Source organism: uncultured Sunxiuqinia sp. (assembly GCF_947495665.1).
GTDB classification, from domain to species: Bacteria; Bacteroidota; Bacteroidia; order Bacteroidales; family Prolixibacteraceae; genus Sunxiuqinia; species Sunxiuqinia rutila.
This window is the reverse complement of record NZ_CANLZV010000017.1, coordinates 1-100,833: the sequence shown is the minus strand read 5'-3', so window position 1 is coordinate 100,833 and position 100,833 is coordinate 1. Positions and strand designations below refer to the sequence as shown.

General features: G+C 44.4%; 81 protein-coding genes, 1 tRNA gene and 1 pseudogene. 40 read left to right on the top strand and 43 right to left on the bottom strand.

Annotated elements, in window-relative coordinates:
• Positions 1–116: 116 nt before the first annotated feature.
• The 4 genes from Q1A18_RS16790 (at position 117) to Q1A18_RS16775 (ending at position 4,104) form a co-directional block, all read left to right on the top strand.
• On the top strand, positions 117–1,292 hold the full coding sequence (locus Q1A18_RS16790; RefSeq protein WP_299583338.1) for a hypothetical protein: 1,176 nt from the start codon (positions 117–119) through the stop codon (positions 1,290–1,292).
• Positions 1,293–1,452: 160 nt separating this feature from the next.
• Complete coding sequence (locus tag Q1A18_RS16785) at positions 1,453–2,208, top strand: hypothetical protein (RefSeq protein WP_299583335.1); 756 nt, start codon at positions 1,453–1,455, stop codon at positions 2,206–2,208.
• 129 nt (positions 2,209–2,337) lie between these two features.
• Positions 2,338–2,862 (top strand): hypothetical protein, encoded by a 525-nt coding sequence (locus tag Q1A18_RS16780; RefSeq protein WP_299583332.1) that lies wholly within the window; start codon positions 2,338–2,340, stop codon positions 2,860–2,862.
• A 63-nt stretch (positions 2,863–2,925) separates the two neighbouring features.
• The gene (locus Q1A18_RS16775) at positions 2,926–4,104 is read left to right on the top strand and encodes a sialidase family protein (RefSeq protein ID WP_299583329.1); all 1,179 of its coding nucleotides are present in this window, start codon (positions 2,926–2,928) and stop codon (positions 4,102–4,104) included.
• A gap of 54 nt (positions 4,105–4,158) precedes the next feature.
• On the opposite strand, the gene xseB is transcribed toward Q1A18_RS16775, so the two are convergent.
• The 4 genes from xseB to Q1A18_RS16755 form a co-directional block, all read right to left on the bottom strand.
• A complete protein-coding gene (gene xseB / locus Q1A18_RS16770; RefSeq protein WP_299583326.1) occupies positions 4,159–4,359 on the bottom strand; it encodes an exodeoxyribonuclease VII small subunit in 201 nt (66 codons plus the stop codon).
• 11 nt (positions 4,360–4,370) lie between these two features.
• Positions 4,371–5,810, bottom strand: coding sequence for an exodeoxyribonuclease VII large subunit (gene xseA / locus Q1A18_RS16765; protein ID WP_299583323.1), 1,440 nt, complete (start codon positions 5,808–5,810; stop codon positions 4,371–4,373).
• Between the two features lie 57 nt (positions 5,811–5,867).
• Positions 5,868–6,677, bottom strand: coding sequence for a toxin-antitoxin system YwqK family antitoxin (locus Q1A18_RS16760; protein WP_299583320.1), 810 nt, complete (start codon positions 6,675–6,677; stop codon positions 5,868–5,870).
• Positions 6,678–6,743: 66 nt separating this feature from the next.
• Entirely contained in the window at positions 6,744–8,954 is a 2,211-nt protein-coding gene (locus tag Q1A18_RS16755) for a bifunctional alpha,alpha-trehalose-phosphate synthase (UDP-forming)/trehalose-phosphatase (protein ID WP_299583317.1), read from the bottom strand.
• A 291-nt stretch (positions 8,955–9,245) separates the two neighbouring features.
• Between Q1A18_RS16755 and Q1A18_RS16750 the strand changes: the two genes are divergently transcribed.
• On the top strand, positions 9,246–11,099 hold the full coding sequence (locus Q1A18_RS16750; RefSeq protein WP_299583314.1) for a glycoside hydrolase family 15 protein: 1,854 nt from the start codon (positions 9,246–9,248) through the stop codon (positions 11,097–11,099).
• A 29-nt stretch (positions 11,100–11,128) separates the two neighbouring features.
• Here Q1A18_RS16750 and Q1A18_RS16745 read toward each other — a convergent pair whose 3' ends face one another.
• Positions 11,129–11,593, bottom strand: a complete 465-nt coding sequence (locus tag Q1A18_RS16745; protein ID WP_299583311.1) for a DNA starvation/stationary phase protection protein — start codon at positions 11,591–11,593, stop codon at positions 11,129–11,131.
• A 98-nt stretch (positions 11,594–11,691) separates the two neighbouring features.
• Between Q1A18_RS16745 and Q1A18_RS16740 the strand changes: the two genes are divergently transcribed.
• The gene (locus tag Q1A18_RS16740) at positions 11,692–12,636 is read left to right on the top strand and encodes a hydrogen peroxide-inducible genes activator (RefSeq protein WP_299583308.1); all 945 of its coding nucleotides are present in this window, start codon (positions 11,692–11,694) and stop codon (positions 12,634–12,636) included.
• A 58-nt stretch (positions 12,637–12,694) separates the two neighbouring features.
• On the opposite strand, the gene dnaK is transcribed toward Q1A18_RS16740, so the two are convergent.
• Positions 12,695–14,617 (bottom strand): molecular chaperone DnaK, encoded by a 1,923-nt coding sequence (dnaK, locus tag Q1A18_RS16735; RefSeq protein WP_299583305.1) that lies wholly within the window; start codon positions 14,615–14,617, stop codon positions 12,695–12,697.
• Positions 14,618–14,838: 221 nt separating this feature from the next.
• On the opposite strand from dnaK, the gene Q1A18_RS16730 reads away from it, so the two are divergent.
• Positions 14,839–15,948: a DUF5009 domain-containing protein gene (locus Q1A18_RS16730; protein WP_299583302.1), complete on the top strand. Its 1,110-nt coding sequence runs from the start codon at positions 14,839–14,841 to the stop codon at positions 15,946–15,948.
• Positions 15,949–15,986: 38 nt separating this feature from the next.
• On the opposite strand, the gene Q1A18_RS16725 is transcribed toward Q1A18_RS16730, so the two are convergent.
• Positions 15,987–17,339 carry a hypothetical protein gene (locus Q1A18_RS16725; RefSeq protein WP_299583299.1) on the bottom strand — a complete coding sequence of 451 codons (1,353 nt, stop codon included), beginning with the start codon at positions 17,337–17,339 and terminating at the stop codon, positions 15,987–15,989.
• Positions 17,340–17,519: 180 nt separating this feature from the next.
• Here Q1A18_RS16725 and panB point away from each other — a divergent pair, with 180 nt between their 5' ends.
• Positions 17,520–18,335, top strand: coding sequence for a 3-methyl-2-oxobutanoate hydroxymethyltransferase (gene panB / locus Q1A18_RS16720; protein WP_299583296.1), 816 nt, complete (start codon positions 17,520–17,522; stop codon positions 18,333–18,335).
• Between the two features lie 120 nt (positions 18,336–18,455).
• Positions 18,456–19,154: an RluA family pseudouridine synthase gene (locus Q1A18_RS16715; protein WP_299583293.1), complete on the top strand. Its 699-nt coding sequence runs from the start codon at positions 18,456–18,458 to the stop codon at positions 19,152–19,154.
• Between the two features lie 4 nt (positions 19,155–19,158).
• Here the strand turns inward: Q1A18_RS16715 and Q1A18_RS16710 are convergent, their stop codons facing one another.
• The gene (locus Q1A18_RS16710; protein WP_299583289.1) at positions 19,159–19,650 is read right to left on the bottom strand and encodes a cytidine deaminase; all 492 of its coding nucleotides are present in this window, start codon (positions 19,648–19,650) and stop codon (positions 19,159–19,161) included.
• A gap of 96 nt (positions 19,651–19,746) precedes the next feature.
• Between Q1A18_RS16710 and Q1A18_RS16705 the strand changes: the two genes are divergently transcribed.
• A complete protein-coding gene (locus tag Q1A18_RS16705) occupies positions 19,747–20,688 on the top strand; it encodes a glucosaminidase domain-containing protein (protein WP_299583286.1) in 942 nt (313 codons plus the stop codon).
• 89 nt (positions 20,689–20,777) lie between these two features.
• Here Q1A18_RS16705 and fmt read toward each other — a convergent pair whose 3' ends face one another.
• The 7 genes from fmt to Q1A18_RS16670 form a co-directional block, all read right to left on the bottom strand.
• Positions 20,778–21,740 carry a methionyl-tRNA formyltransferase gene (fmt, locus tag Q1A18_RS16700; protein ID WP_299583283.1) on the bottom strand — a complete coding sequence of 321 codons (963 nt, stop codon included), beginning with the start codon at positions 21,738–21,740 and terminating at the stop codon, positions 20,778–20,780.
• 100 nt (positions 21,741–21,840) lie between these two features.
• A complete protein-coding gene (locus Q1A18_RS16695) occupies positions 21,841–22,062 on the bottom strand; it encodes a DUF5522 domain-containing protein (RefSeq protein ID WP_299583280.1) in 222 nt (73 codons plus the stop codon).
• A gap of 9 nt (positions 22,063–22,071) precedes the next feature.
• Positions 22,072–23,304 (bottom strand): bifunctional 3,4-dihydroxy-2-butanone-4-phosphate synthase/GTP cyclohydrolase II, encoded by a 1,233-nt coding sequence (locus Q1A18_RS16690; protein WP_363322900.1) that lies wholly within the window; start codon positions 23,302–23,304, stop codon positions 22,072–22,074.
• A gap of 59 nt (positions 23,305–23,363) precedes the next feature.
• Positions 23,364–24,557 carry a glycosyltransferase family 2 protein gene (locus tag Q1A18_RS16685; RefSeq protein WP_299583274.1) on the bottom strand — a complete coding sequence of 398 codons (1,194 nt, stop codon included), beginning with the start codon at positions 24,555–24,557 and terminating at the stop codon, positions 23,364–23,366.
• Positions 24,550–25,755, bottom strand: coding sequence for a glycosyltransferase family 4 protein (locus Q1A18_RS16680; protein ID WP_299583271.1), 1,206 nt, complete (start codon positions 25,753–25,755; stop codon positions 24,550–24,552). Before Q1A18_RS16680 ends, Q1A18_RS16685 begins: the two co-directional genes overlap by 8 nt.
• Before the next feature lie 99 nt (positions 25,756–25,854).
• Positions 25,855–27,336, bottom strand: coding sequence for an LptF/LptG family permease (locus tag Q1A18_RS16675; RefSeq protein ID WP_299583268.1), 1,482 nt, complete (start codon positions 27,334–27,336; stop codon positions 25,855–25,857).
• A 65-nt stretch (positions 27,337–27,401) separates the two neighbouring features.
• Positions 27,402–27,779, bottom strand: coding sequence for an START-like domain-containing protein (locus Q1A18_RS16670; RefSeq protein ID WP_299583265.1), 378 nt, complete (start codon positions 27,777–27,779; stop codon positions 27,402–27,404).
• 263 nt (positions 27,780–28,042) lie between these two features.
• Between Q1A18_RS16670 and Q1A18_RS16665 the strand changes: the two genes are divergently transcribed.
• A tRNA-Met gene (locus tag Q1A18_RS16665) sits at positions 28,043–28,116 on the top strand.
• 108 nt (positions 28,117–28,224) lie between these two features.
• On the opposite strand, the gene Q1A18_RS16660 is transcribed toward Q1A18_RS16665, so the two are convergent.
• Complete coding sequence (locus Q1A18_RS16660; RefSeq protein WP_299583262.1) at positions 28,225–31,029, bottom strand: glycoside hydrolase family 2 TIM barrel-domain containing protein; 2,805 nt, start codon at positions 31,027–31,029, stop codon at positions 28,225–28,227.
• 467 nt (positions 31,030–31,496) lie between these two features.
• On the opposite strand from Q1A18_RS16660, the gene Q1A18_RS16655 reads away from it, so the two are divergent.
• The 8 genes from Q1A18_RS16655 (at position 31,497) to der (ending at position 40,609) form a co-directional block, all read left to right on the top strand.
• A complete protein-coding gene (locus Q1A18_RS16655; protein WP_299583259.1) occupies positions 31,497–32,726 on the top strand; it encodes an LL-diaminopimelate aminotransferase in 1,230 nt (409 codons plus the stop codon).
• 194 nt (positions 32,727–32,920) lie between these two features.
• Positions 32,921–33,673, top strand: a complete 753-nt coding sequence (locus tag Q1A18_RS16650; RefSeq protein WP_299583256.1) for a carboxypeptidase-like regulatory domain-containing protein — start codon at positions 32,921–32,923, stop codon at positions 33,671–33,673.
• A 135-nt stretch (positions 33,674–33,808) separates the two neighbouring features.
• A complete protein-coding gene (locus Q1A18_RS16645; protein WP_299583253.1) occupies positions 33,809–34,627 on the top strand; it encodes a pseudouridine synthase in 819 nt (272 codons plus the stop codon).
• A gap of 38 nt (positions 34,628–34,665) precedes the next feature.
• Positions 34,666–35,148, top strand: a complete 483-nt coding sequence (locus Q1A18_RS16640; protein WP_299583249.1) for a sigma-70 family RNA polymerase sigma factor — start codon at positions 34,666–34,668, stop codon at positions 35,146–35,148.
• A 10-nt stretch (positions 35,149–35,158) separates the two neighbouring features.
• A complete protein-coding gene (locus Q1A18_RS16635; protein ID WP_299583246.1) occupies positions 35,159–35,842 on the top strand; it encodes a hypothetical protein in 684 nt (227 codons plus the stop codon).
• Positions 35,829–38,267, top strand: coding sequence for a DUF5686 family protein (locus Q1A18_RS16630; RefSeq protein WP_299583243.1), 2,439 nt, complete (start codon positions 35,829–35,831; stop codon positions 38,265–38,267). Before Q1A18_RS16635 ends, Q1A18_RS16630 begins: the two co-directional genes overlap by 14 nt.
• 80 nt (positions 38,268–38,347) lie before the next feature.
• Complete coding sequence (gene era, locus Q1A18_RS16625) at positions 38,348–39,232, top strand: GTPase Era (RefSeq protein WP_299583240.1); 885 nt, start codon at positions 38,348–38,350, stop codon at positions 39,230–39,232.
• Positions 39,233–39,301: 69 nt separating this feature from the next.
• Positions 39,302–40,609: a ribosome biogenesis GTPase Der gene (der, locus tag Q1A18_RS16620; protein WP_299583237.1), complete on the top strand. Its 1,308-nt coding sequence runs from the start codon at positions 39,302–39,304 to the stop codon at positions 40,607–40,609.
• Between the two features lie 76 nt (positions 40,610–40,685).
• On the opposite strand, the gene Q1A18_RS16615 is transcribed toward der, so the two are convergent.
• From Q1A18_RS16615 to Q1A18_RS16600, 4 genes are all read right to left on the bottom strand, one after another.
• The gene (locus tag Q1A18_RS16615) at positions 40,686–42,389 is read right to left on the bottom strand and encodes a PNGase F N-terminal domain-containing protein (RefSeq protein WP_299583234.1); all 1,704 of its coding nucleotides are present in this window, start codon (positions 42,387–42,389) and stop codon (positions 40,686–40,688) included.
• 167 nt (positions 42,390–42,556) lie between these two features.
• Positions 42,557–43,324 (bottom strand): TIGR00266 family protein, encoded by a 768-nt coding sequence (locus Q1A18_RS16610; protein ID WP_299583231.1) that lies wholly within the window; start codon positions 43,322–43,324, stop codon positions 42,557–42,559.
• A 97-nt stretch (positions 43,325–43,421) separates the two neighbouring features.
• The gene (locus Q1A18_RS16605) at positions 43,422–44,351 is read right to left on the bottom strand and encodes a YihY/virulence factor BrkB family protein (protein WP_299583228.1); all 930 of its coding nucleotides are present in this window, start codon (positions 44,349–44,351) and stop codon (positions 43,422–43,424) included.
• Positions 44,352–44,356: 5 nt separating this feature from the next.
• Positions 44,357–44,749, bottom strand: coding sequence for a DUF4783 domain-containing protein (locus Q1A18_RS16600; RefSeq protein ID WP_299583225.1), 393 nt, complete (start codon positions 44,747–44,749; stop codon positions 44,357–44,359).
• 245 nt (positions 44,750–44,994) lie between these two features.
• On the opposite strand from Q1A18_RS16600, the gene rlmH reads away from it, so the two are divergent.
• Positions 44,995–45,468 (top strand): 23S rRNA (pseudouridine(1915)-N(3))-methyltransferase RlmH, encoded by a 474-nt coding sequence (gene rlmH / locus Q1A18_RS16595; protein WP_299583222.1) that lies wholly within the window; start codon positions 44,995–44,997, stop codon positions 45,466–45,468.
• A gap of 18 nt (positions 45,469–45,486) precedes the next feature.
• Positions 45,487–49,140: an ATP-binding protein gene (locus Q1A18_RS16590; RefSeq protein WP_299583219.1), complete on the top strand. Its 3,654-nt coding sequence runs from the start codon at positions 45,487–45,489 to the stop codon at positions 49,138–49,140.
• A gap of 37 nt (positions 49,141–49,177) precedes the next feature.
• On the opposite strand, the gene Q1A18_RS16585 is transcribed toward Q1A18_RS16590, so the two are convergent.
• From Q1A18_RS16585 to Q1A18_RS16555, 7 genes are all read right to left on the bottom strand, one after another.
• Positions 49,178–49,834 carry a YiiX/YebB-like N1pC/P60 family cysteine hydrolase gene (locus Q1A18_RS16585; protein ID WP_299583216.1) on the bottom strand — a complete coding sequence of 219 codons (657 nt, stop codon included), beginning with the start codon at positions 49,832–49,834 and terminating at the stop codon, positions 49,178–49,180.
• Positions 49,835–49,845: 11 nt separating this feature from the next.
• Entirely contained in the window at positions 49,846–50,262 is a 417-nt protein-coding gene (arfB, locus tag Q1A18_RS16580; RefSeq protein WP_299583213.1) for an alternative ribosome rescue aminoacyl-tRNA hydrolase ArfB, read from the bottom strand.
• A gap of 58 nt (positions 50,263–50,320) precedes the next feature.
• The gene (locus Q1A18_RS16575) at positions 50,321–51,193 is read right to left on the bottom strand and encodes a rhomboid family intramembrane serine protease (protein WP_299583208.1); all 873 of its coding nucleotides are present in this window, start codon (positions 51,191–51,193) and stop codon (positions 50,321–50,323) included.
• 9 nt (positions 51,194–51,202) lie between these two features.
• A complete protein-coding gene (locus Q1A18_RS16570; RefSeq protein WP_299583205.1) occupies positions 51,203–51,943 on the bottom strand; it encodes a rhomboid family intramembrane serine protease in 741 nt (246 codons plus the stop codon).
• Positions 51,944–52,025: 82 nt separating this feature from the next.
• Positions 52,026–53,900, bottom strand: coding sequence for a DNA mismatch repair endonuclease MutL (gene mutL, locus Q1A18_RS16565; RefSeq protein WP_299583202.1), 1,875 nt, complete (start codon positions 53,898–53,900; stop codon positions 52,026–52,028).
• Between the two features lie 9 nt (positions 53,901–53,909).
• On the bottom strand, positions 53,910–54,206 hold the full coding sequence (locus tag Q1A18_RS16560) for a hypothetical protein (protein ID WP_299583199.1): 297 nt from the start codon (positions 54,204–54,206) through the stop codon (positions 53,910–53,912).
• 112 nt (positions 54,207–54,318) lie between these two features.
• Positions 54,319–55,116, bottom strand: coding sequence for an ion transporter (locus Q1A18_RS16555; protein WP_299583196.1), 798 nt, complete (start codon positions 55,114–55,116; stop codon positions 54,319–54,321).
• A 119-nt stretch (positions 55,117–55,235) separates the two neighbouring features.
• On the opposite strand from Q1A18_RS16555, the gene Q1A18_RS16550 reads away from it, so the two are divergent.
• The 4 genes from Q1A18_RS16550 to pbpC all read left to right on the top strand — a co-directional run bounded on the left by Q1A18_RS16550 (position 55,236) and on the right by pbpC (position 65,570).
• Positions 55,236–56,774, top strand: a complete 1,539-nt coding sequence (locus tag Q1A18_RS16550) for a YifB family Mg chelatase-like AAA ATPase (RefSeq protein WP_299583193.1) — start codon at positions 55,236–55,238, stop codon at positions 56,772–56,774.
• 143 nt (positions 56,775–56,917) lie between these two features.
• A complete protein-coding gene (locus Q1A18_RS16545) occupies positions 56,918–62,476 on the top strand; it encodes an MG2 domain-containing protein (RefSeq protein ID WP_299583190.1) in 5,559 nt (1,852 codons plus the stop codon).
• Between the two features lie 281 nt (positions 62,477–62,757).
• Positions 62,758–63,135: a GxxExxY protein gene (locus tag Q1A18_RS16540; protein WP_299583187.1), complete on the top strand. Its 378-nt coding sequence runs from the start codon at positions 62,758–62,760 to the stop codon at positions 63,133–63,135.
• 44 nt (positions 63,136–63,179) lie between these two features.
• Positions 63,180–65,570 carry a penicillin-binding protein 1C gene (pbpC, locus tag Q1A18_RS16535; protein WP_299583184.1) on the top strand — a complete coding sequence of 797 codons (2,391 nt, stop codon included), beginning with the start codon at positions 63,180–63,182 and terminating at the stop codon, positions 65,568–65,570.
• On the opposite strand, the gene Q1A18_RS16530 is transcribed toward pbpC, so the two are convergent.
• A complete protein-coding gene (locus Q1A18_RS16530) occupies positions 65,567–66,247 on the bottom strand; it encodes a hypothetical protein (RefSeq protein ID WP_299583181.1) in 681 nt (226 codons plus the stop codon). The genes pbpC and Q1A18_RS16530 overlap by 4 nt on opposite strands.
• 405 nt (positions 66,248–66,652) lie before the next feature.
• Between Q1A18_RS16530 and Q1A18_RS16525 the strand changes: the two genes are divergently transcribed.
• The gene (locus Q1A18_RS16525; RefSeq protein WP_299583178.1) at positions 66,653–67,318 is read left to right on the top strand and encodes an inorganic pyrophosphatase; all 666 of its coding nucleotides are present in this window, start codon (positions 66,653–66,655) and stop codon (positions 67,316–67,318) included.
• A 47-nt stretch (positions 67,319–67,365) separates the two neighbouring features.
• On the opposite strand, the gene Q1A18_RS16520 is transcribed toward Q1A18_RS16525, so the two are convergent.
• The 5 genes from Q1A18_RS16520 to Q1A18_RS16500 all read right to left on the bottom strand — a co-directional run bounded on the left by Q1A18_RS16520 (position 67,366) and on the right by Q1A18_RS16500 (position 72,091).
• The gene (locus Q1A18_RS16520; RefSeq protein ID WP_299583175.1) at positions 67,366–67,860 is read right to left on the bottom strand and encodes a dihydrofolate reductase; all 495 of its coding nucleotides are present in this window, start codon (positions 67,858–67,860) and stop codon (positions 67,366–67,368) included.
• A gap of 13 nt (positions 67,861–67,873) precedes the next feature.
• The gene (locus tag Q1A18_RS16515; protein ID WP_299583172.1) at positions 67,874–68,668 is read right to left on the bottom strand and encodes a thymidylate synthase; all 795 of its coding nucleotides are present in this window, start codon (positions 68,666–68,668) and stop codon (positions 67,874–67,876) included.
• Between the two features lie 165 nt (positions 68,669–68,833).
• Positions 68,834–69,829 (bottom strand): substrate-binding domain-containing protein, encoded by a 996-nt coding sequence (locus Q1A18_RS16510; RefSeq protein ID WP_299583169.1) that lies wholly within the window; start codon positions 69,827–69,829, stop codon positions 68,834–68,836.
• A 208-nt stretch (positions 69,830–70,037) separates the two neighbouring features.
• Complete coding sequence (locus tag Q1A18_RS16505; RefSeq protein ID WP_299583166.1) at positions 70,038–71,495, bottom strand: nucleoside transporter C-terminal domain-containing protein; 1,458 nt, start codon at positions 71,493–71,495, stop codon at positions 70,038–70,040.
• Between the two features lie 17 nt (positions 71,496–71,512).
• Positions 71,513–72,091 carry a bifunctional nuclease family protein gene (locus Q1A18_RS16500; protein WP_299583163.1) on the bottom strand — a complete coding sequence of 193 codons (579 nt, stop codon included), beginning with the start codon at positions 72,089–72,091 and terminating at the stop codon, positions 71,513–71,515.
• Positions 72,092–72,357: 266 nt separating this feature from the next.
• Here Q1A18_RS16500 and rplU point away from each other — a divergent pair, with 266 nt between their 5' ends.
• From rplU to serS, 3 genes are all read left to right on the top strand, one after another.
• A complete protein-coding gene (rplU, locus tag Q1A18_RS16495) occupies positions 72,358–72,669 on the top strand; it encodes a 50S ribosomal protein L21 (protein ID WP_299583160.1) in 312 nt (103 codons plus the stop codon).
• A gap of 18 nt (positions 72,670–72,687) precedes the next feature.
• The gene (gene rpmA, locus Q1A18_RS16490; RefSeq protein ID WP_299583157.1) at positions 72,688–72,957 is read left to right on the top strand and encodes a 50S ribosomal protein L27; all 270 of its coding nucleotides are present in this window, start codon (positions 72,688–72,690) and stop codon (positions 72,955–72,957) included.
• Between the two features lie 234 nt (positions 72,958–73,191).
• Positions 73,192–74,466: a serine--tRNA ligase gene (gene serS, locus Q1A18_RS16485; RefSeq protein WP_299583154.1), complete on the top strand. Its 1,275-nt coding sequence runs from the start codon at positions 73,192–73,194 to the stop codon at positions 74,464–74,466.
• 83 nt (positions 74,467–74,549) lie between these two features.
• On the opposite strand, the gene Q1A18_RS16480 is transcribed toward serS, so the two are convergent.
• The 4 genes from Q1A18_RS16480 to Q1A18_RS16465 all read right to left on the bottom strand — a co-directional run bounded on the left by Q1A18_RS16480 (position 74,550) and on the right by Q1A18_RS16465 (position 78,446).
• The gene (locus tag Q1A18_RS16480) at positions 74,550–75,812 is read right to left on the bottom strand and encodes a diaminopimelate decarboxylase (protein WP_299583151.1); all 1,263 of its coding nucleotides are present in this window, start codon (positions 75,810–75,812) and stop codon (positions 74,550–74,552) included.
• A gap of 114 nt (positions 75,813–75,926) precedes the next feature.
• Complete coding sequence (dapF, locus tag Q1A18_RS16475; RefSeq protein WP_299583148.1) at positions 75,927–76,787, bottom strand: diaminopimelate epimerase; 861 nt, start codon at positions 76,785–76,787, stop codon at positions 75,927–75,929.
• Between the two features lie 133 nt (positions 76,788–76,920).
• Positions 76,921–77,487 carry a hypothetical protein gene (locus tag Q1A18_RS16470; RefSeq protein ID WP_299583145.1) on the bottom strand — a complete coding sequence of 189 codons (567 nt, stop codon included), beginning with the start codon at positions 77,485–77,487 and terminating at the stop codon, positions 76,921–76,923.
• Positions 77,488–77,528: 41 nt separating this feature from the next.
• Positions 77,529–78,446, bottom strand: coding sequence for a lysophospholipid acyltransferase family protein (locus tag Q1A18_RS16465; protein ID WP_299583142.1), 918 nt, complete (start codon positions 78,444–78,446; stop codon positions 77,529–77,531).
• A 132-nt stretch (positions 78,447–78,578) separates the two neighbouring features.
• Between Q1A18_RS16465 and Q1A18_RS16460 the strand changes: the two genes are divergently transcribed.
• The gene (locus tag Q1A18_RS16460; RefSeq protein ID WP_299583139.1) at positions 78,579–79,355 is read left to right on the top strand and encodes a glycerophosphodiester phosphodiesterase family protein; all 777 of its coding nucleotides are present in this window, start codon (positions 78,579–78,581) and stop codon (positions 79,353–79,355) included.
• Positions 79,356–79,464: 109 nt separating this feature from the next.
• Here the strand turns inward: Q1A18_RS16460 and Q1A18_RS16455 are convergent, their stop codons facing one another.
• The gene (locus tag Q1A18_RS16455) at positions 79,465–80,346 is read right to left on the bottom strand and encodes an N-acetylmuramoyl-L-alanine amidase-like domain-containing protein (RefSeq protein WP_299583136.1); all 882 of its coding nucleotides are present in this window, start codon (positions 80,344–80,346) and stop codon (positions 79,465–79,467) included.
• 170 nt (positions 80,347–80,516) lie between these two features.
• Between Q1A18_RS16455 and Q1A18_RS16450 the strand changes: the two genes are divergently transcribed.
• From Q1A18_RS16450 to Q1A18_RS16430, 5 genes are all read left to right on the top strand, one after another.
• On the top strand, positions 80,517–81,005 hold the full coding sequence (locus Q1A18_RS16450) for a sigma-70 family RNA polymerase sigma factor (RefSeq protein WP_299583133.1): 489 nt from the start codon (positions 80,517–80,519) through the stop codon (positions 81,003–81,005).
• Complete coding sequence (locus tag Q1A18_RS16445; RefSeq protein WP_299583130.1) at positions 81,002–81,898, top strand: FecR family protein; 897 nt, start codon at positions 81,002–81,004, stop codon at positions 81,896–81,898. The genes Q1A18_RS16450 and Q1A18_RS16445 overlap by 4 nt, the downstream gene beginning before the upstream one ends.
• A gap of 6 nt (positions 81,899–81,904) precedes the next feature.
• Positions 81,905–84,424, top strand: a complete 2,520-nt coding sequence (locus Q1A18_RS16440) for a TonB-dependent receptor (RefSeq protein ID WP_299583128.1) — start codon at positions 81,905–81,907, stop codon at positions 84,422–84,424.
• Between the two features lie 168 nt (positions 84,425–84,592).
• Positions 84,593–85,246, top strand: a complete 654-nt coding sequence (locus tag Q1A18_RS16435) for a hypothetical protein (protein ID WP_299583125.1) — start codon at positions 84,593–84,595, stop codon at positions 85,244–85,246.
• Between the two features lie 90 nt (positions 85,247–85,336).
• On the top strand, positions 85,337–86,242 hold the full coding sequence (locus Q1A18_RS16430) for a hypothetical protein (RefSeq protein WP_299583122.1): 906 nt from the start codon (positions 85,337–85,339) through the stop codon (positions 86,240–86,242).
• Here Q1A18_RS16430 and Q1A18_RS16425 read toward each other — a convergent pair.
• From Q1A18_RS16425 to Q1A18_RS16415, 3 genes and pseudogenes are all read right to left on the bottom strand, one after another.
• Positions 86,239–86,838, bottom strand: a pseudogene (locus Q1A18_RS16425) (hypothetical protein); the annotation flags it as partial. The gene Q1A18_RS16430 and the pseudogene Q1A18_RS16425 sit on opposite strands and share 4 nt — an antisense overlap.
• Positions 86,839–86,936: 98 nt before the next feature.
• Entirely contained in the window at positions 86,937–88,001 is a 1,065-nt protein-coding gene (locus Q1A18_RS16420; protein ID WP_299583119.1) for an aldehyde reductase, read from the bottom strand.
• 58 nt (positions 88,002–88,059) lie between these two features.
• Entirely contained in the window at positions 88,060–88,623 is a 564-nt protein-coding gene (locus tag Q1A18_RS16415) for a TetR/AcrR family transcriptional regulator (RefSeq protein WP_299583116.1), read from the bottom strand.
• Positions 88,624–88,936: 313 nt separating this feature from the next.
• Between Q1A18_RS16415 and acs the strand changes: the two genes are divergently transcribed.
• The 3 genes from acs to Q1A18_RS16400 all read left to right on the top strand — a co-directional run bounded on the left by acs (position 88,937) and on the right by Q1A18_RS16400 (position 95,669).
• Positions 88,937–90,850 carry an acetate--CoA ligase gene (acs, locus tag Q1A18_RS16410; RefSeq protein ID WP_299583113.1) on the top strand — a complete coding sequence of 638 codons (1,914 nt, stop codon included), beginning with the start codon at positions 88,937–88,939 and terminating at the stop codon, positions 90,848–90,850.
• A gap of 281 nt (positions 90,851–91,131) precedes the next feature.
• Positions 91,132–94,602, top strand: a complete 3,471-nt coding sequence (locus tag Q1A18_RS16405) for a hypothetical protein (protein WP_299583110.1) — start codon at positions 91,132–91,134, stop codon at positions 94,600–94,602.
• 140 nt (positions 94,603–94,742) lie between these two features.
• The gene (locus Q1A18_RS16400) at positions 94,743–95,669 is read left to right on the top strand and encodes a putative 2-dehydropantoate 2-reductase (RefSeq protein ID WP_299583107.1); all 927 of its coding nucleotides are present in this window, start codon (positions 94,743–94,745) and stop codon (positions 95,667–95,669) included.
• A 95-nt stretch (positions 95,670–95,764) separates the two neighbouring features.
• Here the strand turns inward: Q1A18_RS16400 and Q1A18_RS16395 are convergent, their stop codons facing one another.
• Both Q1A18_RS16395 and Q1A18_RS16390 read right to left on the bottom strand, forming a co-directional pair.
• Positions 95,765–97,474 carry a peptide MFS transporter gene (locus Q1A18_RS16395; protein WP_299583104.1) on the bottom strand — a complete coding sequence of 570 codons (1,710 nt, stop codon included), beginning with the start codon at positions 97,472–97,474 and terminating at the stop codon, positions 95,765–95,767.
• Positions 97,475–97,654: 180 nt separating this feature from the next.
• The gene (locus Q1A18_RS16390) at positions 97,655–99,178 is read right to left on the bottom strand and encodes a peptide MFS transporter (protein ID WP_299583102.1); all 1,524 of its coding nucleotides are present in this window, start codon (positions 99,176–99,178) and stop codon (positions 97,655–97,657) included.
• 647 nt (positions 99,179–99,825) lie between these two features.
• Between Q1A18_RS16390 and Q1A18_RS16385 the strand changes: the two genes are divergently transcribed.
• Both Q1A18_RS16385 and Q1A18_RS16380 read left to right on the top strand, forming a co-directional pair.
• The gene (locus tag Q1A18_RS16385; protein WP_299583100.1) at positions 99,826–100,290 is read left to right on the top strand and encodes a hypothetical protein; all 465 of its coding nucleotides are present in this window, start codon (positions 99,826–99,828) and stop codon (positions 100,288–100,290) included.
• A 62-nt stretch (positions 100,291–100,352) separates the two neighbouring features.
• Complete coding sequence (locus tag Q1A18_RS16380; protein WP_299583097.1) at positions 100,353–100,685, top strand: PadR family transcriptional regulator; 333 nt, start codon at positions 100,353–100,355, stop codon at positions 100,683–100,685.
• Positions 100,686–100,833 lie beyond the last annotated feature (148 nt).

Sequence of the window (100,833 nt, the reverse complement as noted above, 5' to 3'; positions counted from 1 at the left end):
AATAGCAAAATAACAATATCAATTATTATTACTAATTTAACAGCATGCCAGAACGATGGATAAAATACTAGAACGTTGTGTGTAAGCTTAAAACGACTAAACACTTAGATTAAACTATGATATCAAAAAAAGAAAAAGGAATTGAATTAATAGAAGAAATTCTGACCGACATAGATAATCCCAAGATTTCATTAATAAGTAGTGTCAATAAATTAAATCGAGCATCAAAACTACTTAATGAAAAAGCAACTTTATTATGGACTGAGATTCAGCTTGGTAATACAACCTACACATTGCCTCTAACAAATTGGCTAAATACTTATTTAGCAAACCAAGAGAATAAAACTAAAGCAAATGAAAAGAAACTTAAAACACTTGATGACGAGTTAAATAAATTGGGAATTGAACTTGGTAAAATTATAGAGGGAGATGAACTTTCTGCTAAAATAAATGAATCGGGAGGCGGTTTCAAGAATATTGGTTTTGTTGAAGAAAGATATGCAGATATAACAAAATTTAAGAAAGGCAACGACGGAACATATTATCAATCAAACTTATTAAACACCCTAACAATTGTAAAATCACTGACTTTCAAAAAGGCAAGTGCCCTGCACTCCAAATACGCATTTGAAAGTTTGCCTCAAACAAATTTTGAGTTCTTAAAAAATAAAGTTGAAGATGTTTTATTTGAACTTGACCCGGAGCTTGCGGAAATGTTAATGCTTGCATTTAAAGCTGTTTCATCTGACAGTGAAGAGGAGTGGTCGCAGGCTCTTACCACATGCAGACGCTTTTTAGAAAAGCTCGCGGATAATTTGTTTCCACCATCAAATGAACTTATTCAAGGAAGAAAACTTAACAAAGAAAATTACATTAATAGAATTTGGGCTTTTATGGATAAATCTATTAAAAGCCAATCAAATAAGGAACTAGCGAAAAGACATGTTGACTTACTAGGTAGCTATATACAAAGCAGTTTTAAAATAACTAACAAAGGAGTCCATACTAAAATAAATCGTACTGAAGCTGTTAAAACCGTTTTCCATATTTACATGGCTTGCGCTGACTTATTGGGGTACTTAAACAAGCAGCAATATGACACTAAACCAAATCTAAATGAGGCTTCTATGGATGAAATTGAGGCATTTGGAGAAGTTTCTCGCAAAATTGCAAAAGAAATTATAAAGTGCAGAGTAAAAGAGGGAAAGCTTACTAAAAAGTTGATAGCTCAAATACCAGGGGTTGGTGAAAAAACAATAAAAAAATTACTTGAAAATATGACTATTGATTAAATGAAAAGCCAACACACAACAAATTGTAAATTGCATTGCGGGGTTGGTGCGGTGTCGTTCGCTGGATTCTCGCAACATCGTTCCGTCCTGCCGGACAGGAGCGAGCTCCGAAATCCGCAACGACAACTTACAAGTGACCATTAACTAAAATCGAAACGTAATGAAAATCAGAATTCTAATGGCCTTATTGTTCGTGCTGCATGTTGGATGCCAAAAGGAGGAGGTAAAAAATACGGAGGCTTCAATTGTAAGCATGCGGTTTGACTTTGGAGAAGTAAGCTTTGAGGATCGTGAAGGCGTTATTAAAGCACCGGCATCGGTGGAGTTGGAAAAACTGATGCCAACGATCGAGCTGTCGGAAGGGGCCGTAGTCTATCCTCCGTCCAAGGCTATGACCGATTTTACCCAGCCTGTGGATTATACGGTTACTTCCGAAGACGGGGAAAATGTCAATTATTATACGGTTTCTGTTTGGCTTCCCATTGTCAAGTTTACGGTTTATGATTGCACCAACTGGTCTATTGAAAACCCGGTTCCGGAATTGGTATCGAATGCAAAAATCTCCATCTTTCAGGATGAATCCGGAGAGAAAGAATTGCTTGAGGTGCTCACAACCGATGACAATGGAGAAGCTTTTTTATATGGTCATGGCGAAATGGAGTATTGGTACTTAGCCCAAAAGGATGAGGCTGTTAACTTAATTGATGGATATATTGTAAACGGGGTCTTTCAAAATCAAGAAGATATTGACAATTATGCCGTGCAACCTCAACCATCGGCGATTGGCGACCTGAAATTTATGGATGCCGATGGCGATGGACGTGTCAATGAGAATGACAAAGTGGATTACAGAAGAATCTGGAATTTGCCAGAAAATGGAATAAAAGCGTTTACCGTTTACATTGCCAAACCTTAAAATGGCTTGCCCGGTGCGTCGAATAGAGTGGGGCGGTGGTACACCAGTCGCAGATTTCTGAACCGGAGCTGACTTAACAAACAATTAAAAAACTCGAACTAAATACCAATAAACGACCAAACTAAAACGATGAAAAGAACAATTCAACTTCTACTGCTTATTTTAATCCTGACGGCTTGTTCGGCTGTAAAACAGGAAAAAGTCACCAGCCAAACGATAACGATTGAGCGTAACAGCCTCTTTAAATCAGAAGACTTTCAAAGTCAGTCAACACTATCGTCAGTTGCTTTAAATGACAAGGACGCAGAGGTGAGAAAAATGGCCGTTAGAAGGTTGACGCTTCAGTCTTCGCTCTCTGCGGTTGCAATGAATGATACAGACAGCGAAGTTCGAAAACTGGCGGTTGAAAAACTGAGCCTCCAGTCGACACTATCCTCGGTGGCATTAAATGATAAGGACGCAGAAGTGAGAGCGTTGGCAGTTCGTAAGTTGACGCTACAGTCCACGCTCTCAGACGTGGCATTGAATGACAGGGACCGGGAGGTTCGAAAGTCAGCCGTTGATAAAGTAACGATTCAATCCACTTTAAAATCAGTAGCCCTCAATGACGAGGATGCTGAAATCAGGAAACTAGCCTTAAAAAGATTGGAGTAAGGAAATAATTGATGCGATTTCCTTTATGCTGATACAGGATAATCAAACTGAAAAATTGAGACTATGCGAATTGTGAATGATACGATGCTATTGCTTGGCGTTTTCTTTTTCTGGAGTTCCTGTCAGCAACTGGAAACGCCGGAACCGGTGCAGGCTCAGGTTTTATGGAGCCAGGCCGACAGCAGTCACAACAACTACCGCATTCCTGCGCTGGTGGTCAGTACGAAACAAACGCTACTGGCCTTTGCCGAGGGACGCGAAAGCGGAGATTCGGGCGATATTGACATCTTATTGCGCCGCTCAACTGACCAAGGGCGCAGCTGGGACGAGCAGCAGGTGGTGTGGGACGATGGCCCCAATACCTGCGGCAACCCGTGTCCGGTAGTTGATCAGACCAGCGGGCGTATTTATCTGTTTATGACCTGGAACCTGGGCAGCGATTCGGAAGACGCTATTATCCGCAAGCAAAGCCAGGATACGCGAATTCCTTATTTCTGCTATTCGGATGATGATGGCCTGAGCTGGTCGGAGCCTGTTTCGCTGGCTGAAAGCGGCAAAGTACCCGACTGGGGCTGGTATGCCACCGGACCGGGAGTGGGGATTCAGCTGCAAGCGGAGCCCTACAAAAACCGGCTGGTTATTCCCTGCAACAACAGCTATACGGTGGAGCAGGAGAGCGAGGCAGTTAAAGGCGCTTATGGCTATGGTGCGCATGTGCTGCTGAGTGATGATGGCGGTCAAAGCTGGCGAATGAGTGAGCTGATCAGTCCGAAAGTGAACGAGAGCCAAGTGGTTGAGCTGGCTGATGGAAGCCTGATGATGAATATGCGTTCGTATCAGGGCAAAGCTTGTCGTGCGGTGTCTTTCAGTCGGGATGGTGGCGAGAGTTGGTCGGAGCCGGAACCTGCACCTCAGTTGGTGGAATCGGTTTGCCAGGGAAGCATTATCCGGCTGGAAGGGCATGCGGAGCGTCCCCTGCTTTTTTCCAATCCGGCTGTTCCGGTTGGCCGCACGCACATGACTGTTCGGTGTAGTTTTGACGAGGCAAAAAGCTGGTCTAATTCAAAATTGGTTTATGCGGGGCCTTCGGCCTATTCGTGTCTGGCAGCTTTGCCGGGTGGTCGTATTGGTCTGTTTTTCGAGGCCGGAGAGCACCATCCGTACGAAAAAATGGTCTTTATTTCTTTTGCTCCGGAAGAGCTTTTCGAGCCCGGTGTTTTACTTGGTGAGCATTTGCCCTAAGCGTTAAGGGCAGAAAAAAAGCGCGTTTAAACTTCGGTCTAAACGCGCTTTCTTTTAATCTTCCATTTCTTTCAGAATGTTCTCTACTTCCTCTTCGGTTTTGTGCAATTTGTCTTTGCACAGTTTAATCAGACTTGAAACCCGTTTGACCTGGGTCGACAGCTGATCAACGTCCAACTCTTCGTTTTCAATTTTTGCCAGAATTTCATCAATCTCATTGACTGCTTCCTGGTAGCTTGGTTTCTTTGTTGCCATTATCTGTTTGTTTATTTTTTGATCAATTTACTTCTTACTTTTCCGTCAGCCAGCTGGGTTACCAGCTCGTCATCCGGCTTCAGTTGCCCAACCGACTTAATTAACTGGCCATTTTGGTAGGTGAGGCTGTAGCCTCGTTTTAGCACCTTCTCCGGATCAACCAGTCGCATTTGTCCTTCAAAATGACGCAGTTTATTGTGCTGAACTTTCAGACTGTTGTGAAGCCTGATTTTCAGTTCCTGCTGTGACTGGTTCAGCAGGTTGCGCTTGATGCGAAACTGACGTTGCATGAAAAAATGCAGGTTGTCCAGTTTGCGATCCAGCTGATGTTTTTGCTCGCTCAGTTGGCTGGTGCCCAGCTTTTCTATTTGGTAGCGGTGTTGTTTCAGCGCTTGTTTTTTGCTTGACAGAAAGGCCGGAACGGCTCGCTCCAGTTTCAGGCTGGTCAGTTCGAAATACTTGCTTTCTTCGCGCACCAGCTCCCGAACATCTTGCTTAAAGTTCTGAAGTACGCGTTGCAGGTATTCTTTTTCGGTCTGTAAGCGCTTTTCAACTTCTTCCACAAACTGCTCTTTTCGTTCATCCAGAAGTTGCTCAAAAGTTGCCGCACCACTAATCAGGAATTCGGCCACCGCGGTGGGGGTTTTCAGTTTGGTGTGTGCCACCAGGTCCACGGCAGTTTCATCCTTGTCGTGTCCAATGCCGGTAAGCACCGGAATGGGCAGCTGGGTGATGTGATAGGCCAATTCATAATGATCGAAACTGGCCAGGTCAACCTGGGCGCCTCCCCCTCGTATGATGACCACCACATCAAAAAAATCTTCGTAGTGAAAAACCTGCTCCAGTGCCTGCATGATGGAGGTGGCTGCCTCTTTCCCTTGCATGATAGCCGGAAACAGCTTGGTGTAAAAACGGATGTCGTACTCGTTGTTGAGCAGCTGGTTCTGAAAATCCTGCAAGCCTGCTGCGGTGGGCGACGAAATGATGGCCACCCGTTGCGGAACGAGTGGAAGGGGCAGTTCCTTGTTCATATCGAGTACTCCGTCGGCTTCCAGTTGCAGAATAATCTCACGGCGCTTGCGTGCCATGTCGCCCATGGTATAGCTGGGGTCAATATCCCGGATGTTGAGGCTCAGCCCGTAAACCGGATGATATTCAACTTTGGCCTGCACCAGCACTTTCAGACCTTCGGAAAACGCTTGTCCGGTGGTGGTTTCAAAATAGGGTTTCAACATGCGGAACGAGTAGCTCCAGATTGTAGCACGGCAGCGGGCAACGACCTCTTTGGTGGCTTCGTCAATTTCCACCAGCTCCAGGTAGCAATGGCCGGTCCGGTTGCTGTTCAGCTCACTGATTTCGGCTTTGATCCACAGCATGCCCGGAAAAGCATCGTCCAGCTGTGCTTTGATCTGCTTGGTCAGTTCCGATAGTGAAAGTTGCGAGATTTCCATCTTGTTTGATTTACGGTGCGCTTGTCCTCGTTTTTAAGTCTTTTGTACTTGCCGGTTTTATTGGCGAAGCATCTTGTTTTTGATCATGTATTGCAAGGGATCATCCATGAACTTCTCCGGATCGAACAGTTTATCTTTGTTTTGTTCCAGTTCCTGAAACTGAATTTGCTGGATGCTGTCCAGAACCTGCGGATTGGTTAAGCTGCCCATGTCGTAGTGTAGGCTGTGCGAAAAAATTCCATCCGGATTCGAATAGTTCCATTGGCCGTGGCGCAGGCCTTTCACATAGAAGGCATCGAGCTCCAGCTGGCCGTTTTCGAAATAAACCTGACAGGCTCCGTCGCGTGTTCCATCCTTCATCATACATTCCATATAGGGTTTGCCGTTTTTGAAGTAAGCGCGGTAGATGCCATTTTTGACATCATCTTTCCAATTGATTTCTTCAAACAGCTCTCCGCTGGGATAGTAGGTTTTTGAGATGCCTTGCTTGCGATTTTGCTCAAACTGCTCTTCTGAAACCAGCTGACCTTGTTGAAAGAAAAGCCATAAGCCGGTTTTCTGTTGATTCAGGTACCGGCCTTTGGCCATTAATTTTCCACGGGTGTCAAACAGTTCAGCCGGAATGGTATCCGTGCCTTGCTCATAAACCAGCCGCGCCTTTAGAAGCCCGTTGGTATGATAGCGTTTGAATTCACCAACAGGCTTATCGTTGACAAAATGCCCCTCGTAGGCCAGGTTGCCATTGGCTTGTTTCTTTTGCCAGAATCCTTGTTTTAGGCCGTCTTGATCTGTTTGGTTGAGCTGTTCTTGCGCATGAGTTGTGTGCAGAGTCAGCACCAACAGAAAGAGGAATAAATATCTGATCATCGTATCTTTTTTTCTGAGGCCCAAAACTATTATTTTTTCCTGAAAAGAAGGAGCCAGGCTAACGGCTTAGTTTTTTCCCAGCTCTTTTAACAGGTTACGCACACTTTTTACGGACTCTACTTTGTAGGCGGCTTCTGTTTTTTTCATGCCCACCTTAATGGTATAAGCCGACTTGGGCAGTTCCCGGAACATGTACTCATCAGTCCAGTCATCGCCCAGGGCAATGATGGAGTCGTATTGGGTGTCGCTGAGAAAACGCATGGCAGCAACGCCTTTGTTGATTCCTCCGGCTTTGACTTCAATCACCTTGTTACCTTCCATGATTTCGAGGTTGTGGTTGGCCGTCATTTCGCGGAGCTCATCTTTCAGCTCATTGGCCCGCAGCTCGCCTTGTTCCGGTTCCGAATTGCGGTAATGCCATACCAGTGAGTAGTTTTTTTCTTCGATGAAGGTTCCGGGTGTCCGATCTACAAAGCTTTCCAGAATGGGGCGAATAGTGGGTTTCCACGAGCTTGAAATATTGTGAAGCATCTGCCAGTCTTCGCCAATCTTTTTCAGCCACACGCCGTGCTCTACAATCAGGTTGACTTTGTGATCACCCAGCCAGCGCTCAAGAGTTTCGCGGTCACGTCCGCTAATGATGGTAACCGTGTTTTTTTCGTTCTTTTCAAGGGCTGTAATGAGTTTATGCAGCTCGGCATCGGGGCTTGCAGCCTGCGGATCGTTTTTGAAATCGACCAGCGTACCATCATAGTCCAGGAAGATTGCCCGCTTTTTGGCTTTTGAAAAGTGCTCGACCAACTCGCGACTAACAGTCGGGGTGATCCGTTTGGCCAGCAGGTTGTGCTGAAGCTTTTCAACCTTTTTCATGCCTTTAATGAATTCGCGCGACCATTTGAACACATCGTAGCGTCGGATCCGGTCTTGCAGGTAGCGCATCCGGCGTTTTTGTTCTTCCATCGACATGGTTAAGGCCTGGTGAATGCTGTCGGCAATTTCGGCTTCGTTGTTCGGGTTGATGATAATGGCTTCGCCCATTTCTTTGACGGCTCCGGCCATTTCGCTAATAATAAGCACACCACTTTGGTTGATGCGGGAAGCAATGTATTCTTTGGCAACCAGGTTCATCCCGTCGCGCACCGGGGTGATCAGGGCCACATCGGAGGTGCTGTAAAGCTCAATGAGGTTTTCGAAAGGCAGCGAACGGTAGAAATACCAAACCGGCGTGTAGTTTACTCCGCCATATTGGCCATTGATGCGTCCAACCAGTTCGTCCACTTCGCTTTTCAAGAGCTTGTATTGTTCCACTTCGTCGCGCGACGGAACCACCAGCATGATGAGTGACACCTTGTTGCGAAATTCCGGGTATTTGATCAGGAATTTTTCGAAAGCATGCAGCCGGTTCGGAATTCCTTTGGTATAGTCGAGCCGGTCAATGGACAAGATCAGCTTCCGATCGGGCGACACCAGGAAGTACTTCTCCAGCTCGCGGTGAAGGTCAGAGCGTTCGCTTAGCGGTTTGTGCGCAATTTCCTTGGCCATGTTTTCAAACTTGTCGTAGTCAATTCCCATGGGGAACGCATCAGCCAAAATAATCCGGTCTTCGAGGTGAATTTCGTTGAACGAGATTTCGTAACCGAGCAAACGTCTGACAGAACTGAAAAAGTGACGCTCATAGTCGTAGGTGTGGAAGCCAATGAGGTCGGCTCCGAGCATGCCTTTAATCAGCTCATTGCGCCAAGGCAGGATGCGGAATACTTCGAATGAAGGGAAAGGAATATGCAGGAAAAAACCGATGGTTACATTGGGCTTGACCGACTTGATCAGCTCCGGAACCAGCAGGAGTTGGTAGTCGTGAATCCAGACAATGTCGCCATCATCAACAACTTCCAGAACTTTTTGCGCAAACTTGTGGTTGACCTTTTTGTAGGCTTCCCAGTAGTCGTGGTTATAGTCAATAAACTGGGCAAAGTAGTGAAACAAAGGCCAGATGACATTGTTGCTAAAGCCTTCGTAGTACAGGTTGATTTCCTCCTTGCTTAAATGCACGGCCAGGCAATCTTCATCAACCAGCTTGTCGTCAATCTCAAGAATTTCGTCTTCGGTTAAATCATCCTTGGCTAGTCCCGGCCATCCAATCCATTTTCCGCCATACTCTTTATAGATTGAACGCATTCCGGTAGCTAAGCCACCAACGCTGGGGGCCAGACTGAATGAATTTTCTTCTTGTTGTATACTTAAGGGTAATCGGTTGGAAACAATATGGATTTTGCTCATAACTAGTTGTATTTTAGCCTATTTGTATTTTGAGTTATTGGGGTGTTTCTCCTTGTACAACACCCTCTTGATTGAATTGTTGATCAAGGAGAGTTTTGCGTTGATCAATTCCGGTAATGTGTTGTTTTCTTTAAATATACTTCATATTGAAAGTTTATTGGTTCATTATTGAAGTTTCAGGGCAATTATTTGTTGTTTTGGACTTCAGTATAACTTGTTTAATTTTCTAAAATTACCAAAAATATAGCGGATTAAAAGTCCCTTGGTTTAAAAGATGTTTAAGATTGGTATATGAAGAATTTGAATTATGGAATAATTGGGAATTGCCGAAGTGCGGCATTGGTGTCGGAAACCGGCGCAATTGACTGGTTGTGTTTGCCACAATTTAACAGTTCGTCGGTGTTTGCCAGCTTGCTGGATGAACAAAAAGGAGGAAGTTTTAAAATTATTCCGGAACACCTGAAGAAGATTACGCAGAGCTATATTCCGCGAACCAATATTTTGAAGACTCGTTTTGAGTGCGAGGATGGCACGTTTGAGGTTCAGGATTTTATGCCTCGATACAAAAATCCGGACAACGGGGGCTATTACATCCCGCCGGATGTGGTTCGCTATTTTAAGTGGATTGAAGGCCAGCCCGAACTGCGTATCAGCTACGAGCCAAAGCTGGAGTATGCCAAGCATGAAACGACGAGTTTCATGGAGCAAGGCTGTTTTAGGAACCTTGAGCACGGCTGCTACATCAAGTCAAACACGAAAGGGGGACCTTATGATTCGCTGTACTTGTATTCCAGCTTCGACTACAATGATATTTTGGCTAGCAATGTCCTTGTGTTGACCAAAGATGAGTTTTGCCTGCTGAGTTACAACCAGAAACTGTTGCCACAAGATACCCGTCGTTCCAAGCTGAAACTGGAACGCACCAAAGTCTATTGGCTGAATTGGGCGGAACGAACCACTGCCTATAAAGTATACAACGAAGAAATTATCCGAAGTGCCTTAACCCTGAAAATGCTCAGCTTTGATAAGAGCGGCGCTATTTTAGCGGCACTAACCACTTCGCTTCCCGAAACCATTGGCGAAGAGCGGAACTGGGATTACCGCTTCTGCTGGATTCGTGACGCCTCGATGGTGGTGAAAATTATGACATCGCTGGGGCACTACCGGATGGCCAAAAAGTACCTGAGCTTCATCCTCGATATTTTGCCCGATAAGGATGAGAAGATGCAGATTATGTATGGCATCAATGGGGAAAAGAAACTGAAAGAAATAGAGCTTTCGCATTTGTCGGGTTATGAAAATTCGACTCCGGTGCGTATTGGTAACGCGGCTTACAAGCAAAAGCAGAACGATATTTACGGAATTCTGCTGGATGTGATTTACCAGCAGTTGGAGATTTATGACATCAGCCTGGAATACAGCGAAGAGCTCTGGACCATTGTCCGGAACATCATTAAGGTGGTGGAAAATAACTGGAAAAAGCCCGATCGGGGTATCTGGGAAATTCGGAACGAAAACAAGCACTTCACCTTTAGCAAGGTTTTGTGTTGGACTGCTGTGGACCGGGCAGTGAAAATTGCCAAGCTGTTGCAGCGGGACATTTATACGGAGAAGTGGACCAAACTTCGGGATAAAATTCATCGGGACATTCATAAGCATGCCTGGTCGGAGAAAAAGCAGGCTTTTACTCAGGCTTATGGCTCCGAAGATTTGGATGCTTCCGTATTGCTGATGGAATCCTATGGGTTCATCAATGCCACCGATCAGAAATATGTGAATACGGTGCTGGCCATTCAGCAAGACCTGGAGCAGGATGGACTGATGTTTCGTTACAAAAACAAGGACGATTTTGGCATTCCGCAGTCGGCCTTTACCATTTGCTCGTTTTGGCTTACCAATGCCTTGTTTAAAATTGGGCGCAAGGAAGAAGCCATCCAGAAGTTTCATCAATTGATGAGCTACTCGAACCATTTGGGGCTTTTTAGCGAAGATCTGGATTTTAAATCCAAACGCATGTTGGGGAACTTCCCGCAAGCCTATTCGCATTTGGCCTTAATTGAAACAGCGATCAATGTGTCCGAGTCACAATTATCGGAAGAAGAACTTTTAATGGATTATATTCACGAAAAAAAGGGACTGTACTAGTCCCTTTTTTTGATTTTTGGTTCTTTCCCTTAGCTGAGGAATGTCTTTAGCATCCAGATTTGTTTTTCGGTTTCTCCAATCATATCGCTGAATAGCGTTGTACTTGCCTCGTCGTCGATTGTTGCAGCTGTATCTTTCAGTGCATTCATCTTTTTGAGCAGAATTTCTGATTGTTGAATGACAAGCTCAACGGCTTTTCGGCCCTCATGTACATCGGTTACCTCCGGAATTTCGGCTACTGCAAGGTATTGACTGAATGCGTGCAACGGCTGTCCTCCTATGGTTAGAATGCGTTCTGCCACTTCATCGGCACGTTCTGAAACCTCATTGTAGTACTCTTCAAATTTGGCATGCAAGACAAAAAACAAGCTGCCTTTAACATTCCAGTGAAAACCTCTAAGGTTTTGATAGTAGATCTGCAGGTCAGCTAAAAATTCGTTCATGTCTTTTACCAATACATCGTTGGATACTTGTGTTTTTTTCAGTGTTTTCATTGTGTCTATTTTTTAGTTTGTTTTCCTTGTTTTTTTATTCTGATTCAAAGATACTATTAGTGATATTTATTAATTTTATACTGCTATAAGAATAGGTTATGAATATCAATCAACTCAAGTATTTTGTGAGCTTGTATCGGCTTCGGAATTTTTCGAAAGCAGCCAGCGAACTTCAGATTAGTCAACCAGCCCTGAGTTTGCAGATTCAGAAGCTGGAGGAGGAGTTTGGCTATCATTTGGTGGAACGCCATGTAAAACCTTTGGGAATTACGCCGGAAGGTGAGTTGTTTTTTGAGAAGGCCGTACAGATTATTCAGATGGTGAATGAGCTGGATCAGTTGAGTCTGGAGCTGGAAGAGGAAATTGAAGGGCAAATCCGGATTGGGATCATTCCAACTTTATCGCCCTATCTGACGCCTTTGGTCATTCAGCAGGCGCAACAACAATACCCAGGGCTGAAAATTGAAATTGTGGAGCTGGTTACCGAGGACATTCTTAAAAAGCTAACCTTTAATGAATTGGATGCCGGTATTGTTTCTACGCCAATCAAGGCCAGCAATGTTGGATTCAAGCCTTTGTTCTATGAGCAATTCTATTTATATGTGGCCGAAAATCATCCGCTGTACTCGCAATCCCGAATAAAGCAGCATGAAGTTCCAGCAGACCAGCTGTGGTACCTGACGGAAGGAAATTGTTTTCAGAATCAGGTGAATTCACTTTGTACCATTCCTGCTTTTGATGCGGTGTCGTACCCGTTTCGGTATGTCTCCAGTTCCATCGAATCGCTAAAACGAATTGTAGAAAGTCAGGGGGGACTGACTTTTATTCCGGAACTGGCTACCTTGAATGTCCCTTCGGAATACGAAGATTTGGTCAAGCGACTGGAAGCACCCGTTCCGTACCGTGAGATTAGTCTGGTTTATTTGAAGTCAACCGGGGAGAAGAAACTGGTTAAGGCTTTTACGGAGGTTATTTTAGACACTATTCCCAAGCGCATGAAAAAGAAACCGTCAGTAACGGCTCCGCTTGATACGAAACTATAGGGCAAAAAAAATCCCCGAAGCTTGTGCTCCGGGGATTTTTATATCATGAGGGTGAAGCTTACTTCACTTCTTCAAAGTCTACATCAGTTACTTCGCCGTCTTGGCCAGCTGACTGCGTATCTCCACCTTGAGCTCCTCCTGCATTCGCATTAGGACCGGCTTGCTCACCGCCTGCCTGGGCCTGTGCGTTATACATTTCCTGAGAAGCTGCCTGGAATACTTGGTTCAACTCAGCTGTTGCTGCGTCAATGGCATCCAAGTCTTCTGCTTTGTGGGCTTCTTTCAGCTTGTTTAAAGCAGCTTCAATCGGACCTTTTTTGTCAGCTGGAAGTTTATCGCCAAACTCTTTCAGTTGTTTTTCAGTTTGGAAGATTAATCCGTCAGCCTGGTTCATCTTGTCTACTTTCTCACGAGCTTTTTGGTCCGCATCAGCATTGGCTTCTGCTTCCGTTTTCATCTTTTGGATTTCATCATCGCTCAAGCCCGAAGATGCTTCAATTCGAATGGATTGTGATTTTCCAGTCGCTTTATCTTTGGCATGAACGTGAAGGATACCGTTGGCATCAATGTCGAATGATACTTCAATTTGAGGTACTCCGCGTGGTGCTGGTGGTATTCCGTCCAGGTGGAACCGTCCGATGGTTTTGTTGCCATTGGCCATTGGGCGCTCGCCTTGCAAAACATGAATCTCAACAGATGGCTGGTTGTCAGCAGCTGTTGTAAATGTTTCTGCTTTTTTGGTTGGAATGGTTGTGTTGGATTCAATCAGTTTGGTCATCACACCACCCATGGTTTCAATACCCAATGAAAGCGGAGTTACGTCAAGAAGCAATACATCTTTAACTTCTCCTGTCAGTACTCCACCCTGAATGGCAGCACCTACAGCAACAACTTCATCAGGATTCACCCCTTTTGAAGGCGCTTTGCCAAAGAACTGCTGTACTTTTTCCTGAATGGCAGGAATACGTGTTGATCCACCAACCAATAGAATTTCATCAATATCGGATGCTGCCAAGCCAGCGTTTTTCAAGGCTTTTTTACAAGGCTCGATTGTGGCATTGATCAGGCTGTCAGCTAATTGTTCGAATTTGGCACGTGTCAGTGTTTTTACCAAGTGTTTTGGCACACCGTCAACCGGCATAATGTAAGGTAGGTTGATTTCTGTTTGTGTTGAACTTGACAACTCAATTTTAGCTTTTTCTGCTGCTTCTTTTAAGCGTTGCAGAGCCATTGGATCTTTGCGAAGGTCAATGCCTTCATTGCTTTTGAAGTCTTCTGCCAGCCAGTCAATCAAAACCTGGTCGAAGTCATCACCTCCAAGGTGAGTGTCACCATCGGTTGATTTTACTTCAAAAACACCGTCACCCAATTCCAGGATAGAGATATCGAACGTACCACCACCCAAGTCAAAAACGGCTACTTTCATGTCACGGTCCATTTTGTCCAAACCGTAAGCCAAAGAGGCAGCTGTAGGCTCGTTGATGATCCGGCGTACTTGCAGACCTGCAATTTCTCCGGCTTCTTTGGTAGCCTGGCGCTGAGCGTCGTTAAAATAAGCAGGAACAGTAATTACTGCTTCTGTTACTTCTTGTCCTAAATAATCTTCAGCTGTTTTCTTCATTTTTTGAAGAACCATTGCTGAAATTTCCTGTGGCGAATATTTACGGTCATCAATCTGTACCCGTGGTGTATTGTTGTCTCCTTTAACTACTTTATAAGGAACGCGTGCCACTTCTTTGCTCAAGTTGTCATAGCCTTCACCCATGAATCGTTTGATGGATGAAATGGTTTTTTCAGGGTTGGTAATGGCCTGACGTTTGGCAGGATCACCAATTTTGCGCTCACCGTTTTCTACAAAAGCAACGGTTGATGGGGTTGTTCTTTTTCCTTCGCTGTTAGGAATAACAACAGGCTCGTTTCCTTCCATTACAGAAACGCATGAGTTTGTTGTTCCTAAGTCAATTCCAATTATTTTTCCCATGGTAATTGTATTTTTATTTTTAATGATTTCAAGTTGAATTTAAAATTCACGATCAAGAGGAATCAATGATTATGCCAAGAGAAAATCTTCTTGTTGAAATGCAATAATGGCACAAAGGATGGCCTGAGAAAAAATCATGCTGACATATTTGGTGACAAAAAGACAGCGGTTGTGCTTTTTTTTCTATTTTAGGCTTCAAATCAATTAAACGTAATTTATCAATGAAATCAAACGCGATCAGAACGGGTAAGAAAGAGCGACTGCTTTCGCTTGATGCCCTGAGGGGATTTGACATGTTTTGGATTACCGGCGGAAGCATGTTAGCTGTTTTTTTTGCAGAAGTAACCGGTTTTGACTGGTTGTCGAACCAAATGCATCATGTTGAGTGGGCTGGCCTGCGCATGTATGATTTAATTTTCCCCTTGTTCATGTTTATTTCGGGGGTGGCCATTCCGTATGCCCTGATTTCGAAACTTGAAAAAAATGTTCCTCAAAAAACATTACTGGCCAAAGTCACCAAGCGTATGGTTACTTTGGTTGTGCTTGGAGTTATTTACAATGGTGCCTTGCAGGGCAACCTGACCAATATTCGTTTTGCCAGTGTATTGGGACAAATCGGTCTGGCTTATTTTTTCGCAGCCGTTATTGTTATTTATACCAAATCATTTGCAAGCCGTTTGTATTGGCTGGCGGGTATGCTGGTGGGCTATGCCTTCATTCAGCTTTTTGTTCCTGTTCCGGGATTTGGTGCCGGGGTGCTAACACCGGAAGGATGTATCAATGGGTATATTGATCGTTTGTTTCTTCCCGGACGTTTGCATGGAAAGGTATTTGATCCTGAAGGCTTATTGTGCATTATTTCGGCTGCCGGCATCACCTTGATGGGCTCAGTGGCTGGTCACTTTTTACGTGAGCAAAGCCGGACACCATGGCAGAAAATTACGATCCTTTCCGGTATTGGTGCAGGCTTGCTTGTACTGGGACTGGCTTTACATCCGGTTTACCCAATTATTAAATCGGCATGGACTACTTCTTTTAACCTGGCAGCAGGTGGAATCAGCTTTTTGCTGATGGCCTTTTTCTACCTGATTATCGATGTGCTGAAATGGCGAAAATGGTCTTTCTACTTCCGAGTCATTGGAATGAACTCCATTTTTGTGTATTTATTTGTTCGGTTTATTGATGTGTCAACATTAACCGGCTTCTTGTTTGGTTGGTCGCCTGAGCTTTTGGGAGACTTTGGCCAGCTGATTTGGATTGTTGGTTATCTGGGAATTATCTGGTCGGTGTTGTATTACATGTATCGCAAGCAAATTTTCTTACGAGTATAAACAACAAAGGGCTGCAACTAGCAGCCCTTTGTTGTTATTTAGAAGATGGCATAGCTAAAGCCAAGGTTAAGGGAAAGTCGAATGCTGTTATCCTGGGTAAGATTGGATGTGCGCATGGGTTTGTCGGAGTAATAAGCCTGAAGCTGGCCGTTAATTTGAAGCTGTGGTGATACGTAGTAAGAAATGCCACTATTCAGAACCAAAGTATTTTTCCAATATTTCTGCTCCTCCTCAGTCGCAGAATACTTCGGTTCTTCAATTCCATAATATCCTACCCCAAACCTGGCAATTGTTCTGAAATTGGGGGTGTAATTCCATCCAATGGAGGCAGAGAGATTGAGTGTATTGGATGGATAGCCCAAGTCCTCATCGCTTAGCCGTATTTTCTCGGATAAGTTTAGGTTGAAGATTCGATCCCAATAAAGATTGATGGGCCGTACACAGCGATAATTTAATTGTGCGATTAACAGTGTGAGGTCATTTTCCCATTGATCAGTGTCATTGTTTTTTTGCATGTTGTGCGAGTAGTGGGGACTTACAGTTGCTGTCAGCTTTCTTCCGGCATAGCGATCAGGAACAGAAGCAAAACTCCAGTAATCATTCATGGTCGTAAAGTAGGAGATTGTACTTTCGGTAACCAGGTCTTGTTTGCGAAGCAAAGAGTCCAGTGCTTCCAGTTCGGCAATTTTGCGAATGCGATAGTCAAAAAAGCGCTTGTTTTTAAGCTTGGTGGCTGTTTGGGCAAATTCTAAAATATCATCATCGGTTAACTCTCGGTTGAGCAGTCCATCTTTTTCAAGCGACTGTAAAATGTAATACGACTGCCAATAGTCACTGATGGGTTCGATACGCCCATAACCTCCACCCAGCCCCAGCTGTAAGACGTAATTGTTGTTTGTGGTCTTATTGGTATTTGAATTGGAAGTCAGCTTATCTTTATGGGTGCTATAGAAAATGGATGGAGCTACCGTTAAAAAGAATTTGTCTTCCTGTAGGTAGTAGTCCTGATTTCCGCTAAACTGAAGGTGTAGCTGCGCATCGGTTGACTTCGTTGTATTGGGGCCTTCTTTATCCTTTTTGGATTGGTAGTTGGGCGTGAGTGTGGCCGAAATGAACGTGACTTTCTTTCGCGAGTTAAAATTAAACTGATATTGCAATTCAGCTGCTGTGTGGAATTGGGATTTTTCAAAATCCACGGCATCCAGCCAAAGGTTTCCGGAGGCTTCCTGTTGTTCAAAAGTAGAACGACTTCCTGATAAACTGAAGGTGCTGGTTAATTCGTGACGTTTGTATTCGGGTGTTTTGTACCTGGAAAGATCAAAATTCTTATCCTGTGCAGGGAGTGTAAACGTAGCAAGCAGGAACAGGCTTAGTAACAGGCTTGTTTTCATGGAGTTATTTTTAGTGTTTCGCTTAAAAATAAAAAATGTTTTTAATATAAAAAATGTTAATAGTTACTGTTTGGCTTGCAGGATACCTTATCTGAGAAATCAGTCTGGATAGGTTTTTTACAAAGCTTAAAAGCAACTTATAAATTTGTACTTTTGTAGTTTAATAGAATTTGAAAAGTTATGTCAGTACATAAAGAAGTTAAACGAGTAACAACTCATGTCCTTTCAGAAATGAAATTGAAAGGTGAAAAAATATCCATGCTGACCAGCTATGATTATAGTATGGCCAAGCTGGTGGATGAAGCCGGCATTGATGTCATTTTGGTGGGTGATTCAGCCTCTAATGTGATGTCGGGAAATGAAACGACGCTTCCGATTACTTTGGACCAAATGATTTACCACGGAACCTCGGTTGTGAAAGCTGCCAACCGTGCGTTGGTTGTTGTTGACCTGCCTTTTGGAACCTATCAGGGTAACAGCAAGGAAGCTTTAAGTTCGGCTATTCGAATTATGAAAGAAACGGCTGCTGATGCCGTGAAGCTGGAAGGCGGTCGCGAAGTTATTGAGTCGGTGACTCGTATTTTATCGGCTGGCATCCCAGTTATGGGGCACTTGGGCTTAATGCCACAGTCTATTCATAAGTACGGTACTTATACGGTGCGTGCCAAGCAAGAAGAAGAAGCCGAAAAACTGATTGAAGATGCCAAGTTGTTGGAAGAAGCCGGCTGTTTCGCTATCGTGCTGGAAAAAATTCCGGCTGCGTTGGGAACAAAGGTTGCTGAATCCGTTAAGATCCCGATCATCGGAATTGGTGCTGGTAGCGGTGTAGATGGTCAGGTGCTGGTGATTCACGATATGTTGGGAATTACCCAGGAATTTTCGCCACGTTTCTTGCGTCGTTATCACAACTTGGCAACCGAGATAAAAGGTGCCGTTGGCAGTTATATTGAAGATGTTAAATCGGTCAATTTCCCGAATGAGCGGGAACAATATTAAGCGGAGTATTGGAAGACAATAGTCCGTGAAAGGGGCTGCAAGCAAATGGTAGCGTTTGTTTGCAGCCCCACAAGTATCAAACTATAGCAACTCTTTTTTCAGTTATTTAATTCCCAAATCATGCAAGTTATCTACGAAGACAACCACATTATTGCAGTCAATAAAGCCTGTGGCGAAATTGTGCAAGGCGATAAGACCGGAGATGAAACATTGATTGATCAGGTGAAAGCCTACATCAAGAAAAAGTACAACAAGCCCGGTGATGTTTTCCTGGGGTCGCCTCACCGGCTGGACCGCCCAACCAGTGGTGTGGTTTTGTTTGCGCGAACCAGTAAAGCGTTAACCCGGCTGAGTGACATGTTTCAGGATAAAGAAGCCATTAAGAAAACTTACTGGGCGGTAGTAGACGTGTTGCCTGAGGAGATGGAAGACACGCTTGAGCATTATCTTTGGAAAGATGAAGGCAAAAATAAAAGTTATGCCTCAGCTACTCCAAAGCCTAAGAAAGGCGCTCGTTTTTGCAGCCTGAGTTATAAGCATCGGGCCAGTCTGAATCGTTTTCACTTGCTGGAAGTTGACTTGCAAACCGGTCGTCATCATCAGATTCGGGTGCAGTTGGCCAAAATTGGATGCCACATTAAAGGCGATTTGAAATACGGAGCTGCCCGAAGCAACCAAAATGGAGGAATTCATTTGCATGCCCGCAAATTGGAATTCATTCACCCGGTAAGTAAGAAGGCATTGAAGATTGTGGCTCAGCCGCCTAAGGGAGATCCGATTTGGAACGAGTTGATTCAAATTAAAGAATTACAGGATTAGCCTGTCAGACAATCGACTTCAGCGAATTGCCATTAAAGCTTAAGGGCAACAAGCCATTGACATTGTCAAGCACTTCGATTTTGTTGGAACTATCCAGGATAATTCGCATGGGTTTTTTAAACCGGTGCTGGCTTTCCAGCATCACTTGCCGGCAGGCTCCGCAGGGGCTGACATTGGCAGCTGGCTGGCCGTTTTGGTCAATGGCCGTAACAACAAGGGTTTCAATAGCCAAACCCGGGTAGTTTCCATTGGCCCAAAAAATGGCGGCCCGTTCGGCGCAGGTTCCCAGTGGGCTGGATGCATTCTCCTGATTGTTTCCTGTTACAATTGTTCCATCTTCAAGACGAAGCGAACTGCCAACAAGGTAGTTGGAGTAGGGGGCATAAGCCTGCAAAGCCGAAGCGCGTGCCTGCAGGATCAATTCCTGATCTGAAGTCGACAATTCTTCCAGTTTTTCAAACTCGGAGATACTAATTATAATTTCTTTCGTTTTCATAGGGAGGCTTTGTTCAAAATTACATTTTTTTGTTTAGTTATGCCAATGCTTTAAAAACAGCCTGCTTTTTTTATTTTTGCTAAAAATCTTTGGTTTATGATCCGAAAAGTTTTGTTCAGTATTTGTTTCTTGTTGGTTGCTTTGGTTGGTTTTAGCCAGCGCAAGTACACCCGGGAAGAGTACATTGAGAAATATGCCGAACTGGCCGTCAGTGAAATGATGCGAAGTGGAATTCCGGCAAGTATTACCTTAGCACAAGCTTGTTTGGAATCAGGTAATGGAAACTCCATGCTGAGTGTGAAAAGTAACAACCATTTTGGTATCAAATGTAAGAGTAGTTGGAGTGGGAAACGGGTTTATCACGATGATGATGAAAAGGGAGAATGCTTTCGGCGCTATAACTCGGTTGAAGAATCCTTTCTGGATCATTCCGATTTTCTGATGCTGAATCCGCGTTATGCATCGCTGTTTAAGCTTAAAATTACAGATTATAAAGGGTGGGCCAGAGGATTGAAAAAGGCCGGTTATGCTACCAATCCACATTATGCCAATCATTTGATTCGAATTATTGAAGATCACAAACTTTACCTTTACGATGAAGGTTTAAAGAAATCGCAAATTGCCAGAATCCGACACCGTCATCGGCCGGCTGATGGAAAAAATCTTATAAATCCTTATCAAACCCGCAAGGTGGTTATGCGCAACGGATTGAAATCCATTGTGGTAAAAGAAGGGGATACTTTTCAGCGCATAGCCCAGGAATTTGGCATGAAAGAATGGGAGGTTTATACCTACAACGATTATCCCAGAGGGCATAAGCCTCAGGTAAATGAAATCTTGTACATTGAACCCAAACAACGCAAAGCAGCCAAAAAGCATCGGACGCATCGTTTTGAAGCAGATGATACGATGCACTTCATTGCGCAACGCTATGGGGTCAAACTGAAACGGCTCTATCGGTTGAATCGTCTGAAGCCCGGCGAGCGGCCTGAGACAGGAGCAACGGTTTATTTGCGAAGCAAAAAGCCTAAAAATTAATTGAACGATTATAGCCCGTGGTGTATTTCTTTAGGGCAAGTACACAAAAAAAGATAGTCTTTAATCCAGGACTATCTTTTTTTGGGCTTTTAATTTGTTTTAAGCTTGTTGATGCCGTGGTAGCCGCGCAAAAAATCTTCTGTTTTCATCCGCTTTTTACCCGAAAGTTGAAGGTCGGTAATGTGAAGCCAGCTATCGGCTGATGCAATTTTTAAGTATGTTTTTTCATCCGACTCAATGGTTCCCGGAATAAGCTTGTCTGCTTTTTCCAGCTCTGCAAAGAAAATTTTCAAGGTTAGTGGTTGGCCTTTTTCATCGAGCAGTTCGGTCCATGCGGCCGGATAGGGGGATAGTCCGCGAATCAAGTTGCGGATTTGCTCACCTTCTTGGGACCAGTTGATGCGACAATCCTCTTTAAAAATTTTAGGGGCAGGCTTTAGTTTTGTGGTTTGAATTTTATCCTGTGCGATGGCACTGTAATTTCCTTCGCCCAAAGCATCCACGGTTTTCACCACCAGTTGAGCTCCAATGCCCATTAAGCGGTCGTGAATATCGCCTACGGTATCGTTTTCCTGAATCGGTGTTTTTTCATGAAAAAGAATGGCTCCGGTGTCAATTTCATGGGACAACAGGAAGGTGGTGACTCCGGTTTCCTTTTCACCATTAATAACTGCCCAGTTTAAAGGGGCGGCCCCACGGTATTGCGGCAGCAACGAACCATGCAGGTTAAACGTTCCCAGGCGCGGCATGCGCCATACAACTTCCGGCAACATCCGAAAAGCCACAACAACTTGCAAATCGGCTTTCAGGCTTTCCAATTCTTCAATGAAGGCCGGATTTTTGAGTTTTTCGGGTTGTAAAAGGCGCAAGCCTTTTTCTGAAGCATACTTCTTTACGGCTGATTCCTGGAGTCTCCGCCCTCTGCCTGCAGGTTTATCCGGGGCAGTAATGACACCAACAACCTGGTAGCCATTTTCAACTAAAGCCGCTAAGCTGGCAACAGCAAAATCGGGGGTTCCCATAAAAACGATGCGTAAATCTTTTCCGGTCATATGTTTTCTGATTTTGTACAAAGATACCTTTTAAGCCGAAGAAATTCCAAGTTCCAGCGGCAGTTTTCAGGCATGAAAAAAGCCGGCTGTAAGCAGCCGGCTAGTATTTATATTTTCGAGCCACATCGGGCCTGAGTTTGCGATTTCCCTTTTGGGCTTTGGGATCGTAAGGGCAATGCCGGCATCCGTTGGCACAACAATAGCCCCTTTTTACCAGGAAGCTTTCCGTCATTACCCGATAGCCTTCTTTGCTCAGGTAATAATCTTCTCCTTCCACGCTGTCGTCATATCCGTCGGAAAACAGGTGATCAAACATTCCCATGGCGGCTGGCTAGTCGTATTTAAACTTTTGCAGGTAATGGCCCATGCGGTCGCGTTTGGTTTTCAGGTACCGCTGGTTGTACTCGTTTGGAGCAACTTCAACCGGAATGGTTTCGGTAACCGTTAGACCGTACCCTTCAATTCCAACCCGTTTGACAGGATTGTTGGTTAACAGCTTCATTTTGTGAACGCCAACTTTACGCAGGATTTGTGCACCAACCCCGTAGTCGCGTTCGTCAGCCTGAAATCCCAAATGAATATTCGCATCAATGGTGTCTAAGCCTTCATCCTGAAGTTTGTAAGCTGCAATTTTATTCATCAGTCCAATGCCACGACCTTCTTGCATCATATAAACAATGACTCCTTTTCCGGCTTTTTCAATCATCTCCATCGATTTATGCAGCTGCTCGCCACATTCGCATCGCATGGATCCGAAGATATCGCCAGTCATGCAGGAAGAATGCATTCGTACCAGGATCTCCTCGTTTTCTTCCCAGCTTCCTTTAATTAAGGCCACATGCTCTGCTCCGTTTGATTTTTGGCGGAAAGGAATAATCCGGAAATCGCCGTATTTAGTTGGCATGCTTACTTCTTCTCCCTGATCAATCAGGCTTTCTGTTTTTAGCAGGTAAGCAATGAGGTCTTCAATCGAAATAATTTTAAGATCGAATTTTTGAGCCACTTCCATCAATTCGGGCAGGCGGGCCATGGTTCCATCTTCGTTCATAATTTCAACCAGCACGCCGGCAGGTTTCAATCCGGCTAAACGAGCCAGGTCAACGGCTGCTTCGGTGTGTCCGGTACGACGAAGAACACCACGATCTTTTGCTTTTAGCGGGAAAATATGTCCCGGGCGTCCGAGTTCTTCCGGATCGGTATCTTCGTTGGCCAGGGCTTGTATGGTTTTGGCGCGGTCGCTGGCCGAAATGCCTGTAGTGCATCCGTGCCCAATTAAATCAACCGATACGGTAAAAGGGGTTTGATGCGATGAGGTATTTTTGCCCACCATGAGTTCCAGTTCCAGTTCTTCACATCGGCTTTCAGTCAGTGGCACGCAAATTAATCCCCGGCCATGGGTGGCCATAAAGTTCACTTTTTCAGGAGTAATCAGTTCTGCTGCAGCAATAAAGTCCCCTTCGTTCTCACGATCTTCATCGTCAATAACGATGATCAGATCACCTTTCCTGATGGCCTCAATAGCCTCCGGTATCGTATTTAATTTGAACTCGCTCATTATAATTATCTGGTTTTCAAAATGCAGGTGCAAAATTAAGGAAAAATATCGGTTTATAGATGATAAAATTACACCTTCGAACGTTTTGCCTTTTCCCAAAGGGGAGATTGCCTGCCCCTGAAATAGCGAATGATGCCCAGAATGGACGCCAGATTCATGGCAACAAAGTAGTAAGGGATAAATAGGGCTTTATGGTGAATTCGCCGGTTTTCAAGCAAAAAGCCGACCAAGGCCAAGAGGTAGAGAATGGCTTGAGTACAAAAGAATAAGACGTAGAAGTTGATGCCGGAGTTATATGGACTTTCGGATAAAATTAAAAAATTGATAAAAAAGAGCAGGAAAAGGGCAAAGGGAGCTATGGTCCAGCGCAAAACCTTGTGCGAGAAATACTGAAAGCTCAACCAGCCAAAGCGAAAGGGATTGAGCAGTTGAGGAAACCGGAAAAGGGATTGAATGCCCCCGGCCGCAATTCTTGTTTTGCGTTTTAGTTCTTCTTTGACGCTGGCTGAGGCGGTTTCCAGCGCATAAGCTTCCGAGGTATACGCCACTTTATAACCTTGGGCTGCAATACGAATTGAAATCATAAAATCATCAAGCAGGGTGTCATTGGGCAGCTTGTGGTAAAGTGAAGTGCGAATAGCAAAAAGCTCACCGGCCGCACCTACCGTTGAGTTGAACCGGGCATCCATTTGCTTGATGAAAGACTCTAGTTTCCAGTAGAAGCCTTCGCCAGAGGCTGCCGCATTGTCCTGTTCTTTTTCGCAAATGCGTTTTTCCCCTGCTACACAGCCGACTTGGGGATCCTGAAATGCACGCACGATTTTGCGAATGGCTTCCTGGTTGAGCAGGGTATTGCTGTCGGAAAAGATAACAAAGGGCGCTTTGACAAACTGCATCCCCCGGTTCATGGCATGTATCTTTCCCCGTCTTTCCGGCAGGTGCTCCACCTGAATTTCAGGATAATTTTTTAGCTGCTCTTTTGTTCCGTCATTGGAGCCGTCGGTTAACCACAGATACTGAATTTTTTCTTTGGGATAATTGAGCTTGAGGGAGTTTTGCACTTTAAGGTCGACCATGTCTGCCTCGTTGTACGCTGTTACGAACAGGCAAATTTCGGGCCAGGTCTTGGGAGGCGGCTCCTGAGTTTTAGCCGACTTTCGAAAGCTCTGCTTCAGGGTTGCCAGCACCCAGATTACAAGGGCATAGCCAATGTAGGTGTACGCCACAATGAAAAGTGCGGTCCAAAAGAGAATGTTAGCCATGAAGGTGTTGCTTGTAAAAGTCGGTTAAAGACTCGGCAATGGCTAAGTTATCAAATTTTTCGTGAATAAAGTCGATGGCATTTTTACACAGCTGATCGTAATCGCTTCGGTTGACGATAAGCTGACTGATGGCCTCAATAAACTCATTGGCATCGTTGACTAGCAAGAGGTGTTTGCCTTTTTCCACGGCTATTCCTTCAGCACCAATGGTGGTTGACACAATGGCTTTACCCAGGGCGAGCCCCTCAATCACTTTCACACGCATGCCGCTTCCCGACAGCAAGGGAACCACCATAATTGCTTTGGAATTCATAAATGCATAAGCATCTTCAACTTCACCCAGAAAAACAACATTCTTGCGGTTCAGTTTTGCTTGCAGCCATTCTGGAGCATTTCGCCCGGCAACATAGAATTTGAGGGTGGGATATTTCTTTCGAAGCTTTTTCCAGGCATGCTTCATAAACCACAGCAAACCTTCCTGGTTGGGTGCCCAGTCCAGGGCTCCAAGGTGAAAAAGAGACGGGTATTCCAGCTGGCCGGCTTTAGGAACCAGGGTGGCCAGGTCAATTCCTGTCTGTGTCGTGTGTTTGGGTTTGGTATTGCCCAGTTTATCCAAAAAATCACCATCCCGATCGGTTATCGGAACCAGTAAATCATATTTGTTTAATTGGTTGCGCTCAAACTGTTTAATACGCTGGGCTAGTATTTTCAGGTAAATGCGTTTGATCCCGGGGGTTACCATTGCCGTACGCTCCCATATTTCGTGCTCTACATTATGAGCCCGGTAGGCAATCAGTGCCTTGGAATGCTCACGGATGGTTGGGATGTAAGAACAAAGATAAAGTCCTTCAAGCTGAACCAGATCGAACTCATTGTTTTTAAGAATTCGGACTAACTGCCTGTTGAAGTCAGCTTCGATAAAACGTGTTGCCTGGTAGGGGAGCTTTGAAAAAAGTAAATTGGAAACAGCACCGAACAGGGTGATTTTTGCCGGCACATTGGCCAGTTCAAAATGCATCTTCTCTTTCAGGTCATCCGGAATTTCGTCCAGCTGGGTCTGATGCTTGCGGGTGTTCATGGCCAGCACATGAACATCGTGACCTAAAAGCGAAAATCCTTTTGCCATCGTAAGCATGGCAATTGCGCCCCCATCCTTGGGCGGCCATGGGCTTTTATGACATAACTGAAGTATTCTCATGCCTTCACGAGCTTGCTGGGTGTTCGGGGCATTCTTTTTTGAATGATCGGGCTTGTATGGTTTTGTTCGTATGTCAGTATTGTCATGGTTGATTCAGTTCTAATTCTTTTCGGGTTTTTCTTTCTTTTTGAACAGGAAGCTAAACAGGCGTTTTAAATTGTGTTGATAAGTTTCCAGGTTTAACAGCGCCGAGTCGTTAGCCGATTTGTAGGTCAGGAAAATACCTAAAGGCAAAAACAGGAAAGTCGAAAACCACATGCCATTGGTCATATTCCACATGTCTTCGCGGGCAAACTTTTCGCCTGAGATAGAAACCATGTAGTAGGTAATAAACATCAGTATGGAGACCACAACGGGCATTCCGAGTCCTCCTTTTCGAATGATTGCGCCAAGGGGAGCCCCAATAAAAAAGAAGATAAGACAAGCTACCGACCAGGTAAACTTGCGGTGTTTTTCCATTGTGACTTTGTTGATGAAATTTTTTCGACTATAAAGTTCATTCAGGTTTTGGTTGATGGTTTGCTGGTTGGAGCGTGCCACCCCAAGTGCTGTGCTTATGAGTTCGCTTTGCGCGTGCGAATCCAGCGATTGGAACAGATCCTCGAAGTTGGCCAGGGTATCGGCCTGAACCCGATAGTCTCTTTTGAGCGAATCAATGGGTTGTGTCATGCTGAGAACTGCTTTGGACAGTGTCTGCGGATAATTCATTGAAACGGCAAATCGTCTAACCCGAGAGCTGTATTCATTATACAAGGAATCTTCCTGGTTGTTGAGTTGCGACAGGTTCATCATTTTGTAGGCACTTCTTAGGCGGTTTTCGTCCGTTCGTTGAAAGTCAAACCCTTCAAGTGGTATGGTCACAACCTCTTTCCCAAAGCTCTCCCTACGGAAAGCGTAGGTACGGTTTTTTCCTCGTTTGTTAGGTTCCAGGTCTGTTGCCGACTGCCCCGAATACAAGGTCATAACCATGTATTTTTTATCTTCTGAAATTTTCATGGACCCGGAATCAGCAATGGTTACCTTGATGTTGCCTTTGTTCTCCTTGTGGTCATAAATCATCAAGCCATAAAGCATGTTGGTCTTGTTGTTTTTCTTCTCAACCTTAATGCTATAGCCGTCAATTTCGTTGGTAAATACGCCTTCCGGAATAATCATCTCCGGTTTTTGCTTTTTTACACTGACCAATAAGGCTCCGAACTTGAGGTTGGTTTTCGGGAGGACATTATTGGAGAAATAAAAGGCAAATAAACTTAAGGCTACCGCAACAACTATTAAAGGGCGCATGATGCGAAACAAAGAAATGCCGGAAGCTTTTATGGCAACCAATTCGTAGTTTTCGCCCAAGTTACCAAAGGTCATGATGGAGGCCAGAAGCATGGCTAAAGGGAACGCCATGGGAATGAGCGCAAAAGAGGCATATAGCAAGAGCTCGGCCACAATGTTCCACTCCAATCCTTTACCAACCATGTCATCAATGTACTTCCACAGGAATTGCATCAACAGGACAAATACAACGATGAAAAAAGTCATCAGGAAAGGCCCGAAAAAGGTCCTTAAAATAAATAAGTGCAGTCGTTTCATATTCTATTCTTGGAAACGAATACAAAGCTAAGGTATTTTAGAGAAATTGAAAGTTAAAAAAATGCTTAACAGCCCAGGATGTGTTTTAGGTCTGCAATCTGAGAATTCCAGAGGTTTGCAGTTTCTTCTGTTTCGTCCTCATCGGAAAAATCAATGACAATAAGGGAAACATCTCCTGTAAGTTCATCTTTGGAAATCCGAAATTCAAAGTAGCTGTCTTCTTCATCAACCCAGTTGAAGCGAACAAGTCGGTCTTCCTTGTGTAGCGTTTTTTCAGCTTGCTGCTCAGCGCCTTCCCAAATAAAAGTGAAAAAGTTGCCTTTTACCTTAACATCATCAGCAAACCATTCAGTCAGCCCTGAAGCTGAACTTAACCGATTGAATAACACCTTGGGAGAACAGTTTATCGGGAACTCTAGCCGTATTTTCGTTTTTTCAGTCATTGGGTTTTCGTTTTTTGCAATATAGGTATTATGGCTCAATATAACAATCAGTTAAACATGGAAGAACTAAAAATCGTTCTTGCCCGGTCTGTTTTTCGAACCATTGAAAAAACAGCACAATTTTTTCGATAGGTTTAATACATTGAATAGCTGAGTTAAACAGCACAGTTTGGGCTTTTGTTTGAAATTTCATGTAAAAAAAGTTGTATTGTGTTTACGGCGACAGAAAATAAATACTATATTTGCAACCGCTAAAACGGAATGGCGAGGTAGCTCAGCTGGTTAGAGCGCATGATTCATAATCATGAGGTCGGCGGTTCAAGCCCGCCTCTCGCTACGGAAGCAAGGCAGTTAAGAGATTCTCTTAACTGCCTTTTTTTATTTTCCTACGTACCATTTGCATACAGAATGGCTTGTGCTAATTCCTGCTTTTTTAGAGTAATTTTCACCTTGTTCGAAAATTAAACCAAAGCTTTATTGGATAGTTTTCATCTCCTTTGTGTCCTGCAAATCTGCCTTTTTGACTCTTGGGGCCCAATTGTTCTGCTTGTTTGAATTTGGTGCCAATGGCAGGAATTTCATACAAAAAGGAAATATCTCCTTTCGGAAATGGTGGAAATGTTCCGCCGGCAACGTGTTTGGGGCGGGCTGGGGTAAACAGTTGGAAAAACAAGTTGGGTGTTTCTGAAACTACGGTAAAATCTGTTTCTGTTGTTTCCAGTGTAGCCCAATACAAATTCCCGTGATATCCTTTAAATTCAGGGTAGATGAGCTTGTTAAAGCTTTCACCGGTAATGGTGTTGTTATAGCTTTTCTCCCATACTCCCAAATTGCTTCCTTTTAGTCGGTTTTTCCAAACACGATAAGGTCCGCGCCCCATCCATTTTACACCGGTACATTTTTCTTCGGGATAGTTGAATGAAATGCCCAGAAAGTCACTGTTGTTTAAGCGACTTGCAGGAGGGCTGGCTTGTAGCATCAACAGTCCGTTTTTCTGTAGCTCCCACGTCACTTTTTCAGGATAAGATTCGGAATGGATTTCAAACACGAAATTGCCATCTGCATTCTTGGCCCATTGGGTTGATTTTACACTTGTGTTAGTTCCTGCCGGAAGAGGCCCGCCGGAAAGGGAAAGCGTTCCTTTTTTGTTTTTTACCGAAAGCAGGTGCCCGTTTTGTTTGTTGAAGGAGATTTCAATCTCTTGAGTCAAGGCGGTAACGGTTTTTTCGGTTTCTGTAATGCGGATCTCTTCGTTGATGGAAGGGCGGGAGTGAATCAGGTCTGTTGCTTTTTCGTTGGGCTGGATGACTGGCCAGGTCCAGGTATAGAGTTGATAGCCTTGGTGGTCAATGGCTGTAAACTCAAAGATATCGGCTGTTAATAAGGCCTCTTGGCAGTCTATTTGTATTCTGGCTGTCTCACCCGGTAATGCGTCAGGACTTGACGTGATACCACTACCGGTAATTTCTTTTTGAGTACTTCCAATCGGTATTTTGTACGCTTCCCATCTAAAAACACAGTCCTTGAGATTGGTGTAGGTGAATTTGTTTTTCAGAAATAGTATCCCATTCCATTGGCGATTGATGGTTACTGGTTCTGGTTGAACCGGTGACCAGATTTCTTTGATGGTGTAAAAGCTCCCTTCTTTTTCGCGGTGAGGTCCCAGAATTCCGTCGGGAGCATGGTTGCCATCGCTATCGTAAGTGGTGCCAGGAAGGTCAGTTCGAAGCACTGCTTCATCAGCCAGCACCCACAAAAAGGCACCGGCATGCAGGGGGGACGATTCGTAACTGCGCCAATATTCATCCAACCCTGCACCATGACCACCGTCGTATAGTCCATGGAGTAGCTCGGTGGGCATAAACGGATCGTTTCCATAGGTGAACCGGCTAGTGGCATATTCAAACTCCGGGTAGTGTTGGGTGTCTGCACCATTGCGCAGTAGCCACGGATAAAGTACCGGCCGCTGTTGAATGTCGTAGGTATGGAAGTTTTTTTCATTGGCAAAATCCCAGCCGCCCTCATTGCCGTGGTTCCAGATCACAACGCTGGGATGATTGTGGTCGCGCAGTACGGTTTCTTTTACCAGTTTGGGGCCAACGATGGTGTCATAGCTGTCTTGCCAGCCGGTAACTTCATTTAGAACGAACAGGCCGATGGAATCGCACAACTCCAGAAAACGTTTGTCTGGGACGTAGTGTGAACAGCGCACGGCATTCATATTCATTTCTTTCATCAGCCGAATGTCGGTGAGGTGATTCTCTTCGCTGAGGGCACGACCTGTTTCGGGCCAGAACGAATGGCGGTTCACGCCTTTAAAAACCACTCTTTCGCCATTGATGTAAAATCCATCATGCTTGCGAAGTTCCACCGTGCGAAATCCAATGCGCTCGGTTACTTCGTGCACAATGGACCGATCCCTTTTTAACGTGATTTTCATGTCGTATAAAGTCGGCCATTCCGGATTCCAGGCACGGATGTTTTCAAATTTTCCGGAAATAACCATTTCGCTCATTCCCTTTCGAATTTCAGAGGGGGCAATTGCACCAACTTTGTTTCCTTCAATATCAAGAAGTTCTGCGGAAACAGAATCGTTGGTTTTAGCATGATTTAGTTCTATTAATGCGCTGAAGGTTCCGTCGGCTCTGGCATCAATGGCTGCTCGTTGAATGTGGGTTTTGGGAAGCACTTCGAGAAAAACGGGACGGAAGATTCCGCCAAAAATCCAAAAGTCGGCCTGGCGTTCGGCGCGGTTTACCGACTCATTGTCGGAGTGTTTCGCGACATCGACTTCCAGAAGATTCGTGGTGCCGAATTTTAACAATTGGCTGATATCATATTTAAACCGGTAGAACGCGCCTTGGTGCATCGCTCCCGCTGATTTTCCATTGATTTTCACACGGGTGTCGGTCATTGAACCATCGAAAACCAGGTTGATGGTTTTGCCCTTCCATGTTGTTGGCACTTCAAACTGGTGTTTGTAAAGTCCTTGTTCTTTTCCCAGCTTGAGCTCCTTGTTCCTCCAGTCGTGTCCGTAGTTATAGGTTCCAAAGCCCTGCAACTCCCAATTGGAGGGGACTGGAATTTGTGTCCACTTGCCGCTGTTCTGGCCGTCGGTGCAGTAAAAATCCCAGTCAACAGTATTGGCGGCATCGGTTCCAGAGAGGTAGATTATTTCAGTGGTTTGAGAAAAAGCGCTTAGCGAAAGTCCAGCAATGATAAGGACAAGAAGTGATCGAAGGAGGTGCATACGTTTGAATGTTTAGATTAGGTCAACGAATTGTTTCGCTTTGTAATTTAGTGATTTTTTTAGATAGGGGATCATGAGTGGTTTTCTCCCAGATACTTCGGGGTGAAAAGAAGAAGGGAAGGAGAAGGATCAAGCGTGGATGGAAAACCTTATGCCTTGGGACTGCGTTTAGATGGGTGTGCGCTTGGGCTGCTGTTTCATTGGGGCTTGTGGCAGAGAATACCGTTAAATGATTTTTGGTGCTGTTGTTTGTGTGTTGATATCGTGTAGCTTATGTGGCTGGGTGAATTGGCAGTGGTAAAAAGGATATTGATAAAATGATCAATGTGCTTTTTAATCTTGTAAAAGTCGTTATGAAATAGTAAAAACGGTAGGGGTTTTAGGCAAAAACAAAGCAATTTCATACCTTTGTGCGCCTGAAATTAAACAAATTCAAAGAAAATAATCACTAAAAATAAAGAATTGATATGGCATTAATTAATGAGCATTATCTGAAATTGCAAGCGGGCTATTTGTTTCCCGAAATTGGACGACGCGTAAGCGAGTTTGCGGCGGCCAATCCCGACAAAAAAATTATAAGAATGGGAATCGGGGATGTTACACGTCCTTTGGTTCCGACCGTGCTGAAAGCTTTTCATGAAGGAGTTGATGAGCAAGGAAAAGCAGCGTCGTTTAAAGGTTACGGACCCGAGCAGGGCTATGAATTTTTGCGCAAAGCCATTGCTGAGCATGCTTATCAGGCCAATGGAATTGATATTCCGGCTGATGATATTATTGTTTCGGATGGTTCGAAGTGTGATACCGGAAATATCCAGGAAATTTTTGGTGCCAGCAATAAGATTGCGATCTGCGACCCGGTTTATCCGGTGTATGCCGATACCACTGTGATGTCGGGCAAAACCGGAGTGTGCCAGGATAATGGCTACTACGAAGGGGTAATTTATATGCCTTGTACGGAAGAGAACGGATTTACTCCTGATCTGCCAACAGAGCGTCCGGACTTGATTTTCTTGTGCTACCCGAACAACCCAACCGGAACGGTTGCCAGTAAAGAAGAATTGGCGAAGTGGGTGAACTATGCCCGCGAAAACAAGTGTATCATTTTGTTTGATGCCGCTTATGAAGCCTTCATTACCGATCCCGCTATCCCGCGTTCAATTTATGAAATTGAAGGGGCGAAAGAAGTGGCCATTGAGTTCCGCAGCTTTTCGAAAACGGCTGGTTTTACAGGAACGCGTTGTGCATTTACTGTAATTCCTGAAGAACTGAAAGCATACGACAGCGAAGGAAATGCACACTCGGTAAAGAAACTGTGGTTGCGTCGTCATTCCACTAAATTCAACGGAGTGTCTTATCCGGTTCAAAAAGCAGCAGCGGCAGTCTTCACACCTGAAGGGAAAAAAGAGGTGGAAGAAGTGATTGCGTATTACTTGGAAAATGCCCGGATCATGCGCGAAAGCCTTGAGGAAATTGGTTACTCTGTCTATGGCGGCGTTAATGCGCCTTATGTTTGGGTAAAAACCAAAGGAGGAATGACTTCATGGGAATTTTTCGATAAGGTGTTGAGTGAAGCTAATGTGGTAGGTACGCCCGGTTCCGGCTTTGGACCTGCCGGTGAAGGTTATTTCCGCTTTTCGGCTTTTGCTGATCGTGATAGTGTGCTTGAAGCCATGACGCGCATCAAGAATTTGAGCTAATTACATCGTATAGTATAACGAAGAGCCTTGGTAATGCATTTATCAAGGCTCTTTTTTTTTGCTGATTTTGAAGGACCAGCAAACATGCAGGAAGAGTGACTTGTTTGAAGGAAGACATAAAGACTGTTAAAAGCCGTTAAGCTTTGTTGGATTGCACGTATAAGTAAATGTAAAGTGTTAAATTTGTTTTTACCATGAGAAAACTGATTATCCTTCTTCCATTTTTGCTGAGCCTGTTCGCTGTCCGGGGTACAGCACAAGACCTGGCCGATATTGATCCGATTCTAATTCAGCTAAAAGGTCAGGTGTTGAATCGCGACGATGGTTTACCCGTTCCGTACGTGCATGTGGTAAATTTGCGTACTCACGGCGGAACAACCACCAACTCGGAGGGGAAGTTTGTCATGGATATGTTGAATATCGATAGCCTGGCCATTTCAGCTATGGGCTTTATGAAAGAATATGTGCAAGTGCCACCCAAACACCATCCGGACAGCTTGTTTGTCATTTGGGTGCGTCCCCTTCGGTTTGCCATTGGGGAAGTGGAAGTAAAAGGAAAATCGAACAAGGTGAATATGGAAGGAATATCAACCGGAAAGCCCGTTGATATTGATCCGGAGTTGCGTGGCGACGCTTTCAACACCAAACCGCCCTGGTATGCTGCGGTTTTTTCACCAGCCTCATTTATTCAGTATCATGTCAGCCGGAAAGAGAAGCAAAAGCGACAAGTGCGCAGTGCCATAGTTTCAGAAAAGCGCTGGGAATACCTTTCGCAATACTACAGTAAAGAGATTGTTATGGAGCTGACCGGCCTGGATGAGGCGGAAGCTGATTCTTTCATGATTTATTTCAATTCCAAAGGAATCCTCAATGAGGTAAACAATAATTACCAAGTGCGGGAAGCAATTCTGAATCAATATGAATTGTATAAGCAGGAGCAGGAATAAGACATCCGGTTTTGGTTTTCAGCCTTCAATTTTCAGAATCGGTTTTGGTTTGAACAAACTTAATGGTTCAATCTTACCCTGCAGTGTGTCAATCTGAATTCTTTTTCCGAACTTTGCAGCGATTTAAAACAAGTTATGACAAAGAAATTTAAGTCTGAAGGACACCAGTTTTCGAAAATGAACAAGTCGAACGAGGAACAACAGTTTTCTGAAAAAAGAAAAATAAGTCTTGTTAAAAAGTCCGATCGGGAGATCCGACTGAATAAGTTTATTGCCAATGCAGGTATTTGCTCGCGTCGCGAAGCCGATCAGTTGATTGAAAAAGGAGAGGTGCAGGTTAATGGAGAAGTGATTACCAGCCTGGGTTATAAAGTAACCTCTAAAGATGAGGTGGTTTATAAAGGAAAAGCCATTAGTGCTGAGAAAAAAGTGTATGTGCTTTTAAATAAGCCCAAAGGGTTTGTAACCACCATGGATGATCCACATGCTGAAAAGATGGTTATTTCGTTGGTGAAAAATGCCTGTAAGGAACGCATTTACCCCGTGGGGCGGCTGGATAAAGACACTACTGGACTGTTGTTGTTTACCAACGATGGCGAGATGACAACCAAATTGACACATCCCAGCTACGAGAAGAAAAAAATCTATCATGTATTTCTGGATAAAGAATTTACTCAGGCCGATATGGATCAGGTGAAAACCGGTATTGAACTGGAAGACGGCTTTATTGCTGCTGATGCCATTAGTTTTGTAGATGAGACAGATAAGCGCCAGGTTGGTATTGAAATTCATTCCGGAAAAAACCGGATTGTTCGTCGGATTTTTGCTCATTTGGGCTATCGCGTATTAAAACTCGACCGGGTGATGTTTGCCGGGTTGACCAAGAAAAGACTGCCTCGTGGCACCTGGCGTTTTTTAACCGAGAAGGAGATTGGCTTTTTAAAAATGAGTTAGTGTAATTTATTCGGGAAGTCCAGACTAATAGCATTGCTTTGGAAAAGGAATTTGTCAAGATCATATCACAAAATCAAGGGATCATCCATAAGGTATGTTCCATTTATTGTGATTCTGAAGAAGATCGTCGCGATTTGTTTCAGGAGATTCTGGCGCAATTGTGGAAGTCTTTTCCTTCTTTTCGAAGCGAAGCCAAATTTTCAACCTGGATGTACCGGGTTGCCCTGAATACTGCCATCACGAGTTTCAAGAAGAATAAACGCCAGCCAGATAAAAGTGCCATTGAAATCGGCAATTTCCAACTGGCTGAGGAAGAGTATGATCATGAAATGGAGGAGCAAATTAAACTTTTGCATCAGGCCATTGCTAACCTCAGCGGCGTTGAAAAGTCCATCGTACTGCTGTATCTTGAGAACAAAAAGTACGAAGAGATTGCTGAAATAACCGGTATTACCCAGAATTATGTGCGTGTGAAAATGAACCGGATTAAAAAGAAGTTGAAAAAATACATGAATAACTGAATTCAGAGTAATGGAACTGAAAGATTTTAAATCGGCATGGAGTAAATTCTCGTCTGATGATGCCAACAAGCATCAGCTGGGGGAACAGGCCATTTATGACTTGCTGAAAAAACGCACGAAAAATTTGATTGAGCGGATCGAGCGTAATATCCGGATCGGTTTTGGTGTGCTCCTTTTCCTGACCTTGTTTTTTGCTTTTGATGACTTCTTTTTCACATCCAGTTTTGTGGCAGAATACGAGTTAACTCCACTTTGGATTCAATTGATGGAAGGAATTGGTGTTTTGTGCATTGCAGCTTCATTTGTGTATTTCTGGCTGAGTTATCGGGCGGCAACCAAAAACTACTCGCAAAGCAATGATTTGGCGAAAGTGTTGAAATCCATTATTCACATTCTGTATGCTTATCGCAAGCTTTTTCACCTGGCCTTGGGTATTCTTTTGTTGGTGTTAAGTATCAGTTTCATTACTGGCTTATATAAAGGCATGACCATCAAGGCCCATGAGTTGAGCACAAGCTTGTCAGAGGTGAGTAGTTCACCTGAAATGATCCAGCGTCTGGTACTGGGGATTGTTATATTATTGCTGGCTGTGTCCCTGTTGTTTTTATTGTTTCACTGGGGCTTCCGAAAACTTTACGGGAATTATATCTTCAAACTAAAAGAAACACAGAAAGAGCTGGATGAAATTGACTAGTTATGCCATGAAAAAAATTGCTTTTTTTTTGACATTGCTTGTTTTTGGCAGCCAGCTGGTTGCTCAAACCCTTACCATTCGTGTTGTTGATGCGGATACTTCGCGTCCGCTTCCTTTTGTCAATGTTCTTTTTGATACCCAAAACCGGGGAACCACAACCAATATCGATGGTTTTTTCAATATGGATGCCCAGGAGACTGACTCTATTGAGTTGAGTTATGTGGGGTATTCCCGAAAGAAGCTGGCGGTGCAGCATCTGCAGGATGGGGACCGGATTACTTTGGAGCCTGCAGCCATAGCATTGGACGAAGTGGAAGTTGTTCCGGGGGAAAATCCGGCGGATCGGATTATGAAAAAGGTCGTGGAAAACCGTGAGCTTCATCGCCCCAAAAACCTCGATTCGTATTATTATCAATCGTATAATAAGATGACGTTCTCTTTAACCGATGAGACCCGAACTCGGTTTTTGGAGTCATTGGGAGAGAACCCCGACTCGAGTCAGTTGAAGTTAAAACGCTTTGTCGACCAGCAAGATCTTTTCTTGTTGGAGTCGGTTAGCGAAAAAGCCTATCGGAAACCGCAAAAGGAAAAGGAAGTGATTATTGCCAGCCGGGTTTCAGGCCTGGAAGACCCGTCTTTTTTTCTGCTGGCCACTCAACTGCAATCCTTCACCTTTTACCAGGATTACATCAAACTGTTTGAAAAACAATTTTTGAGTCCGGTATCTCCCAATTCATGGAACAAGTACCTGTTTATTTTAGAAGAAACCTTGTTTACGCCCACCGGGGACAGTTTGTTTGTTATTCGTTTTTATCCTCGGAAAAACAAAAATTTTGAAGGGCTGAAAGGGGTGCTGAAGATCAGTTCTGATGGCTACGCTATTGAGTCATTGCGGGTGCAAGCAGCTGATCAAATGAACAAACGGATGGTACTTTCGATCGAACAAGTCTATGATCAGCTGCCTTCCGGGCATTGGTTTCCGAAAGCACTGAACTCTGAAATTTCGTTTGCTCAGTTGAATCTTCCAGGAATCAACTTTCCGGACAATTCACTTACGGTGCGGGCTTTGGGAAAAACCTATTTTAGTAAACGGGTGGTCAATGTTCCGTTGGAAAAGGAAAAGCTGCAAGGAGCGCAATTAAGTGTTTCTCCTTCGGCCACGCAGCAGTCGGATTCCAACTGGGAAGCATTGCGGTCGGTGCCTTTGTCGCACAAGGACTCGCTCATCTACCAGTTTGTGGATAGCTTAGGGCAGCAAGTTCACTTTGATGCCAAGATGAATGCCATTGAGTCGCTGGCTGGTTGGCGCGTGCCGCTTTGGCCGGTCGATCTTCTGCTGGACCGGGTGGCTGGGTTTAATCACTTGGAAGGCTTGCATTTGGGGCTGGCTCTGGAAACCAACCCCAGCTTCAGCGAACGCTTACTGTTGGGGGGCTACTGGCGATACGGGTTGAAGGATAAGGTCAATAAGTATGGTGCCAACCTGGGATTTAAGGTGGATAAAGAAAGTGCGACCAAATTGTTTGTGCTTTATGAAAATGATTTGCGGGAGAATGGGGCCATTCAATTTTTGGAGCAAAAGGAGCCATTTATTTCCAGGCAATTGGAGGCCTGGTACCGGACGAACTTCTCTTACCATCAGCTTTATCAGGCGGGGGTGGAAGGACGGTTATTTCCTTCATTGCTAGCCAGGGCGTATTGGAAAAATTACCAAATCATGGATCCGTGGTTGATTGACGGAAACCAAAGTTTGCAGGCATTGACCTATAACAAATTAGGCGTTCAGTTTCGGTTAACGTTTAAGGAACGCCTGTTTCGACGACGGGGTGAAATATACTCTTTGGGAGGCCGTTACCCGGTATTGCACTTTAACTACGAACGGGCGGTGCGAACCAGCTCCGATCGAGCCTATAGTGCCATCGAATTTAAACTATCTGATTCGTACCAGTTACGAAATTTGGGCGAAAGCGAATTTACCTTGCTCGGATCGTTGCGCGAGGCGGGGGGCGTGGTGAATTTGCTGAGTAGTCCGCCAGCGTCGCGACCGCAGCTGTTTTCATTCTACAGTAAAAGTTCTTTTTCAACCATGCGCATCAACGAATTTTTTACCGATGAGCTGCTCGCTTTTTTTTGGCGGCATAATTTCGGCTCTTTACTCTTTCGGTACAAAAAAGTGCGCCCCGACATTTTACTGGCCTTCAACGCAGGCATTGGAAGCACAGCTTATGACTTTCAGGATGGTTTTGCTTCGCGTTATCCATCTATTAACAAAGGGTATTACGAAGGTGGGATATTGGTTTCGAAATTAGTTAAATTTGGATTCTTCACCTTCGGAACCGGTGCTTTTTATCGGTTTGGACCCTATCGACTGGATTCGTTCCAAAAGAACTTAGCGTTAAAATTTACGATTGATTTAGCAATTTAATCAAAATTAAAGGCTTGATTTATAACTGCTAAAAGGATATTGTTATCTTTGCCCAGCTTTTTAAAATGGAGATCACATAAATGACACATAAATCAGGATTTGTAAATATTATTGGGAACCCGAATGTCGGGAAATCAACCATCATGAATGCCTTGGTCGGCGAGCGTTTGTCAATCATTACCAAAAAGATGCAGACCACGCGTCACCGGATTAAAGGGATTGTGAGCGGAGAAGATTTTCAGATTGTGTATTCCGACACCCCTGGAATTCTAAAACCCAATTACAAGCTTCAGGAATCGATGATGAAGTTTGTCAACACCGCTTTGATTGATGCTGATGTCATTTTGTATGTGACAGACGTGGTGGAAAAGGCGGATAAAAATGAGGAATACCTTGAAAAAATCCGGAAATCGAATGCTCCGGTGATTGTGTTGATTAATAAAATTGACTTGTCGAACCAGGGAGAGGTGATGAAGCAGTACGAGTACTGGAAAGATTTGCTGCCAGCTGCTGATGTATTTGCTATTTCAGCCACGGAGCGATTTAATATCGGACCTATTTTTGACCGTATTCTGGAGTTGTTGCCCGAGGCACCTCCTTACTTCCCCAAAGATGAATTAACTGACCGGAACGATCGCTTCTTTGTGTCGGAAATCATCCGGGAGAAAATATTGCTTTACTATCAGAAAGAGGTTCCTTACTCAGTAGAGGTTGAGGTTGAAGAGTTTAAGGAGGAGGAGAAGCTGCTAAGCTTGCGTTGTGTGATCAACGTGGCGCGCGACAGCCAAAAAGGAATCATTATTGGCCATCAGGGAGCTGCCTTGAAGAAGGTGGGGACCCAGGCTCGAAAAGATCTGGAAGAGTTCTTTCAGAAAAAGGTATTTATGCAATTGTATGTAAAAGTTGCAAAAGACTGGCGTGATAAGGACCGGATGTTGGGGAACTTCGGATATGATTTCCAATAGTCGAATTTGCCCCATCGAAATTGAAAAAGAAATCCGGGTTGCCGGAACAGAAAAAGGAATTGAATAGAAATGAGTAATATAGTTGCTATTGTAGGAAGGCCCAATGTTGGGAAATCAACCTTGTTTAATCGTTTGGTTGAAAGAAGAAAAGCCATTGTTGATGGGGTTTCAGGAGTAACCCGTGACCGGAATTATGGAAAATCAACCTGGAATGGGAAAGATTTTTCGGTGATTGATACGGGAGGTTACGTCAAAAACTCGGATGATATTTTTGAAGAAGAAATCCGGAAACAAGTGCATCTGGCAATTGACGAGGCCGATGTCATCGTTTTTGCTGTTGATGTAGAAGGAGGAATTACGGATTTGGACGAAGAGGTGGCTCACATCTTACGTCGTTCTGAAAAACCGGTTTTCCTGGCCGTCAACAAAGTGGATAATAACGAGCGTATTTTGGATGCTCAGGAGTTTTATGGCCTTGGCCTTGGTGAATTGTACTGTATTTCGGCCATGACCGGAAGTGGAACCGGTGATCTGCTGGATGCTGTGGTGAGTAGTTTTAGCAAAGATACAGTGATAGAAACTGAAGATGGCGTTCCACGTTTTGCGGTGGTTGGTCGTCCGAATGTGGGCAAATCATCGTTTATTAATGCGCTAACCGGAGTTGACCGGAATATTGTTACAGATGTAGCCGGAACAACGCGTGATTCTATCAATACGCGTTACACCAAGTATGGGCATGATTTTTACCTGGTGGATACGGCTGGTTTGCGTAAAAAAGCCAAAGTACATGAAGACCTGGAGTTTTACTCGGTTCTTCGGTCAGTTCGTTCGATCGAGGATTCGGATGTGTGCATGTTATTGATTGATGCAACACGAGGAGTCGAAAGCCAGGATGTTAATATCTTCAACCTGATGATTCGCAATAAAAAGGGTGTGGTCATTTTGGTGAATAAGTGGGATTTAATTGAGAAGGACAATGCCTCGGTGAAGAAATTTACCGAGCAGATTCACGAGCGTATTGCTCCTTTTGTTGATGTGCCGATTGTGTTTATGTCTGCCCTGACCAAACAGCGTATTTTCAAAGCACTGGAACTGGCTATTGAGGTTTACGAAAATCGTCAGCAGAAACTGAAAACATCGAAGTTGAATGAAGTATTGCTGGAAGCCATTGAGCGGTATCCGCCGCCATCCATCAAAGGGAAATACATTAAGATTAAATATGTGACGCAGTTGCCAAGTCCAACGCCATCGTTTGCCTTGTTTGCCAACTTGCCACAGTACATTAAAGATCCTTATCGGCGCTACATTGAAAACCAGCTTCGCGAGAATTTTAACTTTTCAGGAGTGCCACTTCAGATTTTCTTCAGAAAGAAATAAGAAGTTACCGCATCAAAAAAAGCGCCTGTTCATTGATTTTGAACAGGCGCTTTTTCTTTATGAGTTACTGAAATGGTTACTTCGAATCATTTTTGTAATTTCCGGTCAGTACGCCGGCAACACTCCAGTGGCTAAAGCTGCTGCCTTCATCTGCCCCCTGGTCAATAACCACTTTTATGGTGTGTTTGCCAGGAGCAAAGTTTGGTAAAGGAATCAGATCGGGCGGGGTTAAAGTTGCCGGGCACCAGTTTGATCGGCTCAAGTCGCTTGATGATAGTCCATTGCCGAAGTTCCCTGAGGCTGGGTTCAAGAAGCGGTAAGTGGCACAATCGGTCCGCCATGGCACGACGTTGTAAATGGGTTCGTCATCAATAAAAACCTCATTGAGTTTGGGGTTAAACTCATCGCCACCGCCCCAGCCACCGTGACCGGTACTGGTGTAAAGCAGTTGCACGTTTTCTACATTTTCGGGAACTTCAAACTCCACGGTAAGTGTGTCGTTTCGGAACAAGCGACCATAGTTTTGCCCCGACATTTCCATGATATTCACCGAGTAAAATAAGGGCTGAATGTATTTTTTGGCTGGTGCTTCTTTTTCAAATCCCGGATAAAAATCCAGTTCCAGGTCGACCTTGTGTCCACCCTTATCGTAGTTGCCGATAAACACACCGATCCAAATCTCCTCATCGTCATTCGGAATTAGCGGAGTCACTTCTTGTTTGTAGGTGGCTTTAAAGGTCCACGGGTAGTTGTTAATTTCCCGCAGTTTGTTAAAATGACCGACGCCAAATGACGTGAAGAAACGCATGATTTCAATGGGGCTGTCGTAATTTGTTGTGCTGGTGATGCCTTGGTATTCGGCTCCATTGTTGTCGGTGAAAACCGGAAGTTCATCCAGACCATTTTGCAAGGCAGCCAGAATGGTCTTTTTGTTGTGCGAAGCCGGCAATACAAAAATAGAGCCGGTGCGGTCATAGGCATCCCCGTTGGACCAGCTGGTCAGCTTGGCAAAAACCTGGCCTCCGGCTTTCCAGCTTTCAGGAAGCGTAACTTTCTTCATAATCACACTGCCTTTTGAGAAGCGGTACGTGCGATTCGACTCCAGCGTTTGCCCTTCATAGGTTTCCGGCAGGTTTTCAAAATTGATGATTTCATCTTCAAATACGGGGAGCACGGTATAGCGCGATTTTATTTTCAACTCTTCCAGCTCAGCAACTGTTACTTCTGTCGCTTCTTCCAACGGATAGGCTGGAATGGAGTCGGCAGCCAGCTTGTCAATAGACTTGGCCACTAAGGTCCGGTTGCCATTGATGGTTACTTTCAGTACCAACGAATTGCTGTCGGGCAAATAGCCTTGGTAAGGCGAGCCTTTTGCCCCGGCTTGGTCTGTATACCAAAGTTCAATGGTATTTGAAAATGAAGACAGTTTGGCGTACTGGCACTTATAGCCGAGTATGGTCTCTTCTTTGTCTCCCAATTGGGGTTGCGGAAGGGCATCAAAAGCAGTTAAGGTTTTAAAGAGTTCATCTTCGTAGTTGAGGATGGTTACTGTTTGATGTGTGCCATAGTCGATATAGCTGCGAATTTTATCGCCATTTTCTGAAAGGTAAGCGACTTGATTGGCGTATTTCACCTTCATGCTTCTTCCCGGAACTTCTGCTCCGTTGCGAATGGAGACGTAATTAATGCTGTAGGCAGCTTCTTTTTTGTGCTTTCTTCCGTAGCTGGGAGGTGCAACAAAAAGAAGCAAAACAAAAACGGATGTAATCAATGATCTCATTGGTGTTGAATGACTTTAGTTAAGAAATAAAAGAAAGCCGATGCACATATTGGGCCGGGCATCGGCTGGTAGCAGGGCATTTTTTTGCCCGCAAGCCTCAAAAATAATCAATCTCTGCAAGCTGACCTTGTTTATTTCAGAGATTTGGGGCTGAGATCTTCAGAAATTTAATCTTGCAAGAACTGGTTTAAAAGTCCACCGGATTCTTTGCGTTGATTTCCTCCTCGAGGCGACAACTCAGCAATAAGTTTGCGGATGGGCATGGATTGCAACCAGACTTTTCCGGTTCCTCTCAGGGTAGCCAGAAAAAGCCCTTCGCCACCGAAAACCATCGAGCGTAAGCCGCCGGATTGTTCTACGCTGAAATCGATGGAGGGTTCGTAAGCAACAATACAGCCGGTGTCAACACGCAAAACTTCGTTGTTTAGTTGCCGTTCAATAACTGTACCTCCGGCATGGATGAACGCGTTACCATCACCATGCAGTTCCTGCATGATAAATCCTTCACCTCCAAAGAAACCAGCACCTAGCCGTCGGTTAAAGGTGATGCTGATTTTGGTGCCTAAGGCGGCACATAAAAAGGCATCTTTTTGTACAATGATCCGACCACCCATTTGCCCCAGTTTCAAAGGAATGATGGTTCCCGGATAAGGAGCCGAAAAGGCAACGTGTTTTTTGCCCCAACCTTGGTTTGAAAAGTGAGTCAGGAAAAGAGATTCGCCGGTGATAATGCGTGATCCGGCAGATAGAATTTTATCGAAAAATCCGGCCCGGGGATTTGAACCATCTCCAAGTTTGGCTTCGAAGCTGATGCCGTCTTCCATGTAAATCATCGCGCCGGCTTCGGCAATGACTGTTTCTCCCGGATCAAGTTCAACTTCAACTAACTGGACATCGTGACCAATAATTTTGTAATCAATTTCGTGTGACTGCATAGGAGTAGAAAATTTTAATTATTCAGAAACCTAAAATTACGAATTGCCGCGAAAGCGTCAGCAGCTTTTCGATAAAATGGCGATTTTTCAGGGTAAACTAATCTTCCTGTGCTTTCTGGTGTGCCTCGTTTATGCTGGCATTCAGCTCAAAGCCGATGAGCAGAATAAGCGACATGAGGTAGAAGAGCAGCAGGAGAACCAACAAGGTGCCAATGGAGCCATACAGTTTGTTGTATTGCCCGAAGTTGGTAATGTAGTAGCTGAACCCAACCATGGTAATGATGCTTAGGATAGTGGCCAGCGTTCCTCCGGGAGAGATAAAGCGCCAGCGGGTTTTCTTGGCCGGCGCAAAATAATAGAGAAAGGCGAAGGTAAAGAAAAACAGAACCACGGTAATGATCCATTTCCCGAAAGTAAGCAGGTAATAGGTGAAATTATCACGCAGTAAGTCGTGATCAGCCAGGTAGTTAATGGCAAACTGCCCGCCGGTAATCAGGGCAATGCTGAGCGTAATGAGGATGGACAGGATAAAAAGCAACAAAATGGCGATGAGCCGTTGCCCAAGCCAGCTTCGGCGCTTGAAGGTATGTAAAGAAGCATCAAATGCACTCATCATACTGGCCAAGCCATTGGTTGAGAAAATGAGCGCCATGAAGAAACCCAAAGAAAGCAAGTCTCCCCGTTGACGGGTTAAGATGTCCTGAATGGTTTTTTCAACCATCGCAAATGCTTCTGGCGGAAGAAGTTCCTGGATTAATAGGAATAGCTCGACCTGAAAGTTTTTGATGGGGATGTAAGGAATTAGGGTAAACAAGAAAATGATGGCTGGAAAAAGCGCCAGAAAAAAGCTGAACGCAATGGCTGAGGCCCGGGTGGTAATCGATCCCTGAACGATGCTTTTGTAAAAAAACAGACCAACATCGTAGATTGCGACCTCGTCAAAGCCGGGAAAACTAATTTTTCTTGCCCAAATTAATAATTTTAGGGAGAAACGCTTAATCTTATGGCTTCGTTTGCTGAGTACCATTCAGCTTACTGTTTTTCAATTCGTAACTGGTGAATATAGGCTTTCTGACCTTTTTCTTTCAATAAAAAATAAACTCGAAAAACGCCTTGTTTAGTCGTCAGGTTACCAATGGCATAACGTGCACCTTCTTTACCTCCCTGGTGAATAATGGCAAAACGCTGGGGCGTATTGGTACTGAAAAAAGAGGCCACAATTTGTTTCGCCTGCTCTTTGCTGTATACATTATCCTTATCCAGAACCACCAATTCAATATTTTGATTGAAATAGTTGGATAAGGTAGAGGCATCTCCGGTTTTGAGGCTTAAGATAACTTCATCCGGAACCTGTGCCATACTTCCGATGGAGATAAAGAAAAATACGAGTGCCGAAATTAAGGTTTTAATCCTTTGATTTTTCATCTTTTAGTTGTTTAAAAACCCTGTTAGTCTGCATAAATTATACCAAAAAACAATAAGTATGCAACAGGATACATAACTTTGTAAAGTTAACAATTTTCAGTTTACAACCTTTGATTGCGTTAAGGATGATTTTTAGCTCCTGAAAAGGTACTTACTTTTCAGATAGAATGCTGATATTTATCGTTAACAATTCAAGATAGTTATAAAATAACGTAAGCTAGTTTGCGTTACCTAAATTTTTGGCGGTGAAGATAAAATTGCTTGTGATAGGAAAAACAGATCAAAAGTATTTGCAGGAGGGACTGGCGGATTACCACAAACGCATTCCGCACTACCTCCCCTTTGAATTCACGGTTATTCCGGATTTGAAAAACACGCGGAAGCTTTCCGAAGATCAGCAAAAGGAGAAAGAAGGAGAATTGATTTTGGCGCAGGTAAAGGCTGGCGATGAGCTGGTTTTGCTGGATGAACGGGGGCAAACGTTTCGGTCGACAGAATTTGCACGGTTTTTGGAGAAGAAGATGCTCGGTGGTTTAAAGAACCTGATTCTTGTTATTGGAGGGCCTTATGGCTTTTCCGAAGCCGTTTACCAGCGGGCAACAGGCAAGGTGAGTTTGTCGAAAATGACTTTTTCGCACCAGTTGATTCGGCTGATTTTTAGTGAGCAGCTTTACCGGGCCTTAACTATTTTGAAGGGCGAACCTTACCACCACGAATAATAGACCTTAATCCAATGTATGGAAGAATTCAAAAAATACGGTTTACTAATCCTTTCTTTGTGCTTATTTGTTTTTGCATTTCTGCTGGAGAACCATACGTTGAAGCACCATCCGGAAGTTGGCCTGGTTGAAACTTTTGAAGTGCAGTTGTTGGAGCAAAAGCAAGCTTTAAACGGACTGCTTGACGAAATTGAGCAGCGCATGAGTCAGGCTGATTTTGATGAAAACTTTGTTGCTGAATTTTTTCCTTACTCTAGCTTATATCGGGATCAGGGATTGGGGTTTGTGCTGTTGGATGGCAATGAAATTCTTTACTGGTCGCACAATCACTTTGCATTTACCAGTCGCTTTTCAAGCAAAATGGCGGCTCAGGAACTGTTGGCCTTGCCCAACGGTACCTACTTTGGTCTTAACCGGAAAGTGGATTCGCTAAACCTGATTGGGTTAATTCATATTAAAGATATCTACAGCATAGAGAACCAGTTTATTCGGAATGAATTTGTTGAGCCTTTTGTGCTGCCGGATAACTTTGTGATTCAGCGTGAAAAATCGGCTTACAACCTTTCGGTGCGGGACGAAGAAGGCAATTATTTATTTTCAATTTTACCCACCGGCAAATTTAAGTGCACCAAGGCACAGCTTTATGCGCCTGCGGCCGTGTTTATTGTGGCATTTTTAATCCTTCTGGGTTTTATCCGGCAGCGGGTGAGGCACTACCGGTATGAGAATTTTCTAACGCGGGTTATTGTGCTGGGGCTTTCTCTGCTGGGTTTTTACTGGTTTCATGTGTTGTTCCGTTTGCCGCAGTTGGCTTACGCTTTCGACTTGTTTGGACCGGCGCTTTATGCCTATTCCTTTTGGCTTCCTTCGTTGGGCGACTTGTTGTTACTGGCGGTTTTATTCTTCTTTTGGTGTTTCAATTATGTGAAAGATTTTGCTTATTCCAAAGGGGCTGGTAAAGGAGAGCTTTGGGGAGCTTACCTGTTTAGCTTGCTGGTTTACCTGTTGGCCAACTATTTCTTTGGAAACCTGATTCGAAACAGCAGTATTTCTTTTCAGCTAAATCGAATTGATGACATTGATTTTTACAGTGTCGTTGGTTTTGTTATTATTGCCCTGTTTTTTTTCTCTGCTTTTCTCATCAACTTGAAGACGGTTGAGTTGAGCGAGCGTTACCTTTCCAGGAAGCGATTCCTGAAAAGCCATCTGGTGCTGATTCTGATTTTTGGAGGACTTGCCATTGTGGTGAAAAATAGCTACCTGTACATGGTATGCTTGTTTTTGCTGACAAATTTTTCGGTTTTTGCCCTACAGAACACCCAGTTTAAAAGGCATTCTCTATCGTACATCATCTACTTTGTGTCGCTATTTGCCCTTTTTACTTTAGTTGATATCCAGTACTATAACCAACTCAGGACAGTCGAAAGTCAAAAGCTGATGACGGTGACCCTGAACTCGGAACATGATCCGGCTGCAGAGATTTTCCTGACGGATATTCAACGCGAACTCAGTGTCGATTCGGTTATTCCGTATTTATTGTCCACCACTTATCAGGAGCTGGAAAGCTACCTGGAACGGCAGTATTTTGGTGGCTATTTTCGGAAGTACGATTTGAAAATTATTCTCTGTAGCGGTTCCGACAGCCTGCTGGTTGAGCCGGATAACCGTTGGGTGCCTTGCTTTCCGTTTTTTGAAGAGATGATTGATGAATCGGGAACCCAAATTCCGGGGACCAACTTTTACTTTATGGATAACTTGAATGGCCGAATTTCTTACATGGGACGAATTTTTTATCCGCTCTCAGCCGATTCATTAGGGACCTCGGTCTTTTTTGAGCTGAATTCGCGTCTGTTGCCGGAAGGCTCAGGTTTTCCCGAGTTATTGCTCGACCAGTCGATGGCTAAACCCAAGCGCTATCAGCATTTTTCGTATGCCAAGTATTTTGACAACGAGTTGGTTACCTTAAGTGGTGACTATCAGTATAATTACTACATCGACTCCTACAATATTCAGAATGACAGCGCTGAGTTTCTGCTTGAACGTTGGGATGGTTACGATCATTTAATTCACATCTTGGGGCACAACAATTACATCATTGCCAGTAGCAAGTCCTTTCGAATGAAGGATTATCTGATTTCATTCCCTTACCTCTTTGTGTTCTATTTCGTTTTTATTTTGGTAATTGTTTTTGCCGGCAATCCGCAGTACCGGAAAAAGGCCATGTTTTATGACTTGAAGTTTAAAATACAGGCGGCCATTATTGCAGTGGTACTTAGTTCACTTTTCTTTGTGGCTGCCGGTACCATTTATTATAACATTCAGGAGTATGAAAACAGGCACCAGGATGACCTGAATGAAAAAATGAACTCCATTGCCGAGGAAGTTAAGATGCGGATGGGCGATGTAAATGAGCTCACACCCGATTTGATCGATTGGCTTTGGAATGAACTGAATAAGTTATCCATCGTTTTTCGAACGGATATTAATATTTTCGGACTGGATGGCGAGTTGATCGCTTCTTCGCGCCCGGAAATCTTTTTAAGAGGGATTATTTCGAATCGGATGAATTCTGAGGCTTATTACGAGTTGATTGAAAATTACCAGGTGAGTTATTCACAACCCGAGCGGATTGGCGAGCTGTCTTACTTGTCGGTTTATGAGCCCATCATCAACGATATGGGCGATTATCTGGGGTTCATTAACTTACCGTACTTTACGCGTGGGGATGAACTGAAGCAAGAGATTTCCACGTTTATCGTGGCTTTTATCAACTTGTATGTCTTTCTGTTTCTGGCCAGTGTGATTGTGGCCGTCTTGCTGGCCAATCAAATAACCCGGCCCTTAAGTTTGGTTAGGGAGAAGTTGAAGGGAATTCAGCTGGTTAAAAAGAATGAGCAAATCAGCTATCAGCGCGATGATGAAATTGGCGCCTTAATTAAAGAATATAACCGCAAGGTGGAAGAGCTGGCCGAAAGTGCCGAGCTGTTAGCCCGTACGGAGCGGGAACTAGCCTGGCGCGAAATGGCGAAGCAGGTAGCCCATGAAATTAAAAATCCGCTAACTCCCATGAAGCTCAATATTCAATACTTGCAGCGGGCCAAAAAGGAAAAGGCGGATCACTTTGAAGATTACTTCGACCGGGTTACGCGAACGTTGATTGAACAGATTGACACCTTGTCGGAGATAGCCACCGAATTCTCCAACTTTGCCAAAATTCCGAAAGCCCGAAATGAGGTGTTTAACCTGGCGAGCCAGCTAACAAAAGTTGTTGAGCTGTTTGAGTCGAGTACACACATGGAGTTGACGGTGAATCTGAATGGGCAGGAAGAGTTGTTGGTTCACGCTGATCATGAGCAAATTTCACGGGCTTTTGTTAACCTGATTAAGAATGCTATTCAATCCATTCCACAAAGCCGAAGTGGCAAGGTGCAGGTGGTATTAACAGAAAAGGATGGATTTGCCCGCGTGGCTGTGAAAGATAACGGAACCGGAATCCCGGAAGCTATTCGTCAGCAAATGTTTCAACCGAATTTTACTACGAAAAGCAGCGGAATGGGCTTGGGACTGGCTATTGTGAAAAAGATTATTGAAAATGCACGAGGCAGCATCTGGTTTGAAACGGAGATGGATCAAGGCACGACATTTTATGTTGAGCTTCCTGTTTATAAGTAAAACATAGGTGCTTGTTTTAATGTTGAAGGACTTGCTGTTAAAGCGTTGGTCGGATTAATAATCCGAGTCGCTCTAACTTTTCAGAAGCAGCCATGCCATTGGGGTTGCAGCCGGGTAAACCTTCCGGAATGTCCATGCTGAGTTTCTCGTAATGCGCTACCCATGCCGGACTAAAAGTGCCGGTTGCAGGATTTTTGAACGTCATTGGATTTAACACAAAAATGCTGTCTTCTTCAAAAGCCCGGTAGATAAACTCAGAGCAATAATGACTGGTGTCTGAAAGTACGTAGCTGAAGTTGTATGGCTTGCCCAGCAGGTTTTTTGCTTTGGCAATGGCAGGTGTAATAGCTTTCTGAAATGCCGGCTTTAGACGGTAAACGGTAACTTGGGTCGAATCTCCATTCGGATGTAAAAACTGATCCAATGTAACCTGGCAGGTACCTCCCTCGGCACTGGCATGGAGCACATACACCGCGTCATTTTCAAGGATAGCCATTCCCACATGCGAGAAGTGGGTTTGTTTATGCGTTTGGGTGACTTGATCGATGGCTTCTGACAGGCGGCCTGAAACCGGTTCGGAGAATAGTAGATCGCCATTTTGCAGTTTCCCTGCATCGATTTGCTGCGCGTTTAAACTCAGTCCAAGCATAAAAAAAGCCATGAGTAGTCGGTATTTTTTTCGAGTGAATTTCATGTGTTTGTCTATTAGAAATCAATTTTACCGCGTCGCTTTTTCTTTTCGCCCATTTGTTTTTTGGCTGTTATGCGTTTCTCTACTGAGCTTCGTGTCGGACGGGTTGGCCTTCGTTTTTTTACCGGCTGAAGGGTTTTTTGGAGCAGGGCATAAAATTTTTCTACCGTAATTTCCTTGTTTCGGATCTGCGAGCGTTCTTCTTGACTAACAATCAGTAAGTCTCCTTCCGAAGTTAACTTGTTGGCCAGTTTTTGAAGGAGAAGCTCTTTTTGCCGCTCGCTTAATAGCTGCGAGGCAGGAACATTAAAGCGCAGTTCAACCCGCGAATCCACTTTGTTCACATGTTGTCCGCCAGCTCCACTGCTGCGCGAAGTTCGAAACGCAAACTCGCTGCTTAAATCTGGAATATGAACGGATGCTTTGTTCATGGATTGGACTTTAAAAAGAGCTTATGCAGGATGCCTTGTTACAGGTAAACGTTGGAATTTATTTACCCATCTTAAAGAGCAGTTCCTTTTCTTCTTTGGTCAATGAGTCGTAGCCGGATTTGCTTATCTTTTCCAGAACCCGATTAATTTCCTCCTGCTTCAGGTTGCGCTGCCGGTTGTATTCCACATCGTCAGTTGCTGATTTTTTGTAAGTGACTTTGATTTTTGGACGTGGCTTGAGAAGCTTTTGTCCTTTGTCCAGCAAATTTGAAACCCACTTGGTTAGGTCTTTGTTTTTGCGGTATTGAAGCACGAAAATCATCCCCATAAATGCACCGCCCAAGTGGGCCAGGTTGCCGCCTGAGTTGGATGAAGCAATGCCAATAACATACATGGCCAGCGAAACCAAAGCAATGTATTTCATGCGCACAGGCCCTATGAATAGCAGGTTGATGGTGTGATTGGGCGCCCACATGGCCACTGCAATCACAATGGCGATAACCGAGGCTGAGGCTCCCAGTAAACGGGAAAAAACAACCACTTCAGTAAAGGCCGGAAAGAAATTATAGGCAGCCAGAAAAAAGATTCCACCGGCTAGTCCTCCTAGTAGGTAAATGCCTAGCAACTGCTTTTCATTAAAGTAGAACAGAAATATTTTACCAAGCCAATACAGCCACAGAATATTAAATAAGATGTGGAGAAAGTCGAAATGTAAAAACATGTAAGTGGCCAGTGTCCAAGGCTTGTAGGCCAGCTGATGAATGTCAGCCGGTAGGGCCAGCCAGTTCAGTCCCGAGAAATTCTGGTCAAGCAAGAAGAAAAACACATTAATGATGCGAATAAAAAGGAAAACGCCAAGGTTTACGTAGATCAACCGGGTGAGGACTGAGCCCTTTTTGAAAGATTCCTTTATTTCGTCAATAATACTCATAAGGCTTTTTTAATAGAAATTTCGACTGTTCTTGTTCCAGTAGCGAATAAGCAGGTAGCCAAAAAGCATCCCTCCAAGGTGTGCAAAGTGAGCTACGTTACTTCCCGGACGAGCCAGCCCCAAGTACAATTCAAGAACGCCATAACCAATAACAAAGTATTTGGCTTTGATTGGAATTGGTGGGAAAAGTAGCATCAGTTGCGTGTTGGGGAACAACATTCCGAATCCAAGCAACACACCAAACACGGCTCCTGAAGCTCCAACCGTAGGAACATTGAGCAATAAGTTGAGTTTGCCCATCAGCGGGTCGGTGTAGTTTTTCCCCTGCATCCAGATGTCGGCTCCGTTTTGCATGACCAAATCAATATGTTCTGGCGACATTTTTGAAATCACCGACTGGTATTCAATAAAGTTGACAAACGTGTGCAAAACGGCAGCTCCTAATCCAGTTGCAAAATAATAGATAAAAAATCGCTTGGGCCCCCAAACGCTTTCCAGCACACGGCCAAACATCCATAGGGCAAACATGTTGAACAAGAGGTGGGTGAAGCCACCATGCATGAACATGTGGGTGACAATTTGGTACGGCTCAAATTTGGGTGAAGCAATATAATGTAGCCCGAGAATCCGCGTTAAATCAATGTTTTGCATGCTTAGAACAAAGGTTGCAAAAAGCATCAGCACATTAATAATGATCAGGTTTTTAACAACCGGAGGTATCGAGCCAAAAGAGGGTCTGAAATTCTGCATAGCTGAAAATTTAGTTGCGGACCACAAGAGCCACGCCAAAAATGGTTTTCAATACAAAGTAAACAATTCTATAGACAATTTGTCACTTCAAAAGTTTTTCAAAATGTTCAATCGGCATGATTGTTAACACTTGTTTTCCCGTGGGCGAAAAGTTTGGTGTTGAACAGGCAAAAAGCTGGTCAATCAACTGGTTCACCTCTTCTTCTTTCATCACATAGCCATAGGAAATAGCCGAAGCCTTGGCCAGTGAGGCGGCAATTTTTTCGCGCGCTTTTTCCTGCAAATTGTCCGCCGAACTTTTGATGTCTTCCAGCAAGCTTTCAACGACGGACTGGGGCGATGAATTGTCAAGCATGCCCGGTGTGCCGTGAATGATAAAGCTGTTGTTGCCAAAATTGCTGATGTCAAAACCAAGGGCTCTAAGATCGTTTAGTACGGAATTCAGCAACTGGGCATCAGCCGCATTAAGGTCGAAGGTATGCGGAAACAGTTGCTTCTGACTAACAATTTCATTGCTGTCAATAACACTCATGAAATTCTCAAAGAGAATTCGCTCATGAGCCCGTTTCTGGTCAATCACCATCAAACCCGATTTGACAGGAGTTAAAATGTATTTGCCTTTAAACTGGAAGAATGTTTTCCCCGAGTATGTTTCTTCATGCTGAATTTCATGATGTGTAGCCGGCTCCAATTCCTGAGACAGCAGTTCTTCCTCTTCTTCGGGAAATTCGTCCTCCTCGTGTTCCTTTTGCGTGAAATCCTGGTATAACTTTTCCCAGTATTGCGCTTTTGGTGTTTTTTTTGGTGTTTGGTTAAATGGATTGGTTCCGGTAAAAACCACTTCTTTTTCAAAGGGGTTATAGGTCGGATCAATCTCAATTTCCGGTGGGCGGATATCGTCAGAACTTTTGGGCGCAACCGGAATGTCAAAGCTGCCTGCCTGATCAAAATCAATGGAAGGAATAACATTGTGTTTTCCCAATGATTCGCGTACGGTAGCCTTAATCATTTGCCAGATAGCTGATTCATCTTCAAACTTGATTTCTGTTTTGGTGGGGTGAATATTGATGTCGATATTTTCAGGATCCACCTCGAAAAATAAGAAATAGGAAGGAATACTGTCGGGTGGCAGAATTTTCTCATAGGCTTGTACCACCGCTTTGTGAAAAAACGAATGACGCATAAATCGCTTGTTGACAAAGAAAAACTGCTCTCCAAAAGTTTTGCGGGCATGTTTGGGTTGACCAATATACCCGGTTATTTTCACCAGGGTTGTGTCGGTATTTACCGGAATAAGCTTTTGAATACTGTGCTTTCCGAACAGGGCGACAATACGTTTGCGAATATTGTCCTGTCCCAGTTCATAAACCGGTTGCTTGTTGTTGATCATGGAAAAGGCGATGTCTGGGTTAGCCAGAGCTACGCGCTGAATTTCATGAATAATGTGTTTGAGCTCAGCAGCATTCGATTTTAGAAATTTGCGACGGGCGGGCACATTGAAAAACAGGTTCTTAACCATGAAGTTGGTTCCGCTGGCACAGCTGGTTGGTTCTTGCTTCAATACATTTGAACCATTGATGTGGATGAACGTGCCGATCTCCTGATCGTGCTGTTTTGTATACAGTTCCACATCGGCAATGGCAGCGATAGAAGCCAGTGCTTCACCACGAAAACCCATGGTTCGGATGGCGAATAAGTCGTTGGCTGCTTTTATTTTTGAGGTGGCGTGGCGTTCAAAAGCCATGCGCGCATCGGTATCCGACATGCCACAACCGTTATCGCTGATTTGGATGAGCGTACGGCCGGCGTCTTTCAGGTTAATTTTAATATGCGAGGCCCCGGCATCGATGGCATTTTCCACCAATTCTTTAACAACGGAGGCAGGGCGTTGAATAACTTCTCCTGCAGCAATTTGGTTGGCAACGGAATTAGGAAGTAATTGAATTATATCTGGCACGGACGATTTTTAAAATTTAAATAAAAGGTATGCGGCAATTGAAATAATAACAATCAACAAAAGCAATCGGGTATTGGAACGGCGCCTGGAATCGGAGGCCGATTTCGACGAATGATTCATTGATCGGCGAAACTGCCCTTTAATGTTGGGTCGATAATTTTCGCCTGTTTCTTTTTTTTCATGAATCCCCAGTTCTTTCTTTATTCGGTCTTCACGGTCTTGCATCTCTTCTTTCTCCGGGTTGTAATACCGAAAGGGCATGCTGAAACGGCGATGCTTGGGTAAATGAAAAAAACTTCCGATCATGATTTTAAATTATTGATTGACTTGCAAAAATACAAAAATCAAGCCAGATCATGAAGGGGCAATGGTAAAAAGTAAGAAAACTCCTGACTTACGGAGTGGAGCTAAAAATGCCCTAATTGAGTTGTTTTCCGCACTTTTTGCAGAAAATAGCATCGTTCTCATGTTGATCGTGCAAGCAGTGCGAACAGACTTGGGTGTTTGATTTTGATGAGGAGCGTACCATCTCTGCTGTGACAATTCCGGTAGGAACTGCAATAATGGCATAACCCGCGATCATTAAGGCGCTGGCCAACATTTGTCCGGTAGGAGTTTGGGGTGAGATGTCGCCATAACCTACAGTGGTCATGGTTACAATGGTCCAGTAAATACTCGTAGGAATGCTGATAAAACCATTTTCTGGTCCTTCAATCAGGTACATTAGGGTGCCAACAATCACAATGATGTTGAGCACGAAAAACAGGAATACAAATATTTTTTCGCGGCTTTGGGCGAGGGCTCGCCTTAGGTTGTTCCCAGCGGCGGTGTAGCGGTTAAGCTTCAGAATCCGAAAAACCCGAATAAGCCGAATGGCCCGGATGACGACTAAACTTTGGCTTCCGACAAAGAACAAGGTGAGGTAAGACGGGAGAACGGCCAGAAAATCGATGATGCCATAAAAGCTGAAGATGTATTTTGAGGGACGCTGAACGACCAGGATACGAAGCAGGTATTCGGCTGAAAAAAGGATCGTAATGATCCATTCCATGAGCCGCAAAGCTTCCCGGTGATCGGCATTGATGGAAGGAACACTCTCAAGCATGACCAGTGCGATGCTTAAAAGGATAACCACCAATAAAACGACATCAAAGAGTTTTCCTTTTGGGGTGTCGGCTTCAAAAATTACCTCGTATACTTTTTGTTTTAACGTCATGTTTTTGAGCTTGAATAGCGTTTAAAGATAGGAAAATGCCGGCTAGGAATAAAACTTGCAATTCACACTTAGTCCTTGTAAATTTATGTTTTGTATCGATATTTCCTAAATCCACTTCTATGATGATCAAAACTTTTGCTGCCGCGGTTCATGGAATAGATGCGACGACCATCACCATTGAAACCGATGTATCACAGGGAATTAAGTTTTTTCTGGTAGGACTGCCCGATAGCGCCGTTAAAGAAAGTCAGCAGCGTATTGAATCGGCTTTACGGTTGAATAACTTTAAATGGCCGCGCAAAAAAATCGTGATCAATATGGCACCGGCTGACATTCGAAAGGAAGGGTCAGCTTACGATCTTCCGTTGGCTATTGCCGTTCTGGCGGCTTCAGAGCAGTTGGTCTCGGAAAAGCTTGAGCGTTACCTGTTGATGGGAGAGTTGTCGTTGGATGGAACGCTTCAGCCCATAAAAGGAGCTTTGCCCATTGCGATTAAGGCACGCGAAGAAGGTTTTGAAGGGTTTATTCTTCCCAAAGAAAATGCCCGAGAGGCTGCTGTGGTAGATCAGCTGAAGGTTTATGGTGTGGAGAACTTGATGCAGGTTGTCGATTTTTTCAACAATGAAGGAGAACTGGAGCAAATAGTTGTCAACACGCGAGAAGAATTTTATCAGAAACTTAATGATACCGATTTGAATTTTTCGGATGTGAAAGGCCAGGAGAATGTAAAACGTGCCTTGGAAATATCTGCGGCGGGCGGACACAATGTGATCATGATTGGACCTCCAGGTGCGGGGAAAACAATGTTAGCCAAGCGGATTCCAACAATCTTGCCTCCTTTTACCTTGCATGAGGCTTTGGAAACCACCAAAATTCATTCGGTTGTGGGAAAGATTGACCGGGATACTTCGCTGATGACCGAGCGTCCATTTCGTAGTCCGCACCACACCATATCTGATGTAGCGTTGGTAGGGGGTGGAACCTATCCACAGCCTGGCGAAATCAGTTTGGCACACAATGGCGTGTTGTTTTTAGATGAGTTGCCGGAGTTTAAACGGACTGTTTTGGAGGTGATGCGACAGCCGCTTGAAGATCGGCGAATAACTATTTCCCGGGCAAAGTTTTCAGTGGACTATCCAGCCAGTTTGATGTTGGTGGCCTCCATGAATCCGTGTCCTTGTGGGTATTACAATCATCCGACCAAGGAGTGCGTGTGTGCACCGGGAATGGTGCCGAAATACCTCAATAAAATATCTGGTCCGTTGTTGGATCGGATTGATATTCATTTGGAAGTGGTTCCCGTTCCTTTCAAAAAATTATCCGAATTGGATGAGACGGAAAGTAGCGAAACAATTCGGGAGCGGGTGATTCATGCCCGTGAGATTCAATCTGCGCGCTACCAGGAAGTGGAGGGCGTATTTTGTAATGCTCAAATGTCATCCCGGCAAATTCGCGACTATGTGGAGCTGGATGAAGCTAGCAATTCGTTGCTGAAAAATGCGATGGAGAAGTTGGGGCTTTCTGCCCGTGCTTATGATCGTATTCTGCGTGTGGCGCGCACCATTGCCGATCTGGATGATTCAAAACCCGTTGGTGCACACCATATTTCAGAAGCCATTCAATACCGGAGTTTGGATCGGGAGAATTGGGGAAGCTAACAGGCTCCAGTTTTTCGAAAATTAAAATAAAGTAACTTTTGACTAATTTGAAGCAATCCTGACAACAATTGCTGTTCATTATAGTTAATACTCTTATTTTAGTCATTGCTTTTTTAAAAATCAAGCTAACCAAATTATTTACGATGAAGAGTTATACTCGCCTTCCTTTTATTTTTTTCGTTTTAAGTTTTGTCGTTGCGGCTTGTGGCGATCAAAAGTCAAAGCCAAGTGCTGCTGTCGACAGTGGTTTTACGCAGTTTGTAAGCAGTTACACCAGTGGTGTAATTTCGTGCAAATCACCAATCTTGGTTGAATTTAGCCAGGATCCTCTGCATCCGGGACAGCCGGGCGAGGAAGCAGCTGCTGAGCTCATCAGCCTTTCGCCTAAAGTGAAAGGAAAGGTGCAGTGGGTTGATGGAAATACCCTGGCTTTTATACCTGAGGAAAAAATGAAATCGGACACCGGTTATGAGGTGCATGTGGCTTTAGCTAAAGTGCTGGAGGTGCCTACTGAATACAAAACCATGAAGTTCGTGGTAAAGACCATCAAGCAGTCTTTCAACCTGAATAATTTGGCCGTAAAAGCGTATGATAGTCAATCGCTGGAAATGCAGTATTTGTCGGGAGTTGTATACACGGCTGACTGTGCCGAGGACAAGCAAGTGGAATCGCTTGTGAAGGTGAGTAAAGACAATCGTCAACTAAGCTTGAATTGGATTCACAATGCAAATGGAAAGGAGCATACTTTTCGGGTAGATAGCTTGAAACGAACGGAGGAGACCCAGGAGATTCAGGTGGAATGGGATGGTAAAGCGATTGGCGATGAGAAACAGGGGAGTGAAGAAGTCGAATTGCCAGCGTTGGATGTTTTTAAAGTGGTTGATGTGCGTGTTGTTCAACAACCTGAACAGTACTTGTTGGTGCGCTTTTCCGATCCTTTGTTGCCAGGACAAAACCTGACTGGACTGGTAACGATCGATCAACTTGATGATTTGCGCTATCAATTGGATAACAATGAGCTAAAGGTATATTTGCCATCGCGACTGGCAGGAGATCATGAGGTGTATATTTCCAGTGGAATTCGAAATGCACTCAACTTCAAACTGAAAGAGTCAACGACTTTGGAGGTGCGCTTCGAGGATCTAAAGCCTGCCGTTCGCCTTGTGGGAAAAGGAGCGATTGTCCCTTCTTCCGGAGAATTGGTTTTCCCTTTTGAAGCAGTTAACCTGCGATCGGTTGATTTGCGGATTATCAAGATTTTCACCAATAATGTTCACCAATTTTTTCAGAGTAATAACTACGATCAGAGTTCGAATCTTAAGCAGGTTGGGCGCTTGGTTTATCAAGACAAGCTTGATTTGGATGTGGCTTCTTTTGCTGAGTTGAAGCGATGGAATACCTACCGGGTTGACCTGACAAAACTGATTCAAGTGGAGCCAGGTGCCATTTATCGTGTGCAGTTACGATTTAATAAAGATTATTCGCTGTACGGACAAGAACAATTGCCGGATAAAAAGATGGTTTCGTCGGCAGAGAAACTAATGGCTGATCAGGAGTTGAAGAATGAAATGGACGAATGGGATCGTCCGGGATGGTATTCCGACTATTATTACCCTGACGGTTTTCAGTGGCGTGAGCGCGAAAACCCGGATCATATTTCGTATTATAATTCGGACCGCTTTGTTGCCCGCAATTTGTTTGCGACGAATTTAGCTGTAATTGCTAAAGGAGGAACAAATCAGCGCATGCGTTTTGTGGTGACCAATTTGGTGACAGCGGAGCCGGAGGCTGGTGTGACGCTCAAGGTTTATAGCTTTCAAAAGCAATTGATGGAAACTGTTTCAACAACGGCTGATGGGATGGCGATGGTTGAGTTGAAGCATAAACCCTTTTTGCTGGTGGCCGAAAAGAATGGCCAGTTTGCTTACCTACGTTTGGATGATGGCTCTTCCTTGTCGCTCAGTAATTTTGATGTAAGCGGGAGTGTTGTTCAAAAAGGAATTAAAGGGTATGTCTATGGCGAACGTGGTGTGTGGCGGCCGGGAGACAAGATTTTTCTGACCTTCCTTTTAGAGGATAAACAAAACAACTTACCGGATGGTCACCCGGTCATCTTTGAGTTGATTAATCCCAAAGGACAAGTAGTGAGCCGCCAGGTTCAAAGCCAGGGGATGAATGGTTTTTATTGTTTTACAAGCGAAACCGATGCCGAAGCTCCAACAGGAAACTGGACAGCCATGTTGAAAGTTGGGGGACAGTCTTTCAGTAAGCGAATTAAAGTGGAAACGGTAAAACCCAATCGATTAAAAATTGACTTGAAGTTTGATACTGACCCATTGTCAATTGATCAGGGGAATGCCGAAGGACAACTAAAAACAGCCTGGTTGCACGGAGGTATAGCAAAGAATCTGAAAGCCCAGGTTTCATTAAGCTTTTCCAAGTCAAAAACAGCATTCAAAGACTTGTTTAACTATGTATTTGACGACCCAGCCAAAGACTTCTATGCTGAAGAACAGGAGGTGTTTAATGGCAAGGTGGATGAAAAAGGGAATGCAGATGTCAACTTCAAACTACCTAAAATAAGCTCGGCTCCGGGAATGCTGAATGCCCATTTTTCAACACGGGTTTATGAAGAAACCGGAGACTTTAGCATTGATGTGCAAACGGTACCTTATGCGCCATACGCTTCTTTTGTTGGGGTGAAACTGCCGGCATCCGAATCAAATTGGTATAAAACAGATACAAGCTATCCATTGGATTTGGTAACAGTGGATGGAAAAGGAAATAAGATTGACCGAAAAGGTCTGGAAGTAACGGTTTATAAGGTCGATTGGCATTGGTGGTGGGACTCAGGCGAAGACAACTTGGCCAGGTATGTAAACAACTCCTACAATAAGCCAATCATGCGGGCTAAAGTGGCTACGAAGAACGGACTGGCCAGTTTGCCATTGCAAATAAAATATACGGACTGGGAAGATAATGGCCGGTACCTGATTCATGTGAAAGACCCGGAAAGTGGACACAGTACCGGTCTTACTGCCTATTTCTCGAAATGGGGGTATTGGGCGGCTGATGGCATGCAGGGTGCAGCTACGATGTTGTCGTTTAAAACCGATAAAGATAACTACCAGGTTGGTGACAAGGTTACGGTTACCATTCCTTCCGGGAAACAAGGGAAAGCCTTGGTAAGCGTTGAAAACGGATCGGATGTACTGGACTTGTTTTGGGTGGAAACGAAGGAGAAAAATACGGTCTTTAGCTTCGAGGCAAAAGCAGAAATGGCACCCAATGTGTTTGTGCATGTTTCTTTAATACAACCGCATGCGCAAACCGAAAACGATGCACCAATTCGCTTGTATGGCGTAATTCCAGTGTTGGTTGAAGATCCGAAAACGCATCTTACACCTCAGATTAAGATGAAAGATGAACTGGAGCCTGAAGAAGAATATGAGGTGAAAGTGTCGGAGAAAGATGGACGGAAAATGACCTATACCTTGGCCGTTGTTGATGAAGGCTTGTTGGATCTGACTCGTTTTGATACGCCTGACCCGTGGCCGTCGTTTTATGCTCGCGAAGCTCTCGGGGTGAGAACCTGGGATTTTTATGATGATGTGATTGGAGCATACGGTGCGCGCCTGGAACGGGCCTTTGCCGTTGGTGGTGATGAGAACCTGACAGCTTCGAAACGGAAAAAGGTGAACCGGTTTAAGCCGGTGGTTTCATTCATCGGGCCTTTTTCGCTGGACAAAGGAAAAACCAATAAGCACAAGTTGAACATGCCAAACTACGTGGGGGCTGTTCGGGTGATGGTTGTGGCCGGAAATCAGGGAGCTTATGGAAATGCTGACAAATCCGTTAAGGTTTTAAAACCATTGATGTTGCTGGCAACCTTGCCGCGTGTGCTTGGTCCGGGCGAGGAAGTGATGCTTCCGGTGAATGTTTTTGCGATGAAGCCGGATGTAAAAAATGTTACTGTGAGCATTGAGCCGAATGAGTTGTTAAGTTCGTTGGATGGAAAAACGCAGCAAGTGAAATTTTCAGAGGTGGGCGACCAGATTGCTGGATTTAAGCTGAAGGTGGCTGAGAAAACGGGTGTCGGAAAAGTCAGGATTACAGCTCAAAGTGGGAGTCACAAGGCTTCTTATGAAATTGAACTTGAAGTACGTCCATCCAACCCTCGCATTGTAAATAATGAAGAAACCGTCATTCAACCTGGAGAAAAATGGGAAATGGCAGTGACAGCTCCGGGAATGGAAGGAACCAACTCGGCCCGTCTGGAGTTGTCAACAATCCCGCCGATTGACTTAAGTCGTCGTTTGAATTATCTGATTCGCTATCCACATGGATGTATTGAGCAAATCACCTCGGGCGTATTTCCGCAGTTGTTGCTTAATCAACTTACTCAAGTCTCGGATGAGCAAAAGCAAGAGATTGAAGTTAATATTCGGACTGCGCTGAATAAATATCCTCGCTTTTTAACTTCGGAGGGTGGCTTTGCCTATTGGCCCGGAAGTCGTTACTCGTCGTCGTGGGGAACAAATTATGCAGGGCATTTTATGTTGAAAGCTGAAGAGGCCGGATACAGCCTGCCATTTGGCCTGAAAGAAAAGTGGTTGAACTACCAGAAAAATGCCGTTCGTAATTGGCAGCGTTCTGAACGGACCTATGAGCGATCAGAACTGGTTCAGGCTTATCGTTTATATACTTTGGCTTTAGCGCAGTCGCCTGATTTTGGTGCCATGAACCGCCTGCGCGAAGAGAAAGGCCTTGATGCAATTGCTCAGTGGCGTTTGGCAGCGGCCTATGCTTTGGCTGGGCAACCTGAAGTTGCTGAAAAAATGATTGCCAGCCTGAGTAAGCGTATTCAGCCCTTCCGCGAACTTTCCTACACCTTTGGGTCAGATGTTCGGGATAAAGCCATGATCCTGGAAACTTTGGTATTGCTAAATAAGCAAAAAGAAGCTTTTCCTTTGGTGACCGAACTTTCAGCAGAGCTTTCGGCTGATTCCTGGATGAGCACACAAGCAACCGCTTACTCCTTGTTGGCAATAGCCGAGTTTGCAGGAGGTAAGTTGGACGATAATCCACTAAAAGCAGGCGTTTCAATAAATGGATTGTCGTCAAAAACGATTTCAACAAATGCTCCGGTTTGGCAGGGCGAAGTAGCCTTTAAAGCTAATCAAACAGCAAAGGTTGAGGTTGAAAATAAGACCGGCAAGGTGATGTATGCCCGTGTGATGAGTGAAGGAATTCCGGTGACCGGAGATACAACATCGGCTCAGAATAACCTGTTTATGGAAGTGGCTTACACCGATATGCAAGGCCAAAAGGTAAATCCTGAAAAATTGACGCAAGGGACGGATTTCATCGCAGTAATTCGTGTTCAAAACCCCGGGCAGCGTGGTGCTTATAAAGAAATGGCTTTGACAACGATTTTCCCATCCGGTTGGGAGATTATCAATCATCGTTTAAATGATATTGATAGTCCGTTAAAGAGTGATGTTTCAAATTACCAGGATATTCGGGATGATCGGGTGTTGACTTATTTTGATCTGAAAGCGAATGAGAAAAAGACCTTCCGGATTCTTCTGAATGCGTCGTATGAAGGAAAGTTCTATTTGCCATCTGTTCAGTGCGAGGCGATGTATGATAATCGAATCAATGCGCGCCAGCCAGGCCGCTGGGTGGAAGTGGTGAAGTAGGTACTGTGCCTTTGCGTGTCCTTTGAATATGTTCGTTTGTTCACGCAAAGACGCGAAGATGTTAAGGAAGTTTGCTTTTTTAATATTACGGAGTCTTTGATTGGAGGTAAGCTCTATTGGGACGTGAATGCTTGGAGGGAATGATGAGTTTGCGAAAATAGCATCCATTTCAGAAAGAATAAATTTTGTGTCTTTGCGCCTTGGCGTGAACTCGTAAAATGTTGTTTGTTTTTGCAGATCCTCAAAGAATAATTTGGGTAGACAATATAAAATTCTCACCGATGACTGAAAATGAAATATCTCGAATTATTGTAGATTCGGCCTTTTTGATCCATAAACAGCTTGGTTCAGGGCTATTTGAGTCGGTTTATGAAGAAATACTTGCTTTGGAGTTGGAAGAGAGAGGATTGAGAATTGAACGGCAGAAGCCTTTACCAGTGATATGGAAAGAACAAAAGTTAGAGCATGGATTTAGGATTGATTTGATGATAAATCGAAAAGTCATTATTGAGATTAAATCAATCGATGTTTTAGCTCCTGTTCATTATAAACAATTGTTAACTTATCTAAGGTTAACTAATTGTCGGTTGGGTTTACTTATCAATTTTAATGAATCTTTGATCAAGGATGGGATTCATCGGGTTGTGAATAATTTGTAGGGGTGATGAGTTTAAAAGGAATCCAGTCTATTCAAAGAGAGGGAGTGAGAAAGAAAGAACATACGCTGTCTTTGCGCCTTTGTGTGAGCTATTTGAAAAATAACAAGAAGTCTTTTGTTGTGCTACTTCTTTTGTTTTTGCTGTCCCTTGTTTGGTGGTTTAGCTTGCCGTCACCGTTGTTTTCTGATCCTACATCCACGGTCATTGAGAGTCGTACAGGGGAGCTTTTAGGCGCACATATTGCCGAAGATGGGCAATGGCGTTTCCCTGACGTTGAGGCGGTTCCGGAAAAGTATAAAACCTGTTTATTAACCTTTGAAGATCGTTATTTTTACTTCCATCCCGGGTTTAACCCGGTTTCGTTGGGGCGTGCACTGATCCAAAATATTCGGAATGGTCGCGTGGTTAGCGGAGGAAGTACGATAACCATGCAGCTGATTCGCTTATCACGGAAGGGGAAAGCCCGAACGGTGAGTCAAAAGCTGATTGAGTTATCATTAGCTATACGAGCAGAAATCTCTTTTTCCAAAGACGAATTGCTTCAGCTGTATGCTTCCAATGCGCCATTTGGCGGAAATGTCGTTGGCCTTGATGCTGCTGCCTGGCGCTATTTCGGGCGAAATGCCGCAGACCTTTCATGGAGTGAATCGGCAATGTTGGCTGTCTTGCCCAATGCCCCTTCGTTAATCTATCCGGGAAAGAAAAACAACTTGCTGTTGCAAAAGCGAAATCGCTTGCTTGACTTGCTTTATGAAAACGGGGAACTGGATGAAACAACATTGGAATTAGCCAAGTTGGAACCTTTGCCCGAGAAGGTTTATGCTTTGCCTCAAGTGGCTCCCCATTTGATGAATCGTGTTTTAACTGAACACAATGGCGAGCGGGTGATCACCACAATTGATGGTGACTTGCAGCAGCATGTAAACGATTTGGTGCGGCAGCATTTGGTAAAACTCCGTGCCAATGAGATTCACAATGCGGCTGTGTTGGTGTTGAATGCCGCCTCAGGAGAAGCGCTGGCCTATGTTGGTAACTCCCCGGATGTGGCTGAAGGAAAACATGGAGAGCAGGTGGATATTATTGGGGCTCCCCGGAGTTCCGGAAGCATTTTAAAACCGTTTCTTTTTGCCGCCATGCAGGATGACGGGCGGATATTGCCTCATACCTTGGTGGCGGATGTGCCAACCCAGATTGGTGGCTTTAGTCCTCAAAATTTTAATTTGAGCTACGAGGGAGCTGTTCCGGCATCCAAAGCTTTGTTCAAGTCTCTCAATATTCCGGTTGTCCGAATGTTGCGCGACTATGGTGTTGAGCGGTTTTATTCGCTTCTGAAGGATTTACACTTTTCAACATTGAACCGCCCTGCGGATCATTACGGGCTGTCTCTTATTTTGGGAGGAGCAGAAGTTAACCTTTGGGATTTGGCGGGTGCTTATTCCTCGATGGCTCGTTTACTCATTCATTACGAAGAAAATGATGGTCGAAGTTTTAAAGATGACTTTCGGCAACCAAGCTATTTGCCAGCAGTTTATTCCGACGAGGAAGCCTTGACGAATTCAATTTCTGCCGGTGCGTCGTGGTTAACGATGGAGGCGCTTGTGCAGGTCAATCGGCCGGATGAAGAATCGGGGTGGGAGTCGTTTTCATCTTCGCGGCAAGTTGCATGGAAAACCGGAACGAGCTTTGGCTTTCGCGATGGTTGGGCTGTTGGGCTCGATCGAAATTTTGTGGTTGCTGTTTGGTGTGGAAATGCCGATGGCGAAGGCCGTCCGGGCTTGACCGGTACTTCGGCTGCTGCTCCCCTGATGTTTGACGTGTTTAATTTATTGCCGGCTGGAAAATGGTTCACCCAACCTGTTGATGAGATGGAGCAAGTTCCGGTTTGTGCGACCAGTGGTCATCGCGTTGGACCCTACTGTGAGCAAACGGATTCGGTTTGGATTATGCAAAAGGGCTTAACGACTTCAGCCTGTCCCTATCATCGTTTGGTTCATCTCGATCCAACAGGGCAGTTTCAGGTAACCAGTAAGTGCTTGTCGGTGGATGAGATGAAGCATCAATCCTGGTTTGTTTTGCCTCCGGCCATGGAATGGTATTATAAACAACGCAATCCGTTTTATCGGTCGTTACCTCCATTTATGTCGGGCTGTTCGGAAGAGGTTCAGGCGGTGATGGAAATGATTTATCCGCGGGAGAATAACCAGGTGTTTGTGCCTGTGCAGTTGGACGGAACTCCCGGGCAAGTTATTTTAGAGGCAGCACATGCCTCTTCTGAGTCCATTGTATATTGGCATCTCGATGAGCAGTACTTGGGGCAAACCTCGGGCCTTCATCAGATGCCGGTTCATCCGCAGCCCGGTGTGCATCGCGTGACCTTGATTGATGATCAGGGAAATGTTTTTCAACTGCGCTTGCAGGTTGCAGCCAAAGATTAAAGCTTGCTATCTTGATAAATTGAATAACCGGACATGAGTGTCGATAACTGCTTGGGTTTGTAGTAAATCTTTCGTTTGTATTTTTTGTATTTCTCTGACACCCGATCATCTTGTAAAACATATTCTGAAAACTCCTTGACTTGGTGTCCAAGTCCATGGGCAATGGTTATCTCATCCACTTTGTGTTCCAGCTTTCGGCGCAAGGGATGAAAGAGGTAGCCAATTCCGGTAAGCACGACACCCATGGTTGTTTTATTTTCATAGTCAACAATGTGTGCAAGCTCGTGCCCAATTACCCCAACCTGCGCGTCATGCGGAACATCACTAAGGAGCAATCCTTGGCCGTTTTTTACTTGGGTGTCAATATAAATTCGGTATCGTCTGTTTTTCTTTTTTCGAAAAATGAAATCGAATGTTGGACGGGAAGCCATCGTTGTTTTTATGTTTTTTCGGACAAACTCGATGCTCACTCCTTTTAATTCAGGATAATGACTAATGGCTATTTGTGCTTGCTCCTGGTAGGAAGCGTCCAGCTTTGTGTTTTGATAGGATTCTGCAGATTGTTTGTTTTGGCGGACTGTTGCTGAATCGGTAGTGAGCACGGAGGTGGGATGGGGTAACAAAGCCTGTGAATGGGCTAAAATCAAACTAAAAATAAGGGTTAAAACGTATTTCATGGGGGGCGAAACTAATTAATATTTGCTGCGATTCCAAATCTGCCCTGGAGACCTATGTTGTTGATTAGTAGTTGTTATGTTTTTCAAAACAACTTTCTGATACGGAGGTATTAAGTTGGATTAATTTCATGGACTGGGTTTGCAAAACTGCTCATCCCGTTTGATATTGGGAGTTATTATGACAGGCTGAAAACGAAAAGAAAATGAAAAAAGTTTGTCGTTTTGAGCTTTGAAAGTCGTATCCAATTTTCCTGAAAACGTGCAAGTGGATTAAATCCATCGAAAACCGGCTTGTTTAGCCTGAGATAGCTGGCAGTCCTTTTTATTTTGCTTAAATTGCGGGTTCTTTAGAACATTTTTGTTTTAATCAGGTTTTACACTCTAAACGAATAAATTAAACTAAATATGGTTGACAAATTATCTGATCCTATCGGCCGATTGATGGGACTGCGTTATAAGTCACATCCATGGCATGGTATTTACATCGGTAAAGATGCTCCGGAAAAGGTCACCGCTTTTATTGAAGTTGTGCCAACGGATACGGTGAAGTATGAAATAGACAAGGACAGTGGATACTTGCGATTGGACCGTCCGCAAAAATACTCGAATGTAGTTCCTGCCCTTTACGGATTTATTCCGCAAACTTTTTGTGGCGATGAGGTGGGGGAATTTTGCATGCAAAAAACCGGGAAGAAAGGTATCAAAGGAGATGGTGATCCGATTGATATTTGTGTGCTGACAGAAAAGGACATCACCCACGGAGATATTTTGGTACATGCGCGCCCGATTGGAGGTTTTCGGATGATTGATGGCAATGAAGCCGACGACAAAATTATTGCTGTATTAAGCAATGATGTGGTGTACGACACATATAAAGATATTACTGATCTCCCATCGATTGTTATTGAGCGGTTAAAGCATTACTTTTTGACATATAAAGATATGCCCGGACGTAACAAGGACACAGAGATTACCCATACCTATGGGGTGGACGAAGCCCTTGAAGTGATTCGATATTCGATTAGCGATTATCAAAAGCGCTTCGATAACTTAGGAAAACTAATGTACTAGTATAAAAAAAGTCCGGTTAGAGCCGGACTTTTTTGATTGTATCGTGATTACTTTCTTACCAGGTTGATGTAGGAATAGTCAAACCCATTTTTTTCGTCGTGAAAATCTTCGCGGCTTTCCTGTTCCCAATTGCTGTAGTCAATCTCAGGGAAGTAAACATCTGCTTCGAAATCCTGATGAACCACAGTGAGGTAAAGTTTATTGACCAGTGGATAAAACTGCTTGTATATCATTCCTCCGCCAATGATGAAAGCTTCCTTTTCATCTTTTACTTTTTCAATGGCTTCTTCAATGGAGGCCACCATTTCGCAACCTTCAAAACAGTCGTCAGGCTGATCGCTGATGATAACATGACGACGGTTTGGCAAAGGCCATTTGGGTAATGAAAGCAGGGTGTTTCTACCCATAATAATGGTATGCCCGGAGGTGATTTCCTTGAAGTGTTTCAAATCGTTTGGCAGATGAAACAACAGGTCGTTGTTTTTGCCAATAGCAAAGTTTTGGGCGATGGCTACAATAATGGAAATATTTTTGTGAATCATAAATTAGTGTGTTTTATACTGAGACCTTTCCTGGAATATGAGGATGAGCATCGTAGTTAACCAGTTCAAAATCTTTGTATTTGAAGTCGAAAATAGAAGTCACTTCAGGATTGATTTTCATCTGTGGCAGTTTTTTAGGCTCCCTTGTTAACTGAAGTTGTACTTGTTCCAGGTGATTCTTGTAAATGTGAACGTCTCCTCCGGTCCAAACAAATTCGCCGGGTTCCAGTCCGGTAACCTGGGCCATCATCATGGTCAGTAGGGCATAAGAGGCAATGTTGAAAGGAACGCCCAGAAAAACGTCACAGCTGCGCTGATACAACTGACAGCTCAATTTTCCATCAGCCACATAAAACTGGAAAAGCAAGTGGCAGGGAGGCAGATTCATCTGATCCAGTTCGCCCACATTCCAGGCGCTTACGATGTGGCGACGCGAGTCGGGATTGGTTTTAATAGCATTGACCACTTCTGAAATCTGATCAATGTGTCTGCCATCAGGCGTTGGCCATGAGCGCCACTGGTAACCGTAAATATGACCTAAGTCGCCATCCTCGTTGGCCCACTCATTCCAAATACGAACCCCTTTTTCTTTCAAGGTGTTGTTGTTGGTGTCTCCATCCAAAAACCACAACAGCTCATGAATGATGGATTTTAGGTGGAGTTTTTTGGTGGTCAGTACCGGAAAGCCTTCTGCAAGATTGAACCGCATTTGATAGCCAAAAACACTAACGGTTCCGGTTCCGGTTCGATCATCTTTTTGGGTGCCATTCTTTGTGACATGATCTAGTAAGTCAAGATATTGCCTCATGATTTATCTTTCAACAATGTTTGTAATCTGTCTGTTTTTTTGAGTGGGGAAAGTTACGCTTTTTGCTTGAATGGGGAAAGTAAACTTATTAACAGCAGGAATAGCAGCCATAAAAAGAGCGCAAGCAAAACGCCCGCGCTCTTTCGCAAAATGACCGGTTTGGTATCATTCAAATACTTCCTGTTCGGCTACAAAACCTTCAGAAATGACGGTCATTCGTACGTTTTGTTTGTTCACAATTTGTCCTTCCAGAAGAATGGCTGGAACCAAGCGGTGCCCATTGTTAACTGTGAAACTCATGTTGTCAGTTGGGTCTTTTCCCTTGGCCATTTTTACTGCTGCAATAGCTGCGTTAAAGGCCAATGATTCCAGCGGTTTATAAACCGTAATGGTTTGGTTCCCAAAAACAATGTTACGAATGGCATTGATGTCAGCATCTTGTCCGGCAATCAACACCTGCCCGTCCATTTCCCGTTCATGCAGCGCCTGAATGGCTCCACTGGCCAGTGCGTCGTTGCCTGCAATGATGGCATCAATCGTTTCTCCTTTGTCCAGCAAGCCCTTGACGACTTTATAACCTTCTTCGGGCTGCCACTTATCGACAAAGGTGTTGGAAATAATGTTGATGTCTCCTTTGTCAATCAAAGGCTGGAGTACATTCATCCAACCCAGGTACAGCTGAACCGAGTTGTTGTCGGTTGTTGGGCCGCCAATTAAGGCATAATTACCTTCGGGTTTGGACTTTGTCAGAAATTCAGCCTGCTTTTCGCCGATTTGAATATTGTCGGTGGAGATGTAAAAATCCAGATCGCAATCCCAAATCAGGCGGTCATAGGCCAATACGGGAATACGTGTTTTTTTTGCTGTTTTTACAATTCCTGCGGCTACGGTTTTATCGACTGGAATAATAACAAGAACATCAATTCCTTCATTGATTAAATCAAGCGCTTGCTGAAACTGAACAGAAGGATCAGAGTCGGCAATTTTTACGATCACAGAGCCGCCCAATTCATTCACTTTTTCAACAAACAGGTCTCTGTCTTTTGCCCATCTTTCGCGTTCTATGGTGTCCATTAAAAGACCCACAACAGGTTTGGTATTGCAACCGGAAAATAGAAAGATCAACAAGAAAAATCCGAAAATTACGTTGATGTGTTTCATAACGGAAAGTTTTTGAATGATTTATATAACTGATCATACGTTGATAACCATTTGATTGTTAGCTATTCAAAAACATGGGGAGCATTGTAACATTTTCCGGAATTGGGCTAGAAGGCTGTAGCAGTGTTTTTTAATTCAACTTAGGAAGGGCATAAGCGGAGCAGAATCAGCCACGTCAGCCGGCAAAGAGCTCCTTTTAGCGTTTCTTTTAACCTAAAATCATGCCGATAATGGTGGCCGACATCAGCGAAGCCAGAGTGCCTGCAATCAATGCAGGGAGTCCGTATCTGGATAAGGTGACGCGTTTGCTTGGAGCCAAGGCTCCAATACCGCCAATTTGAATGCCGATGGATGCAAAATTGGCAAATCCGCACAGGATGTAGGTTGCCATGATAATTGATTTTTGCTCAACAAAGGCGCCGGCTGTTTTTAGTTCGGAAAGGCTGATGTAGCCAATAAATTCAGTGAGGATCAGTTTCTCGCCAAGCAGACGACCAACCAGGATAATGTCTTGGGTGTTGATGCCAATTAACCACATAAAAGGCGCAAACAGGTAGCCCAGTAAAAACTGCAGTGAAAGCTCAGTGAATCGGCCGTCTGTTCCCTGGATAATCAGCTCATTGATTCCGGTCCAGTGCCCTACCTTACCAAAAATGAAATTGAACATGGCAATCAAGGCTAAAAAGGCCAACAGCATGGCACCAACATTGACGGCTAGTTTCAGACCCTCAGAGGTTCCGTTGGTGATGGCATCCAAAATATTGCTGCCAATGCGGTCCTTGCTAACTTCAATATCTTTATTGACTTTGTCCGGGTTGGGAACCATAATTTTGGAAAAGATGACGGCTCCGGGAGCGGCCATCACAGAGGCGGTGAGCAGGTGTTTGGCAAATTCAAGCCGAAGGACAGGGTCGTTACCGCCCAACATGCCAATATAGGCCGCCAGTACGGCTCCGGCCAGAGTGGCCATACCACCGGTCATGACCAGCATAATCTCTGAATTATTCATTTTCGAGAGGTAAGCTTTAATCATCAGCGGAGATTCGGTTTGTCCCAGAAAAATATTGCCGGCAACCGAGAGTGCTTCAGCACCCGATAGTTTCATTAATTTAGTGAAAACCCAAGCTAGCGCCCACACCACACGTTGAATGATTCCCCAGTAAAACAATAAACTGGTTAAGGCTGAAAAGAAAATGATGGTTGGCAGGATCTGAAAGGCGAAGATCATCCCAAACTGATTGAAGTCAACCAGATTGCCGAATAAAAATTCGCTGCCTACTTTGGTGAAGTCGAGTACTTTTACGAAGATTTTGCCGAAAAAATCAAATCCACTTCGAATAAAAGGAACGTAAAGAACGCCCAAGGCAAGCACAATTTGAAAAATCAGGCCAACGCCAACTGTTTTCCAAGGAATGTTTTTGCGGTCTTTGGAAAGCAACGCGCCAAGACCTACCAGAACCAGCATACCCATCAGGCCTCGAAGAATGGAGTTGAAGTTAAAGCTGCGTTCGCCGGAATGCGAAAGCAGTACGTTTGCGTTGGATGGAGACTGCGTTTGAACCAGTGTCACCTGATCATTCCCTGTTGGTTCAGCCGAGTAAGACAGTTGTGGCAAACTAAGCATCAAGCAACAGGTTGCCAGAAGTAGGATTAGCAGTCTAGTCATTTTTTTTCAGCGGTTTGTTATTTTTCCCGTCGTTTCAATTCATCTCTGATTTTGGATGCCCGTTCGTAGTCTTCGTTGTTGACTGCCTCATTGAGCATTTCGTTCAACTCATTCTCATTGTAACTCTCAAATTCACTTTTAGGTCCTGAAGAACCTTCTTCAGCATGAAGGGGGCTATCTTCTTCGGTATCCATAACAATGCCCGCTTTGTTGAGAATATCTTCGTTGGTGTAGATGGGGCATTTGAAGCGAAGGGCGAGGGCAACGGCATCCGAGGTGCGCGAGTCAATTCGGATTTCTTCTTCGCCCATGGTGCAAATTAGCTCCGAATAGAAAATACCTTCTTCCAGTTTATAAATAACCACTTCAGACACGTTGATGTCGAAGGCAAAGGCCAGGTTTCTGAACAAATCATGCGTGAGTGGACGGGGAGGTCTCAATCCTTCCAATTGGATGGCAATGGCCTGGGCTTCAACTGGTCCGATGATGATTGGGATGCGTCGGTCTCCGTTTTCTTCTGCTAAAACCAAGGCATAAGCGCCTGATTGTGTCTGACTAACTGAGAGTCCCAGGATGTTTAGTTTTTTTTTCTGCATAAGCGTCGAACATCAGCAATGTTTGCTAGCAAATATAACAATAGTTTTAGTGTTTTATTAAATTCTGCGACTGTTTCTTAAACAGCTCATCAACTGAATCCTTGATTCGAAACGTAATTCAATTAGACTCAGTAAAAAAGATGCCGGAATCTTTGCTTGTCAATAAAAAATATCTACTTTTGCAGTCCGAAGTTTTCGAGTAGGCTCTAAAAAGTGGAGTGAGGTATTGTTCCCGCCTGCCGGAGGAAATTATAAAAGTATAGAACATGTACGCTATTGTAGAAATTGCCGGACAGCAATTCAAAGTAGAAAAAGACAAAAAGATTTTTGTCCACCGTCTTCAGGAAGAAGAAGGTGCAAGTGTTGAGTTTAGTAACGTTCTTTTGGTTGACAACGATGGTGAAGTCAAAGTTGGAACTCCAAAAGTTGACGGCGCTAAAGTTAGTGCAAAAGTAGTGGAGCACTTGAAAGGTGACAAAGTAATCGTCTTCAAAAAGAAAAGAAGAAAAGGTTACAAAAAGAAAAACGGTCACCGTCAGTATTTGACTCAGATTCAGATTGAAGAAATTATTGGATAACCCTAAAAACATTAGACCATGGCTCATAAGAAAGGTGTCGGTAGTTCGAAAAACGGACGCGAATCGGAAAGTAAACGACTTGGTGTAAAAATTTACGGCGGTCAGGTTTGCAAAGCTGGAAACATTATCGTTCGCCAGCGCGGAACTTCTCATCATCCTGGGAATAATGTCGGTATGGGAAAAGATCATACATTATTCGCCTTGATTGATGGAACTGTTGTTTTCAGAAAGAAAAGAGACAACAAATCGTATATCTCTGTTGAACCTGTTGTGGCAGCAGAAAACTAGACGATTTTAACGATATGTTTAGGAAAATCTCCTGTCTTGATTAGGCAGGAGATTTTTTATTTTATAGCTGTATCAAACCGATTGCTGTTTTGAAAGTGATTGGTGATTTCGTTTTATCCAGGCATTGATCGGTCGGGAAATCAATGCGTGATACTAAAAAAGGCTGAACATAGAAGTATACAGCTAGTCATTATTTTATAACTTTGCCCGACAAAATTAAAAACCTCTTCAGAAATGCTCAATTTACGTTTTATCCAGGAAAACCCGGAATTGGTTGTTGAAAAGCTTAAAAAGAAAAATTTTGACGCTTCGGCGATTGTAAGCCAGATTAGTGATTTATATAAAAGCAAGAATGAAATTCAGGTTAAAGCCGATCAGTTCAAATCGGAAATGAACAAGCTGTCGAAGGAAATCGGGCAGTTATTCCGCGAAGGAAAGCAGGAGGAAGCCAATCAGGCTAAAGCCCGCACTTCGGAACTGAAAGATAATATTAAGCAACTGGATGATGACTTTGCCCAAATTGATGAGCAGGTTTTTGCTTTGCAGGTGCAGCTCCCCAACTTGCCAGCCGATATTGTGCCTGCAGGAAAAACTCCGGAAGATAACGAGGTTGTAAAAACCGGAGGAGAACAGCCTAATTTAGGAGCCGATAAATTACCTCACTGGGAATTGGCTGAAAAATATGACTTGATTGATTTTGAATTGGGTGTGAAATTAACGGGTGCCGGATTCCCCGTTTATAAGGGAAAAGGATCGCGTTTCCAACGGGCATTGATCAATTTCTTTTTAGACGAAGCTCAGAAAGCTGGTTATTTGGAAGTACAGCCTCCGTTGGTGGTCAATGAAGACAGTGGTTTTGGTACCGGACAGTTGCCTGACAAAGAAGGGCAGATGTATCACATTACCGAAGATAACCTGTATTTGATTCCAACAGCCGAAGTGCCGGTGACCAATTTGTACCGCGATGTTATTTTGGATGCCAAACAACTTCCGGTTAAAAATACGGCCTACAGTGCCTGCTTCCGTCGCGAAGCAGGTTCGTACGGAAAAGATGTTCGGGGTTTGAATCGTTTGCACCAGTTTGACAAAGTTGAAGTGGTGCAAGTGGCACATCCGGACCAGAGCTATGCTATTTTGGATGAAATGGTGGCGCATGTGGAAAGTCTGGTGAAAAAGCTGGGATTGCCTTACCGTATTTTACGCCTTTGCGGTGGCGACATGAGTTTTACTTCAGCGTTGACTTACGATTTTGAAGTCTACTCTGCAGCTCAGGAAAAGTGGTTGGAAGTAAGCTCTGTTTCTAACTTCGAATCCTTTCAGGCCAATCGTTTGAAACTGCGTTTCCGCGAAGAAGGTCAGAAAAAACCACAAGTGGCGCATACACTGAATGGAAGTGCCTTGGCACTGCCACGTATTGTAGCTGCTTTGCTTGAAAATTACCAAACTGCTGATGGCATTAAGGTTCCGGATGTATTGGTGCCTTACTGTGGTTTTGATATGATTAACTAGTATCGAACTTGTTAAACGAAATAGAAAAAGGTCATTTCACTCGTGAAATGACCTTTTTTCGTATGTTTTATTTTGTTGTCGTTTTATTCAAACGTGTTGGCTGCATCAAAATCCAGGGTGGCAAACAAGTCGTCCATAGTTTCTGCTCGTCTGATTTCAACCACTTCGCCATTTTCGCGAAGAAGTAATTCGGCCGAACGCAATTTTCCATTGTAGTTGAATCCCATGGAGTGACCATGAGCACCGGTGTCGTGAATAACAACGATGTCGTCCGGAGCAATTTCCGGAAGCAAGCGGTTTATGGCAAATTTGTCGTTGTTTTCGCACAGCGATCCGGTTACATCATACAGGTTGGTGTGAGGAGCTGTTTCCTTACCCATAACGGTAATGTGGTGATAAGCGCCGTAAAGGGCCGGACGCATCAGGTTCGCCATGCATGAATCCAATCCCGCATATTTCTTGTAGGTTTCTTTGATATGGAGAACTTTGGAAACCAAAAACCCGAATGGGCCGGTAATGGCACGTCCTGATTCGAAATAGACTTTTAGCGGAGCCAGTCCGTTGCCTGCAATCACTCGATCATACACTTCTTTGATGCCTTCACTTACCCGAATTAAATTAACAGGCTTGTGTTCGCTTTTGTAAGGAATTCCAATTCCTCCACCCAGGTTAGCAAACTCAAAATGAATGTCAAGTTCTTTGGCGATGTCGGCAATAAGATCAAAAATGATTTCAGCTGTTTCAATGAAGTAATCCGCATCCAGCTCGTTGGAAGCGACCATTGTGTGAATACCAAATCGCTTAACACCTTTGTCTTTAAGCTTTTTATAGCCTTCGAAAAGTTGCTCACGAGTGAATCCGTATTTTGAATCTTCGGGGTTGCCAATAATAATGTTACCACCTTTCAGGGCACCCGGGTTATAGCGGAAACTGATCAGTTCAGGCAATCCGGCGTGTTCCTCCAGGTAATCAATGTGTTTGATGTCATCCAGGTTGATAACAGCACCCAGCTCCATCGCTTTCTGGAATTCAGCAGCGGGTGTGTCATTGGAAGTAAACATGATTTCTTCACCCCGCATGCCAATTTTCTCGGCCAGCAATAACTCGGCCATTGAGCTGCAGTCAATTCCAAAGCCTTGCTTGTGAAGGAGCTTCATCAGGAAGGGGTTTGGGGCTGCTTTGATGGCGTAATATTCCTTGAAGCCTTCGTTCCAAGAGAAAGCCTCGTTGAACTTTTGGGCATATTCTAACATCCCTTTTTCATCGTAGATATGAAAAGGAGTTGGGTGGTTTTCAATAATCTTTTCTAATTGCGCTTTGTCAAACGGTAATCTTTTCTCCAGCATAAATTTGTAGTTTTTAGCAATTACAAAGATAAAAATTTGTCTGCATTATTTAGAATAAATCTGCTTAAGGGAAATGGTATTAACGAATATTTGACATGCTAGTCTTACTCGTTGCTAATTTAAGTCTTCCAAAAGTTCGGTACTCAGGTAACCGGAAGCAATTTCTCGTACTTCTCCAGTCATTCGTATTTGCCAGTCTTCTGCAATCTCCAGTTTGAGCTTACCTCCGGGCATTTTTATGGTCAGGTTGCGGTTGGTTAGCCCTTTTTTCACCATCACGGCAGCCACTGCACTGGAAGAACTTCCGGAGGCCAGCGTGTATCCGGCACCACGTTCCCAGATAAGGATTTCCACTTCGTCGGGCGACAAAACTTTGGCAAACTGCAGGTTGATGCGGTTCGGGAATTTGGGGTGATTTTCAATTTCAGACCCGTATTGCCGGATTTCAGTTTCTGACAGCTCTTCCTTTAAAATGACACAGTGGGGATTGCCGACTGATACGCAGTTGATTAGATAACTCTGGTCTTTTAGTTGTAGTTCCTCATCCAAGCACGCTTCAAGCTCACTTTTCACAGGAACTCTGGCTGGTTCAAAAATAGCTTCTCCCATGTCAACCTGAATCAGAAACGCTTTGTCATTTTTTGTTTCAATGACTTCGGCAAAAACCACTCCGCCCAAGGTATCGATGCTGAAAGTTTTGCTTTTGGCATAGCCATAGTCAAACAAATATTTGGCAAAAATACGCAAGCCATTGCCACTTTTTTCAGCTTCTGATCCATCCGGATTCAGAATTCGCAGGCCAAAGTCAGCCCGGTCACTGTCCACAAGCAGCAAAATACCATCTGAACCAATTCCGTAGTGCACATCGCAAATGGTTTTTATGTTTTCGACGTTCATCTCAAAGCTGATGTCGTGGCTGTTCATCACCAGGTAGTCGTTACCCAATCCATGTGTTTTAACGAAAAAATTTTTCATAGGATTAAAATTGTTTGTTCTCAAAAGGGTTTGTAACAAAAGTAGCAACTGTTTTTGACTTCGATGCCCAATTAGCCTGAAAGTGTCTGAAGCAAGTTTGGCTTGTGCACTTATTCTACTGGTTGAATGGGGCTTAGTTGACGGGGTGCGCAGGATTGTTTTGCTGCAACCGGATGGGAGCGTTTTCGGTGTTGTTCAGTTGTTGCTGTGCCTGTTTCAGTTTTCGGCTGGCCTCCTGAAGTTTAGTTTGTCCCAATTCGAAATCTTGTAGCAGCAGGCTAAGGTAGCTATCCAGGTTGTACGATCCGTAGTTGATAAATTCGTCAATTTTCTTCATCACGCTCTCCTGTGCTTTTGTGCTTTTTTGAAGTAGCTTTTTTATTTCTTCTGCGCGGGTTTTTAGTTCTTCAGCGCCGGCTTCTCCGGCAAAATAAGCGGCATCCGAACTTTGGTAGGCAGCCTTTTTACTGTACGTAATGAGGCTGTCCAAATCTTCGCGGGCCAAGAGCAGGTGTTGGTTTATTTCAGCGGTTTCATAAGCACCTTCCAGAAAACGAAAGTGCTCTGCTGCTTTTTCGGCTGCCGTATTGGCTTTTAAAACCGACGAACGGGCTTGCTTTAAGGCTGACTCCAACATCGTTTGCGCCTGAATTGCTGTACTCAGGAGGACGAACAAAATGAAGATTAGCCGTAGTTTCATAAGCGGGTTGTTTTGTAGTTCAAAACGCTGTTGAAGCTGTTCTATTGTTTCGGTTTTGTTGGCAAGCGGTCAATCATTGCAATGTCTTCCGGACGTTGGTGCTTCCAACGGCGATGCGACCACAGCCAGTAGGCAGGCTGTTCACGAATAATTTCTTCCATTTTATCAATGTATGTCAGCAAAATGGTTTCCGGCTTTTCATGGCGTGGTTCGACGATTAACTCTGTCAGTATAATTTCATATTTTCCGCGTCCCACTTTTTTCGTGTGATGAAAAAAGACGGGTTGGTTGGTTTTGTGTGCAATCTTTTCGGGGCCGCTAAAAAAGGGTGTTTCCTGGTTTAAAAATATGGTCCAGAACTTGGAAGACTGCGCCGGCGTTTGATCCGCGCCGAGCCATAAAATCCCGGGATGTTCGGTTTGATCAAACTGAATGGCCATTCGAGCCGATTTGTGCACAGGAACAGACATTCCTCCAAAACGTTCACGAATACTGAGGATGAAGTTTTCCAGTTCCGGATTGTTGCGTACCGGGTTGTAAACCATAAAGAATTGATGATTGGAAAGGCGTTGTACCGAAGCTCCCCATTCCCAGTTGTTGTAGTGCATGGCCAGTACAATGATGCTTTTTTGCTGTTTGAAGTAGGCTTCCATTTTTTCAACCCCATAAACCTTCAAGCGCTTGTTCAACTCTTCTTCGCTCATGCTGTGCAGCTTAATCGATTCGAACGAAACATCGCACAAATGATGGTAATATTCGCGGGCAATGCGGTCAATTTCCTCTTCCGTTTTTTCCGGAAATGAGTTGCGAAGATTGGAATAGACAACGGCTTTTCGGTACCCGATAATGTGAAAAAGGAGAACAAAGGCAATATCACTGATCAGGTACAACAAAGGAAAAGGCAGGTGCGAAAAGGCTTTTAAAAAGAGGACGATAAGGTTGTTGAGAAATTTACCCATGTTTATTTACTTCAAATCATGCAAAATTAAGATTTTTTTAAGAAGTCTTTGTGGATAGTTTCAGCATAAATTGACAACTTCGGACAATCATAAATATTCTGTTGTCATTATTTTATAAATTGAATTAATACAATGAAAAAGTTAACCTATTCCTTCTTGCTTTGGCTGGCAGCCTGCCCGGCCTTTTCACAAACTCAAATTGTAGCGCATCGTGGCGCCTCGTACCTTGCTCCTGAAAATACAGTAGCTGCAGCCGACCTGGCCTGGACTTTGGATGCCGATGCTGTTGAAATCGATATACATCTTTCCAAAGACGGGGAGGTGGTTGTGTGTCATGATCATACCACGAAGCGCACCGGAGGTCAGGATTTGGTGATTGCAGAAACGAATGCGAAAGACCTGCGCAAACTGGATGTGGGGCAGTGGAAAGATTCTAAGTATAAAGGGGAGAAAATACCTTTCATTTCCGAAGTTTTCGAGACCGTTCCGAAAGGTAAAAAACTGGTGGTTGAGATTAAATGTGGGCCCGAAGTGTTGCCCGCTTTAAAAAGGGCAGTAGCTGCCAGTGGGAAAGCAGACCAAGCCATATTCATCGCTTTTGGCTGGGAAACCATTTTGGCTACTAAAGAAGCTTTTCCGTCCAATGCCTGCTATTGGCTGAGCTCGAAAAAAGAAGGTCTGTCGGAGCGTTTGGAGGAAGCTGCCAAGCTTGGACTGGATGGGGTGAACTTGCATTACCGCATTGTAGATCAGGATGTGATGGCGCTGGCCGATCAGCTTGATTTGGATGTGTTGTGCTGGACCGTGGATGATCCGGAGGAAGCCAAACGATTGGTTGATTTGGGAATTATGGCAATTACCACGAACCGGCCGGCCTGGTTGCTGGAGCAACTGGAAGCAAAGAATTAACCTTCTCCGGTTTTATCCTCTCGATGGAGGTCTCTTTTGGAGTAATCAAGGACGGCTGTTTATCGGAAATGCCGAGGAGCCGTTCCTGATTACACCAAAACAAAATTGGCTAATCAAGCGGACGGGCAACCAAAAGGCCGGTGTAACTTTTTTTAGCCTGAAGGAAGTCTGCCAACGGCTCTTCAGAAATAACGACCTGCATTGCTGAAGTGGAAGCATGCATTAAATGCCGGCGTCCATTAACTACAACAACAATCCCGACATGGGTAACATCCAGGCCCGCAATGCTGGTAGCTAAGCCCACCAGGTCACCTTCCTGCAGGTTTGCTTCCTGCTTTTCAACTTCTTCTTTGGGAATAAAATAGTAGCTCCGCCCGGAAATGGCTTTTTCCTGTCCGGCAAGTGTTTGTACCAGCTTGGGATTGGCTTTTAGTACCGGGTAGCTGTCCGGGTGGGTCGACATAAAATTAACCGTCAAATCCAACGCTTGCCCAAAGCTGCTGGCCGGCTGACTGACGATCCCTTTTTGCTGGTTGTCAAAAATCCAGTCGCTAAAATAATGCAGACGTGAAGTGTAGCCCTCCCGCTTTCCGTTTCGATAACGGATGGTTTCAAGCTCATGAGCAAACTGAGAGAAGTCCGGATTTGTTTTTTTTAGTGTGCGGGCCAGCGCCAGAGCCGTTTCGGCAAAGGTGGTGCAGTCCAGTCCTTCCAGCTCAATGGTCAATGGCTCATCCTCGCCATGCTCCAGCGTTTGAGCCACATAAGGCACAGCTAAAAACTGCTTGCCAACTTCGGCAACCAATTGGGGCATGTCCATGGAGGAAACGTCAGAAAAATGGGCCACGACCGATTCAAACTTCAAACTGTCTGCACGTTCGCACAATACATGCTGTTTGACAGGTGTTGATGCGTTGGCTTTTTCCTTGTTCACCTGTTGACAAGCCACCATAAAAAGAAAGCCGTAGAGGAGATAAGTTACTTTTTTCATATCCGGTTGATTTGGCGTTCTGAAAATACAAAAATATATTCCGAATGCAAGGTAGGGTAAAATGCTTTTTAAACGGTTAAGGAATGAAAAGCAGCGAATATTGCTTAACTTTTCAGGGCGAATAGCCGCATGGACAAAGAAAGGAGTTTCGAAACCAAGACAAGTTGACCTTGACACGACAAGATTTTAAAAAGTTGTTTGACCAGCATTTCGATGCCATTCGTAATTACATTTATTACCGGTCGGGCGATGCAGATTTGGCAACAGATTTGGCACAGGAGGTGTTCATGCACCTGTGGGAAAAACAGCCGGATTATCATCCGAAAGCGACGGTTGGCCTGCTGTATAAAATGGCAAGCGATGAATTTATTTCTCATTATCGCCGGCAAAAGCTGGAGTTGAATTATAAAAGCGCGTTGAGCTTCAAGTTACAGGATGTTTCGCCCGAAGAGGAGTTGGAATACAAAGAGCTGCAGCAAAAGTATGAAAAGGTCCTGGCGGGCTTATCCGAAAAGCAGCGGGTGGTTTTTTTAATGAGCCGGATGGATGGTTTGAAATACCATGAAATTGCAGAGCGCTTGCGCATCAGCGTCAAAGCGGTTGAAAAGCGGATGAAATATGCCCTTGACGATTTAAAATCGAAAATTAAAGTAAAATGAAAAACGGCAGTAACCATACCAATCGATCAAATGATATTCTGGCTGAGCTGGATCGGCTGCATACGCATTTGGAGATTCCGTACGTTAAAAACCGGGAAGAGGTTTGGAAGGCTATGGAGGCTCGGCTGGAAACGGGGGCTTCGAAAAAATCGATCAGCTTGTTTCGCCGACCGGCTGTGCGTCTGGCCATGGCAGCATCGGTTTTGCTTTTGCTTGGCTTGATTGGAGTCATGCGACTTTATACAGTTGATGTCACAAGCTCGCCCGGGCAACTTTTGATGGTTGAGCTGCCGGATGGTTCGGCTGTACAAATGAGCGCTGTTTCAAGTCTGACGTATCATCCATTTTGGTGGCGCTTTTCACGGGAGTTAAGTTTAGATGGCGAAGCTTTTTTCAAGGTCGAAAAGGGAAGCCGTTTTTCGGTGAAATCAGAAAAAGCAACGACTTCGGTGTTGGGCACCCGTTTCAACATTTATGCGCGGGACGAATCGTATCGGGTGGTCTGCCAAACGGGCAAGGTTAAAGTGGTAGGGCAAGCGGATGGTTCGGAAGTGATTCTGACGGCGAACCAAAAAGCAGAATTGAAAGCGGGGGATGGCTTTGACGTGCAGCAGAATATTAACGTTCAGGCAGAGACGGCCTGGATCAACGATGAATTTAATTTTAGAGACCGACCCTTGAAGGAAGTTTTGGAAGAAGTGGAACGGCAGTATGGGGTGAGCATTCAGGGTGAAAATTTATTAAACGATGGAAATTATCAGGCAAGCATTTCCAGCCGAATGGTACGTTCTGAACTAGATGCAGAAGACATCCTGGAAATGATTTGTACCTTGTACAAGCTTCAGTATGAAAAACTGGGACCAAACGAATACCGGATTAGCCCAAAGAAATAGGAGAAATTGAAAAAGAACGCGTTATTGCTCGGACTGCTCTTTTCATGTTTGCTTAGCCTGGCGCAGCAAGTTGAACTGGATTATCAGGAAAAAAGCCTGAACAGTATTCTTATCGATCTTTGCGAGCGCTATGAATTGCAATATTCTTTGGATGATCACTACTTTTCAACGTTTAATGTGACGGTTTCGCAGGCATTTGCTTCGCCTGAGGAAGCCTTTGATTTTTTGTTGAAAGACCGTCCGGCAGCTTATAAAAAATTAGGGTCGGTGTATTTGTTTTACGAATTTCATGCAGATCCAATTCCCCAAAGTTATGTTTTGAGCGGTGGTTTTTACGACCACCTAAGTTCGGAATCGTTGCCTTACACACATCTTCAAATTAACGGGACAGGTTTGCTCAGTGATCAAAACGGAAGTTTCTCCTTTGTTGGAGAGGACAAACAATTTCATTTGCAGGCCTCTTATCTTGGCTACTTCATGTTGGATACGCTGGTTGAAGCCGGAGCAAAACATCAGTTCCTAATGCGGCCTTCCAATTATCAGCTTCAGGAAGTTGAGGTGAAAGGGGTGAAGGTTGTGCGATCCCTGCAGCTTGGAAATAAGCCGGGAGTACTTCGCTTAAATCATCAGGTTGCGCAGTTTTTACCCGGCAATGGCGATAATTCCGTTTTCAACCTGCTGCGGTTGCAGCCCGGAATTCTGGCAGCAGGCGAACAGTCCAATGATTTGGTTATTTGGGGAAGTTATGAAGGGCAAAGCCAGGTGCTTTTTGATGGGTTTACCTTGTTCGGAATGAAGAATTTTAACGACAACATCAGTGCTGTGAATCCGCTGATGGCAAAGGATATTCAGGTGCTTAAAGGTGCTTATGGCGCTGATCAGGGCGGACGGGTTGGTGGTTTGGTAAACATTACCGGCGTTGATGGAGACAGGCATCGTCCGCATGTCAAAATGAGTGTTAATAACATGACGCTTAATGGGATGTTGAGTGTGCCGGTGGCTCAACAAGCGGCACTTACGCTTGCGTTTCGGCAAACGTATTACGAACTGTATGACAGTGAGCAACTGACCTTTCGAAGCGGTCGCTCCGGCAATTCGCGCAATATCAGCGAACGGACCATCTCTCCGGATTATAATTTTCGCGATTTAAATCTGAAATATTCGGGGATCACTAACAACGGGGATTCTTACGGAATTAGCGCCTTACTTGGCGAAGATCGTTTTTCGTATTCTTTGGATGTGGAGAGTGAGCAGTCTCAGTATGATTACGAAGATCATGAGCATAACAAGCAGTTTGCTGTTTCCGGCTTTTTTCAGAAGAAATGGGAAAATGGAAGTCGGACTAAATTGTCCGCGGCGTATTCGAAGCTGGATAAAGATGTGAGAACCTTGCGATCGATTGGTCGCCAGTCCTCCGGACAGGGGGGACAAGGTCGTGGTTCCGGAACAGGTGGCTTCGATAATGTATTGAATAAAAATCAGACTTTGTGGAATGCCGTAGCTGAAGCAAAAGTGCGGCTTAGCCATCAAAAGGCGCTGGCCGAACGCCATCAGCTGGAGTGGGGTGCGGAATGGGTGTTCAACCCGATTCAATTTCAGGAAGATTCATTTCAGGTGCAGTTGACCAATCATCAGGTTGAGGCCTCGCGTTTGAATATTTATGTGCAGGATGCCATTGCCGTAACATCGGGGGTTGATCTTAAATTTGGTTTACGCTCAAATTATTCAATCAACCTCAATAAATGGTATTGGCAACCACGGTTCTCGGCCGGCTTTGCATTGGGCAAAGGATTTAAACTGAACCTGGCAGCAGGACGCCATAACCAGTTTATAACACGTAGTTCGTTGGTGGACGGAGAGGGCAACTACCACTATTTGTGGTCGGTTTGTGATGAGGAGGCTGTTCCGGTTTTGGAAGCAACGCATGGTGTGGCTGGCTTAAGTTTCCATCGGAATAAATTGCTGGTGAGCCTGGAGGCTTTCCGAAAAAACACAGATGGACTGACGCGTTATGTAGACCAGTTTGCCGCGCCAAATTTATATGAAGGTGAGAGTAAAATACATGGACTTGATTTCTTCATCAAACAGGAATATAAAGGGCACGAAGCCTGGATAAGCTATACTTTGAGCGAGACTCTGGAGCATTTTGATTATTTTGCAAGCACGGCTTTTCAACGGGCTTTGCATGATCAGCGCCACGAGTTGAAAGCGGCGCTTCTGCTGAATTTTGATCCGGTTCATCTTTCTTCCAGTTATGTTTTTGGTTCTGGCTTTCCCGACCCGCGTCTGGCTGTTGACGGACTGTCGGAACAGAATTACAATCGGTTGGATCTGGCAGCTACTTATCGTTGGGCTGCACCAGCCTTTTCCCTTGAAGCCGGAATTTCGATTCTGAATGTCTTGAACCATTCCAATTTGAAGTATGCGAACTTTATCGTGTTGCCCGAAGAACAGGATGTCTCCATAAACCTGCATGCTGAAGCCATTCCGTTTACGCCAACCGTTTTTCTTAATTTGTCCTTCTAGCCAGAATAAAAGATTCCACTTGCTTAGCCGGAAATGAATTGCTTGTTGCCCGGTAATTGGGGAGGCGAACATCGTTTCAGAAAAAATAATCAGGCAAGGTAGGGTAAACGGAATTTCATGCGGTTTACAGGTGAAAGATATTTAGAAGGAATCATAAAAACACATGTTATGAAAGCAATCATTCGAACATTCGCAGCATTAGCCCTATTGGTGGGGATGACTACCACCACCGTATGGGCGCAGGGGAATGGCACCCAGACCCGTGACCGAATTCATCAGGATCAGGATACCGATCAGGACAAAGATCAGACACAGGATCGCCTTCGACTGAGAGATCAATCGTTGAAACTTACCGGTGAGCAACAAGCCATTTTGAATCAGGCTCGTGCCAACGGAAAAGAATTTAGAGATGCTTTCCGGGCTACGTTCTCGGAAGAACAGCTGGCCATTTTGGAAAATACCGAAATGACCCGGGAAGAAAAACGGGAGGCTTTGCAGGCTTCATTTACCGAAGAGCAAAAGGAAATGTTGGAAGCACATAACCAACTTCGGCAAGAACAGCGGGCACAAATGCAAACCAATATGGGAGCAGGTGAAATGCAACAGGTACGGAAACGACTGCAACAACAGGACAATGCAGAAGGCATGGGTAGTGGTGTTCAACAACGGATGCGCAACCAAATTCACCAGGAAACACAAACTCAGCTGAATGAGCAAGTTCAACAGCAGGCGCAGCAACAAGCACAACAGCAAGCACAGCAACAGGCGCAACAACAAGCGCAGCAGCAGGCTAAAAGAGGAAATGGTAAGGGAGGAAACTAAGCTATTGAGCCCAAAAGGCCCGTTGATGATCCTTGGTCGTCACGGGTCTTTTCTTTTAAACGAAAACTGATCAATCAAAAAATACATCTCATGAAAAGAATTTCTGCATTTGTCATCGTGCTGCTTATTTTCTGGAATACCGGACTGAAAGCCCAGCAGCCCAATGTGATTGATGATTTAGAGGAAGCACGACTTGACTCCTTGTTGAACGAGGTTATTTTTAATGATGATGAGTTGAGTTACCTGTTTGGCGTGAAGCAAAACTATCAGTTCTTGTATTGGCGAAGTAACTTCGATTCGCAGACCTTTTTTGCCGGACGGGAAATTGGGAATCAGCAGTACAACTTGAGCAGCCAGCTTTTTTACCTGCACTCCAAGGGTTTTTATGCCGGAATAGCAGGTGCGTGGTATAGCCAGCTTGAGCCGGGCTACGGAACAACAGTGCTGACGGCAGGCTATGCCCGAAGTCTGAAAAAGATGAAGTTTTTGAGGTATCGGCTATCCTACGATTATTTTATTTACAACAATGACGATCCGGACTTTGATCCCTTGTACAGCAGTGGTGTAGATCTTGGGGTAACCTTAAAAAGTGAGCACTTCGGTACCCGCTTTGATACTTACCTTTTAATGGGAAAAGAGGTGGGGGCGACCCTTTCCTGGGATGTGTATGCCTATCTCAATCTGGTGCAACTGAGGCGATACGATAAAATCAGGTTCGAACCCGAACTGTCGCTTTACTTTGGGTCAGAGTTGGTCGAATACCAGCTTAATGCGCCCATCATTGATCCGGACACCAACACAGAAATCATTACCGACTTTAAGGATGTTTTTGGCTTGATGAATCTACAGCTGCAAGTGCCTTTGAGCGTGAAGTACAAAAGCTTCGATTTTGAGGCTGCCTGGATTTATAATATTCCCCGGACGATGGATGAAGGGCTGGATTATCCGAACAATTCTTTCTTACGTTTTTCTTTGGGGTACATTTTCAATCTTTAACTAGCTTCAGGATTGGTTTGTGTCTCTTTGGTCAGTTCGCCGCTGGCCACAGGAAACAGCTCGTCCAGTTCGTAAATGGTATAGGTGGGAACTGCTGTCTTGCTAAAAAAGGCATTAATCATTGCCTGTGCAACAACTTTTGCATGAATAGGGCGGTACCTTTTGAATATAAACTGGGTAAGCCAACGCATTGCGCTGAGGCCAATCTGTTCGGTCGTGCGCTGTTCCTGGCGTTCTCCATCCAAAAATGATGGTCGCAGAATGGCCACCTGCTTAAAGCCTGTTTGCTGAACCGCTTCATCCAGCTGACCTTTTAACCGGCTGTAAAATAGTTTGGATTTGGCATTGGCTCCTGCCGATGAAACCAGCACATAAGAAGTAACGCCATTGCTGGCTGCAGCTTCTGCTACCTGGTACTGATAGGTATAGTCAATAAGAAACTGCTTCTCTTTGCTGCCTGCTTTTTTGAGGGTAGTTCCCAAGGCTGAAAAAAGCACATCGCCCTGAACAGAATGAGCCCAGTTCGAGATTTGATCAAAATCAACCAGGTGTTCCTCAAGTTTGGGGTGGGATAAGCCGGTGCTCCGACGCCCGAAAGCCCGAACCCGATCAAAACGTTTGTCTTAAAGCAAGAGCCTGATTAGATGATTTCCAACCAGGCCCGTGCCTCCAATTACAATGGCAGTTTGTTTCTTCATGCGCGTAAATCAGGGATTAAACCATCTTCCACCAACTGGTTAAAATGATCTGTAATCGTCTTTTCAAAGGAAATGAAGCTCATCTTTAAATCCTTCTTGATGTAGGAATTATCAAAGACAAAGTCGTAGCCCATATTGCGTTTTACATACTTCCGCGAGAATCCCATGAGTGGTCCTATGAGTTGAAACAACCACTTCGGAACATATTTTTTGGGCAGTGGATAATTGGGGTGTTGTTTCCGGATGATGTTGGCAATAGCCAGAAAATCTTTTTGATGGGCTGCAGCCAGGTGGCGTCCGCTTGCCGTGGGTATTAGCCCGGCTAGAATATGGGCTCGGGCCACATCGCGAACGTCAACAATGGCCTGGTCGCCCGTCGGAACGCCCGATTTAAATTTGCCAGAGAATAGTTGAATCATCAGGTTGATGCTGGTAGAGTCGGAGCGCTGGCTAAGGGACGGACCAAGGATAAAGCCCGGGTTGATGACGACCAGGTCCCAGCGGTTTTGTTTTTCTGCAATCTTCCAGGCTTCTTTTTCCGCAATTGTTTTCGAATACGGATAAGGCTGATACTCCGCGGAGCTGCTGGTATTCCAGCTTTTCTCATTGAATACACCGTTGTTTTGTTCTTTTACATCGCGGGCATCGCCTACCATGGCCACAATGCTGGAGGTGAGTACCACCCGCTTGACCGATCCCGAATCGTTGGCCGAGAATAAAACATTTCGGGTACCTTGAAGAGCCGGTTGAATCAGCTCTTTATCGGCATTTTTTATCGCTGTTATTTTAAATGGAGAGGCTGTGTGAATGACCAACTCGCAGCCTTCCATCGCTTCCTGAAACGAATGATCCAGCAGCAGGTCTGCTTCATAAATGGCTAATTTACCTTTGCTTTTCGAGGTGATATCCAGCAAGTGTTGGTATTTCTTTTGGACCGACTTATCTCTAACGGTTGTATTTACCTGAAAGCCCTCGTCCAGCAACTGCTTGATAATCCATGAAGCAAGATAGCCGGTGCCGCCGGTTACCAGTATGGGTTTATCTCTGTCTATTGTTGTCATTGTCTTGCTATTTTGTGCGATTTGTTTCTTTTTTTTATAGACTGATTAGTCTGCTGATTTAACCCTTCAGTGTATCCCAGTATAAGGTGAAAGCGTTTTCGAGACACATCTCATCTGCAATTTTTTCTGGATGGATGAGCAGGTATTTTGTAATTCCCATTAAGGTGCCATCAATGGCCTCAAACATCAAATCAATGTCTATGGGCTTTAGAATTTCCTTTTCCTGTCCGAGCTTCAGAATGTCGTAAATAAACTGAAAACGCCGATAGCCAAGTTCCCGGGTTAAATTGGTGATAAAGGGGGAGTTGCTGTACTGGCTGTAAAAAAGCTGGTGATCCGGATGGGTTACAGCCCAGTGAATTGCATTGAAGAAAATTTGTCTCAATTTCCCTTTGATGGTTTCTTGTTCATCAACTTTGTTTGACAGCGACTGGATCATTTCGCCTTTGGTTTCCAGGTAAAGTGTGTTGATCAGCTCCTCTTTTGTTTTGAAATGATGGAACAAGGTACCCGTGGCTACCCCTGATTCTTTGGCAATTTGGGAAGTAGGTGTGGCATGAAAACCATTGGTTACGAATAATCGCAAGGACGTTGTTAAGATTTGTGCTCTTTTTTCACTCATAATAAATAGACTAATCAGTCTACGAAATTGGCAAGGAATATTGAATTTTCCAAATCGAAATGCTGTGATTTTTTCAGACATTTTTTTGGGTGGATTGATTGCTCCTCGTTTGGTATTGGGAATGGATGAGAACGACTATTTTGGGCACCTGCCTGCAAGTGTCAATGAGCAGGTTTAAAGGTGGAAAAGATAGAGGTGTCATCAAAAGGAGTTGATTTAATTACGAATAGGATATATTCTTGCATCTTATTTTTATTCAGTTTAAATTAGTATAGTCTAATTTTTTAAGAAAACAACCTATAAAACGAATAAAATGATAAACAAGATTCATAGCTTGGGAGGCTATATTCACGAGTACCAAAAAAGCATTGCTAATCCTCAGGCATTCTGGGCCCAGCAAGGGGAGAGTTTTTTTTGGCGTAAACGTTGGGAAAACGTGATTGATTGGAATTTTGATGAACCCAGTATTAAATGGTATGTGAACGGAAAGTTGAATATTACCGAAAATATCTTCGAGCGTAACCTCTATACGCATGGAGATCAGGAAGCCATTATCTGGGAGCCCAACAACCCCCAGGATGAGTCTCGGGTTTTAACCTATGCTGAACTTTTTTCTGAAGTGAATAAGTTTGCCAATACGTTGCGGCGTTTAGGTGTTGGTAAAGGTGACCGGGTGGCTATTTACATGCCGATGGTTCCGGAGCTGGCCATTGCTTTGCTGGCTTGTGCCCGTATTGGTGCTATTCATTCCGTTGTGTTTGCCGGCTTTTCAGCCAATGCCTTGCAGGAACGAATCAATGATGCGTCGGCAAAAGTGTTGTTAACTGCGGATGGCGGCTTTCGGGGAGATAAAGTTACGCCTTTGAAACAAATTGCAGATGAAGCGCTGGAGTCGTGTTCGACCATTGAAACGGTGGTGGTGCTGAAGCGAACCAATTCCCCCATTGAAATGATTGTTGGGCGCGATATTTGGTGGCACAAAGCCGTTGACGGACAGTCGGATGTTTGCCCGGCCGAGATTATGGATTCGGAAGACCCTTTGTTTATTCTCTATACCTCGGGTTCTACCGGGAAGCCTAAAGGAATTGTACACACAGTAGGCGGATACATGGTTTATTCTGCTTATACCTTCACTAATGTTTTTCAATACCACGCCGGCGATGTTTACTTCTGCACCGCTGATATTGGCTGGATCACCGGCCACTCCTACATTGTTTATGGTCCTTTATTGACAGGGGCCAAAACCCTGATGTTCGAAGGGGTACCAACCTGGCCCGATGCCGGAAGGTTCTGGGATATTGTTAACAAATACCAGGTTAATCAGTTTTATACGGCACCAACAGCCATTCGGGCCCTGTTAGCTAAGGGAAATGAGTTTCTGGAAAATAAAAAACTGGCCTCGTTAAAGGTGCTCGGAACGGTTGGAGAACCCATTAATGAAGAAGCCTGGCACTGGTATCACGATCATGTAGGGATGAGTCAATGCCCGATTGTGGATACCTGGTGGCAAACCGAAACCGGTGGTATTATGATTTCACCACTGGCAGGAATTACGCCAACGAAGCCCTCATTTGCCACTTTGCCCTTGCCTGGTATTCAGCCGGTCATTGTTAGTAACGAAGGCAAAGAATTAAGTGGCAATTCGGTGGAGGGAAATTTATGCATCAAGTTTCCCTGGCCGGGTATGGCAAGGACCATTTGGGGCGATCATGAGCGATTTCGAACCACTTATTTTTCAAGCTACAGCAAAATGTATTTTACCGGAGACGGTGTTAAGCGAGATGAAGATGGCTATTACCGAATTCTGGGCCGGGTGGATGATGTTATTAATGTGTCAGGACACCGGCTGGGAACCGCGGAAATTGAAAACGCGATTAACGAACACCCCTTGGTTAATGAATCAGCCGTGGTGGGGTATCCTCATGCCATCAAAGGACAGGGCATTTATGCCTTTGTGGTTTGTGGCGAGCTGTCAACTGGTGGTGAAGAAGGGATTCGGCGAAGTATTATGCAGGGAGTTACTAAAATTATTGGTCCCATTGCCCGGCCCGATCTGGTGCAATTGGTTCCGGGGCTTCCCAAAACCCGAAGCGGTAAAATCATGCGTCGGATTCTTCGGAAAGTTGCCGAAGGTGATGCTTCCAATTTGGGGGACATTTCAACCTTGCTGGATGAAGATGTTGTGGATCAGATCATCGAAGGAGCACTCGTGGATGTCAAGGTATAAACGTGCCTACGTCGTGAAAAGGGAGCCAGTGAGCTCCCTTTTTTTAGGATGTGATGTTTGCGTTAAACTTAGAGCAATTGGGCTTCCGGCTCTGGCAGACTATCCTTTTTCTGTTTAATTTTGAATGTGCACCAAGACGCTATGAAGCATTAGTTTATACGAACTTTTGTTTGATAATTCGTTTGTCTTTGTTAAATAATCAACCGGGGAAACTTGGTTTAATTTGGAGATTTTGAGTTGAAAATGTGTTCTTCTAAAATCAACACTAAAAAATAGATATCATGACTGTAAACAGAACCTTTGGAATAGTAGGCATTGACAAAAATGAGCCTATGGTATCGGACAAGAAAAAGATTCAATATATTAACCTGAAGCTGGCTGCTGACGGTTATCCTACGACAATTAACGGCACGAAGTCTGACTTTTTGGAGATGGCCATGCCTTTGTTGAATAATTACAACATCAAGTCGCGACTGTTGGATAGCAACAGTTCGCCTATGGGGGAGCGGATTCAAAAGTTTCTGGATGACTATTTAAGTGATGTGCCTGGCGACAATACCATCACTTTTCCGGGACACCCGTTTATTCTTGATCGCTATGGATTGGCCCGGATGGTTTCGCTTCCGTTGAATACGGACTACCATGAAACCGACATCATCAAGTCCTATCGGACATCGCAGGGGATTTTAAATAATCCGAAAGAAGACCGACGGACAACCAAAGGCGTTTTTCACATTGCCGAGGGTGGACTGCCTATCCCGGACGATAAGAAAGCCGTGCCTAAAGCTACTTTCTGTAAGTTGTTGCAGGCTGCACTGAATCCGCCGAAGGAGAGTTTAAAGCTGCCGTTTACGGCCAAACAAGAAGAGCCGGCTGAATTGTTTGTAAGCTTGATGCTGCGCCCAATTGTGGTACCGGAAGTACCTGGCGTAATGAAGGAAAAATCTATGGAAGTTAACTTCCTGGCTCCGGGAAGTTTGGTATCCAACCTCGATTTTGTAGAGTCTATTTTTGGGAATGCAGGCGATCCGTTTTTGCCCGAGAATGATGCGGCACTTTCGCCTGAAAACTGGACCGGACATACCGGTTGTGTAATTTTGGCGCCTCACCTGACCAAGATGACTAAAAAGGAACTGGGACTTCCTCATTTTGATAATGCTACCGAGCGTCAGCGTCGGGATGGCATGTGCTGGAAAAAGGAGGACGAAAAATACAATGATGGAACGGCCTTCAAAATTACTGCACGTGATGAGCGCGGCGTGGTTGTTACTTTGATCGCGGATAACTACTATGGCTATTGCAAGAAAGAAGTAAAAACGATGATTGGTTACTCGGCGAACCTTTATGGTTTGGCTGAAGAAGAGCATGCCGGTGGCGCCATCGCCTTTCGCAGTTACAACTTGGGCGAAAAATGCTACCTCGACGAACGGCTTCCGTCTAACGGACTTGATTTTGCCTCTTTTATTTACTTGTTTGCCGACCTGATTGAACTTAAAGAAGAAGGCTATGCGGTTGATAAAAATTACCCGCAGGTTATTTATATCCCGGAGGATGCGAACTTCGATTTATTAAAACAAACGATCAGTTGGGACAAAGCCGGCGAAAAGCAGACCATTAAGTTACTGCCTTATAAATATTACATCTATCCGAATGGTTACCGGGTAGAAATGAAAAAACGCATTGAAGGACCAAAATGGCATTTGGTAGGAACTCAGGCCGAAGGAACTTTATGTCACAAGCCTTGTACCGTTTCCGGCGGTGGAAAGTCGGAGATTTCAAAATCGATTAAAGATGCCATGATTCAAGGATCGGTGATTGTGACTGACTTGAATGCTGACCTGGATCGGGTAGAAGAAATTATGTCGACAGATTTCTCGAAACGATTTAAAGTTCCGGCCGATTATTCGGTCAACAAATCGCGTCACATCTTGAGCCGTCGTCGTTCGCTGGGTTCTGTGATTAAATTACTGACTCCTTCGGATGAATACACGGATGAGTACAATGCCTGGCTGACTTCCATTCCACAGCACATCAAAGTGTTGGTCTATGTTATCAAAGGAAACTACAGCGAAGACTGGGATAAAGATTGGCGGAAATACTTCTCTGTAGATAAAATTAACGGTGTGCCGGGCAATGAGCTGAAATTCCAAAACAACAAGTTGTTGTCCAATTATCTGCGTGTAGGCCATGATACGGATAAATCCTGGCGCCTGTTCTTGTTGCGTCAAGATTATAATCCTTCCAGCAAAGTGCAGGTGGAAGATGATATTACCGCTTCGGTAACGCTGGATGCCAGTAAACTGGAGAACCTCAATCCGGAGTATGCTAATACCAGCGTGAAGATTGTTAAGAACTGCGAATCCCGCTTGTTTCAGCGTCCGGATGACTGCGTAATCAAAGGCTATGACAAGCAAGGAGAAAAAGACCTTTCCAGTCCGAATACCTTCTTGTCCAACTTTGAGCCGCTTACTCGTGAGCAGGTTCAGGAAATTAAAGATGACGCGATTGGTTTTGAGTTGTATACTCAGCCCGTGAAAGACTTAATTAATACGTTTCTGGAAAGTTCAAAACCAGAATACCTGGTGGTTCCGTCAGAGCCACGCTTGGTTGACGGTGTACCTTCCAAGAATCCCCGCTACTTGCAAATTCGGCCCGATTTGGTTGAGCCGGTCGAAAAATACATTGCCGAAATGTCCACACGGATTTTCCGGAAAATTCCACTGGAAAAACCTGTTCATTTGCCGGTGAATTCGGTTTTACCTGGACGGAGAAACAACCCGGCCGAACCGGAAATTAATGTTCCACCTTTGGCGGTTTATAACCCCATTCACTATCAGGAGTTGCCAGAGTTATTTATTGACTTTATTTGCAGCATTACCGGTAAATCTCCTTCAACTACAGGATTTGGTTCAGAGGGAGCTTTAACCAAGGGACCTTTTAACTCCTTGTTGCCTGCAGCAGATTTGAATAACGCTTTCTTGTCTTACATCCTGACTGGCTACCATGGCTATTCATCGGCAGCGGGCTATGTGGGACCTAAATATAAAGTGGATCATGATATTAGCCTGCTGGTTCCCGAACTGTGGTGTCGCATGTCGGTTGAGGAGCGCGAGCCGGAGTATTTGATTAAGCATGGCTACCTTGAGAAAGTGGAGAACTTCAAACACAAAGGAAAAATGGTGGATGCCAGTTTGCTGGGTTACCGTATTACTTTGCGTTTTGTTACGCACTTTATGGGCCGTATTTTTAGTAAGCCCGAAGCCGTATTTAGCGATGAAATGCTGAAACCTGAAATGCAGGATATGGATATGTTTGTGGCTTCGATTGAAAACCTGTCGGTAACACAAAAACGGGTTGCTGAAGGGTTTATGAGAGATGGAACGATTGATCTGCTTTGTCCTCCGCTAAAAGCACTTGTTCACATCATGGTTGATGGTCAGTATAAAGGAAAAGACCGGAGTCATCCGGATATTCGTGCCATGTTTACCCGCGAAGCCGTCTTGAACAGCGCCTGGTATCAGGAGCGCTTGGTTGAAAAGCAGAAGCGTGATATTGCCCAGCGGACAACTAATGTAGCCTATATTGAAGAGGTGATAAATCGGAAGAACTTTGCTGAAACGTCAGTTCGTCTCAACTTGCCAGAGCGCCTGAAAGCCGCCAAAGCACGCTTGGAGAAAGTTTCTTCACCGGCTTACCTGGATGACCTGAAAGGAACAATCGGTGTGGATACGCTCCGCCCAATTCAGGATTAGCATATTTTGTTGAAAGAAAGAATAAACGATAGAAAGGAGTCCCCAAGGGCTCCTTTTCACCTTTAATGTGTTCCGAAATGGTGTGTGATAAAACCAGTTTAGGGATTATTTTTTTATAAAAACCAATAAAAGAAGTAGCTATGAAATTAAAATACGGTTTAATCGGTGCCGGCGGGCTGGGAGGCTATTATGGAGGAAAACTGGCGCAAGCTGGAGCTGATATCCATTTCTTGTTGCGAAGCGATTATCAACAGGTTGTTAATAACGGCTTACGGGTTGATTCGGTCAAAGGGGATTTTCACCTTCACCCGGTTTCAGCTTATGCTTCAGCAGAAGATATGCCGGTTTGCGATGTGGTGTTGGTTTGCCTGAAAACAACCAGCAATCATTTGCTCCCTGAGCTTTTAAAACCAATTGTTCATGACCAAACTTTGGTGTTGCTAATCCAGAATGGATTGGGGATTGAAGATGAATTAGCCCAAGAAATGCCCGGATTAAATGTGGCTGGTGGATTGGCTTTTATTTGTTCTCAAAAGGTTGGTCCCGGTCACATTCAGCATCTTGATTTGGGCCGGTTGATTTTGGGCATGCATTCTTCCAAAGGAGAGGATGTGCTTAAGCAGGTTTGCCAGGATTTTGAACAGGCAGGTGTACCTACGACATTTTCTGAAGACCTGGTTCTTTCGCGATGGCAAAAGTTGGTATGGAATGTGCCTTTCAACGGACTTGCTGTTGTGTTAGACGCTTCAACCAACCAGATGATGGGAAATGCAGATGCCAAAGAGCTGGCGCAAGAATTAATGTTGGAAGTGGTTCATGCTGCTAACCATTGCGGTTGTTCGCTGGAAGAAGAGTTTGCTGCTAAGATGATCGCAACTACAATGAATATGACTCCATACGCACCAAGTATGAAGCAGGATTTTGATTATCAGCGACCAATGGAAATTGAGGCTATTTATGCACAGCCTGTAAAAACTGCCAGAGCAGCTGGTTTTGAAATGAAGAAAACCGCGATGTTGGAGCGTCAGCTGCGTTTTATGGAAGCTCGTCAACAAGCCAAAAAATAAATTCGGTTGGAATAGAGACTTTACAAATTGAAGAAAAAGAAGAGGCTGTCCTTTTAAGGACAGCCTCTTCTTTGTAGCGTGTTTTTTGTTTCATTTTAATGGTGCATGTGCTCGTTGTACACCCGCTTGAGCCAGGGGAGTAACAACAGAATAATGAAAAATGCACCTAAGGTGAGGATTGCATTGGTCAGGAAGAAATTGGATTTCTTTTCAAACAAATCCCACATTCCGGAAAGGACCCCGGAAAGTTTGTTACCAATAGCCGTTGACAAAAACCAGCCTCCCATCATCAGGGCAGCAATGCGCCGAGGGGCCAGCTTCGATACCAGTGATAGTCCCATTGGACTTAAACACAACTCTCCAACAGTAATAACACCATATACGCCAAACAGCCAGGCAACTGAAGCTTTATCGGCGCCATTGCCCGATAATACTGCTGCGGCAACCATTACCAGCCACGACACTGCAGAGATGAGCATTCCCCAAGCAATTTTGCCGGGAGTAGAGGGCTCTTTTTTACGACGTCCTAAGAAAGTAAAAAAGGCAACCACCAGCGGAGTAAGGATAACCACAAAAAACGGGTTGATGGAGGCTTGCAGCTCAGTTGGCCAAAGCGTTAGTTTGCCAAACTTGCCGGTTGAGCTTCCTTTTACTTTCTCCCATTCTTTTTCGGTCAGATCGCCAGGCTTTCCTTCCAGGTTTCCTCGCGGAAGCTCTTTGTTGTAATTGTCGAAATAATAGCTTGGGCCAACTTCTGTTCCCAGTTTTTCGCCATGCAGGCCAACTACTTGACGTTCGCGTGGAACGGTTGAAACCTCTTCGGTGCTGGCAATTGTGTTGATCACCTGCTCCATTTTGGGGCCAAGTTCACGGTCCGTGTTGTTTTGTGCCCAATAGGTCAGGGCCGAGCCATTTTGATGGAAAACAGCCCAGAAGATGATGACAACTCCGAAAATGGAAAGCAAAGCTGCGATTGGGGCTTTTTCGTTCTTGTCGGCTGTGCGCCAGGTATTGTAGAAGAAATACAGCACGGGCAAGCAGAAGAAGATGAAAGCATCGTTGGAGTCGGAACCAAAAATGTTATCAGGAATGATCCAGCCAATAGCTGCTGCGGCAAAAGCTGGTAAGAACAAAACGGTGAAAATTTTTGCCAGTGATAAATCGCCTGGACGAGCAGGTGAAATTTTATCTGCTTCCTTAATTTCCGGAACGCGCCAGTTTCCGAAGGCAAACCATACCAGGCCAACCAACATACCAACTCCGGCTGCTGCAAAAGCCCATCCCCAGCCATAGGAAAGACGAAGCCAGGCAGCTACGAAATTACAGACAAATGCACCAATGTTAATTCCCATGTAGAAAATATTGTAGCCCGAGTCTTTCAAATGTTCGTATTCGGGCTTTTCGTACAGTTTTCCCAAGAGCACCGAAACATTGGGTTTAAACAAGCCATTTCCTAAAATAATCATTAGCAGCGAGAGGTAGAAAGCCATCATGCTGTTTGGAATGGAAAGGCCGATGTAACCGGCTGCCATAAATAAACCCCCAAGGTAAATGGAGCGCCGGTAGCCTAAAAAGCGGTCAGCGAGCAAACCACCGAAAAATGGGGTGAGGTACACCAGTGCCAGGTAGGTACCATAAATATCGGCTGCTTCCATGTTGCTCATGCCAAGTCCGGCAAACCTGGCCGTTTCCGGGGCAATCATGTATAAGGTGAATATACCGAGCATCAGGTAATAACCAAAGCGTTCCCACATTTCGGTAAAAAAGAGGATCATAAGTCCTTTTGGATGTTTGTTTTTCGCCATAATTTAATCTATTTCTGTTGTAAAATTTCGTACTGCAATGATAAGCAGCGTCCAAGTTACTCAAAATGATAAAACCCCAAAATCTGAAGTTTGATTTTTGCATTGATATTTATCGCTGGCCAAAAAAAAAGAAAACCCGGTCCAAATGAACCGGGTTCTGCATATATGAAAATTGTATCGTTACTTGATGCCTTTCATCATTTTTTTCAGCCAGGGAGAAAGAGCCACCAACATCAGGGCTATAATGGCCGATTGAATGGCAATTAACCAGAAAACCTGTACTTCCTGCCCGATGGCAGCTTCCAGTTTCATGGAGATGGCTTTCATTTGCGAAGCAACAAAGTTACCGGCTGCAAAGGATCCCATCCAAACTCCCATCATGGTTGAAACCAATTTCGGGGGCGACAGTTTTGTTACCATCGACAAGCCGATAGGAGAGAGACACAGCTCGCCAAAGGTGTGCAGCATAAATACAAACACAAGCCAAAGGGGGCTCACTAGTGTGATGGCCTCTCCGGTAGTTGATTTGGTGTAAGCAATAGCCATTACAACAAAACCAAGGCTCAGCATAATCATTCCCCATGCAAATTTCATGGGAGTATTGGGGTTGAGGTTTTTCTTATCCAGTTTGGCCCAAAGAATACTGAACAGGGGGGCAAAACCTACAATAAAGATGGCATTAACACTCTGAAACCAGCTAGCAGGAATTTCCCAGCTGCCGATCATCCGTTGTGTATTGTCACGTGCAAAAATGTTGAAGGTTGTTCCGGCTTGTTCAAAACCGCTCCAGAAAAAGATATTGAAAACAGCCAGTACCAGAATTACAGCTACCCGACTCCATTCCGTTTTTCCATTGGTTCCGCGGAAAATATTGAGCAACAGATAACCTGTACCTCCCACAGCAATAATGCGTACCAGCCAGCTTTGAGCCGATGCAGAGATTGTACTCCAGCCCATAATGATTCCGAAGACTAGGCCTACAATTCCGACCACATACAGCACAATGCTTACCCAGTCGTTAATCGCTAAGCGTACCCGTTCGCTTTTTACTTTAGGGGGCATTCCAATGTGCCCGAGTGTGTGGCTTCGAATAAAAAACCAGAGTGTACCGATTAGCATCCCTGCTCCTGCAGACATGAATCCGTATTCCCAGGCAATTTGCTCACCTAGTTTTCCGGCAACCAGCGGAGCAATGAAGGCTCCCAGGTTGATACCCATATAGAAAATGGTAAATCCACCGTCTTTGCGCGGGTCATTGTTGTCGTAAAGTTCCCCAACCATGGTTGAAATGTTGGGTTTAAAAAAGCCGTTTCCGAGGATGAGAATTCCAAGGCCGGCATAAAAAATCATTTGACGTAAATCCATATCACCTCCGTCAACCATTGCACTTGCAGCCAGCAAAAACTGTCCGCAAGCCATGGTTAGCCCGCCAATGTATATCGTTTTGCGTTGTCCAAGAACCTTGTCGGCCAGCATCCCTCCAATAATCGGGGTAACATACACCAGCCCTGTAAAAATACCGTAAATGGTAAAAGCATCCAGTTCGGCCATTTCAAAACCACCGTTGGCAAATGTGGCAGTTAAAAACAACACCAGCAATGCCCGCATACCATAGTAACTAAATCGTTCCCACATCTCGGTGGCAAATAGAGAAGACAGCCCGACTGGGTGTCCAAAGAAAGCAGTACTCTGATCTTTAGCCATATTCTTTTATGTTTAAATTCAAGCAAGCAAAGATAGGTATCTTTTTGTTTTTTGACTTGGTTAAATGTCAGCATTCTTGGCTTGGAAGCTAAAAAATGATGACAAAATCGTGCTTCGATCGGATGCTTTTGCGTGCCGGTGTTATTTGTTCTTTGTTGCTTAGCGAGGGCAACAACTAGTGGTTAAGTGGTAAATGCTGTTTTTTTAGAATAGAATATGCAGGTGGAAATTGGTGATAGGTTGTGTCAGCCTTCCCTTTTCAACCTCTCTTTTCTTTTTCTCGATTACTTGTTGGCATAAAAAAGAAGTCCATTTTAGTGATTTTAAGCTCTTTTGCTCCATCCTTGAAAAAAAGACTACAATTCTCTCGGTATTTAATGTGTGTTAAATCAGCGACTTAGGTGATTTTTGTGAAAATATTTTCAAAAAAGATAGTACTTTGTATTGCATAGAACCATTTAATGTTTGTATATTTGTAATACCGAATTCAAGGTAAAAGATAGAAATAGCTTAAAAAAAGTTCTATACAGAGTGTAACGAAAACAGAAACCAGTCGTCTTAAAAACGGAAACAGAAAGCAAACAAGTTCTCAAAGCCATTAGAAAACAGAAAACAGAAAACAAGAAACAAAACACAGGAGGCCCATCATGAAAACACAAGAGACAAACACCGGAAACAACAACAATCAGACAGAACGAGTATTGTTAAGAAGTGCTGCGGTAATTATCAGCTTTGTATTAATCAGCTTTACTGTGAGCGCACAAGGATTTTGGAAACAGTTACTGACCAACAACAGTTTTGGACAGGTAGCCTTATTGATGGTTGAAGAAACCACTGTCGCCGAAGTAAGCGTACCAGCCGCAACGGAAAGCACCGCCTTTTATTTGGAGCAAGCCACGGATGCCGAACTGGAAGTGGAAGCCTGGATGACCGACGATGTTTATTTCGGAGCCCACACCCACCTGGCCCTTCCGGCCGCAGAACCTGCGCTGGAACTGGAAAACTGGATGAAGGATGAAAATCATTTCAAAAGCCACCTGATGGATGTTGACCAGGAAGAGGAGTTGGAACTGGAAGCGTGGATGACAGACAACGACTACTGGAGCTTGTAACCGTAAGCTTCGTATAGCGGGAAGATTGAGATACTAAACAGAGAAGAGAGAGGGAGCAAATTATGAAGATCGAGAATACAAAAGCACAAATGCGCAAAGGGGTTTTGGAATACTGCATCTTACTGGTGCTGGATGGGAAACCCCTTTATGCAAGCGACATTATTGATGAGTTGAAAAACTCCAAAATGATCGTTGTAGAAGGCACACTTTACCCGCTGCTGACCCGATTGAAAAATGCCGGTCTGCTGGCCTACAACTGGGAAGAGTCAACCCAGGGGCCACCCCGGAAATACTACGAACTGACCGATACCGGGAAAGAGTTTGTTCACGAGCTGGGCAACTCGTGGAACGAGCTGGTAGAAGCGGTAGGAACTATCAAGGCAAGCAAATCGTAAGGTGAAGGAAAAACCAAAGCACAAACGCAAAAAACAGACAAGAGATGAAAAAGACATTTACAATCAATATTAGCGGCAGCGTTTTTCACATTGACGAGGATGCTTACCAGAAGCTGCAAAACTACCTGCAGATGCTGAATGCCCACTT

Excerpts from the sequence above, each read along its gene's own strand:
- acs (WP_299583113.1), top strand. The coding sequence starts at position 88,937 with ATGATAAACAAGATTCATAGCTTGGGAGGCTATATTCACGAGTACCAA.
- Q1A18_RS16705 (WP_299583286.1), top strand. The coding sequence starts at position 19,747 with ATGATCCGAAAAGTTTTGTTCAGTATTTGTTTCTTGTTGGTTGCTTTG.
- Q1A18_RS16675 (WP_299583268.1), bottom strand. The coding sequence starts at position 27,336 with ATGAAACGACTGCACTTATTTATTTTAAGGACCTTTTTCGGGCCTTTC.
- Q1A18_RS16540 (WP_299583187.1), top strand. The coding sequence starts at position 62,758 with ATGACTGAAAATGAAATATCTCGAATTATTGTAGATTCGGCCTTTTTG.
- Q1A18_RS16715 (WP_299583293.1), top strand. The coding sequence starts at position 18,456 with ATGCAAGTTATCTACGAAGACAACCACATTATTGCAGTCAATAAAGCC.
- Q1A18_RS16470 (WP_299583145.1), bottom strand. The coding sequence starts at position 77,487 with ATGAAACTACGGCTAATCTTCATTTTGTTCGTCCTCCTGAGTACAGCA.
- Q1A18_RS16610 (WP_299583231.1), bottom strand. The coding sequence starts at position 43,324 with ATGCAGTCACACGAAATTGATTACAAAATTATTGGTCACGATGTCCAG.
- Q1A18_RS16590 (WP_299583219.1), top strand. The coding sequence starts at position 45,487 with ATGGAAGAATTCAAAAAATACGGTTTACTAATCCTTTCTTTGTGCTTA.
- Q1A18_RS16550 (WP_299583193.1), top strand. The coding sequence starts at position 55,236 with ATGATGATCAAAACTTTTGCTGCCGCGGTTCATGGAATAGATGCGACG.
- Q1A18_RS16530 (WP_299583181.1), bottom strand. The coding sequence starts at position 66,247 with ATGAAATACGTTTTAACCCTTATTTTTAGTTTGATTTTAGCCCATTCA.
- Q1A18_RS16395 (WP_299583104.1), bottom strand. The coding sequence starts at position 97,474 with ATGGCGAAAAACAAACATCCAAAAGGACTTATGATCCTCTTTTTTACC.
- der (WP_299583237.1), top strand. The coding sequence starts at position 39,302 with ATGAGTAATATAGTTGCTATTGTAGGAAGGCCCAATGTTGGGAAATCA.
- Q1A18_RS16465 (WP_299583142.1), bottom strand. The coding sequence starts at position 78,446 with ATGGGTAAATTTCTCAACAACCTTATCGTCCTCTTTTTAAAAGCCTTT.
- Q1A18_RS16725 (WP_299583299.1), bottom strand. The coding sequence starts at position 17,339 with ATGAAAACAAGCCTGTTACTAAGCCTGTTCCTGCTTGCTACGTTTACA.
- Q1A18_RS16740 (WP_299583308.1), top strand. The coding sequence starts at position 11,692 with ATGAATATCAATCAACTCAAGTATTTTGTGAGCTTGTATCGGCTTCGG.
- Q1A18_RS16645 (WP_299583253.1), top strand. The coding sequence starts at position 33,809 with ATGACAAAGAAATTTAAGTCTGAAGGACACCAGTTTTCGAAAATGAAC.
- rplU (WP_299583160.1), top strand. The coding sequence starts at position 72,358 with ATGTACGCTATTGTAGAAATTGCCGGACAGCAATTCAAAGTAGAAAAA.
- Q1A18_RS16685 (WP_299583274.1), bottom strand. The coding sequence starts at position 24,557 with ATGGCTAACATTCTCTTTTGGACCGCACTTTTCATTGTGGCGTACACC.
- panB (WP_299583296.1), top strand. The coding sequence starts at position 17,520 with ATGTCAGTACATAAAGAAGTTAAACGAGTAACAACTCATGTCCTTTCA.
- arfB (WP_299583213.1), bottom strand. The coding sequence starts at position 50,262 with ATGAACAAAGCATCCGTTCATATTCCAGATTTAAGCAGCGAGTTTGCG.
- Q1A18_RS16430 (WP_299583122.1), top strand. The coding sequence starts at position 85,337 with ATGAAAAGAATTTCTGCATTTGTCATCGTGCTGCTTATTTTCTGGAAT.
- Q1A18_RS16455 (WP_299583136.1), bottom strand. The coding sequence starts at position 80,346 with ATGAAAAAAGTAACTTATCTCCTCTACGGCTTTCTTTTTATGGTGGCT.
- Q1A18_RS16615 (WP_299583234.1), bottom strand. The coding sequence starts at position 42,389 with ATGAGATCATTGATTACATCCGTTTTTGTTTTGCTTCTTTTTGTTGCA.
- Q1A18_RS16750 (WP_299583314.1), top strand. The coding sequence starts at position 9,246 with ATGAAGAATTTGAATTATGGAATAATTGGGAATTGCCGAAGTGCGGCA.
- xseA (WP_299583323.1), bottom strand. The coding sequence starts at position 5,810 with ATGGAAATCTCGCAACTTTCACTATCGGAACTGACCAAGCAGATCAAA.
- Q1A18_RS16390 (WP_299583102.1), bottom strand. The coding sequence starts at position 99,178 with ATGGCTAAAGATCAGAGTACTGCTTTCTTTGGACACCCAGTCGGGCTG.
- Q1A18_RS16775 (WP_299583329.1), top strand. The coding sequence starts at position 2,926 with ATGCGAATTGTGAATGATACGATGCTATTGCTTGGCGTTTTCTTTTTC.
- Q1A18_RS16600 (WP_299583225.1), bottom strand. The coding sequence starts at position 44,749 with ATGAAAAATCAAAGGATTAAAACCTTAATTTCGGCACTCGTATTTTTC.
- Q1A18_RS16605 (WP_299583228.1), bottom strand. The coding sequence starts at position 44,351 with ATGGTACTCAGCAAACGAAGCCATAAGATTAAGCGTTTCTCCCTAAAA.
- Q1A18_RS16790 (WP_299583338.1), top strand. The coding sequence starts at position 117 with ATGATATCAAAAAAAGAAAAAGGAATTGAATTAATAGAAGAAATTCTG.
- Q1A18_RS16555 (WP_299583196.1), bottom strand. The coding sequence starts at position 55,116 with ATGACGTTAAAACAAAAAGTATACGAGGTAATTTTTGAAGCCGACACC.
- Q1A18_RS16670 (WP_299583265.1), bottom strand. The coding sequence starts at position 27,779 with ATGACTGAAAAAACGAAAATACGGCTAGAGTTCCCGATAAACTGTTCT.
- Q1A18_RS16695 (WP_299583280.1), bottom strand. The coding sequence starts at position 22,062 with ATGGGAATGTTTGATCACCTGTTTTCCGACGGATATGACGACAGCGTG.
- Q1A18_RS16460 (WP_299583139.1), top strand. The coding sequence starts at position 78,579 with ATGAAAAAGTTAACCTATTCCTTCTTGCTTTGGCTGGCAGCCTGCCCG.
- Q1A18_RS16380 (WP_299583097.1), top strand. The coding sequence starts at position 100,353 with ATGAAGATCGAGAATACAAAAGCACAAATGCGCAAAGGGGTTTTGGAA.
- Q1A18_RS16635 (WP_299583246.1), top strand. The coding sequence starts at position 35,159 with ATGGAACTGAAAGATTTTAAATCGGCATGGAGTAAATTCTCGTCTGAT.
- rpmA (WP_299583157.1), top strand. The coding sequence starts at position 72,688 with ATGGCTCATAAGAAAGGTGTCGGTAGTTCGAAAAACGGACGCGAATCG.
- Q1A18_RS16520 (WP_299583175.1), bottom strand. The coding sequence starts at position 67,860 with ATGATTCACAAAAATATTTCCATTATTGTAGCCATCGCCCAAAACTTT.
- serS (WP_299583154.1), top strand. The coding sequence starts at position 73,192 with ATGCTCAATTTACGTTTTATCCAGGAAAACCCGGAATTGGTTGTTGAA.
- xseB (WP_299583326.1), bottom strand. The coding sequence starts at position 4,359 with ATGGCAACAAAGAAACCAAGCTACCAGGAAGCAGTCAATGAGATTGAT.
- Q1A18_RS16510 (WP_299583169.1), bottom strand. The coding sequence starts at position 69,829 with ATGAAACACATCAACGTAATTTTCGGATTTTTCTTGTTGATCTTTCTA.
- era (WP_299583240.1), top strand. The coding sequence starts at position 38,348 with ATGACACATAAATCAGGATTTGTAAATATTATTGGGAACCCGAATGTC.
- Q1A18_RS16525 (WP_299583178.1), top strand. The coding sequence starts at position 66,653 with ATGGTTGACAAATTATCTGATCCTATCGGCCGATTGATGGGACTGCGT.
- Q1A18_RS16400 (WP_299583107.1), top strand. The coding sequence starts at position 94,743 with ATGAAATTAAAATACGGTTTAATCGGTGCCGGCGGGCTGGGAGGCTAT.
- Q1A18_RS16385 (WP_299583100.1), top strand. The coding sequence starts at position 99,826 with ATGAAAACACAAGAGACAAACACCGGAAACAACAACAATCAGACAGAA.
- Q1A18_RS16630 (WP_299583243.1), top strand. The coding sequence starts at position 35,829 with ATGAAATTGACTAGTTATGCCATGAAAAAAATTGCTTTTTTTTTGACA.
- Q1A18_RS16435 (WP_299583125.1), top strand. The coding sequence starts at position 84,593 with ATGAAAGCAATCATTCGAACATTCGCAGCATTAGCCCTATTGGTGGGG.
- Q1A18_RS16710 (WP_299583289.1), bottom strand. The coding sequence starts at position 19,650 with ATGAAAACGAAAGAAATTATAATTAGTATCTCCGAGTTTGAAAAACTG.
- Q1A18_RS16575 (WP_299583208.1), bottom strand. The coding sequence starts at position 51,193 with ATGAGTATTATTGACGAAATAAAGGAATCTTTCAAAAAGGGCTCAGTC.
- Q1A18_RS16785 (WP_299583335.1), top strand. The coding sequence starts at position 1,453 with ATGAAAATCAGAATTCTAATGGCCTTATTGTTCGTGCTGCATGTTGGA.
- fmt (WP_299583283.1), bottom strand. The coding sequence starts at position 21,740 with ATGACCGGAAAAGATTTACGCATCGTTTTTATGGGAACCCCCGATTTT.
- Q1A18_RS16730 (WP_299583302.1), top strand. The coding sequence starts at position 14,839 with ATGAAATCAAACGCGATCAGAACGGGTAAGAAAGAGCGACTGCTTTCG.
- Q1A18_RS16650 (WP_299583256.1), top strand. The coding sequence starts at position 32,921 with ATGAGAAAACTGATTATCCTTCTTCCATTTTTGCTGAGCCTGTTCGCT.
- Q1A18_RS16585 (WP_299583216.1), bottom strand. The coding sequence starts at position 49,834 with ATGAAATTCACTCGAAAAAAATACCGACTACTCATGGCTTTTTTTATG.
- Q1A18_RS16760 (WP_299583320.1), bottom strand. The coding sequence starts at position 6,677 with ATGATCAGATATTTATTCCTCTTTCTGTTGGTGCTGACTCTGCACACA.
- dnaK (WP_299583305.1), bottom strand. The coding sequence starts at position 14,617 with ATGGGAAAAATAATTGGAATTGACTTAGGAACAACAAACTCATGCGTT.
- Q1A18_RS16655 (WP_299583259.1), top strand. The coding sequence starts at position 31,497 with ATGGCATTAATTAATGAGCATTATCTGAAATTGCAAGCGGGCTATTTG.
- Q1A18_RS16660 (WP_299583262.1), bottom strand. The coding sequence starts at position 31,029 with ATGCACCTCCTTCGATCACTTCTTGTCCTTATCATTGCTGGACTTTCG.
- Q1A18_RS16415 (WP_299583116.1), bottom strand. The coding sequence starts at position 88,623 with ATGAGTGAAAAAAGAGCACAAATCTTAACAACGTCCTTGCGATTATTC.
- Q1A18_RS16560 (WP_299583199.1), bottom strand. The coding sequence starts at position 54,206 with ATGATCGGAAGTTTTTTTCATTTACCCAAGCATCGCCGTTTCAGCATG.
- Q1A18_RS16445 (WP_299583130.1), top strand. The coding sequence starts at position 81,002 with ATGAAAAACGGCAGTAACCATACCAATCGATCAAATGATATTCTGGCT.
- Q1A18_RS16745 (WP_299583311.1), bottom strand. The coding sequence starts at position 11,593 with ATGAAAACACTGAAAAAAACACAAGTATCCAACGATGTATTGGTAAAA.
- Q1A18_RS16755 (WP_299583317.1), bottom strand. The coding sequence starts at position 8,954 with ATGAGCAAAATCCATATTGTTTCCAACCGATTACCCTTAAGTATACAA.
- Q1A18_RS16500 (WP_299583163.1), bottom strand. The coding sequence starts at position 72,091 with ATGCAGAAAAAAAAACTAAACATCCTGGGACTCTCAGTTAGTCAGACA.
- Q1A18_RS16505 (WP_299583166.1), bottom strand. The coding sequence starts at position 71,495 with ATGACTAGACTGCTAATCCTACTTCTGGCAACCTGTTGCTTGATGCTT.
- Q1A18_RS16420 (WP_299583119.1), bottom strand. The coding sequence starts at position 88,001 with ATGACAACAATAGACAGAGATAAACCCATACTGGTAACCGGCGGCACC.
- Q1A18_RS16545 (WP_299583190.1), top strand. The coding sequence starts at position 56,918 with ATGAAGAGTTATACTCGCCTTCCTTTTATTTTTTTCGTTTTAAGTTTT.
- Q1A18_RS16780 (WP_299583332.1), top strand. The coding sequence starts at position 2,338 with ATGAAAAGAACAATTCAACTTCTACTGCTTATTTTAATCCTGACGGCT.
- Q1A18_RS16570 (WP_299583205.1), bottom strand. The coding sequence starts at position 51,943 with ATGCAGAATTTCAGACCCTCTTTTGGCTCGATACCTCCGGTTGTTAAA.
- Q1A18_RS16680 (WP_299583271.1), bottom strand. The coding sequence starts at position 25,755 with ATGAGAATACTTCAGTTATGTCATAAAAGCCCATGGCCGCCCAAGGAT.
- dapF (WP_299583148.1), bottom strand. The coding sequence starts at position 76,787 with ATGAAAAATTTTTTCGTTAAAACACATGGATTGGGTAACGACTACCTG.
- Q1A18_RS16515 (WP_299583172.1), bottom strand. The coding sequence starts at position 68,668 with ATGAGGCAATATCTTGACTTACTAGATCATGTCACAAAGAATGGCACC.
- Q1A18_RS16480 (WP_299583151.1), bottom strand. The coding sequence starts at position 75,812 with ATGCTGGAGAAAAGATTACCGTTTGACAAAGCGCAATTAGAAAAGATT.
- Q1A18_RS16405 (WP_299583110.1), top strand. The coding sequence starts at position 91,132 with ATGACTGTAAACAGAACCTTTGGAATAGTAGGCATTGACAAAAATGAG.